At 61.1% G+C, this 110,646-nt stretch carries 116 protein-coding genes and 2 tRNA genes (1 of these 118 cut by a window edge); 66 read left to right on the top strand and 52 right to left on the bottom strand.

Annotation, left to right across the window (positions count from 1 at the left end; genetic code table 11):
* The 4 genes in view from AC13CE_RS07785 to AC13CE_RS07800 are tightly spaced (at most 55 nt apart) and all read left to right on the top strand, a layout consistent with a single transcriptional unit that may run on beyond the window.
* On the top strand, positions 1-186 hold the final stretch of the coding sequence (locus AC13CE_RS07785) for a TolC family outer membrane protein (RefSeq protein WP_345719419.1). The gene continues 1,305 nt to the left of window position 1, outside the view; 186 of the gene's 1,491 nt are visible here — the last part of the coding sequence; its start codon lies off the left edge, out of view; its stop codon occupies positions 184-186.
* Between the two features lie 55 nt (positions 187-241).
* Positions 242-736: a DUF2497 domain-containing protein gene (locus AC13CE_RS07790; RefSeq protein WP_221538145.1), complete on the top strand. Its 495-nt coding sequence runs from the start codon at positions 242-244 to the stop codon at positions 734-736.
* Positions 737-778: 42 nt separating this feature from the next.
* The gene (locus AC13CE_RS07795) at positions 779-2,887 is read left to right on the top strand and encodes a dipeptidyl-peptidase 5 (RefSeq protein ID WP_482972065.1); all 2,109 of its coding nucleotides are present in this window, start codon (positions 779-781) and stop codon (positions 2,885-2,887) included.
* Positions 2,880-3,254, top strand: coding sequence for a (2Fe-2S) ferredoxin domain-containing protein (locus AC13CE_RS07800; protein WP_221538147.1), 375 nt, complete (start codon positions 2,880-2,882; stop codon positions 3,252-3,254). Before AC13CE_RS07795 ends, AC13CE_RS07800 begins: the two co-directional genes overlap by 8 nt.
* On the opposite strand, the gene AC13CE_RS07805 is transcribed toward AC13CE_RS07800, so the two are convergent.
* Complete coding sequence (locus AC13CE_RS07805; RefSeq protein WP_221538148.1) at positions 3,251-3,547, bottom strand: hypothetical protein; 297 nt, start codon at positions 3,545-3,547, stop codon at positions 3,251-3,253. The two genes, AC13CE_RS07800 and AC13CE_RS07805, sit on opposite strands and share 4 nt — an antisense overlap.
* 109 nt (positions 3,548-3,656) lie before the next feature.
* Between AC13CE_RS07805 and AC13CE_RS07810 the strand changes: the two genes are divergently transcribed.
* The 3 genes from AC13CE_RS07810 to xth are packed head-to-tail and all read left to right on the top strand — an operon-like array spanning position 3,657 to position 5,273.
* The gene (locus tag AC13CE_RS07810) at positions 3,657-4,088 is read left to right on the top strand and encodes a CBS domain-containing protein (protein WP_221538149.1); all 432 of its coding nucleotides are present in this window, start codon (positions 3,657-3,659) and stop codon (positions 4,086-4,088) included.
* A 31-nt stretch (positions 4,089-4,119) separates the two neighbouring features.
* Positions 4,120-4,449 carry an iron-sulfur cluster insertion protein ErpA gene (gene erpA, locus AC13CE_RS07815; protein WP_221538150.1) on the top strand — a complete coding sequence of 110 codons (330 nt, stop codon included), beginning with the start codon at positions 4,120-4,122 and terminating at the stop codon, positions 4,447-4,449.
* A gap of 38 nt (positions 4,450-4,487) precedes the next feature.
* Positions 4,488-5,273: an exodeoxyribonuclease III gene (xth, locus tag AC13CE_RS07820; RefSeq protein WP_221538151.1), complete on the top strand. Its 786-nt coding sequence runs from the start codon at positions 4,488-4,490 to the stop codon at positions 5,271-5,273.
* Between the two features lie 62 nt (positions 5,274-5,335).
* Here the strand turns inward: xth and AC13CE_RS07825 are convergent, their stop codons facing one another.
* The 9 genes from AC13CE_RS07825 to AC13CE_RS07865 form a co-directional block, all read right to left on the bottom strand.
* Positions 5,336-5,977 carry a cell wall hydrolase gene (locus AC13CE_RS07825; RefSeq protein ID WP_247710261.1) on the bottom strand — a complete coding sequence of 214 codons (642 nt, stop codon included), beginning with the start codon at positions 5,975-5,977 and terminating at the stop codon, positions 5,336-5,338.
* A 198-nt stretch (positions 5,978-6,175) separates the two neighbouring features.
* The gene (locus tag AC13CE_RS07830; protein WP_221538152.1) at positions 6,176-6,517 is read right to left on the bottom strand and encodes a DUF1491 family protein; all 342 of its coding nucleotides are present in this window, start codon (positions 6,515-6,517) and stop codon (positions 6,176-6,178) included.
* Complete coding sequence (locus AC13CE_RS07835; protein WP_221538153.1) at positions 6,514-6,972, bottom strand: PaaI family thioesterase; 459 nt, start codon at positions 6,970-6,972, stop codon at positions 6,514-6,516. The genes AC13CE_RS07830 and AC13CE_RS07835 overlap by 4 nt, the downstream gene beginning before the upstream one ends.
* A 20-nt stretch (positions 6,973-6,992) precedes the next feature.
* Positions 6,993-7,565, bottom strand: a complete 573-nt coding sequence (gene hpf, locus AC13CE_RS07840) for a ribosome hibernation-promoting factor, HPF/YfiA family (protein ID WP_473821268.1) — start codon at positions 7,563-7,565, stop codon at positions 6,993-6,995.
* A gap of 77 nt (positions 7,566-7,642) precedes the next feature.
* Positions 7,643-8,332 carry a DNA polymerase III subunit epsilon gene (gene dnaQ, locus AC13CE_RS07845; protein ID WP_221538155.1) on the bottom strand — a complete coding sequence of 230 codons (690 nt, stop codon included), beginning with the start codon at positions 8,330-8,332 and terminating at the stop codon, positions 7,643-7,645.
* Between the two features lie 30 nt (positions 8,333-8,362).
* Complete coding sequence (gene coaE, locus AC13CE_RS07850) at positions 8,363-8,977, bottom strand: dephospho-CoA kinase (protein ID WP_221538156.1); 615 nt, start codon at positions 8,975-8,977, stop codon at positions 8,363-8,365.
* Positions 8,974-9,825, bottom strand: a complete 852-nt coding sequence (locus tag AC13CE_RS07855; RefSeq protein WP_482972066.1) for a shikimate dehydrogenase family protein — start codon at positions 9,823-9,825, stop codon at positions 8,974-8,976. Before AC13CE_RS07855 ends, coaE begins: the two co-directional genes overlap by 4 nt.
* Complete coding sequence (locus AC13CE_RS07860; RefSeq protein WP_482972067.1) at positions 9,822-10,418, bottom strand: Maf family protein; 597 nt, start codon at positions 10,416-10,418, stop codon at positions 9,822-9,824. Before AC13CE_RS07860 ends, AC13CE_RS07855 begins: the two co-directional genes overlap by 4 nt.
* Complete coding sequence (locus tag AC13CE_RS07865; RefSeq protein ID WP_482972068.1) at positions 10,415-11,206, bottom strand: pyruvate, water dikinase regulatory protein; 792 nt, start codon at positions 11,204-11,206, stop codon at positions 10,415-10,417. The genes AC13CE_RS07860 and AC13CE_RS07865 overlap by 4 nt, the downstream gene beginning before the upstream one ends.
* 373 nt (positions 11,207-11,579) lie before the next feature.
* Here AC13CE_RS07865 and hemE point away from each other — a divergent pair, with 373 nt between their 5' ends.
* The 3 genes from hemE (at position 11,580) to rho (ending at position 14,506) form a co-directional block, all read left to right on the top strand.
* Positions 11,580-12,605: a uroporphyrinogen decarboxylase gene (hemE, locus tag AC13CE_RS07870; protein WP_482972069.1), complete on the top strand. Its 1,026-nt coding sequence runs from the start codon at positions 11,580-11,582 to the stop codon at positions 12,603-12,605.
* A gap of 31 nt (positions 12,606-12,636) precedes the next feature.
* Positions 12,637-13,080 (top strand): CopD family protein, encoded by a 444-nt coding sequence (locus AC13CE_RS07875; protein WP_482972070.1) that lies wholly within the window; start codon positions 12,637-12,639, stop codon positions 13,078-13,080.
* 160 nt (positions 13,081-13,240) lie between these two features.
* Positions 13,241-14,506 (top strand): transcription termination factor Rho, encoded by a 1,266-nt coding sequence (rho, locus tag AC13CE_RS07880; RefSeq protein ID WP_221538161.1) that lies wholly within the window; start codon positions 13,241-13,243, stop codon positions 14,504-14,506.
* Between the two features lie 59 nt (positions 14,507-14,565).
* On the opposite strand, the gene AC13CE_RS07885 is transcribed toward rho, so the two are convergent.
* Genes AC13CE_RS07885 through AC13CE_RS07895 form a run of 3 tightly spaced genes read right to left on the bottom strand, consistent with a single transcriptional unit; the run spans position 14,566 to position 17,272 of the window.
* Positions 14,566-14,964, bottom strand: coding sequence for a nuclear transport factor 2 family protein (locus AC13CE_RS07885; protein ID WP_482972071.1), 399 nt, complete (start codon positions 14,962-14,964; stop codon positions 14,566-14,568).
* Positions 14,952-16,577, bottom strand: a complete 1,626-nt coding sequence (locus AC13CE_RS07890; protein WP_482972135.1) for an FMN-binding glutamate synthase family protein — start codon at positions 16,575-16,577, stop codon at positions 14,952-14,954. The genes AC13CE_RS07885 and AC13CE_RS07890 overlap by 13 nt, the downstream gene beginning before the upstream one ends.
* Complete coding sequence (locus tag AC13CE_RS07895; protein ID WP_221538165.1) at positions 16,577-17,272, bottom strand: dienelactone hydrolase family protein; 696 nt, start codon at positions 17,270-17,272, stop codon at positions 16,577-16,579. Before AC13CE_RS07895 ends, AC13CE_RS07890 begins: the two co-directional genes overlap by 1 nt.
* 98 nt (positions 17,273-17,370) lie before the next feature.
* On the opposite strand from AC13CE_RS07895, the gene AC13CE_RS07900 reads away from it, so the two are divergent.
* From AC13CE_RS07900 to AC13CE_RS07925, 6 genes are all read left to right on the top strand, one after another.
* On the top strand, positions 17,371-17,634 hold the full coding sequence (locus AC13CE_RS07900) for a DUF6489 family protein (RefSeq protein WP_221538166.1): 264 nt from the start codon (positions 17,371-17,373) through the stop codon (positions 17,632-17,634).
* Positions 17,635-17,647: 13 nt separating this feature from the next.
* Positions 17,648-18,922 (top strand): tRNA uridine-5-carboxymethylaminomethyl(34) synthesis GTPase MnmE, encoded by a 1,275-nt coding sequence (gene mnmE / locus AC13CE_RS07905; protein WP_221538167.1) that lies wholly within the window; start codon positions 17,648-17,650, stop codon positions 18,920-18,922.
* Between the two features lie 74 nt (positions 18,923-18,996).
* Positions 18,997-20,850, top strand: coding sequence for a tRNA uridine-5-carboxymethylaminomethyl(34) synthesis enzyme MnmG (mnmG, locus tag AC13CE_RS07910; protein WP_482972072.1), 1,854 nt, complete (start codon positions 18,997-18,999; stop codon positions 20,848-20,850).
* Positions 20,847-21,473, top strand: a complete 627-nt coding sequence (rsmG, locus tag AC13CE_RS07915; RefSeq protein ID WP_482972073.1) for a 16S rRNA (guanine(527)-N(7))-methyltransferase RsmG — start codon at positions 20,847-20,849, stop codon at positions 21,471-21,473. Before mnmG ends, rsmG begins: the two co-directional genes overlap by 4 nt.
* Before the next feature lie 2 nt (positions 21,474-21,475).
* Positions 21,476-22,264 (top strand): ParA family protein, encoded by a 789-nt coding sequence (locus AC13CE_RS07920; protein WP_221538170.1) that lies wholly within the window; start codon positions 21,476-21,478, stop codon positions 22,262-22,264.
* The gene (locus AC13CE_RS07925; RefSeq protein WP_482972074.1) at positions 22,261-23,202 is read left to right on the top strand and encodes a ParB/RepB/Spo0J family partition protein; all 942 of its coding nucleotides are present in this window, start codon (positions 22,261-22,263) and stop codon (positions 23,200-23,202) included. The genes AC13CE_RS07920 and AC13CE_RS07925 overlap by 4 nt, the downstream gene beginning before the upstream one ends.
* Before the next feature lie 3 nt (positions 23,203-23,205).
* Here AC13CE_RS07925 and AC13CE_RS07930 read toward each other — a convergent pair whose 3' ends face one another.
* Entirely contained in the window at positions 23,206-23,688 is a 483-nt protein-coding gene (locus tag AC13CE_RS07930; protein WP_482972075.1) for a GAF domain-containing protein, read from the bottom strand.
* Positions 23,689-23,764: 76 nt separating this feature from the next.
* Between AC13CE_RS07930 and AC13CE_RS07935 the strand changes: the two genes are divergently transcribed.
* Complete coding sequence (locus AC13CE_RS07935) at positions 23,765-25,216, top strand: PQQ-dependent sugar dehydrogenase (protein WP_482972076.1); 1,452 nt, start codon at positions 23,765-23,767, stop codon at positions 25,214-25,216.
* Here AC13CE_RS07935 and AC13CE_RS07940 read toward each other — a convergent pair.
* On the bottom strand, positions 25,213-26,952 hold the full coding sequence (locus tag AC13CE_RS07940) for an acyl-CoA dehydrogenase family protein (RefSeq protein ID WP_482972077.1): 1,740 nt from the start codon (positions 26,950-26,952) through the stop codon (positions 25,213-25,215). The genes AC13CE_RS07935 and AC13CE_RS07940 overlap by 4 nt on opposite strands.
* 46 nt (positions 26,953-26,998) lie before the next feature.
* Between AC13CE_RS07940 and AC13CE_RS07945 the strand changes: the two genes are divergently transcribed.
* Entirely contained in the window at positions 26,999-27,937 is a 939-nt protein-coding gene (locus AC13CE_RS07945) for an L-threonylcarbamoyladenylate synthase (protein ID WP_482972078.1), read from the top strand.
* On the opposite strand, the gene AC13CE_RS07950 is transcribed toward AC13CE_RS07945, so the two are convergent.
* The 6 genes from AC13CE_RS07950 to AC13CE_RS07975 form a co-directional block, all read right to left on the bottom strand.
* Entirely contained in the window at positions 27,934-28,221 is a 288-nt protein-coding gene (locus AC13CE_RS07950; protein WP_221538176.1) for a hypothetical protein, read from the bottom strand. The genes AC13CE_RS07945 and AC13CE_RS07950 overlap by 4 nt on opposite strands.
* Before the next feature lie 95 nt (positions 28,222-28,316).
* Positions 28,317-29,105 (bottom strand): head GIN domain-containing protein, encoded by a 789-nt coding sequence (locus AC13CE_RS07955; protein ID WP_482972079.1) that lies wholly within the window; start codon positions 29,103-29,105, stop codon positions 28,317-28,319.
* Between the two features lie 136 nt (positions 29,106-29,241).
* Positions 29,242-29,775, bottom strand: a complete 534-nt coding sequence (locus tag AC13CE_RS07960) for a CarD family transcriptional regulator (RefSeq protein ID WP_221538178.1) — start codon at positions 29,773-29,775, stop codon at positions 29,242-29,244.
* A 394-nt stretch (positions 29,776-30,169) separates the two neighbouring features.
* A complete protein-coding gene (fdxA, locus tag AC13CE_RS07965) occupies positions 30,170-30,508 on the bottom strand; it encodes a ferredoxin FdxA (RefSeq protein ID WP_221538179.1) in 339 nt (112 codons plus the stop codon).
* Between the two features lie 52 nt (positions 30,509-30,560).
* On the bottom strand, positions 30,561-30,818 hold the full coding sequence (locus tag AC13CE_RS07970) for an RNA-binding S4 domain-containing protein (RefSeq protein ID WP_221538180.1): 258 nt from the start codon (positions 30,816-30,818) through the stop codon (positions 30,561-30,563).
* Between the two features lie 2 nt (positions 30,819-30,820).
* Positions 30,821-33,334 (bottom strand): helicase-related protein, encoded by a 2,514-nt coding sequence (locus tag AC13CE_RS07975; RefSeq protein WP_482972080.1) that lies wholly within the window; start codon positions 33,332-33,334, stop codon positions 30,821-30,823.
* Between the two features lie 198 nt (positions 33,335-33,532).
* Here AC13CE_RS07975 and AC13CE_RS07980 point away from each other — a divergent pair, with 198 nt between their 5' ends.
* Genes AC13CE_RS07980 through AC13CE_RS08000 form a run of 5 tightly spaced genes read left to right on the top strand, consistent with a single transcriptional unit; the run spans position 33,533 to position 37,824 of the window.
* Positions 33,533-35,131 (top strand): M23 family metallopeptidase, encoded by a 1,599-nt coding sequence (locus AC13CE_RS07980; RefSeq protein WP_482972081.1) that lies wholly within the window; start codon positions 33,533-33,535, stop codon positions 35,129-35,131.
* Positions 35,132-35,168: 37 nt separating this feature from the next.
* The gene (hemB, locus tag AC13CE_RS07985; RefSeq protein ID WP_482972082.1) at positions 35,169-36,167 is read left to right on the top strand and encodes a porphobilinogen synthase; all 999 of its coding nucleotides are present in this window, start codon (positions 35,169-35,171) and stop codon (positions 36,165-36,167) included.
* The gene (locus AC13CE_RS07990) at positions 36,160-36,711 is read left to right on the top strand and encodes a GNAT family N-acetyltransferase (protein WP_482972083.1); all 552 of its coding nucleotides are present in this window, start codon (positions 36,160-36,162) and stop codon (positions 36,709-36,711) included. The genes hemB and AC13CE_RS07990 overlap by 8 nt, the downstream gene beginning before the upstream one ends.
* Positions 36,704-37,261: a GNAT family N-acetyltransferase gene (locus AC13CE_RS07995; RefSeq protein ID WP_482972084.1), complete on the top strand. Its 558-nt coding sequence runs from the start codon at positions 36,704-36,706 to the stop codon at positions 37,259-37,261. Before AC13CE_RS07990 ends, AC13CE_RS07995 begins: the two co-directional genes overlap by 8 nt.
* The gene (locus AC13CE_RS08000) at positions 37,258-37,824 is read left to right on the top strand and encodes a gamma carbonic anhydrase family protein (protein ID WP_482972085.1); all 567 of its coding nucleotides are present in this window, start codon (positions 37,258-37,260) and stop codon (positions 37,822-37,824) included. Before AC13CE_RS07995 ends, AC13CE_RS08000 begins: the two co-directional genes overlap by 4 nt.
* Here AC13CE_RS08000 and AC13CE_RS08005 read toward each other — a convergent pair whose 3' ends face one another.
* From AC13CE_RS08005 to AC13CE_RS08030, 6 genes are all read right to left on the bottom strand, one after another.
* Positions 37,825-39,417: a cisplatin damage response ATP-dependent DNA ligase gene (locus tag AC13CE_RS08005; protein ID WP_482972086.1), complete on the bottom strand. Its 1,593-nt coding sequence runs from the start codon at positions 39,415-39,417 to the stop codon at positions 37,825-37,827.
* Positions 39,418-39,419: 2 nt separating this feature from the next.
* Positions 39,420-40,424: a ligase-associated DNA damage response exonuclease gene (locus AC13CE_RS08010; RefSeq protein ID WP_482972087.1), complete on the bottom strand. Its 1,005-nt coding sequence runs from the start codon at positions 40,422-40,424 to the stop codon at positions 39,420-39,422.
* 54 nt (positions 40,425-40,478) lie between these two features.
* The gene (locus AC13CE_RS08015) at positions 40,479-41,966 is read right to left on the bottom strand and encodes an ABC transporter permease (RefSeq protein WP_482972088.1); all 1,488 of its coding nucleotides are present in this window, start codon (positions 41,964-41,966) and stop codon (positions 40,479-40,481) included.
* The gene (locus tag AC13CE_RS08020; RefSeq protein ID WP_482972089.1) at positions 41,963-42,880 is read right to left on the bottom strand and encodes an ABC transporter ATP-binding protein; all 918 of its coding nucleotides are present in this window, start codon (positions 42,878-42,880) and stop codon (positions 41,963-41,965) included. Before AC13CE_RS08020 ends, AC13CE_RS08015 begins: the two co-directional genes overlap by 4 nt.
* A 127-nt stretch (positions 42,881-43,007) precedes the next feature.
* Complete coding sequence (gene clpA / locus AC13CE_RS08025; protein ID WP_482972090.1) at positions 43,008-45,401, bottom strand: ATP-dependent Clp protease ATP-binding subunit ClpA; 2,394 nt, start codon at positions 45,399-45,401, stop codon at positions 43,008-43,010.
* A 130-nt stretch (positions 45,402-45,531) separates the two neighbouring features.
* Complete coding sequence (locus tag AC13CE_RS08030; protein ID WP_482972091.1) at positions 45,532-45,732, bottom strand: DUF1192 domain-containing protein; 201 nt, start codon at positions 45,730-45,732, stop codon at positions 45,532-45,534.
* Positions 45,733-45,862: 130 nt separating this feature from the next.
* Here AC13CE_RS08030 and AC13CE_RS08035 point away from each other — a divergent pair, with 130 nt between their 5' ends.
* The 5 genes from AC13CE_RS08035 (at position 45,863) to AC13CE_RS08055 (ending at position 51,535) form a co-directional block, all read left to right on the top strand.
* Positions 45,863-46,843: an NAD(P)H-quinone oxidoreductase gene (locus AC13CE_RS08035; RefSeq protein WP_482972092.1), complete on the top strand. Its 981-nt coding sequence runs from the start codon at positions 45,863-45,865 to the stop codon at positions 46,841-46,843.
* A gap of 101 nt (positions 46,844-46,944) precedes the next feature.
* The gene (locus AC13CE_RS08040; RefSeq protein ID WP_482972093.1) at positions 46,945-47,832 is read left to right on the top strand and encodes a UDP-2,3-diacylglucosamine diphosphatase; all 888 of its coding nucleotides are present in this window, start codon (positions 46,945-46,947) and stop codon (positions 47,830-47,832) included.
* 89 nt (positions 47,833-47,921) lie between these two features.
* Positions 47,922-48,905, top strand: coding sequence for a glycosyltransferase family 4 protein (locus tag AC13CE_RS08045; protein ID WP_482972136.1), 984 nt, complete (start codon positions 47,922-47,924; stop codon positions 48,903-48,905).
* Positions 48,906-49,041: 136 nt separating this feature from the next.
* Positions 49,042-49,758 carry a DUF1013 domain-containing protein gene (locus AC13CE_RS08050; protein ID WP_482972094.1) on the top strand — a complete coding sequence of 239 codons (717 nt, stop codon included), beginning with the start codon at positions 49,042-49,044 and terminating at the stop codon, positions 49,756-49,758.
* Positions 49,759-49,849: 91 nt separating this feature from the next.
* Positions 49,850-51,535, top strand: coding sequence for a long-chain-fatty-acid--CoA ligase (locus AC13CE_RS08055; protein WP_482972095.1), 1,686 nt, complete (start codon positions 49,850-49,852; stop codon positions 51,533-51,535).
* 56 nt (positions 51,536-51,591) lie between these two features.
* Here AC13CE_RS08055 and AC13CE_RS08060 read toward each other — a convergent pair whose 3' ends face one another.
* Positions 51,592-51,993, bottom strand: a complete 402-nt coding sequence (locus tag AC13CE_RS08060) for a bactofilin family protein (RefSeq protein WP_482972096.1) — start codon at positions 51,991-51,993, stop codon at positions 51,592-51,594.
* Positions 51,994-52,012: 19 nt separating this feature from the next.
* A complete protein-coding gene (locus tag AC13CE_RS08065; protein ID WP_482972097.1) occupies positions 52,013-53,173 on the bottom strand; it encodes a peptidoglycan DD-metalloendopeptidase family protein in 1,161 nt (386 codons plus the stop codon).
* A 269-nt stretch (positions 53,174-53,442) separates the two neighbouring features.
* Here AC13CE_RS08065 and AC13CE_RS08070 point away from each other — a divergent pair, with 269 nt between their 5' ends.
* The 9 genes from AC13CE_RS08070 (at position 53,443) to wecB (ending at position 60,692) form a co-directional block, all read left to right on the top strand.
* Positions 53,443-54,108, top strand: a complete 666-nt coding sequence (locus tag AC13CE_RS08070) for a nicotinate-nucleotide adenylyltransferase (RefSeq protein ID WP_482972098.1) — start codon at positions 53,443-53,445, stop codon at positions 54,106-54,108.
* Between the two features lie 129 nt (positions 54,109-54,237).
* Entirely contained in the window at positions 54,238-54,597 is a 360-nt protein-coding gene (gene rsfS, locus AC13CE_RS08075) for a ribosome silencing factor (protein ID WP_473821201.1), read from the top strand.
* Positions 54,598-54,681: 84 nt separating this feature from the next.
* Positions 54,682-55,104: a 23S rRNA (pseudouridine(1915)-N(3))-methyltransferase RlmH gene (locus tag AC13CE_RS08080; RefSeq protein WP_482972099.1), complete on the top strand. Its 423-nt coding sequence runs from the start codon at positions 54,682-54,684 to the stop codon at positions 55,102-55,104.
* A gap of 33 nt (positions 55,105-55,137) precedes the next feature.
* Positions 55,138-56,364: a murein hydrolase activator EnvC family protein gene (locus AC13CE_RS08085; RefSeq protein WP_482972100.1), complete on the top strand. Its 1,227-nt coding sequence runs from the start codon at positions 55,138-55,140 to the stop codon at positions 56,362-56,364.
* A gap of 116 nt (positions 56,365-56,480) precedes the next feature.
* Complete coding sequence (locus tag AC13CE_RS08090; RefSeq protein WP_482972137.1) at positions 56,481-57,821, top strand: S41 family peptidase; 1,341 nt, start codon at positions 56,481-56,483, stop codon at positions 57,819-57,821.
* 16 nt (positions 57,822-57,837) lie between these two features.
* Positions 57,838-58,323 carry a disulfide bond formation protein B gene (locus AC13CE_RS08095; RefSeq protein ID WP_221538202.1) on the top strand — a complete coding sequence of 162 codons (486 nt, stop codon included), beginning with the start codon at positions 57,838-57,840 and terminating at the stop codon, positions 58,321-58,323.
* Positions 58,320-58,847 (top strand): demethoxyubiquinone hydroxylase family protein, encoded by a 528-nt coding sequence (locus tag AC13CE_RS08100; protein ID WP_221538203.1) that lies wholly within the window; start codon positions 58,320-58,322, stop codon positions 58,845-58,847. The genes AC13CE_RS08095 and AC13CE_RS08100 overlap by 4 nt, the downstream gene beginning before the upstream one ends.
* Positions 58,848-58,934: 87 nt before the next feature.
* A complete protein-coding gene (locus AC13CE_RS08105; protein ID WP_482972101.1) occupies positions 58,935-59,531 on the top strand; it encodes a hypothetical protein in 597 nt (198 codons plus the stop codon).
* Positions 59,532-59,585: 54 nt separating this feature from the next.
* Positions 59,586-60,692 carry a non-hydrolyzing UDP-N-acetylglucosamine 2-epimerase gene (gene wecB / locus AC13CE_RS08110; RefSeq protein WP_482972138.1) on the top strand — a complete coding sequence of 369 codons (1,107 nt, stop codon included), beginning with the start codon at positions 59,586-59,588 and terminating at the stop codon, positions 60,690-60,692.
* Positions 60,693-60,696: 4 nt separating this feature from the next.
* On the opposite strand, the gene AC13CE_RS08115 is transcribed toward wecB, so the two are convergent.
* The 4 genes from AC13CE_RS08115 to AC13CE_RS08130 form a co-directional block, all read right to left on the bottom strand.
* A complete protein-coding gene (locus tag AC13CE_RS08115; protein WP_482972102.1) occupies positions 60,697-61,698 on the bottom strand; it encodes a GDP-mannose 4,6-dehydratase in 1,002 nt (333 codons plus the stop codon).
* Between the two features lies 1 nt (position 61,699).
* Positions 61,700-62,509: an enoyl-ACP reductase FabI gene (gene fabI / locus AC13CE_RS08120; protein WP_482972103.1), complete on the bottom strand. Its 810-nt coding sequence runs from the start codon at positions 62,507-62,509 to the stop codon at positions 61,700-61,702.
* Positions 62,506-63,399, bottom strand: a complete 894-nt coding sequence (locus AC13CE_RS08125; protein WP_482972104.1) for a YihY/virulence factor BrkB family protein — start codon at positions 63,397-63,399, stop codon at positions 62,506-62,508. Before AC13CE_RS08125 ends, fabI begins: the two co-directional genes overlap by 4 nt.
* A 137-nt stretch (positions 63,400-63,536) precedes the next feature.
* Positions 63,537-64,508: a DnaJ C-terminal domain-containing protein gene (locus tag AC13CE_RS08130; RefSeq protein WP_482972105.1), complete on the bottom strand. Its 972-nt coding sequence runs from the start codon at positions 64,506-64,508 to the stop codon at positions 63,537-63,539.
* Positions 64,509-64,710: 202 nt separating this feature from the next.
* Here AC13CE_RS08130 and pdxH point away from each other — a divergent pair, with 202 nt between their 5' ends.
* Genes pdxH through AC13CE_RS08145 form a run of 3 tightly spaced genes read left to right on the top strand, consistent with a single transcriptional unit; the run spans position 64,711 to position 67,080 of the window.
* A complete protein-coding gene (gene pdxH, locus AC13CE_RS08135; RefSeq protein WP_482972106.1) occupies positions 64,711-65,334 on the top strand; it encodes a pyridoxamine 5'-phosphate oxidase in 624 nt (207 codons plus the stop codon).
* A 10-nt stretch (positions 65,335-65,344) separates the two neighbouring features.
* Complete coding sequence (locus tag AC13CE_RS08140) at positions 65,345-66,280, top strand: cation diffusion facilitator family transporter (protein WP_473822104.1); 936 nt, start codon at positions 65,345-65,347, stop codon at positions 66,278-66,280.
* On the top strand, positions 66,280-67,080 hold the full coding sequence (locus AC13CE_RS08145) for a PhzF family phenazine biosynthesis protein (protein WP_473822103.1): 801 nt from the start codon (positions 66,280-66,282) through the stop codon (positions 67,078-67,080). Before AC13CE_RS08140 ends, AC13CE_RS08145 begins: the two co-directional genes overlap by 1 nt.
* Here AC13CE_RS08145 and AC13CE_RS08150 read toward each other — a convergent pair.
* Complete coding sequence (locus AC13CE_RS08150) at positions 67,059-68,192, bottom strand: serine hydrolase domain-containing protein (RefSeq protein ID WP_482972107.1); 1,134 nt, start codon at positions 68,190-68,192, stop codon at positions 67,059-67,061. The two genes, AC13CE_RS08145 and AC13CE_RS08150, sit on opposite strands and share 22 nt — an antisense overlap.
* A 35-nt stretch (positions 68,193-68,227) precedes the next feature.
* Between AC13CE_RS08150 and AC13CE_RS08155 the strand changes: the two genes are divergently transcribed.
* A complete protein-coding gene (locus AC13CE_RS08155) occupies positions 68,228-68,566 on the top strand; it encodes a hypothetical protein (RefSeq protein WP_473820838.1) in 339 nt (112 codons plus the stop codon).
* Here the strand turns inward: AC13CE_RS08155 and mnmA are convergent.
* Positions 68,563-69,717 carry a tRNA 2-thiouridine(34) synthase MnmA gene (gene mnmA / locus AC13CE_RS08160; protein ID WP_482972108.1) on the bottom strand — a complete coding sequence of 385 codons (1,155 nt, stop codon included), beginning with the start codon at positions 69,715-69,717 and terminating at the stop codon, positions 68,563-68,565. The two genes, AC13CE_RS08155 and mnmA, sit on opposite strands and share 4 nt — an antisense overlap.
* A gap of 104 nt (positions 69,718-69,821) precedes the next feature.
* Here mnmA and AC13CE_RS08165 point away from each other — a divergent pair, with 104 nt between their 5' ends.
* From AC13CE_RS08165 to AC13CE_RS08190, 6 genes are all read left to right on the top strand, one after another.
* Complete coding sequence (locus AC13CE_RS08165; RefSeq protein WP_482972109.1) at positions 69,822-70,115, top strand: hypothetical protein; 294 nt, start codon at positions 69,822-69,824, stop codon at positions 70,113-70,115.
* Positions 70,116-70,415, top strand: a complete 300-nt coding sequence (sciP, locus tag AC13CE_RS08170; RefSeq protein ID WP_160608664.1) for a CtrA inhibitor SciP — start codon at positions 70,116-70,118, stop codon at positions 70,413-70,415. It abuts the gene before it with no gap.
* Positions 70,416-70,551: 136 nt separating this feature from the next.
* Positions 70,552-70,818 (top strand): GlsB/YeaQ/YmgE family stress response membrane protein, encoded by a 267-nt coding sequence (locus AC13CE_RS08175; RefSeq protein WP_221538217.1) that lies wholly within the window; start codon positions 70,552-70,554, stop codon positions 70,816-70,818.
* A gap of 245 nt (positions 70,819-71,063) precedes the next feature.
* Positions 71,064-72,257: an efflux RND transporter periplasmic adaptor subunit gene (locus AC13CE_RS08180; RefSeq protein WP_482972110.1), complete on the top strand. Its 1,194-nt coding sequence runs from the start codon at positions 71,064-71,066 to the stop codon at positions 72,255-72,257.
* Positions 72,258-72,267: 10 nt separating this feature from the next.
* Positions 72,268-75,738 (top strand): efflux RND transporter permease subunit, encoded by a 3,471-nt coding sequence (locus AC13CE_RS08185; protein ID WP_482972111.1) that lies wholly within the window; start codon positions 72,268-72,270, stop codon positions 75,736-75,738.
* A gap of 83 nt (positions 75,739-75,821) precedes the next feature.
* Entirely contained in the window at positions 75,822-77,030 is a 1,209-nt protein-coding gene (locus AC13CE_RS08190) for a DUF445 domain-containing protein (protein ID WP_473820833.1), read from the top strand.
* Positions 77,031-77,063: 33 nt separating this feature from the next.
* Here AC13CE_RS08190 and AC13CE_RS08195 read toward each other — a convergent pair whose 3' ends face one another.
* From AC13CE_RS08195 to AC13CE_RS08205, 3 genes are all read right to left on the bottom strand, one after another.
* A complete protein-coding gene (locus AC13CE_RS08195) occupies positions 77,064-77,981 on the bottom strand; it encodes an energy transducer TonB (RefSeq protein ID WP_482972112.1) in 918 nt (305 codons plus the stop codon).
* A gap of 71 nt (positions 77,982-78,052) precedes the next feature.
* On the bottom strand, positions 78,053-78,982 hold the full coding sequence (locus AC13CE_RS08200) for an electron transfer flavoprotein subunit alpha/FixB family protein (protein WP_482972113.1): 930 nt from the start codon (positions 78,980-78,982) through the stop codon (positions 78,053-78,055).
* 123 nt (positions 78,983-79,105) lie between these two features.
* The gene (locus AC13CE_RS08205) at positions 79,106-79,852 is read right to left on the bottom strand and encodes an electron transfer flavoprotein subunit beta/FixA family protein (RefSeq protein WP_221538223.1); all 747 of its coding nucleotides are present in this window, start codon (positions 79,850-79,852) and stop codon (positions 79,106-79,108) included.
* A 215-nt stretch (positions 79,853-80,067) separates the two neighbouring features.
* Between AC13CE_RS08205 and AC13CE_RS08210 the strand changes: the two genes are divergently transcribed.
* Positions 80,068-80,562: a DUF6265 family protein gene (locus tag AC13CE_RS08210; protein ID WP_482972114.1), complete on the top strand. Its 495-nt coding sequence runs from the start codon at positions 80,068-80,070 to the stop codon at positions 80,560-80,562.
* A 15-nt stretch (positions 80,563-80,577) separates the two neighbouring features.
* Here the strand turns inward: AC13CE_RS08210 and sucC are convergent, their stop codons facing one another.
* A complete protein-coding gene (sucC, locus tag AC13CE_RS08215) occupies positions 80,578-81,777 on the bottom strand; it encodes an ADP-forming succinate--CoA ligase subunit beta (RefSeq protein ID WP_482972115.1) in 1,200 nt (399 codons plus the stop codon).
* Between the two features lie 121 nt (positions 81,778-81,898).
* On the opposite strand from sucC, the gene AC13CE_RS08220 reads away from it, so the two are divergent.
* Entirely contained in the window at positions 81,899-82,681 is a 783-nt protein-coding gene (locus tag AC13CE_RS08220) for a 3'(2'),5'-bisphosphate nucleotidase CysQ (RefSeq protein ID WP_221538226.1), read from the top strand.
* 74 nt (positions 82,682-82,755) lie between these two features.
* Here AC13CE_RS08220 and AC13CE_RS08225 read toward each other — a convergent pair whose 3' ends face one another.
* Positions 82,756-83,454, bottom strand: a complete 699-nt coding sequence (locus tag AC13CE_RS08225; RefSeq protein WP_221538227.1) for a YiaD family glycine zipper/OmpA-like lipoprotein — start codon at positions 83,452-83,454, stop codon at positions 82,756-82,758.
* A 169-nt stretch (positions 83,455-83,623) separates the two neighbouring features.
* Here AC13CE_RS08225 and AC13CE_RS08230 point away from each other — a divergent pair, with 169 nt between their 5' ends.
* Positions 83,624-84,949 (top strand): hemolysin family protein, encoded by a 1,326-nt coding sequence (locus AC13CE_RS08230; protein WP_473820827.1) that lies wholly within the window; start codon positions 83,624-83,626, stop codon positions 84,947-84,949.
* Positions 84,950-85,073: 124 nt separating this feature from the next.
* Here the strand turns inward: AC13CE_RS08230 and AC13CE_RS08235 are convergent, their stop codons facing one another.
* From AC13CE_RS08235 to AC13CE_RS08280, 10 genes are all read right to left on the bottom strand, one after another.
* Positions 85,074-85,484 (bottom strand): DUF3035 domain-containing protein, encoded by a 411-nt coding sequence (locus AC13CE_RS08235; RefSeq protein WP_221538229.1) that lies wholly within the window; start codon positions 85,482-85,484, stop codon positions 85,074-85,076.
* On the bottom strand, positions 85,484-86,029 hold the full coding sequence (lspA, locus tag AC13CE_RS08240) for a signal peptidase II (RefSeq protein ID WP_482972116.1): 546 nt from the start codon (positions 86,027-86,029) through the stop codon (positions 85,484-85,486). The genes AC13CE_RS08235 and lspA overlap by 1 nt, the downstream gene beginning before the upstream one ends.
* Before the next feature lies 1 nt (position 86,030).
* Positions 86,031-88,940: an isoleucine--tRNA ligase gene (gene ileS, locus AC13CE_RS08245; protein ID WP_482972117.1), complete on the bottom strand. Its 2,910-nt coding sequence runs from the start codon at positions 88,938-88,940 to the stop codon at positions 86,031-86,033.
* Positions 88,941-89,098: 158 nt separating this feature from the next.
* The gene (locus AC13CE_RS08250; RefSeq protein WP_482972118.1) at positions 89,099-90,025 is read right to left on the bottom strand and encodes a bifunctional riboflavin kinase/FAD synthetase; all 927 of its coding nucleotides are present in this window, start codon (positions 90,023-90,025) and stop codon (positions 89,099-89,101) included.
* Complete coding sequence (locus AC13CE_RS08255) at positions 90,022-91,203, bottom strand: dipeptidase (protein ID WP_482972119.1); 1,182 nt, start codon at positions 91,201-91,203, stop codon at positions 90,022-90,024. The genes AC13CE_RS08250 and AC13CE_RS08255 overlap by 4 nt, the downstream gene beginning before the upstream one ends.
* Positions 91,200-91,697 (bottom strand): dihydrofolate reductase, encoded by a 498-nt coding sequence (locus AC13CE_RS08260; protein ID WP_482972120.1) that lies wholly within the window; start codon positions 91,695-91,697, stop codon positions 91,200-91,202. The genes AC13CE_RS08255 and AC13CE_RS08260 overlap by 4 nt, the downstream gene beginning before the upstream one ends.
* A complete protein-coding gene (locus AC13CE_RS08265; RefSeq protein ID WP_482972121.1) occupies positions 91,694-92,761 on the bottom strand; it encodes a 5-(carboxyamino)imidazole ribonucleotide synthase in 1,068 nt (355 codons plus the stop codon). Before AC13CE_RS08265 ends, AC13CE_RS08260 begins: the two co-directional genes overlap by 4 nt.
* A complete protein-coding gene (purE, locus tag AC13CE_RS08270; protein WP_221538236.1) occupies positions 92,761-93,255 on the bottom strand; it encodes a 5-(carboxyamino)imidazole ribonucleotide mutase in 495 nt (164 codons plus the stop codon). Before purE ends, AC13CE_RS08265 begins: the two co-directional genes overlap by 1 nt.
* A 1-nt stretch (position 93,256) precedes the next feature.
* Positions 93,257-93,943 carry a 2,3-diphosphoglycerate-dependent phosphoglycerate mutase gene (gpmA, locus tag AC13CE_RS08275; RefSeq protein WP_482972122.1) on the bottom strand — a complete coding sequence of 229 codons (687 nt, stop codon included), beginning with the start codon at positions 93,941-93,943 and terminating at the stop codon, positions 93,257-93,259.
* A gap of 34 nt (positions 93,944-93,977) precedes the next feature.
* Positions 93,978-94,121: a hypothetical protein gene (locus tag AC13CE_RS08280; protein ID WP_221538238.1), complete on the bottom strand. Its 144-nt coding sequence runs from the start codon at positions 94,119-94,121 to the stop codon at positions 93,978-93,980.
* 113 nt (positions 94,122-94,234) lie between these two features.
* On the opposite strand from AC13CE_RS08280, the gene AC13CE_RS08285 reads away from it, so the two are divergent.
* From AC13CE_RS08285 to AC13CE_RS08300, 4 genes are all read left to right on the top strand, one after another.
* Positions 94,235-94,309 (top strand) — tRNA-Thr (locus AC13CE_RS08285).
* Positions 94,310-94,381: 72 nt separating this feature from the next.
* Complete coding sequence (locus AC13CE_RS08290) at positions 94,382-95,551, top strand: acyl-CoA dehydrogenase family protein (protein ID WP_482972123.1); 1,170 nt, start codon at positions 94,382-94,384, stop codon at positions 95,549-95,551.
* 31 nt (positions 95,552-95,582) lie between these two features.
* The gene (locus AC13CE_RS08295; protein ID WP_482972124.1) at positions 95,583-96,050 is read left to right on the top strand and encodes a PH domain-containing protein; all 468 of its coding nucleotides are present in this window, start codon (positions 95,583-95,585) and stop codon (positions 96,048-96,050) included.
* Positions 96,050-97,573: a PH domain-containing protein gene (locus AC13CE_RS08300; RefSeq protein ID WP_482972125.1), complete on the top strand. Its 1,524-nt coding sequence runs from the start codon at positions 96,050-96,052 to the stop codon at positions 97,571-97,573. The genes AC13CE_RS08295 and AC13CE_RS08300 overlap by 1 nt, the downstream gene beginning before the upstream one ends.
* On the opposite strand, the gene AC13CE_RS08305 is transcribed toward AC13CE_RS08300, so the two are convergent.
* Entirely contained in the window at positions 97,570-97,866 is a 297-nt protein-coding gene (locus tag AC13CE_RS08305; RefSeq protein ID WP_221538241.1) for a GNAT family N-acetyltransferase, read from the bottom strand. The genes AC13CE_RS08300 and AC13CE_RS08305 overlap by 4 nt on opposite strands.
* Positions 97,867-97,920: 54 nt before the next feature.
* Here AC13CE_RS08305 and AC13CE_RS08310 point away from each other — a divergent pair, with 54 nt between their 5' ends.
* Together AC13CE_RS08310 and AC13CE_RS08315 are read left to right on the top strand one after the other, a co-directional pair.
* On the top strand, positions 97,921-98,916 hold the full coding sequence (locus tag AC13CE_RS08310; RefSeq protein WP_482972126.1) for a threonine aldolase family protein: 996 nt from the start codon (positions 97,921-97,923) through the stop codon (positions 98,914-98,916).
* Entirely contained in the window at positions 98,913-99,857 is a 945-nt protein-coding gene (locus AC13CE_RS08315; RefSeq protein WP_482972127.1) for a DMT family transporter, read from the top strand. The genes AC13CE_RS08310 and AC13CE_RS08315 overlap by 4 nt, the downstream gene beginning before the upstream one ends.
* Here AC13CE_RS08315 and AC13CE_RS08320 read toward each other — a convergent pair.
* Positions 99,841-100,626, bottom strand: coding sequence for a Rossmann-fold NAD(P)-binding domain-containing protein (locus tag AC13CE_RS08320; RefSeq protein ID WP_482972128.1), 786 nt, complete (start codon positions 100,624-100,626; stop codon positions 99,841-99,843). The genes AC13CE_RS08315 and AC13CE_RS08320 overlap by 17 nt on opposite strands.
* A 42-nt stretch (positions 100,627-100,668) precedes the next feature.
* Here AC13CE_RS08320 and pepN point away from each other — a divergent pair, with 42 nt between their 5' ends.
* The 10 genes from pepN to AC13CE_RS08370 form a co-directional block, all read left to right on the top strand.
* Positions 100,669-103,320 (top strand): aminopeptidase N, encoded by a 2,652-nt coding sequence (gene pepN, locus AC13CE_RS08325; protein WP_482972129.1) that lies wholly within the window; start codon positions 100,669-100,671, stop codon positions 103,318-103,320.
* On the top strand, positions 103,313-103,981 hold the full coding sequence (gene pgeF, locus AC13CE_RS08330) for a peptidoglycan editing factor PgeF (RefSeq protein ID WP_482972130.1): 669 nt from the start codon (positions 103,313-103,315) through the stop codon (positions 103,979-103,981). Before pepN ends, pgeF begins: the two co-directional genes overlap by 8 nt.
* A 211-nt stretch (positions 103,982-104,192) precedes the next feature.
* The gene (gene petA, locus AC13CE_RS08335; protein ID WP_221538247.1) at positions 104,193-104,762 is read left to right on the top strand and encodes a ubiquinol-cytochrome c reductase iron-sulfur subunit; all 570 of its coding nucleotides are present in this window, start codon (positions 104,193-104,195) and stop codon (positions 104,760-104,762) included.
* Positions 104,763-104,785: 23 nt separating this feature from the next.
* On the top strand, positions 104,786-106,081 hold the full coding sequence (locus tag AC13CE_RS08340; protein ID WP_221538248.1) for a cytochrome b: 1,296 nt from the start codon (positions 104,786-104,788) through the stop codon (positions 106,079-106,081).
* An 18-nt stretch (positions 106,082-106,099) separates the two neighbouring features.
* Positions 106,100-106,948, top strand: coding sequence for a cytochrome c1 (locus AC13CE_RS08345; protein WP_482972131.1), 849 nt, complete (start codon positions 106,100-106,102; stop codon positions 106,946-106,948).
* 74 nt (positions 106,949-107,022) lie between these two features.
* Positions 107,023-107,559: an adenine phosphoribosyltransferase gene (locus tag AC13CE_RS08350; RefSeq protein ID WP_482972139.1), complete on the top strand. Its 537-nt coding sequence runs from the start codon at positions 107,023-107,025 to the stop codon at positions 107,557-107,559.
* A gap of 89 nt (positions 107,560-107,648) precedes the next feature.
* Positions 107,649-109,499: a cation:proton antiporter gene (locus tag AC13CE_RS08355; RefSeq protein WP_482972132.1), complete on the top strand. Its 1,851-nt coding sequence runs from the start codon at positions 107,649-107,651 to the stop codon at positions 109,497-109,499.
* Positions 109,496-110,140 (top strand): OmpA family protein, encoded by a 645-nt coding sequence (locus AC13CE_RS08360; protein WP_482972133.1) that lies wholly within the window; start codon positions 109,496-109,498, stop codon positions 110,138-110,140. The genes AC13CE_RS08355 and AC13CE_RS08360 overlap by 4 nt, the downstream gene beginning before the upstream one ends.
* Before the next feature lie 47 nt (positions 110,141-110,187).
* Positions 110,188-110,261: transfer RNA gene (locus AC13CE_RS08365), tRNA-Gly, on the top strand.
* 173 nt (positions 110,262-110,434) lie between these two features.
* Positions 110,435-110,646 (top strand): DUF6538 domain-containing protein (locus AC13CE_RS08370; RefSeq protein ID WP_482972134.1); only part of this gene is annotated, 212 nt, incomplete at its 3' end.

Here is a 110,646-nt window from a genome sequence, read left to right on the forward strand (position 1 = left end):
CGGGACCTCGGCCTTGCCGATGAAGGCGTTCTCTACGATCCGATCGACAATTACGAGCGCGTGAGCGGGAGCATATGGGACTGGGATCGCGACCCGGCTCCGCAGGCAACGAGCACCAGCACAGTCGATGTCGAGGCACCCACCGCCGATATTCCCGAGATTGCCGAGCCGGAAGATACCCCTTAGCAATAAAGCAGGTCCCGATTCGGGATTGCGATAGAGCCAAGGGGTAGGGCGCAAGATGCAGAACCACGACGAACCGTCGGTCGAGGAAATCCTCGACTCTATCAAGAAGGTGATCGCGCGCGACAGCGTGACGCGCGCGGAGACGCCGCAACGCCGTCGCGGGCTGGTCGCGGGCGGCGCCGACTCGAACGGTCCGGATGAGGACGAAGACGTTCTCGAACTTGGTGCGGGGCTCGAAGAAGACCTGATCATCGAAGACAATGCCGGCCTCGATGCCATCTATGGCGAGGAACCCGGCGAGGATGAGGACGAAGGTCTGATCGCCGACGCCACGCGAAGTGCGATGCAGCAGAACTTCGCTGCGCTCACCATGCTCTCCAAGCCCGGCAAGCAACCCCAGATCGTGCGCCAGGGTGAGACTTCGCTCGAAGGGCTGGTGCGCGACATGCTGCGCCCCATGCTCGCCAAATGGCTGGACGAGAATCTGCCGGGCATGGTCGAAGACCTGGTCAAGGCAGAGATCGCCCGGATCGCCGGGAAGAAGCGCTAAACCCCTTACCTTGCGCACGGTTGCGCGCTACACCGCGCAGCCATGACAACACGCAACAGGGTCGCATTCCCGCTCGCCAGCGCATTTGCGCTTTTCGCCACGCCGCTCGCCGCGCAGGATGCGGCCAGGCCGATGCAGGCCGAAGACCTGGTGACCATGCCCCGCCTTGGCAGCCCGACCGTTTCGCCGGACGGGTCCATGGCAATCTATTCCGTCACCACGACGGACAGCGAAACCTACGAACGCTCCGGGCAGATGTACCTGCGTTCGCTCGTGAACCGGAATGCTGCACCGGTTGCGCTCGATCTCGAAGGAAGCAGCGCAAGCTTCGGCGGCGACGGGTGGCTCTACTATATGGCCGGCGGTGCTGGCGGCGACACGATGCAGGTCTGGCGCGCAAGGATCGGCGCAAACGGAACGGTAACGGCGAAGTCGCAGGTTACCGATGTTACCCGCGGAGTGAATGGATACAGCATTGCAGATAGCGGCGACAAGATCGCGATCTGGACGGATGTGGCACGCAGCTGCGCCGAATTGTCGTGCGACGATAGCGCCAAACCCTATCTTCCGGGCCCGGGTGACGGGCGCCTCTACGAAGGCGATGACGGCTTCTATCGCCATTGGGACACATGGGAAACGCCGGGAACCTATAGCCGCGTATTCACCGCCGATTTGGTAGACGGCATAGCCGAAGGTGATTTCACTCCAGCAGATGGACCACTGGGTGCAGGCGGACCGCAAGGGGATACGCCGACCATGCCTTTCGGCGGCGACGAAGATATAGCCTGGGCTCCAGACGGGTCGGGCCTGTATTTCGTGGCGCGCGAAGGCGGGGCCAGCGAACCCTATTCGACAAATCTCGACATCTGGTGGTCCGATCTTTCCGGTGCGGCTCCGACCAACCTTACCGCCGCCAATGAAGCGCTTGATGCGCTGCCGACCCCGTCGCCCGACGGCCAGTATCTCGCCTATGTCGCAATGGCGCGGCCTGGCTATGAAAGCGACCGGCAGGTGGTCATGCTGCGCGATCTGCAGAGCGGCGTCACCACCGCATTGACCGCCGATTTCGACCGCAGCTTCGGTTCGCTCGCATGGACGCCCGATTCGCGCTGGCTGGTCGCAACGGCGCAGGATGTTCTCGACACACCGGCCTATCGCATCGATCCGCACAGCGGCGCCGTGGAAGAGCTCGACCTGATGGCGGGCAACGAAGCCCATATCGGCAATGTCACACCGCTGGCGGACGGAGACTTGCTGTTCACTCGCGATTCCATCGGCGCCCCGGCCGAGATGTTCCTGTCCAGCGATTGGGGCCAGGCGGAACCGCTTACGCAGGTAGCCAGCCCCACGGTGGGCAAGTTCGCACCGGTATCGGTCGAGCGGTTCAGCTTCTCCGGCGCAAATGGCGATACCGTATGGGGCCAGATCACCAAGCTGGAAGGGCAAACCGGCAAGATGCCGGCCATCCTTTACGTGCATGGCGGCCCCCAGGGCTCCTTCAACGACGGCTGGTCCAGCCGCTGGAATCCGCGCGTTCTCGCGAGCCAGGGCTATGCGGTGATTTCGGTCGATTTCCACGGCTCGACCGGATACGGGCAAGCCTTCACCGACAGCATCAATCGCGACTGGGGCGGAAAACCGCTCGAAGACCTGCAGCTGGGCCTTGCTGCGGCGCTCGAACGTGACGGCCAGATCGACGGCAGCCGTGCCTGCGCCATGGGGGCGAGCTACGGAGGCTATATGATGAACTGGATAGCAGGCAACTGGCCCGACCGGTTCGATTGCCTCGTGCAGCATGACGGCCTCTTCGACATGCGCAGCTTCTATTACACGACCGAAGAACTGTGGTTTCCCAAGTGGGATTTCGGCGGCAGCTATTCCGAAAACAGCGAACTCTACGAACGCTGGAACCCGGTGAACCATGTCGACAAGTGGAAGACCCCGATGCTCGTTGTTACCGGCCAGAAGGACTTCCGTGTGCCCTATAGCCAGGGTCTCGCCAGCTTCACTGCCCTGCAAGAGCGCCAGATCCCGAGCCAGCTGCTTGTCTTCCCGGAAGAAAATCACTGGGTGCTCGGCGCGAAGAACTCGCTGCAATGGCACAATACGGTCTTTGCCTGGCTCGACCGCTGGCTGAAACCGGATGAGTAAAAGAGGCCTCGCAAAGGCCGAAAACGCACTCGCCAAGATTGGCGGCGAGACGGTCGAGCGGCAAATCTTCCTCTGCGCGGTCAGCGAAAAACAGAAATGCTGTTCACGCGAAGACGGCAAGGCAGCCTGGAACTACCTCAAGAAACGGCTCAAGGAGCTGGGGCTCGTCGGACGGGGCGGAACCGTTCAGCGAACCAAGGCCGACTGCCTGCAAATCTGCGCGCACGGACCCATCGCGGTCGTTTGGCCGGAGAACGTCTGGTACCATTCCTGCACCGAGGAAGTGCTCGAAGCGATCATCCAGCGCCACCTTATCGGCGGCGTTCCGGTTGAAGAGTATCGCCTGCGGGGGGTGGACGAGGCCTAATCCTCGTCGATGGAATTGTCCGGCAGGCGGTTGTCGACCGCTTCGTCATGCCCCGTTCCCGAGGACAGGAATACCAGTCCCATCAGTGCCCCGGTCAGCAACATCGTGAAGCCGATGCCGAGCGCCGTGGCAATGTAGAAATGCACCGACACATCCTCGAACTTCCATAGCAACGCCATGGCGATTGCGACGAGTCCGACGGTCAGCAGGAACAGGAAGCGCATGATCCGGCGATAGCGCGCCCAGGCGAAGGCCGCCGCCTTCGGATCGTCGAGAGGTGATTTGTCTACCATGACCGATCTAATGGCGCGCCGGGGACAAGCTTTCAACGGGGCGTCTGTGCCCGGCTGGCCAATTCATGGTATCAATGGCATTCTGCAACACGGAACTGAGGAGGCAGGCATGAACATCGGAAAACTTATCGAGGGTCGCACGAGTGCAGACATTATTTCGATCGATGTCGACAGGCCGGTCCGCGACGCAGTTGGCCTGCTCGCAGCCAAACGCATCGGCGCCCTTCCGGTTATGGCAGGCGGTTCCGTTGTTGGGATTTTTTCCGAACGCGATGTGATTTATCGCCTTGCCGAGGAAGGACAGAGCTGCCTCGACAAACCTGTCGGCCAAGTGATGACGTCCCCCGCCATTACGGCAAACCGCGAGACAGCAATTCTCGATGCCCTGGCGCTCATGACCAAGCGGCGGATCCGGCATTTGCCGGTAGTCGAGGGATCTGCGATGTGCGGCTTCATTTCCATCGGCGACCTCGTCAAGGCTCGCCTCGACGAAATCCAACACGAAGCCGAAGCCATGCGCGAATATATCCGGACTGCTTGAGCCCGGGCCTCACACTTCCTACATCCCCTGCATGGCCGAAATGCTCACCCTTACTCCAGCCGCTGCGAAGCGCGTCGCCGCCATTGCCGAAAAGCAGGCCAAGCCGGCAATCCTTCGCCTGTCGGTGGAAGGCGGGGGATGCTCTGGCTTCCAGTACAAGTTCGATCTTGCCGAGGGTGCCGAGGAAGACGATTCAGTCAGCGATACCGATGGTGTTCGGCTTGTCGTCGATCCCATAAGTCTCGATCTCGTGGCCGGAAGCGTCGTGGACTTCGTCGAATCGCTTGGCGGTGCCGCCTTTCGGGTCGAGAATCCCAATGCAGCCGCCGGATGTGGCTGCGGTTCCAGTTTCGGGATTTAGGTTAGACCCGCGACGCTGCTTCGGGCATGGATCGGTCCATGCGTATTTCCAGCTTCAACATCAACGGTATCAAGGCCCGCCTGCCGCGCCTGCTCGAGTGGCTCGACGAGACCCGTCCAACTGTCGCCTGCCTGCAGGAAATCAAGACCATGGACGACGGCTTTCCAGCCGACGAGTTCGAGAAGATCGGCTATCAGGCCATCTGGCACGGCCAGAAGAGCTTCAACGGTGTTGCAATTCTCGCCGACGGAGTGAAGCCGATCGAAGTGCAGCGCGGGCTGGGCATCAATGGACCGAAGGACGGCGAGGGCGAGCAGGCCCGTTACCTCGAGGCAGAGGTGAACGGCGTCCGCATCTGTAATCTCTACCTGCCCAACGGCAATCCGCATCCAGGCCCGAAATTCGAATACAAGCTCGCATGGATGGAACGGCTGCGCGATCGCATGCGCGCCATCTGGGACGAGGAAATCCCTGCTGTGGTGCTGGGCGACTATAACGTGATACCTGAAGACAAGGACGTCTGGTCGCCTAAGGCGATGGCCAGCGACGCCTTGATGCAGCCCGAATCTCGCAATGCCTACAAGCGAATGCTGGCCGATGGCTGGACCGACGCGATCGATACGCTCAACCCGCGGGGAGGCGTGTGGACCTACTGGGATTACCAGGCCGGTGCATGGCAGCGCGACCACGGGTTCCGGATCGACCACTTGCTGCTTTCGCCAGAGCTGGCCGACCGGATGATCGCCGCCGGTGTCGACAAGGAATATCGCGGGCGGGAGAAGGCCAGCGACCACACACCGGTCTGGGTCGAAATTTCCGACTGATGTATCAACGACAAAGGGCCGCCGCTTGGTAGCGACGGCCCCTGAGCGCTTGCCGCATTCAATCAGCGATAGAAGATGTGCGTATTGATGGTCGCGCGGGCGACCTTCTTGCGGGCCCAGCTGGGCCTTACATATTTTGCGTGGAAATAAAGCGAATCATCCGCTTCGCTATCCCACAGGCCCTGGTGGGCTATCCGGGCGATAGCTGTCGCGCGCTTCCACGCGTTCGACCCAGTCTTGATTCGGGGCATCGTGCCACCGCGCACGAAACTGAATTGCGCGCGTTGATAGACCACACCGCAATAGCTGGAAGGAAAGCTGCTGGATTCGCTGCGGTTGATGACCACCTGCGCCACGGCCAGCTGGCCAGACAGCGGCTCACCGCGCGATTCGAAATATACTGCGCCGGCAAGGCAGCGCATCTCATCGGAAAGTTCACCCGAAGCCGGCATTTGGGCCACGAGTTCGCGCAGGCTGTTCGCCTGCGGCACGTTTCCTGGAAATTCTGCTGTGGCTTCCTCGGGAAGCTCCTGGACCACTTCTTCGCTGACGAAGACCGGAACCACCTCTTCAGTGAGGGCAGTTTCTTCGGTGGTGGTCTCTACGGTCGCTTCAGCGACCTCGGCGCCGGTTTCTTCCGCACCGGCAAACGTTGCAATCATAGTTGCGGCGGCAGCCGCAATTCCAAAAAGTGATTTACGCATGATCCCGCTTATCTGGGCGGTGAGTAGCTGCGCAGGCTGGGATCCGGTGCGCGTTATATGCGTCTTTAAACTTGGATCCGTTTGCGGGCCTGCCGCTTGCTCCCCGTCTGCGCGCTAGTCCGTCGACACCATTGCCAACCCGACCGCCTGCGCATCGAAGCTGGCGGGCCAAATAGTCACATTTGAAACTGTGTCAAGTTAACGCGCGCCGGGATCTATCAACCGTTCCACTTCGGGACCATCGAGTTCGATGAACCAGCAATCCGAATCCTGACGCTGCCTTCTGGCAATATAATCGTAGAATTCTTGAGCGTTTTCCTCGTCTTGTTCGCGAGTGCAGACGAAGGTGCGGGAGCCATCCATCTGCGGCATCCGCTCCCACAGGCGGGTATTTTTGCCACCATTTGTGGTTAATATCACAAGCGTTCCGGCATCACGTTCGCCCTTCTGCAAAACCATTCCAAAACCCCCGAGGGCTTGGACAAGTTTAAGCAATCCCGCGACTTCAAGGTGAGCCGGAAGCCTCTGATCACCAGTCACGCTGCGTATCCGGGCAAGCTCGACAGCGGGATACGGGATTTCATGAAAGTCCCGGTGCCCCGGCCGATCTCCTCCCCTTCGGCATCGACGAGCTTCGATTCGGCAACGAAGACCCGGCGGCGACCGCTGATCCAGCGCCCTTCCGCCACGACTTTCCCCTCGCGTACCGGCTTGGTGAAGTGGAGATTGAACGACGTCGTAAGGAGGAATCGGTCGGTCACCAGCGTGTTTGCGGCATAGAAGGCCGCATCGTCGAGCATCTTGAAATAGATGGTACCGTGCGCCGCACCGGCGGCATGATAGACTGATTCGGTGACTTCGAACGTAATACGTGCCGTGCCTTCGCCCGTAACCTCAAGCGTCGAATCGAAAAGTGCATTGACCGGAGCGGAAGAATAAAGACCTTCGAGCGCCCGCCAATGAAGTTCGGCTCCGCTGCCTGACGCTCCGCCCATCTTTCCTCTCGAATCCCTAATCAGCTGCGGGGTTCGACCCAGCCGATCGAACCATCGGCACGGCGGTAAACCATATTGTGCACCTCGGTAGCCCCGTTCTTGAACAGCAGTGCGTTGGCATTCTGCAAATCCAGAAGCATGACCGCATCCGCAACCGAGCATTCCGGGATCATGGCACTGGTTTCGGCAATGACTGGCGGGCTGTCATGCTCTACCTCGTCCTCATTGTCGGGCTCTGGAGCGGCGAAAATGGTGTAGGCGGCTTCCTGTTCGCGCATGGCGTGGTCGGCCTGCTCATGACGATCCTTGATCCGGCGCTTGTAACGGCGCAGCTGCTTTTCGATCTTCGCTGCCGCCTGGTCGAACGCCTGATGGACATCATGTGCCTCGGCATGACCCTTCAGGATCAGGCCCTGCATGACGTGCGTGACGATATCGGAAGAGAAAGCACCGCCTGCCGCCTTGCCGAAAGTGACATTACTCGAAATGGCGCGATTGAAATATTTCTCGACGATGCCCTGCATTCGGTCCTCGACATGGGTCTGCAAGGCTGCGCCGGTGTCGATCTGGTGGCCCGAAACACGGATATCCATAAAGTCTTTCTCCTTATATCGCGCCCCGGCTTTTCCTCTCGTCCGGCTCCGCCCGGACGGAATGCAGGGCCATGACCTTATCCCCAGAGAGGGTTTTCGATCCCGGCCATGAACTGCCTGTGCCGTACAAGTTCTTCAGCCGTCGGAGCATGCGGTCGCGGTGCACGCCGCGGCCCTTCCGGGGCTTTGCGCACGGCGATCAAATCCTGTGTGGTAACTGGATCGACCGCTTCGGCCGCAAGTTCCAGTCCAATCTGGCGACCACCCTTCAGTTCGACATAGACCTGCGCGAGCAGCTCGGCATCGAGCAGGGCACCGTGCTTCACGCGGTGGCTGCGGTCGATGCCATAGCGTGTGCAGAGTGCATCGAGCGAAAGCTTGGCTCCGGGATGGCGTTTTTTGGCCAAGGCTACGGTGTCGATCATCCGGGTCATGCAGACCGGCTCGCATTTGCAGAGCGCCAGTTCGGCGTTGAGAAACCCGAAATCGAACCCGGCGTTGTGCGCGATGAGCGGAGCATCCCCTATAAATTCGAGGAGCTCATGGAAGATGTCCCGGAACAGTGGCTTGTCTGCAAGAAATGCGCTCGAAAGGCCATGCACAGCCTCTGCACCTGCGGGCATATCCCGTTCCGGATTGTAATAGGCGTGATAGGTTTTTCCGGTGGGGACGAGATTGAACAGCTCCACGCAGCCGATTTCCACCATCCGATCGCCCGTCTTCGGGTCGAGTCCGGTGGTTTCGGTGTCGAAAACGATTTCACGCATCGGTTAATCTATCGGACTCGCGGACGAAGATTACAAGAGCCGTTCGCCAGCTATCTCCCTGCGCAGCAGATCGATAAGAGCAATGACCTCGCGCTCCGTTTCCGCCAGCGACTGGCCGGTATCGATGACGTGGTCGGCACGCTGGCGCTTTTCGGCGTCCGGCATCTGGAGTGAAAGGATGTGGGCGAATTTTTCGGTCGTCATGTCCGGCCGGGCCAACACTCGGCGGCGCTGGACTTCGGCCGGGGCGGAGACAACCACCACACGGTCCACCTCATTGTGTCCCCCCTTCTCGAACAGCAAAGGTATATCGAAGACGACGAAGGGTGTCCCGTAATGTTCGAACAGGAAAGCTTCGCGCTTCCGGGCCACCGCCGGATGTACGATCGCTTCAAGGCGGGCCAATGCCCGCTTGTCACCGAAAACCTGATCCCCCAGCTTGTCACGCAGCACGCCTTCTTTCCCGGTGCTGCCGGGAAATGCAGCCTCTATTTCCTCGACCAGACTGCCCCCGGGGCCCTGCATCGCGCGCACTTCGGCATCGGCATCGAAGACCGGCACGCCAGCTGCCTCGAACATGGCGGCAACAGTCGACTTCCCCATGCCGATGGAGCCGGTGAGACCCACAATGAGCGGCTTGGTCATGCAATCAACCTTTCCCGCAGCTCGGTATCGAATTCGCGCGGCGGCTCAACTCCGAAGAAATGTACGAATGCCGCGGCGGCCTGCCCGATCAGCATGGAAAGTCCGTCGATGGTCCCGAACCCGGCTTCTCCTGCGGATTTGAGAAAATCGGTTTCGACGGGATCGGTGACAATGTCATAGGCGATCGAGCCGGGCGGAGCATGGCTCCAGTCGAATGCAAGCGGGGGCTGGCCGCGCATGCCAAGGGGGCTGGCGTTGATCACGAGATCGCAGCATCCTTCACGGTCGTCGAAGGCGAAATCGGTCGGCTCGGCGAAATGGGACAGCGGCGCCACATGATGCTCGCCTCCGCTCAACTCATTCAGCAGCGCTTGTGCTTTCTCCGGATCGCGGCCGGCCAACACAATGGTAAAGCCGGCTTCATCCAGTCCGGCGACGATTGCCCGCGCAGCGCCGCCTGTCCCCAGCACTCGCGCCATTCGGAAATAATGCTGGCGCGCAAGATGATCTCGCAAAGGCTCCAGGAATCCCGCAACATCGGTATTGCGCCCTACCAATGCACCGTCTTCCGCCCGGTGGACCGTGTTCACAGCACCCACTCGTTCAGCCACATTGTCGAGCCGGTCTATCAGCGGAATCACCTTCTGCTTGTGCGGCATGGTCACATTGCACCCGCACCAGTCAGGATCTTCTCGGCGAGCGGCCAGATAATCGGCCAGACCTTCAGCGGTTACATGGTGAGCCCGATACTTGGCATCGAGTCCCAGTTTCTCGATCCAGAAGCCGTGAATTGCAGGCGATTTCGACTGCGAAATCGGATCGCCTATCACTTCCGCATAGTCGGTCACGTCCGGAGAACGCCTTCTTCGCGAAGCGCGGCGAGTACCTGGAGCAGCGGCATTCCAAGCACCGTAAACTGGTCGCCCATGACGCTTTCGAACAATTGAACACCAGGCCCTTCTATCCGGAACACGCCGACGCAATAGGAAACTTCGGGCCATTCGGCGCCGAGATAGGCTTCGATGAAGTCTTCCGAGAGTTCGCGCACCCGCAGCCGCGCAAAATCTGAGCCGACCCAGACGATCTTCCCATCTTTCGCCAGAGCTGCGGCGCTGTGGAGCGTCATCACTTTGCCCGAGAAGAAGCGCAGGTGTTCAACAGCTTGCTCGCGGCTGGCGGGCTTATCGAACCGCTGTCCGTCCACCTCGATCAGCGAATCGCTTCCCAGGACAAGGCGCTCGTCCGAAACAGCGACAGCCTTGGCCGCAGCCAGCGCCTGCGCCACTTCCGCGGGATCGGCCTCTTCCATCTCCGCTTCGAGCCTGCGCTCGTCCAAATCGGCTCCAACCGCTTCGAAGGCCACGCCCGCGGCGGTGAGCATCGCTTTGCGCGAGGCGGATTGGGATGCGAGCACGATAGTGCGGATCGACAGATCAGTCATATCGCCTTCACTCCCTCGAACAGATCGCCGTCACGCGATTTACGCTCTCCGAGAAGACGGATGATGGCGGCTGCAGTTTCCTCGATGGAGCGGCGCGTCACATCGATCACCGGCCAGCCATTGTCCGCAAACATCCGGCGCGCGAAAGCGACCTCGTCCTTGACCTTCTGGTTGTCGACATAGGATGTCTTGGTCTTTTCATTGAGGGTCAGCAAACGGTTGCGCCGGATTTGCACCAGCCGCTCGGGCGCGGTGGTAAGCCCGACCACGAGCGGCTTTTTCAGCTCGAACAGCTTTGGAGGCGGCGGGCTTTCCACCACCAGAGGAATGTTGGCAACTTTGTAGCCGCGATTGGCGAGGTAGATGCTGGTAGGTGTTTTCGAACTTCGCGAAACGCCCGCCAGTACGATGTCGGCCTGCTCCCAGTTTTCCCAGCCGATGCCATCGTCATGCGCGATAGTGAACTGGATTGCCTCCACCCGTTCGAAATAGGCCTTGTCCATTTGATGTTGGCGACCAGGGCTACCATGCGCCTCCTGTCCCAGCGCCTTCTCGAGCGCCTCGGTGACGCGATCGAGAATAGGCACTGCTGGCAACCCGTTCTGCGCACAGACTTCCTCCAATTTCGTGCGCGCTTCCTGGTTGACCAGCGTGTAGAGAACCAGCCCGGGATTGGCGTTGAGTTCCGGTATGATACGGTCGAGATGCTGACGGCTCCTGACCATGGGCCAGAAATGGCGTACCACATCGGCATCATCGAACTGCGCCAACGCTGCCTTCGCCAGCATCTCCAGAGTTTCGCCGGTACTGTCCGAGAGTAGGTGGAGATGGATACGGTCGGGGATAATTGCCTCTCATGCGGGTGTGGACAGCCTTGGGATAAACCACGGCACAGGTCTACCGACAAGTTCGGGGACGAAATTGCTACCCACTACGAGTCATGCAAAGGGGTGATTCCCGCACACCAAATCACTATTTTTACGCAGGCTGGGGACATCGGGGAGAAGTTTGACTCGACTCATGCACTCCGGCGATTCGGAACGCGCTTCACGGCCCTTTTAACTCCGGGATAAATAGGGCAGGAGCCGGTTGTGCCCAATATCCACAGGGCCAACAGACTCCATCAAACCTTATATATACTTAGTATTATTGGACTCCTGAATGCCCGGCCTCCTTCTCGACACGCTAAACCGCAAGCGCTCTTCGCAGGTTCCTCTCTGGCTCATGCGCCAGGCTGGTCGCTATCTTCCCGAATATCGCGAGCTTCGGGAACGAAAGGGTGGATTCCTGGCGATGGCCTATGACAGCGAGGCGGCTTGCGAGATTACGCTTCAGCCGATCGATCGCTTCGGTTTTGACGGAGCGATCTTGTTTTCGGATATCCTGATTGTACCGCATGCGCTCGGCCAGCATCTCGAATTCCAGGCCGGTGAAGGTCCCAAACTTTCTCCCAGGCTGATCGATGCCTCGCTCGACGAGTTAGTCCGGGCCCCTGAGCGCTATGAACCGATCTACCAGACCGTGCGTCTATGCAGCCAGCGACTTCCCGAAGGGGTAACGATGCTGGGCTTTGCAGGAAGTCCCTGGACCGTGGCGACATATATGGTGGCAGGTGAGGGGAGCCGCGACCAGCACGAAGCGCGGGCGCTGGCCTATCGCGACCCGGCCGCTCTGCAGGCGATTATCGATGCCGTCGTCGAGCAGACGATCACCTATCTCTCCGGTCAGATTGCGGCCGGAGCCGAGGCTGTTCAATTGTTCGACAGCTGGGCCGGAAGTCTCGCGCCCGATGAATTCGAACGCTGGGTCATCGCGCCCAATGCGCAGATCGTGGCGGCGTTGGCGGAAATGCATCCAGACACACCGGTAATCGGCTTTCCGAAAGGTTCGGGCGAAAAATTGCCAGCCTATGCACGCGAGACCGGGGTAGGGGCAGTGGGAGTGGACGAGACGCTAGATCCGGTTTGGGTCGCACGAGAATTGCCTGAAGGCATGGCGGTTCAAGGCAATCTCGATCCGTTGTTGCTGCTGGCCGGATCAGGGGAACTCGAAAAGCGCGTGCAAACTATTCTCGAGGCTTTCGCCGAGCGCCCGCATGTATTCAATCTGGGCCATGGTATCGACCGTCATACGCCAATCGAGCATGTCGAACGCCTGATCGCCGCGGTACGGGGTTGGGAGGGGTGAAAATGCCGGTCCGCTTCGCTACATCGCCTGCATGCAGGATGTGCTTTCCATGATCTATTTATGGCTCAAGGCGGGCCACATCATCTTCATGGTTTTCTGGATGGCGGGCTTGTTCATGCTGCCGCGCCAGATGATTTACCTCCATTCTGCTGAGCCGAAATCGGTCGAAACGGAGTTATGGGCCAGGCGCATGGGCCTTCTTCGCAAGATTATCCTCACTCCCAGTATCATCGTGGTGTGGATCCTGGGCCTGCTGCTGGCACAAACGCTTCAGGTGTGGGGAGAGGGGTGGCTGCACGCCAAATTGCTCTTCGTGATACTCCTGAGCGGCTTCCACGGTTATATGGTGGCGCAATCGAAGAAGATGATCGCGGGCGAACGCCCAATGAGCGAAAAGCAATTGCGCGTGTGGGGCGAAGTGCCCGGGATATTGCTTGCGCTGATCGTGGTTCTCGTCGTCGTGAAGCCTTTCTGACCAACCACTCGTCGTTTGCCGATTGACGTCTGCTGCACGCCTAATTATTCGAAGCACACCTACCGGCTAAGGGCCCCGTTTATCAGACTGGGCCAGGTCCGCTTTCTCCAAGCCCATACGACCTGTCGGCCATTCCACACATTTGAATTCGAGAAAAATAATGCATCTCAAGGACTTGAAAGAAAAAGCACCTGCAGATCTTGTGGCGATGGCCGAAGAGCTGGGTGTAGAAGGCGCCTCGACCATGCGCCGGCAGGACCTCATGTTCTGCATCCTCCGCGAACTCGCGGAAGACGAGGAATACGAAGAAAAGATCATGGGCATCGGCACGATCGAGGTGCTTCAGGATGGTTTCGGCTTCCTGCGCAGCCCGGAAGCGAACTATCTTGCCGGGCCCGACGATATCTACGTTTCGCCCAATCAGGTGCGTAAATGGGGCCTTCGCACCGGCGATACGGTCGAAGGCGAGATTCGCGCGCCGAAGGAAGGCGAGCGCTATTTTGCCCTGACCAAGCTCTACAAGGTCAATTTCGACGATCCGGACGCAGTTCGTCACCGGACCAATTTCGACAACCTCACGCCGCTTTATCCGGACGAGAAGCTGTCGCTCGATACGCTCGACCCGACTGTCAAGGACAAGTCGGCCCGCGTAATCGACATCATCTCGCCGCAGGGCAAGGGCCAGCGTGCGCTGATCGTGGCCCCTCCACGTACCGGTAAGACGGTGCTGCTTCAGAACATCGCCAAGGCGATCACCGACAACCATCCCGAAGTGTTTCTGCTGGTGTTGCTCGTCGACGAGCGCCCGGAAGAAGTCACCGACATGCAGCGAAGCGTGAAGGGAGAGGTGATCTCCTCAACCTTCGACGAGCCCGCAAACCGTCACGTCCAGGTCGCCGAAATGGTAATCGAGAAAGCCAAACGTCTCGTCGAACATAAGCATGACGTGGTGATCCTGCTCGATTCGATTACCCGTCTGGGCCGTGCTTACAACACCGTGGTGCCGTCTTCGGGCAAGGTGCTGACCGGTGGTGTTGATGCCAACGCGCTGCAGCGGCCCAAGCGCTTCTTCGGCGCTGCGCGCAATATCGAAGAAGGCGGCAGCCTCTCGATCATCGCCACCGCGCTGATCGATACCGGCAGCCGCATGGACGAGGTGATCTTCGAAGAGTTCAAGGGCACCGGCAACAGCGAAATCGTGCTCGATCGCAAGGTCGCCGACAAGCGTATCTTCCCGGCGCTCGATGTCGGCAAGAGCGGCACTCGCAAGGAGGAACTCCTCGTAGGCAAGGATCAGCTCTCGAAGATGTGGGTCCTGCGTCGTATCCTCATGCAGATGGGTACGATCGATGCGATGGAATTCCTCCTCGACAAGATGAAGGATTCCAAGACCAACGAGGACTTCTTCGCGACGATGAACCAGTAAAAGGTTCATTCGCAAGTATTCGAGAGGCCGCCGGAATCAAGTCTGGCGGCCTTTTCACATCAGCTCTTCATCGTCTCGAGCATGGCGGCCATCTGCTCCCAGACTTTGTTCACCGCCTTCAGGGGACGCACCATCACCTTGAAATCGGAGATCATTCCGTCTTCGTCAAAGCGGATCAGGTCGATCCCGTTGACGTGTATACCGTCGATCACCGTAGTGAATTCGAGCAACGCGTTTTCGCCATCCACCAATTCACGGACATAGGTGAAACTGTTATTGCCAAGCGTCTGTCCCGCGGCCGATAGATAAGCGACCACGAGGTCGCGGCCCTGTTGCGGCGTATGCACCACCGGCGAGTGGAATACCGCATCTTCGCGGATGATAGCGGCGAGTTCTGCGGGCCTGCTCCCGTTTCCGATTACAGTGTGCCAGCGTTCCAGTCCCTTTACTGCCAACATACCGCCTCTCCGAAACTATGTGCCTGGGCGGCTGTCCAATCCCGCGCATATTGGGTAGATTCGGGATCGGAAACGAGCTGTCCATCTTCAATGAATCCGTAGATATTGTCGATCGTATCGCTACGGGCGGAGTTCTGCCGTTCCGAGATATGACACGGCTCTATCTGCCATGGATTGTCCAAACCCATGGCGACTACCATTTCGCGAAGCGCATGGAGGGTGTGTCGCTGGAAGCGCGCGACGCGTTCCGCTTTGGTAGGTACTACGAGGCCCCGCTGGCGAGTCGCATCCTGGGTCGTGATTCCAGTAGGGCAGCGGTCGGTATGGCATTGCATCGACTGAACGCAGCCCAGAGCGAACATGAAAGCGCGGCCGGCATTGCACCAGTCGGCCCCCAACCCGAAATTCATGGCCAATCCGGCGCCCGAATGGACCTTACCTGCCGCAGCAATCTTGATCTCGTCCTTGAGCCCTGTTCCGACGAGTGCATTCCGGACCAGTATCAGCCCTTCTCGCAGAGGCATGCCGACGCGGTTGGAAAATTCGACAGGAGCTGCACCGGTGCCGCCTTCGGCGCCGTCGACGACAATATAATCTAGCCTGATGCCGGTTTCGATCATCGCCTTGCAGAGGGCGAATACCTCGTGAGGTTTCCCTACGCAGAGCTTGATGCCGACAGGTTTGCCGCCGGACATCTGGCGTAGCTGGACTGCCCATTCGAGTAGTCCGATCGGGGTCGAGAAGGTTGAATGTGCGGCGGGAGACACCACGTCACGTCCGATAGGAACTCCCCGAGCTTCGGCGATCTCGCGGGTGACCTTCGGACCGGGGAGCACCCCGCCGTGACCGGGCTTCGCACCCTGACTGAGCTTGATCTCGACCATCTTGACCTGCGGATCGCTCGCAGTCTCGGCAAATTTTTCCGGATTGAATGATCCGTCCGAATTTCTGCAGCCGAAATAGCCGCTCCCTATTTCCCAGACCAGATCACCACCATGCGAACGATGGTATCGTGACAGCCCGCCTTCGCCGGTATCGTGGTAAAACCCCCCGACTGCGGCACCTTTGTTGAGAGCCATGATTGCATTTGCGGAAAGCGAACCGAAGCTCATGGCGGAGATATTCAAGAGCGAAGCCGAGTAGGGCTGCGAGCACTGGCTGGATCCAACGTTTACTCGCCATTCCGTGGGGGCTTGCTCATTTGGTATGATCGAATGGGCAAGCCATTCATATTCTTCGGAATAGACATCGAGTTCGGTACCGAAAGGATGAGAATCCAGCTGGCCCTTGGCGCGGGCATAGACGAGGCTGCGCTCATCATGATTGAAGGGACGTCCCTCAAGATCGCCTTCGACAACATACGCGCGGGCGAATGGCCGCAGATCTTCCATGATCCAGCGGATACGCGCCAGAAGTGGATAGTTCCTCCTAAGCGTATGTTTACGTTGAAAGAAATCCCAAATTGCGATCAGCAGAAGCGGTAGGGTGACAACAAGCGCCCAACGCAGCCAACCTGTTGAAACGAAGAGCAACGAAAGCGCGAGCAGGCTGATCGGTACGCCGAAACGGACCAGTAACTCTGCGGAATCGCGCCACTTCGCCTTGTTCGGGATCAAGCGAGATGCTCGGCGAAGAATTCTGCTGTGCGGCTATCCGCCAAATTAGCTGCCTCTTCGTTGCGGCGCTTCCCGAATTCTGTCGCGAAGCCGTGATCCAGACCTTCGTAATCGTGCAGCGTGACCTTTGGGTGATTGTCCAGTCCCTCGTGCATGGCCTTCTGCGTGTCCTTGTCTACGAAACCGTCTTCGGTCGGAATGTGCAGCATCAGGGGGTGGGCGATTGCATGTTTCTCGTGAAGCAGACTGTCCACTCCCACGGCGTAATACCCGACCGTTGCATCGCTGTCTGTTCGGGCAGATGTCATATAAGCCAGACGCCCTCCGAGGCAGTACCCCACTGCGCCTACCTTCCGGCAACCCTGGCTGCGCGCCCATTTGATCGCCGCCTCTATGTCGCGAATGCCTTGATCCTGATCGAACTTGCCGAAGAGGTCGAACGCCTTCTGCATTTCGGCTTCGATATCGGGGTCAAGTTCGATGCCGTCCTCGAACTGCCAGAACAGGTCCGGGGCGACGGCGAGATATCCTTCTTCGGCCAGCTTGTCGCATTTGCAGCGGATGCCCGCATTAATCCCAAAAATCTCCTGGATGACTACGATAGCGGCTTTCGGTTTACCTTGGGGACGGGCTACATAGGCGTTGAAGCCGTTTTTCTTGTCCAGCGTGTCCAGCCTGACGATTTCGCTCATTCAGTCGTTCTCCCTTGCCGTAGTTTGAGCCTAGCCCTTGTGCGGTTTCCTTGGCAAACCCAGATAGTGCGAACACGAGACACAACGGAGGAAACGCGATGAAGGTCCATATCGAGATCGATTGTACGCCGGAGGAGGCGCGGACCTTCATGGGCCTGCCCGATGTGGGCAAAGCGAATGATGTTTATGTCGATATGATGTCGAAAGCTATGAAGGGCGTTTCGAACACCGACCAATTGCAGGAATATGCGAAGCAGCTTGCACCGATGGGGCAGGCCGGATTCAAGCTGTTCCAGAGTTTCATGGAAGGCGCCAACGCAGCAAAGGCTCAAGGCAAGAAGCCTGACCCAACCGACGACTGATCTCGATTCGATCATGGCCGACACGATTTTCGCCCTTTCGAGCGGGGCGCCACCTGCCGCCATCGCAGTCGTTCGGATTAGCGGGCCATGTGCGGATGCAGCAGTGATGCGTTTGGCCGGGGCGTTGCCTGAGGCGCGAAAGGCGAGTCTGCGCTCCTTACGGTCGACAGACGGAAGGATGCTGGACCGCGCATTAGTGCTTTGGTTTCCTGGCCCTCGTACCGCAACAGGAGAAAATCTTGCCGAATTGCATTGTCACGGAGGTAGGGCTGTCGTCTCCGCCATAGAATGCGAGCTTGCCGCTATGGACGGATTGCGCCGCGCCGAACCCGGCGAATTCACACGACGGGCTTTCGCTAATGGGGTAATTGATCTTGCCGAGGCAGAGGGGCTCGGCGATTTGCTTTCTGCTGAAACTGAATTGCAGCGGCGAGCCGCGCAATCCGCGGCAAGCGGCGGTTTATCTGCAAAAGTGGAAGATTGGCGTTCCCGCCTGCTTAGCCTGTCCGCATTGGTTGAGGCGCAGCTCGATTTCGGGGACGAAGATGACGTGGGCATATTGCCCGATATGTTCCACGTGGAACTTTCCGAACTCCTTGAGGAATGGATTGCTGCATTGAATGCTCCACGAGCAGAGCGATTGCGGGACGGGGTAAGGGTCGTTCTCGCCGGACCGCCGAACACAGGTAAGTCCTCTCTGTTCAATGCTCTTTTGGACGAAGGAGCGGCGATCGTGTCTGCGGAAGCGGGGACCACCCGTGATGTTATCGAGCGGCCAGTTGCGCTAGGCGGCGTCCCGTTCGTTTTGGTCGATACGGCGGGCTTGCGGGAAGATGGCGCTGGAGAGATTGAGCGGATTGGTATTGATCGTGCGCGGGCTCAGGTTGAGCGCGCCGACATCGTTCTCTGGCTCGGCGAAGAAGGGGAGGGGCCAGAGGGCGCGATCGAGATCGCAGCGAGATCGGATCTCCAGGCCAGCTCAAAAGCGACTGCCGATTATGAAGTTTCGGCCGTAACTGGTTCTGGGGTCAGTAATCTTATTGAAGGCCTCATTTCTCAGGCCAAAAGCATACTTCCTCAACCGGGTGAAGCCGCGCTCAATTCCAGACAGTCATCGGCGCTATCCAATGCCTTGACGGCTATTCAAGGGGTCGAATCCGGGGATGATGCCTTGCTCACCGCCGAGCGCATGCGAATTGCGCGGCTGGAATTGGACAGATTCTTGGGACGCCACTCGACCGAAGATATGCTCGACGCCCTGTTTGGACGCTTTTGTATCGGGAAGTAGAGAACTGCCCGATGTTCCACGTGGAACACTGATTGGCCTTTGAACGATTGGTGCTTTGCGGTATCGGCGCGAGCATGCAGAGTTTCGATATTATCGTTGTCGGCGGCGGACATGCTGGCGTCGAGGCTGCTTGTGCCGCCGCGAGGATGGGGTGTAAGACGGCACTGGTAAGTTTCGACCCATCCAAAATCGGTGCGATGAGTTGCAATCCGGCAATCGGCGGTTTGGGGAAGGGTCATCTCGTAAGGGAGGTCGATGCACTCGATGGGGTCATTGGCCGCGCTGCAGACGCGGCGGCGATTCACTATCGAATGCTCAACCGGTCGAAGGGAAGTGCGGTTTGGGGGCCTCGAGTCCAAGCCGACCGAGCGTTGTTCCACCGAGCCGTTCAAGAGATCGTCTCGAGGCAAGACAAATTGATCCTGGTTGAAGGTGAAGCGGCGTCGCTGTCGATCAAAGGTGGTTCGATCCGTGGCGTTCGACTGGCGGATGGAAATACCCTCGCGAGTTCTGCCGTAGTGCTTTGCACCGGTACTTTTCTGGGAGGCACCTTGTTTCGGGGCGAGGAGAGGTTCGAGGGCGGGAGGGTCGGAGAGGGTGCGGCCCGCGTTCTGGCGTCCCAGCTGCGAGAAGCCGACCTTCCAATGGCGCGCCTTAAGACCGGCACACCGCCGCGCCTGGATGGACGAACCATCGATTGGGCCGCACTCGAAGAGCAGCCTTCAGATGGAGAAACCTGGACCATGTCCTCGATCTCCAGCGGCCGAGTGAACGCACAAGTGTTCTGCGCCATTACACGGACGAACCAGAAGGCGCATGATATTATTCGCGCCAATCTTGACCGCTCGCCGCTTTTCTCAGGGGCCATCGGGGCCGCGGGTCCGCGATACTGCCCCTCGATCGAAGACAAAATCCATCGCTTCGGGGATCGTGAGGGGCATCAAATATTCCTGGAGCCGGAAGGGCTGGGCACGCACCTGGTTTATCCCAATGGCATTAGTACTTCGCTTCCTGTCGATGTTCAGCATGAGATGCTACGCGCAATGAAGGGGCTGGAGCGGGTCGAGATGGCAGTACCGGGCTACGCGGTCGAATATGATTACATAGATCCCCGCGCACTCCGGCACAGCCTTGAGCTGCGAGCTATTCCCGGCCTCTATTGTGCGGGTCAGATTAATGGAACCACGGGCTATGAGGAGGCCGCTGCTCAGGGGCTGGTCGCCGGGATGAATGCTGCGGCCAAGGTGTCGGGGCGCGAACCTCTCGGCCTCGACCGCGCCAATTCCTACATTGCCGTTATGGTCGACGATCTTACCTTACAGGGCGTCAGCGAACCTTATCGAATGTTGACGGCAAGGGCCGAATATCGTTTGCGCCTCCGTGCCGCCAATGCGGATACCCGTCTGACGAGACTGGGGATAGAGGCAGGGCTGGTTGGTCCCGAGCGGGCGGCGTGGTTTGCCGAGCGTGAAGCACGTCGCGTGTCGATCGACACCCAGCTTAACCAAGAACTACATGCCAATACTCTTATAGAGAGGGGCATAAAGGCGAAAGCCGATCGAGGATCTCAAAGAGTTCGCGATTGGCTTCGTGGGGGGCAGATCGCAATCGATGAGCTAGCGGATATTGTAACGGGCATCGATCCTCTGGATGCGCTGACGATAGAGATGGTCGAGGATGCCATCTATGAACCGTACTTGTTACGGCAGGACGCAGAACTCCGGGATTTGAAAGCAGGAGAACGACTAAGCCTGCCATCCGACTTTCCTTATGGGCGTGTTCCCGGTCTCTCTAACGAAATGGTCGAGCGTCTGTCCAAAGCTCAGCCCGAGACACTCTCGGCAGCAGGACGAATTCCGGGCATTACACCTGCCGCACTTGCCGCGCTGCTCGTCCATGCGCGTCGCTTGGAGGAGCGGGCGGCGTGACATTGAATGAAGAACAGGCACGCGCCACCCTCAACGAACTTGGTCCGTCTGACGCCATCGAAAGGCTTGAACTGCTTGCTGCTGAATTGCGTTCAGAGAATGAGAAGCAAAACCTGGTTTCACGAGCTTCATTGCAGGAAGTGTGGGTTCGTCACTTCGCCGACTCGGCACAGCTCATGCGGCATGTTCCACGTGAAACGCGCGGGGCATGGTTCGATCTGGGGAGTGGTGCCGGCTTTCCCGGCTTGGTCCTGGCGATCCTGAGACCCGATGAGCCGACAATCCTGATCGAATCTCGCCGACGCAGGATTGAATGGCTTGAGGCGATGAAGGTGAAGCTTGACCTTCCGAACTGTGAAATCGAGGGAAAGCGTCTGGAGCATGTCGAAACGCGAAAAGCGGCGGTAATCTCGGCGCGAGCGTTCGCCCCTTTGCCCAAACTGCTCACTTTATCCGCACGCTTCTCCACAACGCGGACGTATTGGGTGTTGCCCAAAGGCCGTTCCGCAGCGCAGGAAGTGGATGAACTGCCGCGTAAGCTACGGAAGATGTTCCACGTGGAACAATCGATCACCGACCGGGATGCGGGAATCGTTCTCGGGCAAGGCAAGGTGGAGGCGTAAGTATGATCACAATTGCGATTGCAAACCAGAAGGGCGGAGTGGGGAAAACCACGACCGCGATCAATATCGCCACAGCTATGGCGGCTTCCGGTTGGAAAACATTGCTGATCGATCTCGATCCCCAAGGCAATGCGTCCACCGGACTTGGCATCGAAAATTCCGCGCGGGAATATACCACATACGACTTGCTGCTGGGCGACGCCACGCTCGCACAGGCTGCGCAGAAGACGGAAATACCCGGCCTTGAGATCGTGCCTGCAACCCAGGACCTGTCAGGTGCCGAAGTTGAGCTGGTCTCTGTCGACGATCGCACCCATCGCCTGCAGAAGGCGCTTGGCGCTCAGCAAGCCGGTTTCACCGATTACGATATCGCCTTTATCGATTGCCCGCCGTCTTTGGGATTGTTGACCCTCAACGCACTTGGTGCCGCAGACACGCTGATGGTTCCCCTGCAATGCGAGTTTTTTGCGCTCGAGGGCCTCAGCCAACTCCTTCAGACGGTAGAACGAGTTCAGCAGCGCTTCAATCCGGACTTGGGTATAGTCGGGATCGCTTTGACCATGTTCGACCGCCGCAATCGCCTGACCGACCAGGTGGCCGATGATGTGCGCGATTGCCTTGGTAAGCTCGTGTTCGAAAACGTTATTCCGCGAAATGTCCGGCTGTCGGAGGCACCCAGCCACGGCATGCCGGCCCTGATATATGACCATAATTGTCCCGGTAGCCGTGCCTATATAGGACTTGCGCGTGAGCTTATCGGACGTTTGCCCGAACAGAGGAAAGCAGCATGAGCACTGCCATCGATCGCAAAAAGAAACTTGGCCGTGGTCTCGGCGCGTTGATGGGCGAAATCCAGCGTGAAGAGCCCTTGGTTCGGGAAAATGGTAACGATAGCAATCAGTTGCCGGATCCTACCTCGGCATCATCGGGCACTGGCCTAACCGATATTCCGATTGCGAATATTTCGCCGCTACCCGGCCAACCACGCACACGATTCGACGACGAGTCCCTTGATCAGCTTGCCGCTTCGATCGCCCAGCGCGGCGTAATCCAGCCCATTATCGTCACGCCAAAGGGGGCGGGGCGCTATCAGCTTGTCGCTGGCGAGCGCCGTTGGCGTGCTGCGCAGCGCGCGCGGCTCCACACGATCCCCGCGATCGTCCGCGACCTCGAAAAGCGCGAAATCATGGCGCTGGCGCTGATCGAAAACCTCCAGCGCGAAGATCTCAATCCGCTTGAAGAAGCCCGGGCTTATCAGAAGCTTGCCGAAGATGAGGGTATGACGCAGGCCGAAATCGCCCAACTCGTCGATAAATCACGAAGCCACGTCGCAAACTTCCAGCGCCTCCTCGTTCTGCCCGATGAGGTGCTCGACATGCTCGCCGACGGCAGGCTTTCGATGGGTCACGCACGTCCATTGATCGGAAACGACCAGGCTGCAGATATCGCCCATAAAGCGGTGAATGATAATTTGTCAGTCCGCCAGGTGGAGAAGCTGGCGCGCGGCGAAAGACCGAAGAAATCCCGCGGCACAGCTTCCACGTCAATCACTGGCGCAACCGACGATGCCGATATTGCTGCGGTACAGGGTCATTTGGAGGAATTTCTCGGTCTGCCCGTGAGGATCAAGACTGAGGGCGCGCCAGGCAATGGTACGGTAACGATCGGCTATCGCACGCTCGACCAGCTTGACCTTATTTGCCAGCGCTTGACTGGCGGCGATATCTGATCTTCATATCCGGTTCGAGATGATCTCTGCAAGTCTTTCAATTCCTTGGCGGTCTTCCTCGTCGAAGCGCGCCTTCAAGGGGCTGTCGAGATCGATCACCGCCACGACGTCACCGTCACGCAAGACAGGCACTACCAGCTCGGAGTTGGTGACCGAATCACAGGCAATATGGCCGGGGAAAGCGTGCACATCCTCCACTAGCTGCGTTTCACCTTCGGCAGCAGCCGTACCGCACACGCCTTTTCCCAGCGGAATGCGAATGCAAGCCGGCCGGCCTATGAATGGTCCAAGCACCAGTTCACCTCTGACCATACGGTAGAAGCCCGCCCAGTTGGTGTCGGGCAGGAAATCCCACAATAGTGCAGCGATATTGGCCATATTCGCGACACCATCGGGTTCGCCGGAGGTGAGGGCCTCGGCTGCGTCGTGCAGCTGGCGATAGGCATCGGGCTTGGGGCAATCGCCTACGGGTCGGAAATCGAACATGGCAGATGATCTAGGTACATCGAACGGCAACGCAAGGGGCGTTGCGAGAGGGGCCATGCTGGCCTATTCCCAACCTATGAGCATTCTCAAGAAGCTGGGCATCGCCCTTCTCGTCCTGATCGTCATACTCGGGATATTCGCCTTCGTCGTGACACGGGGCGATACGGCCGAATTGCCCATGGACGAGGTGACCGGGGTCGACCCTACGCTGGACGAGCCGGATGCCGAAACCTTTCCGACTGTGGCGATTGCCGACCCGGTCGGTTGGGGGCAAGGCGAAGCTCCGGACGCAGCAGAGGGACTTTCGGTCAATCGCTTCGCCGAGGGCCTGGATCATCCGCGTACGCTCTACGCGCTTCCGAATGGCGATATTCTTGTTTCGCTCACCCGTTCGCCCAGCCAGGGCGGCGGCGGCCTCATGGGTTGGATCGCCGACAAGCTGATGACCAAAGCGGGTGCCACGGGTCCCTCAGCCAATCAGGTAGTGCTGCTGCGCGATGCCGACGGAGACGGACGGGCGGAAGCCCGGCGCATTCTTCTCGACGGGATGGATTCGCCCTCGGGCCTGGCTTGGGAGGACGGTACGCTTTACGTCGCCAATCACGACGAGGTGCTCGCATTTGAATATGATTTGGGTGCGGAGGCAGTAACTTCCGAGCCACGAAAGGTGGCCGACCTTGCCCCAGCCGGTGGCCACTGGATGCGCAATCTCGAACTCCACCCCGATGGAGGCAGGCTTTATGTCGCAGTGGGCTCCGATACCAATATCGCAGACAAGGGTATGGAAGCCGAAGATGGCCGTGCCCTGATCTGGGAAATCGATCTTGAAAGCGGCAGCATGCGTCAGTTTGCTGGCGGACTGCGCAATCCCAATGGACTCGATTTCAGCCCATGGTCGGGCGAACTTTGGACGACGGTGAACGAGCGCGACATGCTCGGTTCCGATCTCGTACCCGATTATCTGACCAATGTACCCGTCGGCGCGCAATATGGCTGGCCATGGATCTACTGGGGCGACAATTACGACCGCCGGGTTGATTACCCGGTCCCCCAGTACATCAGCTATGTGCGCCGTCCCGAATATTCTCTCGGGCCCCACGTGGCGGCGCTCGGCTTCGTTTTCAGCAAAAGCGGCGCGGCGCTGGGCGAGAAGTTCTCAAGCGGCGCGTTCATCGCCCGCCACGGCTCGTGGAATCGCAAACCGCCTTCGGGCTATGACGTCGTGTATGTCGCCTTCGATGAGCGTGGCAATCCCGTCGGCCAACCGATTCCGGTCCTCGGCGGCTTTCTCAAAGACAATGGCGACACACGCGGACGCCCGACCTGGGTCGAATGGGCAGGTGACGGTTCATTGCTCGTCAGCGACGATACCGCTGGGATCATCTGGCGAGTTTCCGCCCCCGGAGCTACGCCCCAGCCGGATATCGAACGGGTGACCGGTCGCCGTCTTCCCCCGCAACGCGAACTGCGGGGGCAGGAAGCGTCCTTCGGCGAGGACGACTACGCTCGTATTGTGCCGGAAAATTAAACGAACAGGGCCTCGGTCTCGATCTCGTAGAGTCCTGCACTACCGGCAATTGCCGAGGCCTTGAGGCCGGCGGCCTCGGGAACGATTCTATCGAGAAAGAAACGCACCGTGGCAGACTTGCTCTTGGCGAGCGCCGTAGCTTCGGTTTGCTGAACCGCATTCAACTGTCTGAGCAGCTGCCACCCCGCTGTCGCGACAGCGAGCATGGTGCAGAAGGGCACACTACCTGCGAGACGATCATCCAGGCTGGCGTCCTCTCGCATCCATTTCGCCACTACCGCGCAGTCTCCGGCAAGGGCAAAGAGTGTCGGTTCGTCGGCACATTCGCGCGCGATATCCTCGGTCAGGCCAATCAGTGATTCGCCGCCGTTAAGCCCCAGCTTGCGGGTCACGAGATCGGCGGCCTGGATGCCGTTCGTGCCTTCGTAAATCGGGGCAATTCGCGAATCGCGCCAGTGCTGTGCAGCTCCGGTCTCCTCGATGAACCCCATTCCGCCATGAACCTGGATACCAAGGCTTGCCACTTCGATACCGATATCGGTGCCCCATGCCTTGATGAGCGGCGTCAGGACTTCGCCACGTGCCCGCGCAAGATCATCCCCCAGCACCCCGCGATCGACCTGGCCAGCGGTATAGTAGAGTAGGGCACGCGCACCCTCGGTAAGCGCCTTCATGCGCAGCAACATGCGCCGGACATCCGGATGCTCAATAATTGCAACTGACGCTTTGTCCGGTGACCCGGCCCGGGCCGACTGGACCCGTTTCTTTGCGTAATCGAGCGCTTGTTGTGTGGCTCTCTCGCCAATCTGAACGCCCTGATTGCCGACATTGATACGCGCATTGTTCATCATGGTGAACATGGCCGCGAGTCCGCGATTCTCCGCGCCGACCAGTTCCCCGATGCACTCGTCATTGTCCCCATAGCTCATCACGCATGTTGGCGAGGCGTTTATTCCGAGTTTGTGCTCGAGGCTGACACACCGAAGATCGTTGCGTGCGCCGAGAGAGCCGTCAGGCTTCACATGATATTTGGGTACTATGAACAGCGATATTCCGCGGCTTCCTTCGGGCGCGTCTGGAAGGCGGGCGAGTACGAGGTGGATGATGTTCTCTGCGAGCTCATGCTCACCCCAGGTGATATAGATTTTCTGTCCCTTGATCAGATATTTGCCGGCATTCTCCCCTTCGGTCACCGGTTTCGCTGTGGTGCGAAGCGCGCCGACGTCGGACCCTGCCTGCGGCTCGGTCAGGTTCATCGTGCCCGACCATTTGCCGCTGACCAGATCTGGAAGATATTTCTGCTGCAGCTCCTCCGATCCGTGATGTTCGAGCGCTTCGATCGCTCCGACACTGAGCATAGGAAGCAGGTTGAACGCCATGTTGGCCGTGCCGAGGTTTTCCAGCACGTTGCAGGCGAGTGTGAAGGGCAGGCCCTGTCCGCCGAACTCGCTGGGTGATGCGATCGCGTTCCAGCCCTGCTCGACATAGTGCGCATAAGCTTCCACAAAGCCGTCAGGCAGCCGCACCGCCCCGTTCTCGAGCTTCGTCCCCTCCAGGTCGCCAAGCCGATTCAAGGGCGCGAATTCGCCTGCTGCGAATTGTCCCACCCCTTCGACGATTGCATCGACCATGTCAGATTCGGCAGCTGCAAATTTTTCGCTCTGGGCGAGTTCTTCGATCCCTGCATTCACGCGAATGGCGAGCAGCTGGTCCTTGGTGGCAGGAGTATAGGTCACGGGTAATCCTCTTGGCTTTCTTAGCCCGCAGATATAGCGCGCAGGCATGAGCGGCAAATACGCTACGGAAACGCTTGCAGCGGACAAAGGTGGCATAGGGCATGCCGCGGAGATCCTGCGTGCAGGCGGATTGATAGCTGTGCCGACGGAAACCGTATATGGACTCGCCGCCCGTGCCGATTCCGACATTGCCGTCGCAAAAATCTACGAAGCCAAGGGAAGGCCGAGCTTCAACCCATTGATCGTCCACGTTCCTTCCAAGCGGGCGGCTTCCACTATCGCCGAATTCTCCCCTCAGGCCGATGCATTGGCCGACGCGCATTGGCCAGGACCGCTGACGCTCGTCTTGCCCCGCCGCCGTGACGCCAGATTGGCGGCTGCAGTAACGGCAGGCCTCGAAACGGTGGCACTTCGTGTACCGAACCATCCGGTAATGCGAGAAATATTGGCACTCGTCGACTTTCCGCTTGCAGCCCCGTCGGCCAATCGCAGCGGCTATATCAGCCCCACGAGCGCACAGCATGTCTTATCCTCCCTCGATGGGCGAATCGATGGCGTCATCGATGGCGGGATATGCTCGGCAGGTTTGGAATCGACCATTGTGGCGGTACGCGGTGACGGTTCGACACAGGTCCTGCGTCCCGGACCGATCGAGCTCACCTCAGGAACCGGTGGGGCTGCCGCCAAAGGTATGATCGAAGCACCAGGCCAATTGGCCAGCCACTATGCACCGGGCAAGCCCCTCCGCCTCGACGCCAATAGGGCTGAGAGCGACGAATTTTTTATCGGATACGGAGAGGTTAGCGGCGATTGTTCGCTGTCGTCATCAGGTTCACTGGAAGAAGCAGCGTCACGCCTATATGGCTGTCTTCATCTGGGGGCAGCTTCGCAAAAGCGACGTATCGCCGTGGCGCCCGTTCCGGATAAGGGCATTGGAAGGGCCATCAACGATCGCTTGCGACGTGCCGCAACGCCGCCGGTTTAATTGCCTTCGGGCTCTACCGGGATAGTCGGGATGATTTGCTGCATTTCCGCATAGGTCCCTGTCGCTTCGTCACAGGCGCGGCGGTTGCCATCCTGGCATTCGGCGAGTTGCCTGTCATACTCTCGCTCGAGCTTGGCGAGCCGTTCTTCGCGCCGCCGGATTTCCCGACCCCGCTTTTCGTCTGCTTCGGACTGGCTCGTGGTAGCCAAATCGACCCCTTTGCTCGCCACCTTGACCGGAGCAGTAACGACATCGGCCACGGTACCCAGACAGCCCGCTAGCATCGATGCGCATATAGGGGCGGCAAAAATGGCAAGGCGGCGCATTGGAATTCCTTTCAATGCGCCGCCTAAACCATGAGGGATGATTCGTCGATTAATCAGCCATCGGCATTTTCGGGCGGCTGCGGCGCTTCCCGCGTATCGGCGGGCTGAGCTGCCGCACGGCAGCGCAACCTGCCTGAACCCATCGCCTGGACAGTGCAATCGGCGCTGCCTTCCACCGTCACGCTTCCGGATCCCATGATGTTGGCATCGACCTTGCCATCCGATGCGAACTCGGCATCACCAGAGCCGACGACAGAGATATTAGCCCGCTCGACCTGCAATCCTGCCATCTTGCTTGCGCCCGATCCGGCGATCGTTAGATCGAGGTTCTCGACAGCGCCGGACGCTTCGAACTCACCCGATCCGGCAATGGTGAGATCGAGCTTGGTCGCAGTGACCTTGGCCACCTTCGCACGGCCCGAACCGGCAATGGTTACCTCAGTCTCTCCGCTCAGCGAATCGGCCTCGATTTCGCCCGAGCCTGCCATGACGATGGAGTTGAGGCTCGGCATGGTGACCCTTACCGTGGCGCTACCGATCCTTTTGTCCGCATTCTTGTCTCGCATCACGCCTAGCGCACCATCGTCGAGCGTGAAGCGCAGCGCGTCGACTGCTTTCTGGTCACCCGAGACATCGATGTCGAGGCCCGGCCCTTCACTGACGACCACATTATCGGGCCCCGCCAGCACCAGCTTGGTGGGTGGTGCACCACTTGTGTCGAGCTCGGCGAGCGGCACGCCCTCGCTATCGCCTATTGTTATATTGCCATTGCATCCGGCGGGGAGGACGCCGGCAACCAATGCCGCCAGCGGAGCCACGCCCTTGAGAACCTTGTGAAGCATTTTTCTTCCTTCCTGCTCGACAATCCAGTTACCGTATTGGTGATATAATACAGCCATAGATCTACTTTAACCCAAAGCAAAGGGGCCACCCCTTGCGGAGCGGCCCCTTTGTCGAGTGCTAATAGCGCTTGGCCGATCAGGCTTCTTCGGTGTTCTCGTAATATTGCGGCGCATGTTCACGAAGAACGTCGAGAATCTTTTCGAGCGCTGTCGGCTCGTCGGTCTTCTCCATCGCAGCCAGTTCACGGGCGAGGCGGCTGGAGGCCGCCTCGAAGATCTGGCGCTCCGAATAGCTCTGCTCGGGCTGATCGTCGGGGCGGAAGAGGTCGCGCGTAACTTCGGCAATCAGCACGATCTCGCCCGAATTGATCTTCGCTTCATATTCCTGCGCGCGGCGGCTCCACATGGTGCGTTTGACCTTGGGCTTGCCCTTGAGCGTTTCCATCGCCTCTTTCAGGGTCTTGTCGCTCGACAGCTTGCGCATGCCGATCGATTCGACCTTGTTGACCGGAACGCGCAAGGTCATGCGCTCTTTCTCGAAGCGGAGGACATAGAGATCGAGCTGCATACCTGCGATTTCTTCGCTCTGCAGTTCGATGACACGGCCCACGCCGTGCTTGGGGTAGACAACATAATCGCCAACGTCGAAGGCGTCTGCCTTGCTCGCCATGCATCAATCCTTTCGTCGGGGCCGAGGGGGAAATCAGCGACACAAGAAGCTTTACCGCGTCTCACCTTCGATTACGCGGCGGCGGTCTTCCTGTATCGTTGCGGGGGTGTACGGCCCTTTCAATTCTCACATCTGCCCGGCGGCAACCGGTGCAGTTGTTGCGTTATATAGCACAACCTGGCGATTATTGCGAGTCTATGGCGAGACTGTCTTGCGGAGGCTCGTTCGAGCTCCCCTTCCCAGCTACAAATTTCGCCCCGGGCAGCAGTAACAACGAGCTGACTTACAGCCAGGTCGTCAGCACAGGACCGAGGATACTGGGGCGATCAGGGGAATATGTCTTCGTTGCCGGTCGCCCAAGCACGTTTGAAATCCGAAACTAAAGGATCAGCAATCAGTCGCCTTCGCCGGGCTCTGCGCTGAAGTACTTCTCGTACTTGTCTTCTTCGCCCTTATGCTCGTCGGCATCTTCCGGCGGAGCCTTGCTCTGAGTGATGTTGGGCCATTCGGCGCTGAACTTGGTGTTCAGCTCGAGCCATTTTTCGAGATTGTCTTCCGTATCGGGCAGGATTGCTTCGGCCGGACACTCGGGTTCGCACACGCCGCAATCGATACATTCGCTGGGGTTGATGACGAGCATATTGTCGCCTTCATAGAAGCAATCGACCGGGCAGACCTCGACGCAGTCGGTGTATTTGCATTTGATGCAGGCGTCGGTGACGACATAGGTCATGGGGTGTGGGTCCCTCGTGAGAATAATGTTGTTCGAGCGCTGCTATGGCTATTCATGCGCCGGGGTCAAGTTCCCGATAGCATTCCTGCGCTTCACGCGGTGGGCCACGCCGTTCGGGGAGGGTGACCACCTCCACCAGACGCACGCTGCCACCGATAGGCAGGGTGAGTACGTCCCCCGCTGCGATATCGCGACTGGCGCGCCGGACACGCTCGCCATTGCGGCGAATATGACCTTCTTCGATAAGCTTGCGAGCCGCGCTGCGGGTGCGCACGAAGCGCAGGAAGCAGAGCAGACGGTCGATCCGCAAGCTCAGCCTTGCTTCAACAGCTCGGCAAGGCCGGAAAAGGCGCTGCCTTCGCGCGGGGGCTGGGTGCGCGCAGGCTGCTGACGCTGCTTCCTGCGGTGGGATGGGCGCCACTCCCAACTGGCCGGGCGCGGCGGGCCGAAGGCATCCTCTGCCAGCGGCTTCGCACGCTGGACGCGGAACCCTGCCTGACCGAGCAGGCGTTCGGCGTTCTTTTCCTCAAGCCCGATCGAGATCGATAGCGAGAGATCGAGGCGGAATTTTCGGTTCTTGTCCACCTTGGCGCGGGCTTGATGCGCGGCGCGGAAGATTTTTTCCGCCAGATCGAGGCGGATGGCCTGGCTCCCGGCATGGCGATAACCGGAAGGCAGCTTCTTGACGCCGGGAATGACGGGCAGCATCGCCTCTTGCAGCGGCCTGCTGTCTATTCCCAAAGCGCTCAATAATTGGCGTGGTGCAGGTTTGAGCAGCATAGGCGCAAAGATGTCTAGCGCCCCGAATGTGACGCCGATCTTGCGCAAGAAAGGCCGCATGTCCTTTGGAAGGTGCTCGATACCGGCCTGCTCGCGCGTCACGAAGCCATGACCGGAGATAAGGTTGAGCAGTAGCGCACGGGCCTGGCTGCCGGCTTCGGGATTGGCTGACGCGATATGCATCCGGCGCAAAGGTTCGAGGGGCTCGAGCCTCTTGTCGAGCCATCCATCGATCGCTTCAAGCAGTGTTTTCCGCGCCTTTTCGGGCAAGGCGGAGATTTCACGCGAAGGCTCGAGTGCCGGCTTTACTTGCCCTTCGCGCGGCCGGAGCTTGGCAAGAACATGCCCCTTCCAGCGAATAGCGCCGCGCGATAGTTCGACGTCGGCCATATCCGAGGCGGCAAGCTCTTCGGCCCGTTCCCCGAGTATACGGGGCAGGCCTTTCTCGGATGCTGCCAGCAGCATCTTGCGATCGGCGTGGTTTGCGGCTGGGTCAACCTCGAAGCGGAAGCCTTCTACCTTGCCCATTGCTTCGTCCTCGACCAGCAGTGTGCCGTCTTCGGCGAGCGTTATCGGGAGCATGGAGGCGTCCTGTCCCAGCGATTTCATCAAGATTGCAGTCCTTCGGTTCACGAATCTTTCGGTCAGCCGCGCATGGAGCGCATCCGACAGCTTGGCCTCGACCCCGCGTGCACGCGACGCCATCTCGTCGCGCGCAAGCACCCAGTCGGGCCGCTGACAGATATAGGCCCAGCTGCGAATCGCGGCGATTCGCCCTTGCAGTGTATCGATATCGCCGCTGGAGTTGTCGAGTTCGGAGATGCGCGCAGCAACATAGTCGGCCCCGATATAGCCTTGCGACAGGTCTTGCCACAGCCGAGCGACGAAGCGGGCGTGGACGTCGGGGCCGCGTTGGCGGAAATCCGGCAAGGAACAGGTTTCCCAAAAGCGCCGCACCATGCCCGCCCCGCGGATGCTGGCGGCGAGGGGCTCTTCGGCAAGGCGCTTCAGTGTGGCGAGGTCGATCGCTTCGGGAGCGAGCCGTAGCGCTTCATGTTCGGGCGGACGTTCGAGATCGTCAATCAAGGTCGGAATATTGTCAAAACACGGCTCCGGCTGGCGCCAGAACAGTTTCGTGATCGGAGCGAAATGATGCTCCTCGATCGCATAAATCTCCTCATCGGTAAATTCGGGCGCGGGACCGGCCTTGCCGCCGCCACCGGCTAAGGTACCGAAAGTTCCATCTCGTTGGTGGCGCCCAGCTCGGCCGGCAATCTGTGCCATTTCAGCAGGATAGAGCCGCCTCATGCGAACGCCGTCGAACTTGGTCAATCCTGCGAAGGCGACATGATTGACGTCGAGGTTCAACCCCATACCTATGGCATCGGTGGCGACGATATAATCGACCTCACCATTCTGGAACAATTCGACTTGGCGATTGCGCGTTTCCGGTGAAAGTGCGCCCATCACAACCGCTGCCCCGCCCCGAAAGCGCCGCAACATTTCGGCAACCGCATAGACCTGCTCTGCGCTGAACGCCACGATGGCGCTCCGCGGAGGGAGCCGAGACAGTTTGCGCGGCCCGATATGGGTGAGGGTGGAGAAGCGCGGGCGTTCGGAAATTTCGGCACTCGGGATAAGCGCTTTGACCATAGGGGCTAGTGTCGCAGCGCCCAGAAGCATGGTTTCTTCCCGTCCTCGCGCATTCAGCAGCCTGTCCGTGAAAACATGCCCTCGCTCGCGGTCTGCGGAAAGCTGCGCTTCGTCCAGCGCCACGAAGGCGCGCTCGTTCGCCGTACGCGGCATGGCTTCGACCGTGCAGCACAGATAGCGCGCGCCTTCCGGCTCGACCCGCTGTTCTCCGGTGATCAGCGCGACCTGCTTTTCGCCCTTGATCGCCACGACCCGATCATAGACCTCGCGCGCCAGCAGGCGCAGCGGAAAGCCCATCGCCCCGCTCGAATGTGCGCATAGGCGTTCGATGGCGAGATGAGTCTTGCCGGTGTTGGTGGGTCCGAGGACCGCCTTGATCGAGGCGTCGTTCACTCGGCCATAGGTGGCAGCGCCGCTGCGCCGGTGCAACCGACCAACGCCATCGAACTCGATTTGTCGCAGTCAGGAATCGGCTTGTCGAAGGTTAATCGCATCTTTACTTTGATATTGCATGATTTCAGCGCATCGGGTCGATTGGATAGGGGACTTGCGCGTTTTCTTTGCGCCGAGGCCGCAAACGGAGGGTACGTCTTGGCCGAGCGCCAGAACGACGAACAGTTGCATTTTGCTTTGGCCGGTCCGGAATCCGCACATGCGGATTCCACGGCGGCGGGTGCGGGCGCTGGCAACAAGCATTCCGCATCGTTCTCCAGCCTGCGCGACAAGGTGTACCGCCACATAGAAGCCTTCGACATCGCGCCAGATCTCGGCGCCGACATCGGCTCTAAGCGCTGGTTTCGTGGATTGGGGACATTCGTTGGCTTATCCGTCGTGGCGCTTGCCTTCTGGCCCGATTTCGCGCCGCTGGAAGCGGCCTCGCCCCTGCCCAAGGATGCGTCCATCCGCAGCGAGTACCGCAGCCAGATGATCATGCCCCTCGGCCTCGGTGCCGATTCGGGGCGCAGGATGGGGCCGACCGATCTTGTCCGACCGCTCGCCGAGGCGCCAGAACGACCCCAGCTGGAGATGCTGGCTACACTTGGGCGAGGGGACAGCCTTGATCGAACCCTGCGCCGGGCCGGATTGGGGGGCGACGAAGCCGACCTCGTGACGTCATTGATCTCCAGCGCCGTGCCGCTCGAAGAGCTCGAGCCGGGCACGCAGATCGATATCACGCTCGGCCGCCGGCCCGAACCCGGCGCCACGCGCCCGCTCGAAAAACTGAGTTTTCGCGCGCGGTTCGATCTCGAACTTAAAGTCGATCGGCTGGATGAGACGGGTCCACTCAATCTCACCCGGCGGATTATTCGCGTGGACGAGACCCCGCTTCGCATCCGCGGCACAGTCGGGGACAGCCTTTATCGCTCCGCCCGTGCGGCGGGCGCACCGACCAGCGCCGTTCAGGCCTACCTCAAGGCGCTTGGCGAGCAGCTCGACGTTCAGCGCGACGTTCGCGCGACCGACACTTTCGACATCATCGTCGCCCACCGCCGCGCCGCGACCGGCGAACGCCAGGCGGGACAGCTGCTGTTCGCCGGGCTCGAACGGGGCTCGCGCGGAGCTGTGCAGCTGATGCGCTGGGGTAGCGAAGGCGATTTCTTCGATGCGGACGGCACCGGTGAAGAACGCGGCGGGCTGGTGGCACCCGTCCCGGGCCGGATGAGTTCGAGCTTCGGCATGCGCCGCCACCCGATCCTCGGTTACAGGCGCATGCATTCGGGCGTCGATTTCAAGGCCAGCTACGGTACGCCGATCGTCGCAGTGACCGACGGGCGCGTTACCGGTGCGGGGCGGATGGGCGGCTGCGGCAATGCGGTTCGCATCCGTCATGCAAATGGCGTCGACACCCGCTACTGCCACATGAGCCGGGTGGCGGTGAATCGCGGCGCCAGCGTACGTCGGGGCCAGGTGATCGGCTACGTCGGGTCCACCGGTCTCTCTACCGGACCCCACCTCCATTATGAAATGTATCGTGGCGGACGGGCCATCAATCCGGCATCGGTGAGCTTCGTCACACGCAAGCAGCTATCGGGAGCCGAGCTAGAGCGTTTTCGCTCGGCCCTGAGTGCGCTGCGCGATGTCGAGGAGGGCGCCGCGCTGGCAGATCTGGCCCCCACCGCCGACGAGGCCGCCTCGGAAGAGCCCGAGCGTGAGATCGACAAGCTCGACAGGCCTCGGCCCATCGGCTGATTGATAAGCTTTCCGCTTTGCGGCAAGGCTTCGCCGCATGACCGACGCCGCATATCCCGCCACGCGCCTCCGCCGCAGCCGAGCCCATGCCTGGAGCCGGGCGATGCACCGCGAAACCGTGCTGACTCCCGCCGACCTGATCTGGCCGCTTTTCGTTACCAGTGGTGCGGATGTGGAAGAGCCGGTCGACAGTCTCCCCGGGGTTTCGCGCTGGTCGATCGACGGTATTGCGAAGCGCGCGAAGGAAGCCGTGGAACTCGGCATTCCGTGTATAGCCTTGTTCCCCAATACTCCTCCGGAGAAGCGCAGCGAGAAGGGTGACGAGGCTTTCAACCCCGACAATCTGATGTGCCGCGCCATAAAGGCTGTACGCGACGCCTGCGGAAACGACATCGGCATCCTCACCGATGTCGCGCTCGATCCCTACACCAGCCATGGGCAGGATGGGTTGGTCGATGCGCAAGGCTATGTTCTCAATGATGAAACCGTCGCGGTCCTCGTCGACCAGGCGGTAAACCAGGCGGCGGCCGGCGCGGATATCATTGCCCCGTCGGACATGATGGATGGCCGCGTAAAAGCCATCCGCATGGCCTTGGAGATGGAGGGCCACCCCAATGTCCAGATCATGGCCTATTCCGCCAAATACGCTTCCGCCTTCTACGGCCCCTTCCGCGACGCCGTGGGTTCGGGAGGCCTGCTCAAGGGCGACAAGAAGAGCTATCAGATGGATCCCGCCAATGGTGATGAGGCCCTGCGAGAAATAGCACTCGATATCGCCGAGGGGGCCGATAGCGTGATGGTCAAGCCGGGGCTCGCCTATCTCGACGTGATCTGGCGCGCCAGGCAGCAATTCGGAGTGCCAGTCTTCGCCTATCAGGTGAGCGGCGAATATGCCCTGATCGAAGCAGGTGCGGCCGCTGGCGTGGCGGAGCGCGAGTCGCTGCTGATGGAAAAGCTGATCGCCTTCAAGCGCGCCGGATGCTCGGGCATCCTCACCTATCACGCGCCGGTTGCCGCGCGAGTCCTCAATGGCTGAATTTCGCTGCGAAACCGAACGGCTGATCCTGCGCCACTGGCGCGAAGAGGATTGGGACCCGTTCTGGCAGGCAACCAACACGCCTGCCGTCATGGAGTGGCTCGGCGGCATATGCGATGACGCCAAGCGTCAGGCAGTGCAGGAAAGAATCGCGTCCTATCAACGCGATTACGGACACACTTTCTGGGTGGTGGAACGCAAGGAAGATGGCCTCATCCTCGGCTTTTGCGGGCTCAAACGGTGCAACCAGCAGGGCGGTCCGCTTGGCGAAATGGAAGTCGGCTGGCGCTTGCGCGAAGATGCCTGGGGCCAGGGCTATGCCAAGGAGGCGGCGGTCGCCTCGCTCGAACTCGCCTTCGAACGTTTCGGGGCTGAGCGAGTAATTGCCCTGACGGTCCAGCCCAACATGGGAAGCTGGGGTCTCATGAAGCGGCTCGGCATGGAACGGCGCGAGGATCTCGATTTCGCCAACTCCGAATTCGGCGACGATACAATCATCGTCTATGCGATCGAGCGGGCAAAATGGCTGGGGCGTGATGGTTGACATTATCGCCGAAACCGATCGCCTGATCCTGCGCACCATCGACGAGGGTGACGCCGTGGAGCAGATGCGGCTGCTGAACACCCCCACGGTCATGGCTCGGCTTGGCGGACCGAAGGAATTGCACGAAATCGAAGCGAAGCACGCCAAGAGCATGCAGCTTTACGCGCAGCGCGGTTTCAGTTTCCTCTTCCTGATCGAAAAGGCCACCGGCGAAATGGTCGGCCATGCGGGGATAAAGCTGGTCGACAATCCCCACGCCCCGAATCAGGGAGAGCACGAGATCGGCTGGCTGGTGCGCGAAGACCGCTGGCGGCTTGGATACGCCGAAGAGGCGATCCGCGCTGTGATCGACTGGGCGTTCGGCCGTGTCGGAGCGCCCCATGTCGTGGCGCTCACCAGCAAGGCGAATGTGCCAAGCTGGAAGCTGATGGAAAAACTCGGCATGGTGCGCCGCGAAGACCTGGATTTCGAAGACCCGGACTATCCGCAGGAGGACAATCCGGTCATCCAGTACTCGCTCACGCAAGAGCAATGGGAGAGCCATTCATGACGAGCCGCCCCGGTGTGAACATCGTCCCCATCCACGGCAAGACGCCGAAAATCCACGAAAGCGCCTTCATCGCGCCCGGCTGCACCATCGTCGGCGATGTCACGATCGGTGCGGAAAGCTCCATCTGGTACAATTGCGTGCTGCGGGCCGACGTCAGCCGCATAGTGATTGGCGAGCGGACCAATGTTCAGGACGGTAGCGTACTCCACTGCGATCCGCCGCGCCCGGGCGATCCGGAAGGCAGCCCGCTCCTGATCGGAGACGATGTGTTGATCGGTCACATGGCGATGATCCACGGCTGCGTGATCCAGGATCGCGGCTTCGTCGGTCTCGGCGCAATCGCTATGAACAAGGCGGTGATCGGTAGTGACGCCATGCTGGCGGCGGGCGCCATGCTTACGGAAGGCAAGGTGATGGGCGAACGCGAGCTTTGGGGCGGCCGTCCAGCCCGCAAGATGCGCGATCTCGACGATGCCGCCGTAGCGGGCATGCGCATGGGTGTGGCCCATTACGCGGAAAACGCGAAGCACCACTCCGCAGCGGTGAACGAGGCGCTGGGCTGATCAGCCCGCGATCAGGGCACGCAGGGCTTCGATCCGGTCCGCTTCGTGCGGCGGTTTGTCCCAGCGTATCCGGTGAATACGCGGGAATCGCATGGCGAGGCCGGACTTGTGCCGCTTGCTCTCGTGAACGCTGTCGAATGCAACTTCGAAGACAAGGCTCTTGTCGGTTTCACGCACCGGGCCGAAGCGGTTGACCGTATTGCTCCGCACATGGCGGTCGAGTTTCTTCAATTCCTCATCGGTAAAGCCCGAATAGGCCTTGCCCACCGGCAGCAGGTCTGCACCCTGATCGGGATCGCCATCCCAGCAGCCGAAGGTGTAATCGGAAAAGAAGCTCGATCGTTTGCCGCTCCCCCGCTGTGCATACATCAGTACGCAATCGACCAGCAGCGGATCGCGCTTCCATTTGTACCAGTATCCGACGCGCCGCCCGGCGATATAGGGGCTGTCCCTGCGCTTGAGCATCAGCCCTTCGATGGCGTCATCGCGGCTGCCCTCGCGAATCTTCGAAAGATGTTCGAAATCAGTAGCTTCGACCACGGAGCTGATATCGAAATGCGAATCGGGAAGGCGTGACGCCAGCGCCTCGAGCTGTCCGCGCCGCTCGGTCCAAGGGCGGGGACGCATATCTTCCCCTTCGAGCAAGAGCACATCGTAAAGCCTTATGAATGCGGGATAATCATTCAGCATCTTATTCGAAACGGTCTTGCGTCCGAGCCGCTGCTGGAGCGCGTTGAAACTTGCTGCCCCGCCTGCCTCTCCGCCCTGGGTGTTGCCGCGTACCAGCAACTCGCCATCGACCACCGCATTCATGGGAAGAATGCCGAGAAATTCCGGAAAGGTCGCCGAAATATCGTCCCCGGACCGCGAAAACAGCCGCGTTTCACCGCCCGCGCGGACCAGTTGCACCCTGATCCCGTCCCATTTCCATTCCGCGGCGTAGTCGGCCAGATCGACCACTGCTTCTTCCAGCGGATGCGCCAGCATGAAGGGTCGGAAGGTAGGGAGATTCTCGATATCGGGCGGAGCATCGCCCCCGGCAGCCCAGGCGAAGAGTTCGGCATAGGGCGGTGCAAGGCCGTGCCAGTATTCCTCCACCTCATCCACCGAGACTTCGAAAGCCTGTGCGAAGGCAGTCTTGGCGAGCCGGGAGGAAACCCCGATCCGCATACCTCCCGTGGCGAACTTGAGCAGGGCGTAACGTCCGGAGGAATCGAGCCGGTCCAGCAGCTTAGGCAGTTCTGTTACGACCGTCTTGCGGTTCATTGCAGTGAGAATCTCCACCGCTTCGCTAACGGAAGGCGGGGCAGGCGGCGTATCCGGTGCGGGCCAGAGCAGGCTTGCCGTCTCGGCAGTGTCTCCCACGAAATCGCGGCTCAGCGTCCACAGCACCGGATCGACGCGTTCCTTGAGCAAGTTGCGGATTGTCGAGCTTTTAACCGCAGGAAAATCGAGCCCGTCCGATAGCGCCGCCAAGGCCCAGCCCCGGTCGGGATCGGGTGTTGCACGGAGATATTCGGAGATGAGCCGAAGCTTCTCGTTCCGGCTGCGCGTGTAGACCAGCGCATCGATCAGGGCGGCGAATTCTTCCACCGCTAGTCGTCCTCGTCTTCATAGCCGACAAGGGCCAGGGCCCGGGCACGGCGCTGGTGAAGCTGACACCAGCGCAGCAGCGCATCCTCGCGCCCGTGGGTGATCCAGTTCTCCTGCGCATCGACCTCCTTGATCGTGCGGGTCAACTCGCCCCAGTCGGCATGGTCGGAGATCACCAGCGGCAGCTCGACGTTACGCTGGCGGGCACGTTGCCGCACGCGCATCCACCCGCTCGCCATGGCGGTGACCGGATCGGGGAGACGCCGACTCCAGCGGTCGTTGAGCGCGCTTGGCGGGCAGATCACGATATGCCCGCGGATATCCTCCTTGGAATAGTCCATCACCAGACGCAGCTCGCCCAGGTCGACACCGTGCTCTTCGTAAAGGCGGCACATCTTCTCCATTGCGCCGTGGAGATAGATCGGCTGGGTGTGGCCCGCCGCGCGCAATTCGGCGATTACGCGCTGCGCCTTGCCCAGAGCATAAGCGCCGAGCAGAACGCACCGGTCTGGATGGGCGGCGAGCCGATCCAGCAGCTTCGTCATCTCCTCCTCGATCGGAGGGTGGCAAAATACCGGAAGGCCGAAGGTCGCCTCGGTGATAAAAATATCGCAGGCGGTCACTTCGAAGGGCGGGCAGGTGGGATCGGCGCGGCGCTTGTAATCACCGGTAACGATCACGCGCTCGCCAGCATGTTCGAGCAGGATCTGCGCGCTGCCGAGAACATGGCCCGCCGGAATATATGTCGCATCTACGCCGCCCTTGAGCCGGATTGTCTCGCCATATTCGACAGGCGTTGCGCCTGCGCGGGTATTGTAGCGCAGGTCCATGATCGCGAGAGTTGCGGATGTCGCGACCGTCCGGCCGTGGCCTCCGCGCGCATGATCGGCATGACCATGCGTCACCAGCGCCTGGCCCACGGCGCGGGAGGGATCGATCCAGCAATCGGCGGGCTCGATATAGATCCCATGCGGTTCGGGTTTGATCCAGGAGAAGGGCGCGGCCATTGCTATGTGAAGTGTAAAAGCCCGCCGTGCGTTCCCGCCATCTCGAAGGGACGTCTACTGTTTCTGTGCGCTGAACCGCTCGATCAAGCGCTTGATTGACAACTTCTGTCCAGACGCCAGCAGGCTAGCCCGGAAGAGGCGACCGAGGAATACCAGCTCCAGCGCAATGGCGGCCGCGAGCAGGATGCCGGTCCCGACCAGCACCCAGGTCTCGATTCCCATACCCAATCGAGCCAGTACAGCGAAGGGTGTCCATAGCGGCACCCAGGTAAGAACCTGTACAAGCAGCCCTTCCTTGCCTGCCAGAATGGCCTGCAACAGAAAGGTGATCGGGAGCAGGATCGCGAGCAATACCGGCATGAGGTAACCCTGCGCTTCGCTCATCGAATCCACCATTGCGCCGATCGCGACGAAAATGGCCGAAATCAGGATATATCCGGCGATGAAAAAATAGAGGATCGCAAGGATTATACCGGGTGAAGATACCGGCTCGAGCGCGGGCCGGATCATATCCGCGATCACGCCCTGCGTGGCGTAAGCTGCAATGCCGGCACAGCCTGCCCAGACGGCGATCATCAGCAGACCCACGCTGAGGCCGCCGAGGAGCTTGCCGTACATCAGCTCTTCGGGTCGGATGCAGGCGAGCAGTGATTCCAGGAGCTTGTTCGAGCGTTCTTCCACCGATCCCTGCAACATCCAGCTTCCAGAGAGCATCAGGCTCATCATCAGGATATAGGCGAGTGCCAGCGGGACTATCGAACGCACCAGCAGCGCCTCGCGCGCGCCGTCCCCCGGTGGCGGAGTGGTGACTTCGATCGCTGGAGCCGCCGCCTGGATCGCTGCGGCTTCCGCACTGGAAATTCCGCGTTCGGCAAGCAGGCGTGTGCGCAAGTCACCGGTAAGGGTTTCCTGCAGGGCAGTAACGAAGCTCGAGCGCGGCTGGTTGGCCGAATAGAGCCCGATCCTCGGATCGGCGGGATAATTCTCACCGACCCGCACGATCACTTCGGGCGCGTCCTCTGCGTCGCTGTCGAACAAGGTCTGCGCTGCGTCGGCGAAGGCTTCACCATCTTGGCCGATGAGTTCGTCCGGAACGGGAAGGAAGGTATATTCGCGAGCATCTGGTTCGAATTCGGGGACACCTTCGGGTCGCACCGCATCGATACTTTTCAGCGCAGCTTCGACTCCGCCAATAGCCCGGAATGCGTCGATATCGGCGGCGGTGTACCACCGGTCGTGCTGTGTCCAGGGTGCAGCCGGATCGGCGCTTTCGAGTTCGTAGCGCTGGACATAGCGAGACAGGCTACGAAGGACATCGCGGTCGTGATCTTCGGCAAAACGGGCTTCGAGCGCTGCAGCTGCTGCACCGCCGGAGCGATCCACCACCACCACCCGGGTCGGCTCGTTATCGTCGAGCGATTCCCCCAGGATAGGGCCGAGTGCAAGCGCGAGAGGCAGGATCAACAGCGTCAGCCAGAAGCTCTTCATTGCCAGAATCTGGCGAATCTCGCGGCGGGCAACGAGGAGAATATTGTTCATCATTGCTCCACGCCCTCACCGCCCACAAGCTCGACGAAGACATCGTGGAGACTCGCATGGCGTTCATCCCAGCGACGCAGACCTATGCCGTTCGCCGTGCAATGTTCTAGCACGCTTCCCGGCGCGACGCCCGGATCGAGCTTTACGTCCCATTCCTGCCAGCCATCGTAGGTCGTGCCATTAGGGCGGGCTGAGGCAACGCCTGGGATGGTGCTGGGATCATGTCTGGATACGGCGATAAGACTTACGGGCAATTGCGCGCGGGCTTGCTCCAGCGTGCCTTCGAAACGTTTACGTCCCTTGCGCAGCAAGAGCAGCCGGTCGCAAAGGCGTTCGGCGTGCTGCATGACATGAGTGGAAAATATTACGGCGGCACCGCGCTCGGATGCGCGAAGGATCTCGTTTTCGAGCAAACCCTGGTTGACCGGATCCAGCCCGGAAAACGGTTCATCGAGCATCAGCAACTCGGGATCGTTGACCAGCGAAGTGGCCAGTTGAACCTTTTGCGCCATCCCCTTCGACATGTCGCCGATGTCGCTCTTGGCCCGATCGGCCAGATCGAAGCGCTCAAGCAATTCCATCCCGCGCGACTTTGCCAGTCCGAAGTTCATTCCCTTGAGCCGGCCGAAGTAGACAATGGTATCGATCGCACTCATGCCCGAATAGAGACCGCGTTCTTCCGGCAGGAAGCCGATTGCACCCGCCTGCCGCCGATCAGGCGCACCGCCAAGAACGGATATGGTGCCCGAAGTCGGACGGATGATGTCGAGCACCATTCTCAGCGTCGTCGTCTTGCCCGCGCCGTTCCCGCCGAGAAAGCCGAAGATTTCGCCAGGTGCGACCGAAAAAGACAGATCGTCCACGGCCAGTATATCGTCGAAGCGTTTGACGAGATTGGATACTTCCAGAATTGCCATGAAATTCCCCGGCCCGGCAGAGCGTTGAAACTATGGCCTGATCTACAAGGGGGCAAGGCATAGACCGACGAGAATGCAAAAGGGGCCGACTTGCGTCGACCCCTCTCGAATTCTAGCCTCGCGAACTTCAGCTTTCACCTTCGCTTGCATCCTTGCCTTCGCTGGCGTCGGCCTCGGGCTTTTTCGGAGACACTTTCTTTTTTGACGCCGGCTTCTTCTTGGGCTTCGGTTTGGCCTTGGGAGGGGAAGGGGTGAGTTCGAAAGAAGGTTTTCCGTCCTTCATCGTCACCGCAACCTCACCCCCATCGGCCAGCTTGCCGAACAGCAATTCCTCGGCCAGCGGCTGTTTGATCTTTTCCTGGATGAGACGGCCCATCGGACGCGCACCATAGAGCCTGTCATAGCCTTTGTCGGCCAGCCAGGCGCGGCTTTCCTTGTCAAACTGGATGTCGACATTCTGTTCGGCCAGCTGCAATTCGAGCTGGAGGATGAACTTGTCGACCACCCGGGCGACGGTGGACTTTCCGAGATAGGCGAACGGCACGATCGCATCGAGACGGTTGCGGAACTCCGGCGTGAACATGCGCTTCACGGCTTCCTCGCTCGCATCTTCCTTCGACACGTCGCCGAAGCCGATACCCTGCTTGGCCATGTCGGACGCGCCGGCATTGGTGGTCATGATCAGCACCACGTTCCGAAAATCCACCGTTTTGCCGTGATGGTCGGTCAGACGTCCGTTATCCATTACCTGCAACAGGATGTTGAACAGGTCCGGATGCGCCTTTTCGATTTCGTCGAGCAGCAGCACGCAATGCGGGTTCTGGTCGATCGCATCGGTCAGCAAGCCGCCCTGATCGTATCCGACATAGCCGGGAGGCGCACCGATCAGGCGCGAGACGCTGTGGCGCTCCATATATTCGGACATGTCGAAGCGCTTGAGCTCGATCCCCATGATCGAGGCGAGCTGGCGGGCGACTTCGGTCTTGCCGACGCCGGTGGGCCCGCTGAACAGGAATGAGCCGATGGGTTTGTCCGGATCGCGAAGGCCAGCGCGGCTGAGCTTCATCGCGGTCGAAAGCTTGTCGACGGCGGCATCCTGTCCGAAAACGACATGCTTCAGGTCACGATCGAGATTCTGGAGTGCCTTCTTGTCGTCGCTCGACACCGATTTGGGCGGAATGCGCGCCATGGTGGCGATTACCGCTTCGATCTCCTTCGAGGTAATCTTCTTCTTGCGGCGGCTTGGCGGGACCAGCATCTGCATCGCGCCAACCTCATCGATCACGTCGATCGCTTTGTCTGGCAGCTTGCGGTCGTTGATATAGCGCGCCGACAGTTCGACCGCGGTTTTGAGCGCATCAGGCGTGTACTTGACCTTGTGATGCTCTTCGAAGGCGCTGCGCAGACCCTTCAGAATGGCAACCGTGTCCTCGATCGTCGGTTCGTTGACGTCGATTTTCTGGAAACGGCGCAGCAGGGCGCGGTCCTTCTCGAAGTGGTTGCGGAATTCCTTGTAGGTGGTCGATCCGATGCAGCGGATGCTGCCGGAAGAGAGCGCCGGCTTGAGCAGGTTCGAGGCGTCCATCGCCCCGCCGCTGGTCGCGCCTGCCCCGATCACCGTATGTATTTCATCGATGAAAAGAACGGCGTCGGGCATGCCTTCGAGTTCGTTCACGACCTGCTTGAGACGCTCCTCGAAATCGCCGCGATAACGCGTCCCGGCGAGCAGTGCACCCATATCCAGCGAGTAGATGACGGCGTCTTCGAGCACTTCGGGGACGTCGCCTTCGACAATCTTGCGCGCAAGGCCTTCCGCAATCGCGGTCTTTCCGACGCCCGGATCGCCGACATAAAGCGGGTTGTTCTTGGAGCGGCGGCACAGGATCTGCACAGTGCGATCCACCTCGGGTCCTCGACCGATCAAGGGATCGACCTTGCCGTCCTCCGCCTTCTGGTTGAGATTGACGGTAAACTGGTCGAGCGCGGTTTCCTTCTTGTCGCCCGGTTTGCCGCTTTCGGCACCCGGCTCGCTGGCCTGTTCTTCGTCCGCCCCTTGCGGCGGCTTGCTGTCGACCTGCTTTCCGCCCTTGCCAATGCCATGGCTGATGTAGCTCACAGCATCGAGACGGCTCATATCCTGCTGCTGCAGGAAATAGACAGCATAGCTGTCACGTTCCGAAAACAGCGCCACCAGCACATTGGCGCCGGTGACGGTATCCTTGCCGGATGACTGGACATGCAGGATGGCGCGCTGGATCACGCGCTGAAACCCCGCAGTTGGCTGCGGATCTGCCCCTTCCTCGCTCTTGAGCGACTGGTATTCCTGCTCGAGATACTGTTTTACGACCGCCGCCAGCTCATCGGTATCGACACCGCATGCAGCCATGACCTGTGCAGCGTCCTCGTCGCCGATCAGCGAAAGCAGCAGGTGTTCCAGCGTGGCGTATTCGTGACGCCGCTCGGCCGCATCAGTAAGCGCGGCGTGGAGGGTCTTTTCGAGGTTGGCGGCAAAACTGGGCATCAGGTTTCTGCTTTCCAAAGGACTCGCAGCATTGCGAAGTAGAGACAGGCTACCGTTCGAAGGTTAGCCAAAGCTGTATGTTCCGAAGATATGGTGGCGAAACGGCAGGTTTGAAGGTCCCGCACTGTTGCTACTCTTTTCGCCCGAACAGGGATTCGGCAGCGTCCCGATGTGCCACGGCCTTGAGGCGGTGCGATTCCACTCGGGCAATCTCGGTCTCGAGCAATTCGATCCGTTCCTGAAGCTCGTCCTGAGAATAGGGGCCGAGATCTTCGCTTGCGAGCTTGCTCGCTGCATCGCCTCTAAGCCTGGGACGATCATCGTCTTCCATGGGCAATACAATCCACCGCTCTCCGGTTGCTGTCAACAATTCCCCACGGTAATGCACCGTTCGATTGACTATGGCGTCAGGCTATAGGGGGGCACTTTTGGCAACTGACTTACCTTCGACCATGACTGCAATGGGTTATGATAATCCAGGCGGCCCCGATGTTTTCCGCCCGGAAGAACTCGCCGTGCCTGAGCCGGGCGAGGGTCAGGTCCTGATCGAAGTCAGCCATGCGGGGGTGAACCGGCCCGACGTGATCCAGCGGCAGGGCTTCTATCCCCCTCCGCCGGGTGCTTCGCCAATTCCCGGCCTCGAGGTATCCGGAAAGATAGTTGCCATCGGGCAGGGCGTCACGCCTGAAATGCTCAATCGCCGCGTCTGCGCGCTGGTCAGCGGGGGCGGCTATGCCGAATATTGCCTGGCCCATGCCGCACATTGCCTGTCGGTGCCGAGGCATATGGACATGGCAAGCGCCGCAGCAATCCCCGAAACGCTCTTCACGGTATGGCACAATGTCTTCGAGCGCGGCTGGGCGCGGGAAGGGGAGACGCTGCTCGTGCATGGCGGCACATCCGGCATCGGCACGATGGCAATCCAGCTTGCCAAGGCTTTCGATCTCAAGGTCGTAGCAACGGCCGGCTCGGACGAAAAATGCAACGCGGCACGTGAGTTCGGGGCGGACCTTGCGATCAATTACAAGAGCGGGGATTTCGTCGAGAAGGTCAACGCTTTCACGGACAACAAAGGGGCTGACGTCATCCTTGACATGGTGTCGGGCGATTACGTCCAGCGCAATCTCGATTGTCTTGCCGTCGATGGACGCCACGTAACCATCGCCGTGCTTGGTGGATTGAAGGCCGAAATCAACATGGCCAAGCTGATGAGCAAGCGGCAGACGCTTACCGGTTCGACCCTGCGGCCGCGTTCGGACGAATTCAAGGCTCTACTAGCCGACGAAATCCATGCCCACGCCTGGCCGTTGTTCGAGGACAGGACGATCGCGCCGATCATGGACGAGATCTTCCCGCTTGCTGAGGTCGCGGCCGCCCATACGCGTATGGAAGGCGGCGATCACATAGGCAAGATCGTGCTCGAAGTGCGTGCGGAGGAGTGACGCCAAACGGTAGCAAAGTCTTCGTTCCGTAAAGGAAACGAGAATCCCCTGTAACATTTCGCTGCCATGGATTTCCCGAATGTAGCTTCGGGGGATGAACCGTGACCGAACTGCCCAGAAACCTTTCCGACTTTACCAATGTCGCGGGCTTTCCGCCAATACAGCCATCGGTGCCGGAGCGTACAGTGGGTGAGCGGCGCAAATATCGCACTATCTGGATCAGCGATGTCCACTTGGGTACGAAGGGCTGCAATGCCGAACTGCTGATCGACTTTCTCGACCATACCGACAGCGAGACGATGTACCTCGTCGGCGATATCATCGACGGCTGGCGGCTCAAGAAGAAGTTCTACTGGCCGCCTGAGCACAACGACATCGTCTGGCGCATCCTGAAGCGGGCACGGCGCGGGACGCGGATCGTCTATATTCCGGGCAATCACGACGAGATGGTGCGGCCCTTCTCCGGCATGAACTTCGGCGGTGTCGAGATTCGCCGGGCCGCCTTCCACGATACGGCTGACGGGCGCCGGTTGATGGTGCTGCATGGCGATGAATTCGACACTATCATGCTTGCCCATCGCTGGCTCGCCTTCGTCGGCGACGCCCTATATCATGCCATGATGAGGTTGAACGGCTGGGTGGCCAGCGTGCGCAAGCTGCTCGGCCTTCCTTACTGGTCGATCAGCAAGGCGGCAAAACACAAGGTCAAGAACGCGGTCGAATTTATCTCGAAATATGAAGAGGTTGTTGCCCGTGCCGCCGGCGAGCGGGGCGTCGATGGCGTGGTGTGTGGCCACATCCATACCGCCGAAATTCGGGAGTTCATGCACGAAGGCAAATCGGTTTCCTATTACAACGATGGAGATTGGGTGGAGGGATGCAACGCTCTGGTCGAACATTTCGACGGCACGATGGAACTGCTCCACTGGCCCGAAGAGGTCGCTCGTCGCGAAATCTCGCCCGCTGGTGCAGAGCTGGAAGCCGCGTGAACTTGCCCCACGGGGGTACTGCTCCACTGCGTGCCGTCACGGAGGCGCCTCAGCGCATCGCAATAGTGACCGACGCATGGCTCCCGCAAATGAATGGTGTCGTGCGGACCCTTACGACAACCTGCGGCATGTTGCGCGAGCAAGGTCACGAGGTGATGGTGGTCTCGCCCGATCAGTTCGCCTCTATTCCATGCCCGACCTATCCCGAAATTCGGCTGGCATTAAGTCCGCCGGGCGCCATCGCCCGCAAACTCCGTGAATTTGGGCCGGGCGCGATCCACATTGCTACCGAAGGTCCGCTGGGGATGGCGGCACGGCGCTATTGCGCACGAAGCGGCATGCCGTTCACCACTGCCTATCACACGCAATTTCCCGAATATATTGCCCGTCGCACACATCTGCCTGCACGCTGGTTCTGGCGCTATATCGAATGGTTCCACGCACCGGCTCGGCGAGTATTGGTCGCGACCGAAAGCATTCGGGAGGAATTGCGTCGCCATGGCCTCGGCAAGCTACACCACTGGACGCGCGGAGTGGATCTCGCCTGTTTCGATCCCGGAGCGCCGCCGCCGCCCGAATTCGAGGACATGCCGCGCCCGATCCAGCTATATGTCGGGCGCGTTTCGGTCGAAAAGAATATAGAGGCCTTCCTAGAAGCCCGGCATCCGGGTACCAAGGTCGTGGTCGGTGACGGCCCGGCGCTGGAGCGGTTATGCCGTCGTTATCCCGAAGTGCACTTCCTTGGTCGCAAGTCGGGGCGCGAGCTGGCAGGATATTACGCCGGGGCCGATGTTTTCGTTTTCCCGAGCCGGACGGATACCTTCGGTCTCGTGATGATCGAGGCACTTGCCTGTGGCACGCCCGTGGCGGCCTATCCCGTTGCGGGACCGCGGGATATCGTTACCGACGAAGTCGGAGCATTGTCAGAGGACCTAGACCGGGCGATCGATGCCGCGCTCTATTGCGACTCCGTAACCTGTTCAGGCTATGGCGCGCAGTTCAGCTGGGAGGCGGCAACGGCCCAATTTCTCTCCGGACTCGCAGCGCTCGATGGAGAAGTACTCCCGGTTTGATCCTTGCCGCAGCGTGAAAATGTCTCTGGCTCCAAGCTGCTTGCCGAATCCTGCTCCGTCGCCTACATGTGGCACGCAACGGCCGCTCCGCGAGGGGCGGCCCTTCTATTTCCGGACTTCACACAAAGGCATTTTCATGGCCGACCAACCCACCCCTCTGATGCCGCATGCGACTGCCACCTGGCTGGTCGACAATACGGGGCTTTCCTTCGAACAGATCGCCGAATTCTGCGGCCTGCACATTCTCGAGGTCCAGGCCATGGCCGATGATCTGGCGGGTAGCAAATATACCGGGCGCGACCCCCTCCATTCGGGCGAATTGACGCAAGAAGAAATCGAGAAGGGCCAGCGGGACCCCGAATACCGGCTCAAGATGCAACGTGCGCCGGTCGCGGTAAGCCGCACGAAGGGCCCACGCTATACGCCGGTGTCCAAGAGGCAGGACAAGCCCGACGGCATTGCCTGGCTGCTGCGCAATCATCCGGAGGTTTCGGACGCGCAGATTTCGAAGCTCATCGGGACGACGCGAAACACGATCACCGCGATTCGCGAGCGTAGCCACTGGAACATCCAGAACATCCAGCCCAAGGACCCGGTGACTCTCGGCCTGTGTTCGCAGCGCGAACTCGATGCGGTCGTCGCCAAGGCAGCGAAGAAGGCCGGTATCGAGGATGAGACTATCCCCGTACAGGCCGGTGGCGGCAGCGATCGTGAAAAACTGATCGAGGAACTGCGCGCCGAACGCGATGCGAACGAAAAGGCTGCGACGGAAGCCGCGCAGGAAGCCGAGGCCGAAGCCTGGCTGACGGCTAAGCGCGCACAAGAGGCCGAAGAGGGTACTTCCGAAGCTTGAGCAACGAAATTGACTGGTAATAGGGCGGGGAAGCAGGTGCTTTCGCGCCCTTTTTGCTTGCGTTTATACCTCTTTTCTCCATGCTATTGACATGGATGTAAATAGTTATCCCTACCACCATCCCACGCCCTGGGACACGCAGTTCCAGGTGGCCAGCCTCCCCGATCTTTTTGGCCGGACGGCGGAGAAGACACCTGACGCAGCATTTCTGCATTTCCTGGGGCGCAGCTACAGCTATCGAGATATCCAGCTGGAAGCACAGCGCTTCGCCGCAGGCCTGATGGCGAGGGGGATCGAGCCCGGCGACCGGGTCGGTCTCTTCCTGCCCAATGTCCCGATTTATGCTTCCGCTTATTATGGTGCGATGATGGCGGGCGCCGTGGTCGTGAACTTCTCCCCCCTCTACACGGTGGAGGAGCTTGCCTGGCAGGTCGAGGATTCGGGCACGCGTCTGCTCGTCACGCTCGACGTCCCGGAACTTTACACGAATGCCGCCAGCGTGCTCGAAGCCTCGGGCTTGGAAACGCTTGTCGTCGGGTCGCTGGCCGCGATGCTACGTTGGTATAAGGGACTGGCGCTGAAGGTGCTCGGCCGCAGCAAGATCGCCAAGGTGAAATACTCAAGCAGCGTAGTGGCGTGGAGCGATGTGCTCACGAACTCAGAAACCGCTTCCTTCCCATCCATCGATGCGGAGCAGGACATTGCCCTGCTCCAATATACGGGCGGCACCACCGGGCGCCCCAAGGGCGCGATGCTGGGCCATTCCCAGCTGGCGATCAATGCCCAGCAGGTAGCCGGGCTCAACCCATACGGGGATCCGGCTAGCGAAATCTTCATGGGAGCACTGCCGTTCTTCCATGTTTTCGCCAATACTGCGCTGCTTAACCACGCGATGGTAACCGGCGCGTCCATCGCCATGGTGCCCCGTTTCGACGCGGCGCAAGTTCTGGATACGATCGAGAGATACAGAGCCACCGGCTTTCCCGGGGTGCCGACCATGTTTCAGGCGCTGCTGGACCATCCGAAGCTGGCCAAGGCCGACGTGTCATCTCTGAAGGTCTGCATCTCGGGCGGTGCGCCAATGCCTGCGCCCGTGCACGATCGTTTCGAAGAGGTAACGGGCATCCGTATCGTCGAGGGATACGGGCTCACTGAAAGTTCGGGGGTCGTCTCCGCCAATCCTTACGAGGGAGTGCGCAAGAAGGGGACGATCGGACAGGTCGTCATGGGCACGGAGATACTTCTGCTCGACAAGGAGGACCCGAACAAGCTGGCTCCGGAAGGCCAGCCCGGTGAACTCGCGGTTCATGGCCCCCAGATCATGCGCGGCTACTGGAACCGGCCCGACACCCATGGCGAGACCTTTGTGGAGCGTGACGGCAAGCGCTGGTTACGCACCGGCGATGTTGCCACCATGGATGAAGACGGGTTTCTCGAAATAGTCGACCGGATCAAGGATATGATTGCGGTAGGCGGCTTCAAGGTGTTTCCGAGCCAGGTCGAGAGTGTCCTGCTCGAGCACGAAGCCGTCAAGGAAGTCCTCGTCATCGGTCGGCCTGATCCGTATCGCGGCGAATCTCCCTACGCCTATGTCGTCCTCCAGCCCGACGCCGAGATTTCGGCCGAGAAGTTGCGTGCCTGGCTCAATGCCCGCGTCGGCAAGCACGAGCGGGTGGAACAGGTCGTCTTGCGCGAGGATTTGCCTAAGACGATGATCGGGAAGCTGGATCGCAAGGCTCTGCGCGCCGAAGTGGCGGCTGAAACGGCTCCGGGATGAGAGAAGGCCGCCCCCGCATGGCGGGAGCGGCCTTCATCCTCTCAACTCGAATGTGATCAGTTCGCCAGTTGCAGCTCCGGCTTGGCATTGCCTTCCGCTCTCGGAGCGGTAGCAGAGGGCGCATTCCTTTTCGGATCGCGATGTGCGAAGCGGCCTTCGACCTGCGCGCCTTGCTCTATGGTCAGCGCGTCGTAGAAGACGTCGCCGGTGATCTTCGCGCTCTTGAGGATCACAAGTTCGCGAGCGGTAATCGAACCTTCGACGGTGCCGGCAAGGCGGGCGCTCTCGGCCTCTACTGCACCGATTACCTTGCTGGTCTCACCCTGCACGAGATTGGTGGAGGCGATATCACCTTCGACATTGCCGTCGATATGGAGATCGGCAGAGGCCTTGATATCGCCCTTGATAGTGAGATCCGAACCGAGGACGGAAAATGTCGAGTTATTCTTGGAAGCCATGGGGGCGCTGCGTCCTGGGTTATTGACCGTTGGCGGCGAGCTTTGGGTCTCGGCGGATTTCTTCGAGAACATTGGGGGCTGTCTCCAGGAATGTGCGGGGATTGACGGCCCGTCCGTTGATGCGGACCTCGAAATGAAGGTGCGGGCCCGTGGATCGACCGGTGCTGCCGATCGCGCCGATGACCTTGCCGGCGATGACAGTATCTCCGACCTTGGCGTCGAAACGCGACATGTGAGCGTAACGGGTCATGAGCCCATTGCCGTGAGTGATCTCAACGGTTTTGCCATAGCCGCCCTTCCAGCCTACAAAACTGACGCGGCCCTTGGAGGCGGCGAAAATCGGTGTGCCCGTTTTCCCGCGGAAGTCGAGACCCGTGTGCATGGCCGGACGACGGTTGAACGGATCACGGCGGTAACCGAACCCGCTGGAGATCATGTTGCGGTTCGCAGGAGCGAATTGCGGGACGCCCTCGAGCGCATTTTCGAGCGCTGTCATGCGCGCCATAGACAGACCGAGGCGTTCGAAACGTGGATCGATGTTGCCTTCGCTGTCTGTCGACAGACCTTCGAGAGGACCACCCATCGCCTGGCGTTCGGACTGACGAATGACCGCATCGGGATTGAGCTCGAATTTCTCGAGCCGGGCGGCGGCCCGCTTTGCGCGCCAATCTGCATAGCGGGTAAGCCCTTCCACGAGTGCAAGCTGGCGTGCTTCGATACGTGCGAGTTCGGCGGCCTGGGGAAACGCGGCGCTGACCTTTTCGACCGTAGCGGCAGTCTCACCGCTCGAATCGCTGACGCGTGTATCGACTTTCATGTCAGCGGGAAGGAGTTCTGCAACGCCTTCGATAAATTCCATGCGACGATTGAGATCCTCGCTCACGTCCTCAAGATTGTCACCGTAAGCGGCGAGGCGCTCCTCCGAAGTGGCAACCCTGGCTTCGCGGTTTTGAAGGCTCATTCGGTCGGCGCTGGCGCTGTACTGCGCCCAGCCTGCAATGACCAACGATGCCGCCCACACAAGCCCAAAGAGAACCACGATAGATGCTGCAAGCTTCTGGATTCTCGAAGAAATAGTAATGAAGCGAACTGTACCTTCCGAACGCATGAAGAATTCGCGATCTGGAAACCAGCTTTCGATACGGCTTTTCCAGCCTGACTTGGCGCGTGAATTGTTCAAACGACCCGTCCCTTGGTCTTTTATCCCTGTGACTGTCGGTATGGGAGATTCCTAACAAAATCGAATCCGGGTTCCCGTAGAATCCACGAGTCGAGCGTTGGATGCGGTGAAGCGTTTCACAGACAGGGAATTTTCGAAAAATTCGAAGTCCAGAAAGTTTCAGCACCTTTAACCTTACCTCTCGATTGACCAGTCTGCCAATTTGCTGACACGCAGGCGCGGGACTGATAGGCGAGTTTCATGAGAAGGGCTGGAAAGCATTGAAGTCGATGGGTTCGCGAGCGACGCGCATCGGCTTGCTGGGAGGCAGCTTCAACCCGGCGCATGGAGGGCACCGGCGGATTTCCCTTTTCGCCCGCGCAGCGCTGGGACTGGACGAGGTCTGGTGGTTGGTATCGCCCGGAAATCCGCTCAAGCCGAAGAAGGGCATGGCCCCGCTTTCAGCGCGCATAAGTGCAGCAATGGCGCAGGCGAAGCGCGCGCCGATCCGAGTGACCGCTATCGAGCGCGAATTGGGAACGCGATACACGGTCGATACGCTGCGCGCTATCCGCAGGCGATATTCCAAGCGTGATTTCGTCTGGCTGATGGGATCGGACAATCTTGCTCAATTCCACCTCTGGAAAGACTGGCGTACGATTGCCCGCACCATGCCGATTGCAGTCATCGGCCGGCCCGGCTATGATGCCGATGCTATCGCAAGCCCCGCGATGGCCTGGTTAAGGCACTATCGCGTGCCATCCGCCAGTTTTGCAAATGGGGGCGAATGGAGTGCACCGGCACTGGTGACATTGCGTTTCGATCCCGATCCGCGTTCGGCCACGGCAATCCGCCGTGCCGACCCCGATTGGGCATTGCGCCATACGGGCTTGTCCCGGCGAGATCAGGTGACACATCGCCTCATACCCTCGGCGGAGGAAACGACCACGCCATGATGCGTGTTGCCGTTTCCCCTCCACTCCCTATCTCAAGGGCTTATACAATCAGGAGTAATACAATCGCCTATGACTCAGGCGCATACAGATCCGGCTGTTTCCGGGACCGCCACGACCAAGGTCGTTCGTATGACTGAATCGGCGAAAGACGAATTGCTCGGCTTTGTACTCGGACAGCTCGATGACGATCAGGCGCAGGATGTCGTTACCATCGACCTTGCAGGAAAGAGCTCCATTGCCGATCATATGGTGATCGCATCGGGCCGGTCGACGAGGCAGGTTGCCTCGATTGCCCAGAAGCTCGCTGAAAAGCTCAAGCAGAGCGGGTACGGCCCGGTAAAGCTCGAAGGGCTTCCCGCGGCAGACTGGGTGCTGCTCGACGCCGGCGATATCGTCGTTCACCTGTTCCGGCCCGAAGTGCGAAGCTTCTATAATCTGGAACGGATGTGGGCGTTCGGCGACGCACCGCCAGTGGCCGGTACGGCGTAGCGCTTCTGCGTGAGCTGCCTCGGGTGTTATCGACGCCAAGTAACGCACTTACGTACCGCTTCCGTATCCGGTCCAGGTCTGAATATGCTTCTTCATGTCATCGCTCGCGGCAAGATTGCTCGATCACCCGAGGCCGATCTGGTAGCGCGCTACGAGAAGCGCCTGGCCTGGCCGATGAAATTCACCGAACTCCCCGACAGCGGAGGGCGCATACCCGAACCGCAGACGCCCTACAAAACCGTGCTTCTGGACGAGCGCGGCCAGGATTTTTCCTCCGAGAAGCTGGCTGGAACCCTTGAGCGCTGGCGCGACGACGGGATGCGCGAGTGTCGCTTTATCCTGGGCGCTGCGGACGGGCATTCGCAGGAAGACCGGCACGATGCCGACCTGCTGCTCGCCTTCGGCAAGGCGACCTGGCCGCACCTGCTTGCGCGCGCCATGTTGGCCGAGCAGCTTTACCGAGCAACTACGATCATCGCCGGTCACCCCTACCATCGGAGCGGATAATCGGGCATCACGCCAGCAGGAAAGCCTGACGTCATGAACCGCACTGCTGCTCTTATCGTTGCTGCCTCTCTGACGATTATCGTTGGGTTGCAGGGCCTTGCGCCGCTGACCGCACAACAATTCTCAGCTTCGACCCGTTCATCAGCTGCACGGGAGGCTCTCGAAATCGCGCGAGTCCAGCAGCGTAGCGCACGCCAGCGAGCCGAACGTCTCGAGGCCGAAGCCCGACGTTCCAGCGAAGCCTCGAGAAAGGCGCGAGCCGCCGCAGCTGCTCTTGCCGCTCGGGTGCAGCAGGCAGAAGCGCGTATCGCTGCCGCTGAAGCCGAACTCGCGATTGTCGAGCGTGAACGACGTACACTTTCGTATGATCTCTCTCAGCGTCGCGAGCCACTCGCGCAGCTCACCGCCGCGCTTCAGACGATGGCGCGTCGGCCGCTCGCGCTCGCTGCGCTACAGCCGGGGTCGCTGCGTGACGTCGTCCATACTCGCGTCGTTCTCGCAAGCGCTATACCCATTGTGCAGCAGCGTACCGCCGGATTGCGCGGCGACCTTGAGCGAGCACGTCGCCTGGAAACGGAAAGTCGCGGCTTCCTGGCTGACCGACGCCGCGCAGAACAAACGCTCGACCGGCGCCGGAGCGATATGCTCGCCTTGGCTGAGAAGGAACGTGTACTCGCCAGGCAGGCGGCGGGAGGGGCGAATCGCGAAGCGGCACTCGCAATCGAGTTGGCGGAAGAGGCGCGCGATCTTGATGCGTTAATATCAAGGCTCGATCAATCGGCGGCCCTGCGTCTGCGCCTTGCCAAACTCGACGGTCCGCTTGTTCGCCCGGCACGCCCGGGTTCGGCTTCGCTACCACCAACCCCCGCTACTTCAACCGCTTCTCGAGTGGATGCCCCTGAAATTTACCTGTTGCCGGTCGCGGGACGTGTCGTTTCGGGATTCGCCGAGACTACCGATAATGGTGGTCGACGTCCCGGCATCTCCATCCTCTCACGCCCGCGGGCGCAAGTGATTGCGCCCGCCAATGGACGGGTCAGCTTCGCCGGGGAGTATGAAGGTTATGGGCGAATTGTCATTCTCGAACATGAAGGCGGCTGGACCAGTCTGGTTACCGGGCTGGGAGCCCTTTCCGTAGACACCGGCCAGCAGCTTACGGCGGGATCTCCGCTTGGTCTTGCCGCTACGATTAATCCCATCACAACTCTCGAACTGAGGCATGATGGCGAACCCGTCAATCCTCTCGACCAGCTGCGTTGATCGGATAGCGAAAGACTACGCAGAAATTCCATCGCCCGCACGGCACTTTTCGGCTCATCTTTCATTCAGTCGCGATGCGCGATAGACTCGCCTTCGGAAACTGGAGATCCGTTTCGATGAACTTTGCCGCCATGGCCCGTTCGGCCGCCCTTGTGACCGCTGTCGCTCTTTTACCAGCAACCACTGCCGGTCTTGCTCGTGTCGAAGGCAGCGCCGGTCCGGAATTTGCGAAACTTTTCGCAGTATATCAAAGGGTCAAGGCAAGTTATGTCGAGCCCGTTGAGGATGACGTGCTCATCAACGGCGCAATCAGCGGAATGCTTGCTGCTCTCGATCCCCACTCGGCCTATCTTGATGGCTCCGACCTCCAGCGGCTCGAAACCATGATCGATGGAAACTATTCGGGCCTTGGTCTCTCTGTTGTCGGCGAAGACGGTGCCGTAAAGGTAATCTCGCCCTTCCGGGGGAGTCCAGCAGACGAAGCCGGGATCAAGGCCGGCGACTATATTACCCATATCGATGGCGAACTGATCTACGGCCTTGATCTCGACGAAGCGGTGGCGCGCATGCGTGGTAAGGCGGGTACCTCGATCCGACTCACTGTATTCCGCCCCGGACGCGAGGAGCCATTCGACCTCGACGTCACGCGCGGCCTGATCGAACTGGAGCCGGTCACCTGGGAATTGCAGGACGGCAACATCGGTCACATCATGATCAACGAGTTTTCGCGCGATGTCGGGAGCGATGTTTTCGCTGCGTGGAAAGACCTGCAAACGCAGGCCACCGGTCGCCTCAACGGACTCGTGCTCGATATGCGCAGCAACCCCGGCGGTTCGCTGGACGAGGCAGTGGCGCTTTCCGATCTGTTCCTGTCGAAGGGCCAGATCGTTTCGCAGCGCGGCCGGGCTCGCGGCGAATCGATAAGTTACGACGCCGAAACCGTCTTTCGCGGAGACATTGCGGAAGATCTGCCGATCGTCGTGCTGATCGACGCCGGCTCAGCCTCGGCAAGCGAGATCGTGGCAGGTGCGCTGCAGGACCATCGCCGCGCCATCGTGATGGGTGAACGCAGCTTCGGCAAGGGTAGTGTTCAGTCGCTGCTCCCCTTGGGCCGCGACGCCGCACTCAAGCTCACGACGGCGCGCTATTACACACCCTCCGGCCATTCGGTGCAGGAGGGTGGGATCAAGCCGGATATCAGGGTTCCGCAGCTATCCGATCCCGATCTCGCCAGCCGCATGAAGTTCACGATGCGGGAAAGCGATTTGCGCGGCCATCTGATAAACGAGCTGGGCATTAAGGACGAAGACCTGGAGAGCGATACACGTACCGATCCACGGTTCCAGCTAACCGCGGAAGAACTCGAAGCACAGGGTATCGAGGACTTCCAGTTGCACTACGCCGTCGAGACGTTGCGCCGCACAAGTCCGCGGTCGGTTGCCTCGCGCACGAAGTGAAGGTAGCGCCTCCAGGGTGAGCATCAATGAAAGCCCGAACCTGCGGATGGCGCAGCGACTGGCGCTGGCAGTCCCGGCGCTGTTGCTCGCGGGTGCTTACCTGTCGCAATACGGTTTCGATCTCTATCCGTGCGAAATGTGTTGGTGGCAGCGCTATCCTCACTTCGCCGCCGTAGCTTTCGCCCTGCTGTCCTTCCTTGCCGCGCCTAAGCGGCTATGGATTGCGCTGGCGGCAGGGGGGCTGCTCACCTCCGGACTTATCGGCCTGTTTCATGCCGGTGTCGAATATGGTTGGTGGGAAGGCGTAACCTCCTGCGCCGCCATTCCGCAGACAGGCGAAGGACAAAGCGCACTCGACGCAATCATGAACGCACCGGTGGTGCGGTGCGACGAAGCGCCGTGGACATTGCTGGGCATCAGTCTTGCCGGCTTCAATTTCCTCATATCCACGGCGACCAGCCTGTTCATATTCAATCTCCTCCGCAAGGAAGGTCGATCATGACCAAAACACCGGACCATATCGCCCGGATGATACGCGTGGATCAGGCGGGAGAGTTCGGGGCGACGCGAATCTATGCTGGCCAACTCGCCGTCATGGGCGATCGTGGGCCCGACTCCGCCGAGATCGCCGGGATGGCGGAGCAGGAGGCTGGCCATCGCGCGAAATTCGATGCCTTGATGGCTCGCCGCGGGGTGCGCCCCACTGCCCTCCAGCCTTTCTGGGATCGTGCGGGTTTCGCACTCGGCGCTGCGACGGCCTTGATCGGACCGGAAGCTGCGATGGCATGCACTGCGGCTGTCGAAACCGAAATCGACCGGCATTATTCCAGGCAACTCGACGAGCTTGAGGAAACCAATGAAGATCCGGAACTCGCCGCCATGATCGAGGAGTTCCGCGAAGACGAGCGTGAGCACCGCGATGCGGCACTGGCCGCAGGCGCAGAGCGCGCACCTGCATATCCCATCCTGTCGGGACTGATTCGCCTGGGTTGCCGGGCGGCCATCAGAATTTCCGAGAGAATCTGACGGGAACGGCAGGTGTCTTTCACTCGCTTCATAGATAGTTCACGCGTTCAGGCGCCTACTAACCGCTACCGCTCACAAGAGGCCATTATGACCAAACCCCTGCTTGCCTTAGTAGCTTTCTCTGCCGCTGCATTCGCAGGACCATCCAATGCGCAGACGCCGGTCGAAACGGGCGATGAAAGTTACAACATGGTCATCGTCTATGGAGATGATGAATGCCCGCAAGGCGATGATGGTATAATCGTGGTTTGTGCGCGACAGGCGGAAAGCGAGCGCTATCGCATACCCGAATCGCAGCGATTTACCGACGGACCGCAGGCCGAAGCCTGGATGAACCGCGTGGAGCGACTGGAAATGGTCGGCGATTTCGGCATTATGTCCTGCTCGCCCGCGGGTGCTGGCGGTTTCACCGGTTGCACGCAGGAAATGATTGCCAAGGCTTATGCCGACAAGGAAAATTCTTCCGCCGTGCGCTTCAGTGAAGTGATCGCGGCCGCGCGCGCTGAACGGCTATCGACGATCGACGAAGACGCCGAGCGCACGCAGGAAGAGGTCGAAATGATCGAGCGCGAATATATGGAGCGCCTCGAGCGGGAACGCGCAACCGCGACGCCCGAAGAAGAACCTCTTCCTCGGCCTGAAGCGAGCGATGCAGAATTGGTTGCAGGCGATCCGGAAGGTTGATTATCTTTATTTCGTAAAGGTTTCTGGTTAGATCATCGGGGTGAGCAAGCCCGCATTCTTACGATCTTCGGTACCCGACCCGAAGCGATCAAACTATTTCCCCTGATCCATGCTTTGGAGGCGGATAGTCGCTTCGATAGTCGCGTATGCGTTTCTGCACAGCATCGTTCGATGCTCGATCAAGTGCTCGCGATTGCCGATATTCGCCCAGACCACGATCTCGACCTGATGACCGAAGGTCAGACGCTCGACGAACTGACTGCGCGGGCGCTCACCGGTATCGGCAAGGTGCTGGATGAGGAAAAGCCCGATTGGGTCGTGGTGCAGGGCGATACCACCACGGTAATGGCCGGTGCGATCGCGGCCTATTACAGGAAGATTCCCGTCTGCCATATCGAGGCGGGGCTGCGTAGCGGCGACATCTACCAACCCTGGCCCGAAGAAGTGAACCGCCGCGTGGTGGGTACTTTCGCCAGGCTTCACTGCACACCGACGCAGACCAGCGCAGACGCGTTGTTGAAAGAGAATGTCGATCCGGCCTGCGTGCATGTCACCGGCAATACGGTGATCGATGCGCTCAAATGGGTAACCGGGCGGATCGAGGCTCAACCCTCGCTCGCCTCGGGCCTTGCTGACCTCGAAAAGCGGTTTGCTGGCAAACGTATCATTGGAATAACCAGCCACAGGCGCGAAAATTTCGGCGAAGGGATGCAGAATATTGCTAATGCGGTTAAGCGTATTGCCTCACGCGATGACATCGCGGTTATTTTCCCTGTCCACATGAACCCGAATGTACGTGCGGTGATGAACGAGCAGCTCGAAGGTCTCGGAAACGTCGCCCTGATCGAACCGCTCGATTATCCCCACTTCGCGCGTCTGCTGGATATCAGCCATCTGATGCTCACCGACAGTGGTGGAGTGCAGGAGGAGGCGCCCGCCCTAGGCAAGCCTGTGCTGGTTATGCGCGAGACCACCGAACGTCCGGAAGGTGTCGAGGCGGGGACCGCCAAGCTGGTTGGAACCGACACGGAGACGATTGTGCGCGAGACCGAGCACCTGCTCGACGACCATGAGGCCTATGCCCTCATGGCCCGCGCGCATAATCCTTTCGGTGATGGTCATTCATCGCAGCGTATTTGCGATCTGCTGGCAGCAGGTTAGGCGCCTAAAGCCTATGGTACTTGCGGTACCACTCAACGAAGCGGGGAATGCCCTGTTCGATTGACGTCGTCGGTTGGTAGCCGATGTCGCGCTGGATAGCGTCGATGTCGGCATAAGTCTTCTCGACGTCGCCCGACTGCATCGGGAGGAACTCTATCTCCGCCTTCCTGCCACAAGCCCCTTCGATCAGTTCGATGACGCGAGTCAGTTTTTCACTGCGGTGATTACCGATGTTGTAAAGTGCGTGGGATTTGACGCTTCCACCTGCCTTTTCCGTGCCATCATCGGCCGGCGGGCTATCGAGGCAGGCGACTACGCCGTTCACGATGTCGTCGATAAAGGTGAAGTCGCGCCACATTTCGCCGTTGTTGAAGACCTGTATGGCTCGTCCGGCAAGGATTGCATCGGTGAAAAGCCAAAGCGCCATGTCCGGACGGCCCCAAGGTCCGTAGACGGTAAAGAAGCGCAGGCCTGTGAGCGGAATGCGATAGAGATGGGCGTAAGTCTCGCTCATGAGTTCGTCGGCGCGCTTCGTCGCTGCGTAGAGCGAGACGGGATGGTCGGTGCGGTCTTCCACCGCGAAAGGCAGCGTTTCGTTGCCACCATAGACGCTCGAAGAACTGGCATAGACCATATGGCCGATCGTGCGGTGCCGTGCCACCTCGAGCAGGTTGAGATGGCCCATCAGGTTGGCTTCGACATAGGCGCGAGGGTTTTCGAGGCTATAGCGTACACCGGCCTGCGCGCCGAGATGGACGATGCTGTCGAAAGCCTTGCCTTCAAGCGCTGCTGAGAGCATCTCCCAGTCGGAAAAGTCGATATGCTTGAAGGCAAATCGTCCCTGCGCACCCGCCTCTACATTCGCGAGGCGATCTTTCTTCAGCGAGACCGGATAATACTCGTTGAGACTGTCGATACCCAGAACCTCGTCACCTCGCGCGCATAGGCGTTCGGCCACGGCCGCGCCGATGAAGCCTGCCGCTCCGGTGACGAGTACTCTTGCCATATCAGTTCTTCTCGATCGTGATGTCGGGCGCGTCTTCCTGTTTCATGCCTACAACGTGATAGCCGGCATCGACGTGATGTGTCTCGCCCGTCACACCCGAAGATAGGTCGGAAAGGAGGTATAGGCCGGAGCCACCCACGTCCTCGATTGTGACGTTCCGGCGGAGCGGCGAGTTATACTCGTTCCACTTGAGGATATAACGGAAGTCGCCGATCCCGCTCGCGGCCAATGTCTTGATCGGACCGGCGCTGATCGCGTTCACCCGGATGTTCTCGGGGCCGAGATCGTTGGCGAGATACTGCACGCTCGTCTCCAGCGCCGCCTTGGCAACGCCCATGACGTTGTAATGCGGGATGACTTTTTCCGCGCCGTAGTAGGTCAGCGTAAGGATGCTACCGCCATCGGTCATCATCTCGCGCGCCCGCTTGGCGACTGCGACCAGCGAGTAAGCGGAGATGTTCATCGTCATCAGGAAATTGTCGAGACTGGTATCGACGTATTTCCCGCGTAGTTCGCTCTTGTCCGAAAAGCCGATGGCGTGAACCACGAAATCGATCGTGTTCCAGCGCTGTTTCAGCGTGTCGAATGCGCGATCAAGCGCTTCCATGTCCGAAACATCGCACTCGAAGATAAAGTCGCTGCCAAGCTGCTCTGCCAGCGGTCCAACGCGCTTTTTCAGCGCTTCGCCCTGATAGGAAAATGCCATTTCTGCCCCGTGTTCGTGCAGCTTCTTGGCGATACCCCAGGCCAGCGACTTGTCGTTGGCCAGACCCATGATGAGGCCGCGCTTGCCCTCCATAAGACCGGTCATTCCACGTTTCCTTCCTGCTCTTCCTGCATTTCCTTCGCGAGTTCGACCCTGCGCCCCTCGTCCGCCTGTCCGATCAGGTTCATTTCTTCTTCGGGCGTTTCCGCAAGTGCAGCGTTGAGTTCCGCGCCGATAACCACACCGAGGCCGACAAGCCAGAAAAAGAACAGTGCGACCATCACACCGGCCAGTCCGCCATAGGTCAGATCATAAGCGAAGAAGCTGGTCAGCACTGCCGGCATGATGGTGGTTACGGCGATCCACCAAAGAGTCGTCAGCAGCACTCCCGGCCATTTGGGATAGCGCCGCCGGCGATATTCGGATGGAGTAAGGGTGTAGAAGATGAGATAGAGAGAGCCGAACAGGCCCAGTGCGGGGACAATGCGCGAAAGTTGCAGTTCGAGTACCCTGTCAACCAGGTCGGGGAAATAGGCCTCGATGATCTCCTGCGCTGCGCCGATCACGAACTGGGCCATCAGGCTGAGCATGAGCAGCAGCACCGCGCCAAGGATCACCCCGGTCGAGAACAATCGGTATTTCCAGAACGCCTCTGTGGCCTCGGTTCCGTAGGCACGGCGGAGTATATCCCGAATGGTCTCGACGAGACTTCCCACGGTCCACAGCGCGACGAAAGCACCCGCCCACAGCAACCACCCGCTACGTGCCTGGATTACATCCCGCGCAACGGGCTCGATGACGTTGCCGACCACCGGGGGCAGGGCAAAAAGTACTGCGTTGATCGTCGCCGCACGCTCGCTTTCCTCGCCTATGGCGGAAAAGATCGCAGCGCCGAGGATGAAGAAGGGGAAGATCGACAGCATTGCCAGATAGGCAAGATTGCCGGCATGGATGAAACCGTCGTTATAGGTGCCGACCAGGGTTCGCTTGGCCACTTCCCAGACGCGAGTTCCCGGACCGACGTGCTTCTTGATCCGCCCGCGCAGGTGCTGTGCCTGTTTCCGGCGCGCCTCAGGAGAGAGCGACCGGATCTGGCGCTCCTTCGGTTCTGGAGGATCGGATTCGTACAGGCTTACGCTCCGAGATCGGCTCGCGGGTTGCTTTCGTCCTTCCATCCCTCGAGCCGCTTGGCAAGATCGGCGAGGTCTTGCGGAAGCTGAATTTCGAGCGTGACGAGCTGGTCTCCGCGGCTACCATCCTTCTTGGTGAATCCCTTGCCTTTCAGGCGAAGAACGGTTCCGCCATCGGTTCCAGGCTTGATCGTCATCATCACCGGTCCATCGACCGTCGGGACGCGCACCTTCCCGCCGTTCACTGCCTCGTCGAGCGTGATCGGTAGATCGCAGCGCACATCGGAGCCGTCCCGCGCGAAGAGCTTGTGCCTGTCGACCTTGATCGTCACCAATCCGTCGCCGGCGCCCCCCGGCCCCTGCTGCCCCTTCCCCTTGAGCCGCATCTGCGTTCCGTCTTCCAGCCCCTTGGGAAGCTTGAGATCGATGGTTTTGCCGTCGGCCAGAGTGATGCGCTGGTCCTTGAGGGTTGCCGCATCCACGAACGGGACGCGCAGGGTGTAACCGATATCCGCACCTTTTCTGGGGGGAGGGGCGTGACGACCGCCGAACGGATCGCCGCCCATCCCGCCGGGACGGGCGGTTCCGCGCGCACGACCGCCACCGAACAGCCCTTCGAAGATGTCGCCGAGATCGACTTGCTCGTTGCCGAAACCTTGGAAATCTTCTGCCCGGAAACCTCGCTGACCTCCCGCACTTCCACTGAAGCCGCCACGCGAGTTACCGCCCATCCCGGCGAAGGGATTGGCCGGATTGCCTTCCATATCTATCTCGCCGCGATCGAACTGGGCGCGCTTGTCCTTGTCGGACAAAAGGTCGTAGGCCTTTGTGATGTCCGAAAACTTCTCGGCCGCTTTGGGATTGTCCTTGTTGCGGTCGGGATGCAGTTCCTTTGCCAGCTTGCGATAGGCGCTCTTGATGTCCTTTTCGCTCGCGCTACGCGTTATACCGAGGGTGGAATATGGGTCTGCCATGGTGTGTTAGCTAGTTGCGACGCTTCACGCGCGCAAGCAGAGAGCCTTTCATACGATTGTCAGCAGGGTTAGGAATGCCGGTCATGTTTATGCCCAATCCCCCGAAATCCGCCGAAGTTCCGGCTTTCGCGCATGAAATCGCCTGGGCTGTGTTTTTGTCTCTGGGCAGCATACCAGGTGTTCCATTCTGCAGGAGCGGGCGATGAATGAGGCTGAAAGCGCAATTCCGGTCACGGATCCCTTCACGCTATTCGAAACCTGGTTCGCCGAGGCCAGGAAGGCCGAACCGAACGATCCGAACGCCATGGCACTGGCAACCGCGACTCCCGACGGACGACCCTCGGTTCGTATGGTCCTTTTGAAGGGCCACGGTAGCCAATGGGGTGGAGGTGGAGGTTTCGTTTTCTACACCAATGCCGAAAGCCGTAAGGGCGAAGAAATCCGCGCGAATATGCAGGCGGCCTTGCTGTTCCACTGGAAAAGTCTGCGCCGCCAGATCCGCATAGAGGGCATGCTTGCGGAGGTGAGCGAGGAACAGGCCGACAGCTATTTCCATTCGCGCCCGCGCGCATCCCAGATCGGATCCGCGGCTAGCGACCAGTCACGTCCGCTTCCCGATCGCCAGCTTTATCTCGAGCGGGTTGCAGCGCTGGAGAAGCGATATCCCGAAGGCGATATTCCGCGTCCCCAGCATTGGACGGGTTACTTGCTGACCCCGCACACGATCGAATTCTGGCGCGACCGCGAGTTCCGTCTTCACGACCGCAGGCAATTCACCCGCGAAGGTCCGGATGGCACGTGGTCGAACACGCTACTCTATCCGTGAAGATCCGGCCATGACCGACCAACGCACCCGTCTCGCCCGCTCTGCGGCTATAGCCTCGATCACGGTCGCGGTAATCCTCGTCGCCCTGAAAAGCTGGGCGAGCTGGCGCACCGGTTCAACCGCCATGCTCGGCAGCCTGGCCGATTCGACGCTCGACCTGATTGCCAGCATCGCCACCCTCACCGGCGTTTGGATCGCTTCCATGCCGGCCGATGAGGACCACCGCTTCGGCCACGGCAAGGCCGAAGCTTTGGCGGCAATCTTCCAGGTGATGCTGATCGCGTTGTCCGCCTTCGGGATTGCAGTGCAGGCGATCAGTCAGTTGGCTCAAGGTGGCCAGACTGCCGCTGCCGAGGAAGGAATTGCGGTTTCGGTTGTTGCGATTGTGCTCACCTTTGCGCTGCTCGGCTGGCAGCGGCATGTTATGCGCCGGACGCGCAGTCTCGCAATTCAGACCGACCATCTGCATTACAAGTCGGACCTGTTGCTCAACGTGGCAGTCATCGCGGCCTTGATGCTTGATCAATATGCCGGATTTGGCCTGGCCGATCCGCTATTCGGTCTTGCCATCGCCGCCTGGCTGGGCTGGGGGGCATTCAACGCAGCGCGCGAAGCGGTCGACGATCTGATGGACCGCGAATGGCCAGAAGAGAAGCGTCTCGCTTTTGTGGAGGCCGCTGCCGAACACCCCGAGCTATCCAACCTTCATGACCTGCGCACGCGCACCAGCGGCAACCGCGACTTCGTGCAGTTCCATGTCGACCTGCCGGGCAGCATGACCGTCGGGCAGGCGCACGATATCATCGAGCGTGTCGAGAAAGACCTGTGCCGCCGCTTCCCTGCCATGGAGCTCTTGATCCACATCGATCCGAAAGGCCATGTGGATGAGCCCGGCAACCCGCTCGTCGAGGAAAACGAGTTCGCCAAACTGGATCCGGAAGACTGATGAAGCTGCCCTATACCCATGTCGATGCCTTTGCCTCGCGGCCCTTTACCGGGAACCAGGCGGCGGTGATGCCGCTGGAGAGCTGGCTGGACGGTGCCACGCTGCAAGCCATTGCGGAAGAAAACAACTTCGCCGAAACCGCCTTTCTTGCGAAGGATCAGACGGGTGAGGCTGATTGGGAGCTACGCTGGTTCACGCCAACGGAAGAAGTGCGCCTGTGCGGCCATGCGACCCTGGCAAGCGGACATGTCCTGCTGGAGCGGGACGGGGGCGAGCGGGTCACCTTCCGCACCTGCAAGGCGGGCAACCTCGAGGTGAGGCGGTGCGATGCAGGGTACGAACTGGCTCTTCCGCTCATCCCTACCATCCAGGGCGAATGGAGCGAGGCCGTGGCGCTACTTCGTTCGGAGCCGGAAGAGGTCTGGCTCAATCCCGACGGATACGGCATCTACCTTTACAGAACCGAAGACGAGGTGCGCGCGCTCGACCCGGACCTGAAAGGTCTCGCGGCGCTCGGGAACGACCAGTTCATTTGTACTGCGCCTGGCTCGGATACCGATATCGTCAGCCGTGTCTTTGTCCCCGGGGGCGGAGTGGACGAGGACAGCTTCACCGGGTCTGCCCATGCCTGTCTCACCCATTTCTGGACCGAACGGCTGGGGCGCGGAAGCTTCAGTGCCTATCAGGCATCGACGCGGGGCGGTCACGCGCGATGCCGCCGCGAAGGCGACAAGGCGGTTCTGGGCGGGAACTGTGTCACCGTGGTCGAGGGAAGCTTCTATCTGCCCTCGGCCGGGTAAAGTTCCACAATATCGGCCAGTTGCTGCAGCATGGCTTTGCGTTCTTCGGTATTGGAATGACCGAGGCGCACCACGGTCAGCCCCTGTTCCGGTGAAACGAACACATATTGGCCCATATGACCGATCATCGAAAAGGCCGAGTGCGGCGCGCGATCGGGGAACAGCGGGTGAGCCTCATCGCCCGTCGGCCGGTTGAGCCAGGTCTGGAGGCCGTACTGCGGTGAACCGGGACTGGGTTGGACCATTTGGGCCACCCAGCTTCGCGGAACGAGCTGTTCGCCCCGATGCGAGCCCTTGCGCCGCATCAGTTCGCCCAGCTTCGCCCAGTCGCGCGCAGTGGCATGCATCAGGCTTCCGCCGATCAATGTTCCTGCGCGGTCGAATTCGGGAACCATGGAAGTGGCGCCGAGCGGCTCGAACAGGCGCGCGGACAGGTAATCCTTCACCGCACGGCGCCGCGCCTCGGCATGCCCGGCGTCGGACAGCACACGCGCGGCGATATCGGCAAGAATCACCGTGGTATTGGAAGAATATTCGAACTTCTCGCCCGGCTCGGCCTCGGGTGGTTGGGCAGTGGCATAGTCCGCCATGTCGTCCCGTCCGTCGAGAAAGAGCATTCGCACCTCGCTACTCTCATAGGGCGGGTCGCCCGCTTCGGTGTGCTCCAGCCCGCTGCGCATCTGCAGCAAATGCCGCAAGGTAATATCCGCGCGAGGGTCTCCGCTGCGCTGCCAGCGGGGGACGGGAGCGGGCTGGTCGAGCCGCAGCAAACCATCGCCGACGAGCTGGCCGATCATCAGCGCGGTGACCGTCTTGGCCATCGACCAGCTGACGAAGCGCGTGTCTGGATCGTAGCCTTCGCCGTACCGCTCGGCTGCGATCGTACCGTCATGCAGCACGATCAATGCGCGTGTTTCGCCGAGGCCCTCCATCCTGAAAAGATCGTCGATCTCGCGCGCGAGCGCCTTGGTTGGCGCGCCCGGATTTTCGGTTACTGCAGCCAGCGCTTCCTCGCTCAGCGGAGGTTCTTCCGCCGGGCCGGGCGAACCGCATGCGGCAAGGCTTGTGGTGGCAAGGACAAGAGCGATAAGGGGGTGCGACCGCGGGAACATGCCCGCGTCACTCGCATGAGGAAATAACGCGCGCAATGGCGAAAAAACGCTCTCTCTTCTCCCGCTGGTGGTTCTGGCTCGCCCTGGTTGTCATGGTGGCGCTCGCGGCGACCTGGTTTGCCTATGGGGAAGCGGCTACGCGTACCGGAGAGGCGGGAACGGCCTATGCTGCGCGGGTCGGCTGTTCATGTCGCTTCGTAGCTGGCCGCAGCCTCGAAGATTGCGCCAAGGACAAGCTGGAAGGCATGGAGCTGGTTTCGCTAAGCGCGAACGAGACGACGAGGAGCGTTTCCGCTTCGATACCCTTCATCGCCTCCGATACGGCGAGCTATCGCGAGGGCTACGGCTGCGTGCTGCAGAAGTGGGAAGACTAGGCCGCGCAGCGCGTGGTCGAATCGATCCATCCGCCGCCGACCACCCGGTCGCCGGCATAGATCACCGCGGCCTGCCCGGGGGCAACGCCATATTCGGGTGTTTCGAAGCGAATGCTGGTCGCCGCCCCGCCGCCGAGTGGCCCTTCGAGAGTGACCGGCACGGGCTTGGCGAGGCTGCGGACCTTGGCGGTCAGGGGGACATCGGGAAGCGGCCCGATGCGGTTGGTTTCGACAAGCCTGGCTTCCTCGACGGCCAGCATGCGCTTGGGTCCAACCTTCACCTGCGCTTCGGCGGCGTCGATGCCGACGACATATAGCGGCTCGGGCTGGCCGCCGATCTCCAGGCCGCGGCGCTGGCCGACAGTGTAATGGATCACGCCGCGATGTTCGCCCAGTTCTTCGCCGGTCGAGGCGTGAATGATGGCGCCCGGACGCGCGCCTTCGGGACGCATCTTCCTGACGATCTTCGCATAATCGCCGTCGGGTACGAAGCAGATATCCTGGCTGTCGGGCTTGGCCGCATTGCGCAGACCAGATGCTTCGGCCAATTCGCGTACCTCGCTCTTTGGCAGGCCGCCCAAGGGAAAGCGCAGGTAGTCGAGCTGGTTCTCGGTCGTTGCGTAGAGGAAATAGGACTGGTCGCGGGCGGGATCGGTGGCGCGATGCAGTTCCGCGCCGGCCGGCCCCATCATGCGCTGCACGTAATGGCCGGTGGCGAGGCAATCCGCCCCAAGTTCGTGCGCCATGGCAAAGAGGTCGGTGAATTTGGGTCCCATGTTGCAACGGATGCAGGGGACGGGCGTGCGACCAGCCAGATATTCGTCGGCAAAGGCTTCGACCACTTCCTCGCGAAACGCGCTTTCGTGGTCGGAAACGTAATGTGCGATTTCCAGCCGGTCGGCAACGGCGCGCGCATCGGCGATGTCGTCGCCGGCGCAGCACGCGCCCTTGCGGCCTGTTGCTGCTCCATAGTCGTAAAGCTGCAGGGTAATGCCGATGACCTCGGCCCCGCTCTTGGCTGCCAGCGCCGCCACAACCGACGAATCCACACCCCCCGACATAGCGACTACGATCCGGCTTTCGGATGCAGGCTTATCAAGGTCGAACAGCCCGGCGGCACTTGCCGGGTCGAGGAGGCGGGATTCGGGCATGCTTGCCCCTTACACGTCCGCGCCGTTCGCCTCCAGCCCTTAGCTGGCTGCGCGGCCAAACATGATTCACACATACTTTACCATGTAAGCCTATCAACGACCGCATGTTTGAGGGGCAGATCAACAAGAAGACCGTTCGCGACGCTCGAGAAAGCGATGGTTTGCACCAGTTCCGCTGGACGGAACTGGTCGCGAAGCTTTCGGCAACACGCGAACTGCGCGAAGAACTCGCCAAGGGAGACCACGGCGGTTTCGAGGCCTTTGGCGAAGTACGTAAGGGAAATTGCGGAGAAAGTAAACGGGCCATTAACCAAACTGGTTTAGCGCATGGCAAAACTGAGGCGATAGGTCAGGTCCGAGCCGCAAATGGTGCGGTGCAAGGCGACCGAGAGAAATAGATGATCGAAAATCAGGACATCCGCCCTGCACAGGTGATCGGCCCGCTTGGCGAACCGCTGACCCTGAAGGACTTGCCGTCGCCTTCGACGAAGCGCTGGGTCGTGCGCCGCAAGGCGGAGGTAGTCGCGGCGGTCAATGGCGGTCTGCTGACCATCGATGAAGTGCTCGAGCGCTACGGGCTGACGCTGGAAGAGTTTGCATCCTGGCAGCGCGCCGTCGACCGTTCGGGTATGCAGGGCCTGCGTGTTACGCGCATCCAGCATTACCGCGATCTCTACGAACGTCAGTTTAAATACTGAGCGACTTGCCCGGCCCGGGAACAAAACGCTCGCAAACCCGCTAAATCCCTGTCCCTATGCAGAAGGGGAACCACCGACCTTGACATCCGTTCGGGGTGACATAGGGTCGGATGGGAGGATAACAGGAGGTTTTGCAATGGGTTGGATTATCGCAATTATCGTCGGCGGTGTGGCCGGCTGGCTCGCAAGTCTGGTTATGAACCGTGATGCGTCGATGGGTATTTTCTGGAATATCGTGGTTGGCATCGTCGGTGCGCTTATCGGCAACTTCCTCGCCGGCACTTTGTTTGGCATCGAGGGTAGCATTCAGAGCTTTGATCTGACCGGGTTTATCATCGCGATCGTGGGCGCCATCGTGCTGCTCGGCATCGTAAACCTCGTCCAGCGGGGTCGCGTGCGGTAACGCTATAAAGCATTATTGAATATGAAGGGCGGTGCAGTCTTGGCTGTGCCGCCCTTTTTGCATCTTCCGGACCGGTTTCGGACAAGACCCCCCGACATTCGTCCACCCGTCTCCTACTCCGGTCGAGGGAAAGATTGCTCCGCATCGAAGCCTGCATTACCAGGAAAACCGCAGACTTGCGCTGTGTGATTTAGCCAACTAATACACCAAGCCGAATAAAGTCGTTGCCAGACGGGGCAAACAGAATGACGTACGAATCCGAGATCATGTCCAACAAGGGGGAAGCGGTCGCCGTTTCGCTCGATGGCGAGCCCGCAATCGCAGAACGCGAAGCCCGCAGTCGCAAGCGTCTCTATATCGTTATCGCCCTGGTCGTGCTCGCGGCGATAGTCGCTGCGTATCTTCTCCTGACCATGGGCGCGGAAGACGAAGCCGCGGATACGGGTTCGCAAGCACCTGCCATCACCGTCGTTTCGCCGGGGCGCACCACTGTCGCGGGAGAGATCGTGGCAACCGGTGTGCTCGCTGCACGTCGCGATGCTCCGGTAGGTGTTGTGGGCGAAGGCGGCCGGGTGGTTTCCATCCCCGTCGAAGCGGGTGACTGGGTGCGGCAGGGTCAGGTCCTTGCCGTGATCGATCGCTCGGTTCAGTCCCAGCAGGCCCGGGCGGCGGCTGCGCAGATCGAAGTGGCGCAGGCCGACGCGGAGCTTGCGCAGTCCAATCTCGATCGTTCCTTGCAACTGGTCGAGCGCGGTTTCGTCTCGCAAGCCGATGTAGATCGCCTCACTGCGACGCGGGATGCTGCCGTAGCCCGTGTCCGCGTGGCGCGCGCGCAGCTCGACGAATTGCAGGCGCGCAATGCAAGGCTCAATATCGTCGCTCCCTCGGCAGGCCTGGTGCTTGAACGCAATGTCGAGGTCGGCGCGACGGTTTCTGCCGGTTCGGGCCCCTTGTTCCGTCTCGCCCGGGGCGGTGAGATCGAAATGCTCGCTCAGGTGGGGGAGGAACAGCTTACCAGGCTTCGCGCCGGTGTTTCGGCTGAAGTGACGCCGGTGGGCTCCGAACAGACCTTTACCGGGCAGGTATGGCAGGTGGCCCCGACCATCGATGCCCAGAACCGGCAAGGGACGGCGCGGATCGCGCTTTCTTATGATCCCGCCCTGCGTCCCGGCGGCTTTGCCACGGCCCGCATCCTGAGCGGCACTACTACCGCTCCCCTCCTGCCCGAAAGCGCCGTGCTGTCGGACGATGATGGCAGTTTCGTCTATGTAGTGGACGCCGAGAACAAGGTCCAGCGCACGCCAGTGAGAACCGGTATGGTCACGAGCGAGGGTGTCGTGATCGAGAGCGGCATCACCGGCAGCGAGAAGATCGTGCTGCGCGCCGGGGGCTTCCTGACCGAGGGCGAAACGGTCAATCCGCGCCCGGCCGGGCAATAGGGGGGGCTACATGAACTTCCGCAATCTTTCCGCGTGGTCGATCCGCAACCCGGTCATCCCCCTGGTGGCGTTCACGGCCCTGTTGCTGGCCGGCATTCTCAGCTTCGCGCGGATGGATGTGGTCAATAATCCGGATATTGAATTCCCGGCCGTAAATATCACGATCTCACAGCCCGGTGCCGCACCGACCGAGATCGAGAACCAGATCACGCAGCGGGTCGAATCGGCCGTGCGTTCGGTCGCTGGGGTCAACAAGATTACCTCGACCGCCCGTGAAGGTAGTTCGAACACCTTCGTCGAATTCGAGATCGGCACCGATCCCAACGACGCCGTTTCCGAGGTGAAAAACGCGATCGATGGCGTGCGCGGAAGCTTGCCCGAGGGCATTCTCGAACCGCGTATCGAAAAGGTCGATGTCGCTGGAGGCTTCCTGGGCATTTACGCCGTCGAAGCGAGCGACATGACGATCGAACAGCTCAGCTGGTTCATCGATGATACCGTCGCCAAGCGTCTGCTGTCGATCGAGGGCATGGCCGAAGCCGGGCGCTTCGGCGGCGTCGACCGGGAAATCGAGGTCACGCTCGACCTCGCGAAAATGCAAGCTTACGGAGTAACTGCATCCGAGATCAACCAGGTCCTGCGGCGCGACAATCTCGATGCGGCAGGCGGCATGGCGGAGGTCGGCGGCACGCGCCAATCGGTCCGCGTTCTCGGCAACACCGGAAGCGCCTTCGAACTCTCTCAACGCCAGATCCGCCTTGCGGACGGAACGACGCTCAGGCTGGGCGATGTTGCAACCGTGAGCGACGGCTATTCGGAGCGCACATCCATTTCCAAGGTCCGCGATCAGGAAGTTGTGAACTTCTATATGAGCCGCGCAAAGGGAGCTTCGGACGTCACCGTTTATGAAGAAGCGCAAGAACTTATTGCGCAGATCGAGGCCGAAAACCCCGACGTCCGCTTCATACAGCTATTCGACACGGTAAAGTACACCAAGAGCCAGTATTCAAGCTCGATCGCCGCTATGATCGAGGGCGCAATACTGGCGGTTGTGGTGGTGTTCTTCTTCCTGCGCGACTGGCGTGCTACATTTATCTCCGCAGTCGCTATCCCGCTGTCCGCGATACCCACCTTCTGGTTCATGGATCTGCTCGGGTTCAATCTGAACTTCCTGTCACTGCTCGCGCTCGGTCTCGTGGCGGGTGTTCTGGTCGACGATGCCATTGTCGAGATCGAGAACATCGTCCGGCACATGCGCATGGGTAAGAGCGCCTATCAGGCGTCGATCGATGCGGCGGATGAAATCGGCCTGCCGGTCGTCGCAACCAGCTTCTGCATAGTCGCGGTCTTCCTGCCGGTCGGCCTGATGCCGGGCGTGACGGGCCAGTTCTTCAAGAATTTCGGTCTGACCGTCGTCATCGCGGTGCTGATGAGCCTTGCTGTCGCGCGCATGATCACCCCGATGCTGTCGGCCTATTTCTTGAAAGCACACGGCCATGCCGAACATGGCGAGGGCAAGTGGATGGACCGCTATATGCGCGTGCTCCACTGGTCGCTCGAACGTGGCAAGATGCACGCACGCCGCGCGGGCCTGCCGGCGCCTAAACATCGCTGGGCCTATGCGCTCTCCCTGCTGCTCGTCGTGTTCACCTTGCTCGGCATTTCCGGTGCGGCGGTTTTTATGACCTTCAATGCGATCGACGGATTGCAGATACCCCAGACGCTGGCCAATGCCGTGGCGTCGGAAGGGTTCCTGCACGATCTGGTGATGCGTCCCCTGCAGATCATTCAATTGGCAGTGGCTACCGCGGTCGGTTTCGCCCTGGTTTTCGGGCTCCTGAAAATCCTCGGTTTCCTCACCCGTGTGATTGGCGAGCGGCTTGGCCAGAGCTGGCGCTATCTCGAGGCGCGCTTTTATGACCACCGCGTATGGATGCTGGGTGTGGGCTGGTTCTCTTTCCTGCTGACGGTCCTGCTGTTCACGCAGACACCGTTCCAGTTCAATCCTGAAATCGACGACGAGAACGTCCAGGTCGAGATCGAGATGGTGCCCGGTACGACGCTGGATACGACCGAACGCGTAGCCGATCAGGTTGCCGCCCTGCTCTATGAGCAGCCGGAAGTCGAACGCGTCCTCGAACGCGTCCGGGAAGGGCAGGCGACGCTCTACATTACCTTGAAGGAAGATCGCGAACGTCCGTCCTATGTATTCACCCGCGCTCTCGCTCCTGAACTGGCCCTGATCCCCGATGCTCGGGTCCGCTGGAACTCCATGAACGGTCCCGGCGGCGGTGGCAGCGGGCGTGATTTGACGATCATGCTCGCAGGCTCCGATCCCGAACTTCTCAGCGACACCGCCTCCAAGGTCGTAGAAGAGATGAAGGGCGTTTCGACCATCGTCGCCCCGCGCATCACAGCCGATGTTCCGCGGCCCGAAATCATCATCAGGCCGCGGACCGAACTGCTTGCCGATCTGGGCGTGTCCACCGCCGCGATGAGTCAGGCGATCCGTATCGCGACCATGGGTGAGATCGAACAGAACGCGGCGAAATTCTCGCTATCCGACCGCCAGATCCCGATCACAGTGCGTCTGCCGGAAGGGGCGCGGGAGGATATCGTCACGATCGAGAACCTGCCGGTTCCGACGGCCAACGGCACTTCTGTCCCCCTCGGCCGGATTGCCGACATCACTTTCGGTTCGGGTCCGACGACGATCCAGCGCTATAACCAGAACCGACGGGTCTTCATCGGAGCCGACCTTGCCAGCGGCGTATTGCGCGGCAACGCGATGGAGCAGGTCGATGCCCTTCCTACTCTGGCGAACCTGCCACAGGGCGTGATCCGCGATCAGGTCGGCGAAGACGAGATGCAGCAGGAACTTAAGGAGAATTTCTCGATCGCCTTGATGGCGGGCATCCTGCTCGTTTTCGCGGTGCTGGTCCTGCTCTACAAGCGTCTCATGAGTCCGCTGGTCAACATGACCTCGCTTGCTCTGGCACCGCTCGGCGGTATATTCCTGGTCTGGATTGTGGGTCAGCCGCTCTCAATGCCGGTGTTGATCGGTGTGCTGCTGCTGCTGGGGATCGTCTCGAAAAACTCGATCCTGCTGATCGACTTCGCGATCGAGGCCATGGATGCAGGTCAGGAGAAGATGGATGCCATCATCGATGCCGGGCACAAGCGTGCACAGCCGATCGTCATGACTACTGTTGCTATGACGGCAGGTATGGTGCCTACAGCGCTCAGCCTGTCGGGCGATGGGGCATGGCGTGCGCCGATGGGTACGGTGGTGATCGGCGGTCTGATCCTCTCGACACTGCTTACGCTGCTGATCGTGCCGGCTGGATTCAGCCTTGCGGACGGGTTCGAGAAGCGGGCTGGGCCCTGGCTGCGGAATAGGTTCCTGACCTATCGACCGGGCGACGAAGACGGTGTTCCCGGGCCAAAAGCCCATGAACCCGGGATCGAACCGGCGGAGTAAGCGTCGCCTAGGGTATGGCGGGCACTTCCCATAATCTGACTGGAAGGGGCGGCGAGCCGCTCCCGGCGGATCGCGCCCGTGCCATGCGTCGTACTGCCACGGGCATGCTGGTGCTCATGGCGGCTATCTTCATCGCGTCGGGGCGCTGGCTCGATGTGCATCCTGCCTGGGGCTATGCCCATGCCTTTGCCGAAGCGGCGATGGTGGGTGGTCTTGCCGACTGGTTCGCTGTCACCGCGCTGTTTCGCCGCCCACTCGGCTTGCCGATCCCGCACACGGCGATCATTCCAGCGAACAAGGACCGTATCGCCGATACGATGGCAGGTTTCCTGCGCGAGAACTTCCTGACGCCACAAGTCGTAGCCCGCCGGATGGGGGCGATGAATTTGGCCGCAGCGGTGGGGGGCTATCTCGCCGATCCCAGGGCCGCGCGTGATTCGCGCGTCCGAGCCGGTGCAGGCGAGCTTGCGGTCGAGGTGCTGGAATCGCTCGATCCCGACAGGCTCGGCACCCAAGTCCGCTCCGGGCTCGCCGCGCAGATCGAAAAGCTGGAAGTCTCGCCCCTATTGGGCAGCATGCTCGACGCGATGATCGAAGATGGCAGGCACAAGGTGGTGATCGACAAGATCATTCGTTGGGCTGGCCTCGTGCTCGAGGATAATGAGCAGATGGTCCGCGATATGGTGCACAATCGGGCCAATGCCGTGCTTCGCTTCACCGGTCTGGACGAGAGGGTTGCGAACTCGGTTCTCGACGGTCTCTACAAGCTCCTTGCAGAAGTGCTGGTCGATCCGGAGCACCCCCTTCGCAACAAGATCGAGGAGGGCCTTCAGGAACTTGCCCGCGGCCTTCGCGAGGATCCCGAAATGCAGGCGCGGGTCGAGCGCATGAAGGTCGAGCTCGTGAACAATCCGGCGATCGCGGATTGGTGGCAATCGGTGTGGGAGCGCATCCGCGCGCGCCTCATAAACAGCATCCGCGAAAGCGGCGGCGCCGGAGACGGCTACCTCGGAGAGACCCTGGCCGAACTCGGCGGTGCCTTACGCGACGACATCCGCTTGCAGCAGCAGGTCAACCGCTTCGCCCGCCGTACCGCCGTGGGCGTGGCGACGCGCTATGGCGATCAGATCGTGCAACTCGTCAGCGAAACCGTCCGCCGCTGGGATGCGACGACCCTCACAGGCCGTGTGGAGAACGCGGTTGGCCGCGATCTGCAGTTCATTCGGATCAATGGAACACTGGTTGGCGGGCTGGTGGGACTGACGCTGCACGCTGGCAGCCAGCTACTATAATACTGGCAGGGAAATACAGAGCTATCCGAGAACTTATGGCATCCGGTAAAGTATGCTGGTTTGATAGATCGATCGGATCGGCTCCCCTTCTTCGTCCATGGCTGGTTCGAACCTGGCATCGGCCATTATAATATCACATGGCGTGCGTTTCATTTCGAAGTCGTCCGCCTGAGTGTTGTTGATCCAGTCACAACGCTCTGCCTTACCTTCACTATCGACGATTATGCGGACTTTGAAATTCGCCTGCGCTCCTCGCATGAGCGCCTTGCTCGGGTAATGTCGCTGAATGTCGGCCGCGATCTCGCGGACGTTCAGCCACACGGGTGTGGTCGTCAGTCGATCCTGGTAAGTTTCGTCGAAACCCCAACCTTGAGCCAAGTCGAGAGTGCATTTGTTAAGCGCAGCAACTGCAGCCCCCATGTCTTCCAATTGAAGGGTGATCGCCAATCGGTCGCTCTGCCAAAACGAAAGGTATTGCACACGCGCCGCGCGATCGGGATCAAGGCCGCCGAGGACCGGGTCGAGGCCCGAAGCCAGTTCGGCGCGACCCAGTTCGCGGAGGTCGCGCTCTTTCACTTTCGAGACGACCGGCTGTCCAAGTTCCCAGCCTCTACCTATAAATGCCGGACCGAACTTACCGAGCGCGGCTTTCAAGAATGTTTTCTCGAACTGATTAAACTCTGGCCCCCACTGGACCGTAACATCCTTTGACCACCTTGTCCGCGCAAGGGGTGGCCCGGCAACAGTCCAGTCAAAATCTGCTGATGGCGAATACTGCTCTATCATCAAGACTGTTTGGTCGTCGGACTTCCCATATGTCCTGATCAAGCGGCAGCTGTTCTCGCCATAATCGGCGACCCACTTGCTGTCAGCCTTGAGTGTCAAAACCTCTGCTTTCGCATCGCCTGTGAAAAGCGCTGCGAGAACGATTCCAGACAAGATAATTCGCATTTAGTGACCCCCCTTCGCTCTTGCCAATCTGCATAAGCGAAAGGGGGGTGTCACTCAATTCCGTAATGACATCAAAGCTTTTCAGTGAGTTCCGGGACAGCCTTATAGAGATCGGCGACCAAGCCGATGTCCGCCACCTGGAAGATCGGTGCGTCCTCGTCCTTGTTGATCGCGATGATCGTTTTGGAGTCTTTCATCCCGGCGAGGTGCTGGATCGCGCCCGAGATGCCGATGGCGATGTAGACTTCCGGAGCCACGATCTTACCGGTCTGGCCGACCTGGTAATCGTTCGGAACGTAACCCGCATCGACCGCGGCGCGCGAAGCGCCGATGCCTGCGCCGAGCTTGTCTGCCAGCGGCGTGATGACCTGCTCGAAGGTTTCCGCGTCCTTCAGCGCGCGGCCACCCGAAACGATGATCTTGGCGCTGGTCAGTTCGGGACGGTCACTCTCGGCGATTTCCTGGCTGACGAAGCTGGAAAGACCTGCGTCGGTCGGACCGGAAATTTCCTCGATGGTGCCCGAGCCGCCTTCCGCTTCCGCCTTGTCGAAGGCGGTTCCGCGAACGGTGATGACAAGCTTTTCGTCCGTGCTTTCGACGGTCGCGATGGCATTGCCGGCGTAAATCGGACGGGTGAAGGTCTTGTCGCCTTCGACCGAAAGGATGTCCGACACCTGCATCACATCGAGCAAAGCGGCGACGCGCGGCGCGATGTTCTTGCCGGTGGTGGTGGCGGGCGCGACGAACGCGTCGTGATGGCTCATCTGGTCGGCAATCAGCGGCGCGACGTTTTCCGCCAGCGCATGCTCATATGCCGCATCGTCGGCAAGGTGGACCTTGCCCACGCCCGCGACCTTCGCAGCCTGTTCGGCAACCGCGCGGCAGCCCGATCCGGCGACCAGCAGGTGCACTTCGCCCAGCTTGCCCGCAGCGGTCACCGCGGCAAGCGTCGCGTCCTTCATTTCGGCATTGTCGTGTTCGACCCACACCAGTGTCTTCATGTTCAAACCTCCAAGTCCGTTCGCCCTGAGCTTGTCGAAGGGCCGTACTTTTCTTCATCCGAGCGCCCGAAAGAAGGACGGTGCTTCGACAAGCTCAGCACGAACGGATGACGGGTGAATTCCTTATGCGATGCCCAATGCCTTGATCTTGGCAACCAGCGCATCGACGTCCTCGACCTTCACGCCAGCCTGCCGAACCGGCGGTTCGGAGACGTTGGTGGTCTTCAGGCGCGGCGCGGTGTCGACACCGTAATCGGACGGGCTCTTGGTATCGAGCGGCTTCTTCTTCGCCTTCATGATGTTCGGCAGCGAGGCATAGCGCGGCTCGTTCAGGCGCAAATCGGTGGTGACGATGGCCGGAAGCGTGAGCTTCACGGTCTCGAGACCGCCATCGACCTCGCGTTTCACGATAACGTGATCGCCATCTACCTCGACTGTATTGGCGAAGGTGCCCTGCGGACGGCCCATCAGGGCCGCCAGCATCTGGCCGGTCTGGTTCGAATCGTCGTCGATCGCCTGCTTGCCGAGCATCACGATGCCGGGCTCTTCCTCTTCGGCGATGGCCTTGAGGATCTTGGCAACCGCGAGGGGTTCGACCTCGTCATCGGTCTCCACCAGGATCGCGCGGTCGGCGCCCATGGCAAGCGCAGTGCGCAGCGTTTCCTGCGCCTTTGCCGGCCCGATGCTGACGGCCACGATCTCTTCGGCCTTGCCCGCTTCCTTGAGGCGGATGGCCTCCTCGACGGCGATTTCGTCGAAGGGGTTCATGCTCATCTTTACATTGGCAAGGTCCACGCCCGAGCCATCGGCCTTCACGCGCGGTTTGACGTTGTAATCGATCACCCGCTTGACGGGGACGAGGATTTTCATGCGAATACCTTCCTCTCGATGGAAACTTCGGTGCCCGCCTAGCTTGCGTTTACGTAAACGTCAAGCAAAGCGGCGGCCGTTTGCCGACTCTCGACTGGCTTCCTGTCCCGCGGAAAACCGCAGGTCAAGCGCGCGGGCCGGATTACCTTTACTATGGTTCTGGCCGCGAATAGTTTCAGCCGACGGTGGGAGGTTTGGCAATGCATATAGCGTTTATGGCAACAGGGCTTCTGCTCTTTATGACGACGGCGGCAGTCGCGCAGGAAACGCGCACCGCACCGGAAGACTACCAATCCCCGCCGGCAACGATGGAACAAATGTCCTGGCTGGTCGGCCAGTGGAGCGGCAGCGGCATCGGTGGTGCGGCGGCGATGGAAAGCTGGCTTCCACCTACCGGCGATACGATGGTGGGCACATTTGTCCAGCAAACCGGGGAAGGCGGCATCCGCTTCACCGAGCACATGTATCTGGTGGAGGAAGAGGGAACGCTGGTCCTGCGCTTGAAGCACTTCAATGCCGACCTCACTGCTTGGGAGGAGAAGGACGACATGCTCACCTTTCGCCTGATCGCGGTAGAGGGTTGCGCTGCCTATTTCCACTCGCTCACATTGCGGTGCGATGGAGAGGACGGGCTGCTCGCCGCCGTACGCATGAAGAGCGACGGCGACGAGATCAGCGAACTGGTTTTCCGTTTCGAACGGGTCGACTGACAGCCAGGGCGGCGCTCAGGCCGCCTTCTTCACCTCGGCCACGATCTTGCGGGCTGCATCGCCCAGATCGTCTGCCGGGACGATCGGCAGGCCCGAGTTGGCGAGGATTTCCTTGCCTTCCCGGACGTTGGTACCTTCGAGGCGGACGACCAGCGGAACCGAAAGGTTCACGTCCTTTGCCGCCTGCACGATACCGTTGGCGATCACGTCGCATTTCATGATCCCGCCGAAGATATTGACGAGGATGCCCTCGACTGCCGGGTCCTTGAGGATGATCTTGAACGCGGCCGTCACCTTCTCGGTGGTCGCGCCGCCGCCCACGTCGAGGAAGTTTGCAGGGAAGGCGCCGTTCAGCTTGATGATGTCCATCGTCGCCATGGCCAGGCCCGCGCCATTGACCATGCAGCCGATGTTGCCGTCGAGCTTGATATAGGCGAGGTCGTATTCGCTCGCCTCGACTTCGGCCGGGTCTTCCTCGGTCTCGTCGCGCATCGCTTCCACGTCCTTGTGGCGATAAAGCGCGTTGCTGTCGAAACTCATCTTGGTGTCGAGTACGAGGAGGTTGCCCTCCTTGTCTTCCACCAGCGGGTTTATCTCGAGCATTTCCATGTCGAGGTCCATGAAGGCGGTGTAGAGCTGCTTCGCCAGCTTCTGGCACTGCTTGTTGGTTTCGCCTGTCAGCTTGAGGGCGAAGGCAACCGCGCGGCCATGGTGCGGCATGAAGCCCTGCGCCGGGTCGATAGTGATGGTGGTGATCTTCTCGGGCGTTTCATGCGCCACGTCTTCGATATCCATCCCGCCCTCGGTGGAGGCGATCATGGCGACCTGGCCGGAAGCACGGTCGACCAGCATGGAGAGGTAGTATTCCTTCTCGATATCGACGCCGTCGGTGACGTAGAGGCGATTGACCTGCTTGCCTTCGTCGCCGGTCTGGATCGTTACCAGCGTGTTGCCGAGCATTTCCTTCGCATTCGCTTCGACCTCGTCCACGCTCTTCGACAGGCGGACGCCGCCCTTCGCATCGGGCCCCAGTTCCTTGAACTTGCCCTTGCCGCGCCCGCCGGCGTGGATCTGCGCCTTCACGACATAGAGTGGCCCGGGAAGCTGCTTCGCGCCTGCAACCGCTTCTTCGACGGTGAGTGCTGCGTGTCCTGCGGGAACGGCGATGCCGTATTTCGCGAGGAGTTCCTTAGCCTGGTATTCGTGAATGTTCATCTGGGTTCTCGTCCTTCGCGCGAATGCGCGGTCTGGGGGGATGGGAATCTGCGCGTGCGCATAAGCATGTCTGGGCGCGCTTGAAAAGTGCGGTTTTCGGGTGCAGGTGCACTCGCGCTCCATGATCGACAGTAAACGTCTCGAATCCATCGTCGCGCAGGCAGGCGAGATTGCGCTCGGACTCTGGCCGGGAGCGGGTGCGGAACTGGAGTCGTGGGAGAAGACTCCGGGAAGCCCGGTGTGCGAGGCCGATCTGGCCGTCGATGCCTTCCTCAAGCGCGAACTGGGCGCGTTGCTGCCTTCAGCCGGATGGCTTTCAGAAGAAACCGCCGACGATCCGGAACGGCTCGATCGCGATTTGATCTGGCTGGTCGATCCGGTGGACGGCACGCGCGATTTCATTCGCGGACGCAAGGGCTGGGCGGTATCGGTGGCGCTGATCAGTTCCGGCAGGCCGCTCATCGGCACGCTCTGCGCGCCTGCGCGCGGCGAGGTGTGGCATGCCGTTGCGGGGCAGGGCGCCACGCTCAACGGAGCCCGGATCGCCGCTTCGACACGGCGGGATTTCGAGGGCGCGCGCGTACCTGCCAACGATCTGATGAAGCAGGACCGCATGCTGACCAAGGTCGAGCAGCCCAATTCCATAGCGCTCAGGATCGCCATGGTGGCGGATGACCGCGCCGATCTCGTCGCCACGCTGCGCTGGGGTTTCGAATGGGACATTGCCGCCGCCGGGCTGATCGCGCGCGAGGCAGGAGCGGCCGTGTCCGACAGTTTCGGTCGCAAGCTCGATTACAACAAGCGCGATCCACGCGCCTTCGGCGTCATTGTCAGTGCGCCGGACATCCATACCGCCACCGTCGAGCATCTCTCCGACAGGGCACATCAGATCGCCAGACCCTAGAAAGCAACGCATGAAAAAGGGGCCGGGTTGGACCCGACCCCTTCCTGTTGAACGTGAGTTCGAGTTAGTGGACGTTACTGGTTCGCCTGAGCAGCTTCCACGTCGTCCTGGTCGAACGGGATGATCTTGATCTCGACGCGGCGGTTGAGAGGTTCGTTCACGCCGTCGGCGGTCTTGACCTTGAGATGCTCATATTGCTCGCCGTAACCCTGCCAGCGAATGCGCGAGGAGCTCACGCCGCGGCTGATCAGGTAGTTGGCGACTGCCTGGGCGCGCTGTTCGGACAGGCGCTGGTTGAGGTCGGTTCCGCCTGTCGTGTCGGTGTATCCGTACACGTCGATAAGGCTGTTGGGATATTGGACCAGGTTGGCCGCCACATTGTCGAGTGTCGCGCGGAAGGCAGAGTTGATCGTGGCGCTGCCGGTGGCGAAGGTCACGCCATCGGGCAGGTTGACGAGAATCGCCTCGCCGCCGTCGGTTTCGCTCACATCGACGCCCGAGCCGGCTGTCTGTTCTTCCAGTTCCTTGATCTGCTGGTCCATGCGGTAACCGACATAGCCGCCCGCCGCGCCGCCGGCTGCCGCGCCGATGATGCGTCCGGTCTTGCCGCCGATTACGCCGCCAAGAAGGCCGCCGGCCACAGCGCCACCCACACCGCCGAGTACGGTGCGCGATACCTTGCGTTCGCCGGTGTTGGGGTCTGTGACACAGGCAGAGGTGCCGAGCAGAGCGATGGAAGAAAGTCCTGCGAGGAAAAAGCGTGATGTTTTCATGTTTTCATTCCCTTTCTGAGAGCCGGGCTCGTGGGGGCGCTCCAGCCCTTGCCTCACCCGAACGCCATGGGACGCGCCCACCAGCGTCTCTAGAGTATCAGAACCATCCAATTCACAGCCTGTTCCGAGAGACGCTGGCAGAGCGGCACTTTTGTGCTAGCGAAGGGGTGTGACACCCTTTCCCTGGACAGACCTTCTCATCATCGCCGGCTTGATTCTGCTCAACGGCGTGTTCGCCATGAGTGAACTGGCAATTGTCTCCGCACGCACGGGGCGGCTGCGCTCGGCTGCCAATCAGGGCAGCGCCGCGGCGAAAACCGCGATCGAGCTGGCGGCGGACCCGGGCAAATTCCTTTCAACCGTCCAGATCGGCATCACCCTGATCGGTATCATCGCGGGTGCTTATTCCGGAGCAAGCCTGGGCGGACCTGTGGGCGAGCGGCTGGAGGCTATGGGCCTGCCCGCAGAGTGGGCGGAGGAAGCCGGTTTTGCGCTGGTCATCGCACTGACGACCTATCTCAGCCTCGTCGTGGGCGAACTCGTGCCCAAGCAGGTCGCGCTGCGCGCCGCGGTGCCGATCTCTATCATCATGGCGCGCCCGATGGCGCTGCTTGCAAAAGTGGCCGCTCCGCTGGTCTGGCTGCTGGATGCCTCCTCGGGCCTGCTGATCCGCCTGCTGGGTGTGAAGCCCGCAGGGCAAAGCTCGGTCACGGCAGAAGAGCTGCACATGCTTTTCGCAGAGGCGACCCGCAGCGGCGTGATCGAGAGCGAACAGCACCAGATGCTAGCCGGCGTGGTACGCCTCGCCCAGCGTCCCGTGCGCGAGGTGATGACCCCGCGGACCGATCTCGACTGGATCGACGTCAATGCGGATGAAGAAGCGATCCGCGCGATGCTGGAGGAAAGCCCGCATTCGGTGTGGCCGGTGGCCGACGGATCGCCCGACCGGATAATGGGTCTCGTGCGGGTGCGCGAAGTGCTGGGCACGATGCTGGCGGGCAAGGGCGTGGTGCTCGAAACGCTCATGAAGAAGGCGGAGGTCGTGCCCGACCAGCTCGATGCGGTCGATGCGCTCCGCGTGCTGCAGCAGGCCGATATCGCCATGGCCATGGTGCATGACGAATACGGCCATCTGGATGGAATCGTGACCCCGGTGGACCTGCTTACCGCGCTGGTGGGCGATTTTGCCAGCGACCAGGACCCGGACGATACGCCGGGTATCGTTGAGCGAGACGATGGCAGCCTGCTCGTGGCCGGATCGCTTTCGGCCGATGCGCTCGCCGACCGGCTAGGGCTCGATTACGGCGACGACCGCGAATTCGCGACCGTCGCGGGCTTCTGCCTCGCAGTGATGAAGAAACTGCCCGTCGAAGGCGAATGGTTCGAGGAGCAGGGCTGGCGCTTCGAAATCGTCGACCTCGACGAACGCCGCATCGACAAGGTGCTGGTCAGCGAAGTCGCGGGCAAGGCGAAGCGCGAAGTCACTCCAGATTAAGGTCTCAGGCGACGCCTAACCGGGCCGGTGGAGGCCCGGCAAGGGCGACTGCCCGCCCCGCAGCGGGTGCGGCTTGTCGCACGCCTAGCAAGGACGAACCCGCGTAGGCGGGGTCGCAAAACAATCAGCCAGGAATTACAGCCTGCGCTGATGCGCCGTCACCTTCCGGGGCGGCGATGATGTCGCGGGTCACGCGGCCCTTGGCCACGGTGTTGGTTTCTTCCGAACCCACCTGCGAACGGATGCCCGGTTCGGCCGCACCGGCGCGGTCGAGCGCGCTGGTTTCGACCGAGCTACGCTCTGCAGGGCCACCGAACAGCGCTTCGAGCGTCTGTTCTGCCGCAGTGCCTTCCGTCGGGCGCGGCGCGCCGGGAGCGGGGGGCACGAGGTTGAAATCGGGCGGCACTACGAGCGGCGCCTGGCGCTGGACGGCGAATTCATCAGGGCGTTCGCGGTTCAGGAAACCGCCGCCGCCGCATGCGGCCAGCATGCTCGAAACGGCGCCAAGAAGGGCGATACGGGTAAGGGTATTCATCAGTTGCTCTCCGCGGCGTCTGCCGGTTTGCCGTGCATGAGGTCGTCGACCTCTTCATCGTCCTTGTCGCGCATGAAGAAGGCGCGGGCAAGGATTATCAGGACGCCGATGGTGATGGCCGCATCGGCGATGTTGAAGATCAGGAAGGGGCGGAATTCCCCGATATGGAAGTCGGCATAGTCGATGACATAGCCGAGCTCGTAGCGGTCCTTGATGTTGCCCAGCGCCCCGCCGAGGATCATCGACAGGCCAAGGATATCGCCCAGCGCCTTCTCGCGGAACATCCAGATGGTGACCGCCAGCGCGATCAGCGCGGTCACACCCACCAGGATCCAGCGCGATTCGAAGCTGTCGGCCTCGAACATCCCCATCGAGACGCCGAAATTCTGCGTCCAGCGCAGGTCGAAGAAGGGCAGCAGGTCGATCACGCCGCGCTGGCGCAGCTGCAGCGGCTCTACCATGAGCCATTTCACATACTGGTCCACGCCATAGATGGCGAAGGCGATCGCGACACCGATCAGACGCATGCGAAGAAGCGGGTTCATGTCAGGCAGCATCCATCTGGGTGACGACATCCTCGCAGCGGTCGCACAACGCCCCGTCCTCGGAAACCGAGGGGAGCAGGCGCCAGCAACGGCCGCATTTGTTTTCGTCTGTACGGGTAACGGACACCGTGTCGCTATCGCTCCGGGCGACTGACGCGGTGATGAACAGTTCGGCAAGATCCGCGTCGCTGAAGCCTTCGGGCACCGCGCTGTCGGGGACCACCACATCGGCTTCGAGGCTGGAACGGATGGTCTTGTCGCGGCGCAGCGGCTCGATCGCCTCGGTCACGCGCTCACGCAGATCGCGCAGCTTTTCCCAGCGTGCGCCATCGGCCGATACGCCCGGAACCTTGGGCCATTCGAGCAGGTGGACGCTGCCGCCTTCCGGATAGCGCGTGGTCCACACCTCCTCGGCGGTGAACACCAGCACCGGCGCGGCATAGCGCACCAGTGCGTGGAACAGGATGTCCAGTACAGTGCGATAGGCGTTGCGGCGCGTGCTGTCCGGCCCGTCGCAATAGAGGCAGTCCTTGCGGATATCGAAATAGAAGGCCGACAGGTCCTCGTTGCAGAAATCGACCAGCAGGCGCGTGTAGGTGTTGAAGTCGTAAGCCTCGAGCGCGGTCTTCAGCTTTCCGTCGAGATCGGCGAGCAGCGCGAGGACATAGACTTCCAGTTCGGGAATCTCGCCCGTATCGCCCATGTCGCCGACGAAGCCGTCGAGCGCGCCGAGGAGATAGCGGAAAGTGTTGCGCAGGCGTCGGTACTGGTCGCCCACGCCTTTCAGGATCTCGTCACCGATCCGGTGGTCTTCGGTGAAATCGACGCTCAGCGCCCACAGGCGGATGATGTCCGCGCCGTATTGCTCCATCACCTTCAGGGGATCGATGGTGTTGCCGAGGCTCTTCGACATCTTCTTGCCGTCGCTCGCCATGGTGAAACCGTGGGTCAGCACCGCGTCGTAGGGCGCACGGCCGCGCGTGGCGGAGCTTTCGAGCAGGGAGGACTGGAACCAGCCGCGATGCTGGTCGCTGCCTTCTAGATAGAGATCGGCGGGCCAGCGCTGGTCGGGCCAGCGGCCGCTTTCCAGCGTGAAGGCGTGGGTGCAGCCGCTATCGAACCAGACGTCGAGAATGTCGGTTACCATCTCGAACTCGGCCGGATCATGGTCGGGGCCGAGGAATTCGGCCTTGCGGCTTTCGTCCCAGGCATCGACGCCCTGCTGCTTTACCGCTTTGATGACGCGGGCATTGACAGCTGCGTCCTGCAGATAGCTGCCGTCCTGCCGCACGAACAGCGTGATCGGCACGCCCCATGCGCGCTGGCGGCTCAGCACCCAGTCGGGGCGGCCTTCGACCATCGATCCGATGCGGCGGCGGCCCTTTTCGGGATAGAATTTCACCCGCTCGATCTCGCGCATGGCGATTTCGCGCAGGGTGGAGTGGTCCTTGCTGGTGAACATCGCCACGGCAGCGCCGAAGCCTTCGGGCGCGGCGACGTCGAAATCGCCGGTGTCGAGCGGCTTGTCCATCGGCACGAACCACTGCGGCGTGCAGCGATAGATGACCTTGGCTTTCGACCGCCACGAATGCGGATAGGAATGCTGGTAGTCGTCGGAGGCGGAAAGCAGCGCGCCAGCCTCGCGCAGGTCCGAACAGATCGGCCCGTCGGGCGCGTTGAACGGCTTGTTGATCACCGCGCGGCGGCGCTCGTCATTCCCGCCCAGCCACGGCCAGTCGTCGCGATAGCGCCCGTCGCCCATGACCGCGAAGACCGGTTCGATGCCGTGTTCTCGGCAGAGCAGGAAATCGTCCTCGCCATGATCGGGCGACATGTGGACGAGACCCGTACCGCTGTCGGTGGTGACGAAATCGCCTGCGAGCAGCGGGCGCGGATTTGCGTAGAACCCGCCGAGTTTGTGCATCGGGTGGCGGGCGATGGTTCCGGCGAGTTCGGAGCCTTTCACCATGTGGCGGCTCATCCAATCCACCACATCGTCCGTGGTTTCGACTTCCCCCTGTTCGGGCGCGTCGACTACGGAAAGGCCCGTGCGCTCAAGGAACTCATCCCGGAGTTCGTGTGCGACTAAGTATCTATTTCCGTTGTTCGCATAAACATGCTCGTACTCAACCTCCGGCCCGTACGCCAAAGCCTGGTTCACCGGGATCGTCCAAGGCGTCGTCGTCCAGATTACCGCATGCGCGCCAACCAGTTCCGGAATCGGCGATTCCACGATCTCGAACGCCACGTCGATCTGGGTCGAGGTGATGTCCTCATATTCGACCTCGGCCTCGGCCAGCGCGGTCTCTTCCACCGGGCTCCACATTACCGGCTTCGATCCGCGATAGAGGTTTCCGGCTTCGGCGAACTTCATCAGTTCGGCAACGATGGTCGCCTCGCTTTCCGCCTGCATGGTCAGATACGGATTGTCGAAATCCGCCATCAGGCCGAGCCGCTTCAGCTGCTGCCGCTGAACATCGACCCATTTCTGCGCATATTCGCGGCATTCCTGCCGGAATTCGGCTGCGGGGACCGCCTTCTTGTCCTTCTTCTTCTTGCGGTACTGTTCCTCGACCTTCCATTCGATGGGCAGGCCGTGGCAGTCCCAGCCGGGCACGAAGGGCGCGTCCTTGCCGAGCAGGCTCTGGCTGCGCACCACCATGTCCTTGAGGATGCGGTTCAGCGCATGGCCGATATGCATGTCGCCATTGGCATAGGGCGGGCCGTCGTGAAGGATGAACTTTTCGCGGCCTGCACGCTCTTCGCGCAGCTGCTCGTACAGCTTGTCTTCCTGCCAGCGCGCAAGGATCTGCGGCTCCTTCTGCGGAAGGCCGGCCTTCATCGGAAAATCGGTCTTGGGAAGGAAGACCGTGTCCCGGTAATCGCGCTGTGTCTGGTCGCTTTCTGGCATAGGGTGCCGCCGCTAGAGGAATTGCGCGCCGTAGGAAAGTGTTTCGAAACCGGAACAGCTAGTACCGTCATGCTGATCTTGTTTCAGCATCCATTCCGCAGCCCGCTCTGTCCGACCAGGCGGAGAGATGGACCCTGAAACAAGCTCAGGGTGACGGCTCAGGCGAGAAGACGTTTAGCTTCCTCGCAATCCTGCTCCATCTGCACCACCAGCGCATCGAGCGAATCGAACTTCGCCTCGCCGCGCAGGAAGTGGTGGAAGGCCACCTCGATCTCCTGCCCGTAGAGATCGCCGGAGAAATCGAAGAAATAGGGTTCGAGCAATTCCTTGGGCGGTTCGAACTGGGGGCGCACGCCGATATTGGCCGCGCCTTGCAATTCCTGACCCGTCGCAAGGATGCGCCCGGTGACTGCATAGATACCGTATTTCGGGCGCAGGTAATGTTCGATGGATAGGTTGGCGGTGGGATAACCGATCTCGCGCCCGCGCTTGTCCCCATGTTCCACCACGCCGCGAATGGCGAAAGGGCGGGTGAGGAGGCGCGCCGCTTCCTGCGGGTCGCCTTTGCGCAGCGCCTCGCGCACGCGGCTGGAGGATACGGGCTCTCCGCCGTCCAGCACCGGATCGACCGCGCGGGCCTCGATCCCGACCTCGCGGCCGAGCTCGACCAGCTTCTCGAAATTGCCGCCGCGCGCCTTGCCAAAAGTGAAATCGCCCCCGGTGACCACGCCTTTCACGCCGAGCTTTTCGGCGAGGAGTATACGCACGAAATCCTCCGCCGTCGTCCCCGCCAGCTCTCCGTCGAAATGGAACACCAGCATCGCGGTCGCCCCGGCGGCGAGATAGAGTTCCTGCCGCTGCTCGAGCGTGGTCAGGCGGAAGGGCGGAACGTCGGGCTTGAAGAAGCGCACCGGGTGCGGATCGAATGTCGCGATGATGCTCGGCCGGCCCTCGGCCCGGGCCCATTCGATCGCTTCGCGCGCCACTGCCTGGTGGCCGAGGTGGAAGCCGTCGAAATTGCCCAGCGCCACGATTGCACCGCGCAGCGATTCGGGGAGCGGATCGCGGTGGTCGAGGAACCTCATGGCTTCGCCCCCATCGGTTCGATCCCGGCGCTCAGCACGCGCAGCGCATTGCCGCCCATCGCGGCGCGGATTTCGCCCTCGGAAAAGCCTTCGTCCATCAGCGCCTGCGTCACCTGCGACAGTTCGCTGGTGTCGAAACGAGTCGTGACCGAGCCATCGAAATCGCTGCCGAGCGCGACATGTTCGATCCCCACCAAATCGCGGATATGGCGCATTGCGCTGGCCGTGGAGCGCGGCGAGGTGTCGCAGACGGCGCCCGGCCAATAACCCACTCCGATGATGCCGCCGGTAGCCGCGACCCCGCGGATCTGTTCGTCCGAAAGGTTCCGATTGACACCGCAGGTCGCCTGCACGCCGCCATGGCTGGAGACGACCGGGCGCCGCGCGATGGCGATGATGTCGGCGACGCAGGCCGGGCTGCAGTGCGCGATATCGACCACCATGCCCATCTCTTCCATGCGCCGCACAACGGCGCGCCCCTTGTCGGTAAGGCCCCCCTTCTGGGTGCCGTGCATCGAACCGGCGAGGTCATTGTCGAAGAAATGGGTGAGGCCCGCCATGCGAAAGCCGGCGTCGTACAGCCGTGCGAGATTGGCGGGGTCGCCTTCGAGATTGTGCAGCCCTTCTATGGATAGCATCGCGCCGACGCCATCACGGCCACTTGCGCGGCGTCGAAGCAGGCGGTCGACATCTTCCGCGCCGTGGATCTGGAACAGTCCGTCGCGTTCCTCCTCCACCGCGCGGTCGAGCTTCTGCGCGTGCCAGAGCGAGCGTTCGAGCAGGCTGCCCCATGTCCGTAGCGGCTGGAGCTGGGCGATGACCAGCGGGGTGATGTTGTCGGTATCGCCCGTGTTCGAATCGTAATTCTGTCCGCGCGGCGACTTGGTCACGCTGGAGAAGATCTGTAGCGCAACATTGCCGTCGCGCAGGCGCGGAAGGTCGACATGGCCGCGCGAGGCACGCTGGGTCATGTCGCGCTTCCACAGCAGCGTATCCGAATGCAGGTCGACGATCTGGAGGTCTGCGTGAAGGTCGCGCGCTTCCTGTGAGACCGCGATCAGCGGCTCGCCGTCGATCCGGTTGAGGTCACGCTCGACATATCCGGGCGCGAAGGTGAAGAACACGACCAGCGCCGCTATCACCAGCACGGCGATGCCGATGCCGACCTTGCGCCTCACGCGCCTGTCTCGCCGATGCGTGTGTAGGTGAGGAAGGAATAGGCCGGCCTGTCGTCCTCGGCCTCGAAATCCTCACGCCGGACCATTTCCCATTCCGGGCCGAGCGGGGGCATGAAGACATCGCCGTCGAACTCGCGGTGGATTTCGGTCAGCTCGACCCGGTCCGCCAGCGGCATGAAGATGTCGAAAATCGCCGCGCCGCCGATCACGGCAATGCTTCCCTCGGTGTTTCCGGCCCGATCAAGCGCTTGATCGACCGAACGCACGACTTCCGCTCCGGTCGAATCCCAGCGCTCTCTCCGGGTGAGGACGACGTGACGGCGGCCCGGCAACAGGCCCGGCAGGCTCTCGAAAGTCTTGCGTCCCATGATCATGGGACTGCCCATCGTCAGTGCTTTGAAGCGCTTGAGGTCGGCAGGCAGGTGCCAGGGGAGGCGGCCTTCCTTGCCGATCGCGCCATTGGCAGCGCGGGCATATATCAGGAACAGGCTCATCCGCGGGTGTCGAGCGTGACCAGCGTCATATGGCCCATCTTGCGCCCTTCGCTGGCCTCGGCCTTGCCGTAATCGTGCAGGTGGACCCGTGCATCGCCAAGTTTCGCATGGGCGCTGTCGATGTCGGCCCCCAGGATGTTGCGCATTTCGACCGCAGCGGCGGTGGTGCGCGTGTCGCCGAGCGGCAGGCCCGCGACCGCGCGGATATGGTTCTCGAACTGGCTGGTGGCCGCGCCCTCGATCGTCCAGTGGCCCGAATTGTGTACGCGCGGCGCCATCTCGTTGAAGATCGGCCCATCGCGCGTGGCGAAGAATTCCAGCGTCAGCACGCCGACATATTTGAGCGCGTCGGCGACCTTGCGCGCCAGTTCGCGCGCCTCGGTCACCTGCGCGGCGATCCGCTCGCCCGCCGGATAGTGCGAGGAGGCAAGGATACCCCCCGCGTGGACATTGCGGGGTGAATCCCAGAAACGGATTTCGCCGTCGCGGCTGCGCACCAGGATGACGGAAAATTCCGCCTCGAACTCGACGAAGGCTTCGTAGATACAGGCCGCCTCGGGCATGCGCAGCCCCGCTGCCTCGCGCGCACTACCGATGCGCCACTGGCCCTTGCCGTCATAGCCGTCGCGCCGCGTCTTGAGGATGCCGGGCGCGCCCAGCCGGTCGACTGCGGCTTCGAGATCCTGGCTCGTATCGACCTTCGCATAGGCGGCCGGCCTTCCGCCGAGACCCTCGACGAAGCGCTTCTCATTGAGTCGGTCCTGCGCGGTTTCCAGCGCCAGCGGAGCGGGAAATATCTTGGCCTGCTGGATCGCGCGCGCGGTGGCGACTGGGACGTTCTCGAACTCCCAGGTCACAGCGTCGCAGCGCTCGGCAAACGCGGCAAGGGCGGTTTCGTCGTCCCAGTCGGCGGTGACGAAGTCCTCGCTTACCGCGCTGCTGACGTTATCGCCCTCGGGTGCATAGCCGATGCAGCGATATCCCAGCTGCGCGGCGCTCGTCGCCATCATCCGGCCAAGCTGGCCGCCACCGAGGATACCGATGGTGGACCCGCGTTTCAGCATCAGTCTTCCGGCCTTTCGGTCACCGCGGCACTGCGCGCCATGCGCCAGTCCTTGAGCCGCTGCGCGAGCTCCGCATCGCCATTGGCGAGGATCGCGGCGGCGAGCAGCCCGGCATTGGTCGCGCCCGCTTCGCCGATGGCCAGCGTACCGACCGGGACTCCGGCGGGCATCTGGACGATGGAAAGCAGGCTGTCCTGCCCCGAAAGCGCCTTGGATTTCACCGGCACGCCCAGCACCGGCACATGGGTCAGCGCCGCAATCATGCCGGGCAGGTGGGCAGCGCCGCCAGCCCCTGCAATGATGACGTGAAAGCCCTCATCTTCTGCCGCCCTGGCGAATTCATACATGCGTTCGGGTGTGCGATGCGCGGACACGATGCGGACATCGGCGGCGACGCCCAGCTCCTCCAGCACCTCGGCGGCGCGTTTCATGGTCGGCCAGTCGGACTGGCTGCCCATCACTATGGCGACCCTGGCTTTTCCCCCTTGGGCCATCTCAGCTATCCTTCAGGTAATAGCGTTCGCCGGTGACCTGCGTACCATCGAATTCATAGATGATTGGCTGGCCGGTCGGGATTTCCAGACCGGTGATCTCTTCATCCGATATGTTCGACAGGTGCTTGACCAGCGCGCGCAAGCTGTTGCCGTGGGCGGAGATGATCACCGTTTCGCCTTTGGCCAGCTGCGGCAGGATTGCCTCTTCCCAATAGGGTAGCACGCGTTCGATGGTGAGCTTGAGGCTTTCGGTGCGCGGCACGTCGATCCCGGCGTAACGCGGGTCGTCCGACAGGTCGAATTCGCTGCCCGCTTCCATGTCCGGCGGCGGCACGTCGAAGCTGCGGCGCCAGATATGGACTTGTTCGTCCCCGTGCTTCTCGCGCGTCTGCTGCTTGTCGAGACCGGTGAGGCCGCCATAATGACGCTCGTTCAGATGCCAGTCGCGTGTCACGGGGATCCACAGCCGGTCGCATTCTTCCAGCGCGATATTGAGCGTCTTGATCGCGCGTTTCTGGACGGAGGTGAAGGCGACGGTGGGCAACACGCCCTTGGCCTGCATCAGCCGGCCCGCTGCGCGCGCCTCTTCTTCGCCCTTTTCGGTCAGGTCGACATCCCACCAGCCGGTGAAGCGGTTGGCGAGGTTCCACTCGCTCTGGCCGTGGCGAACGAGGATCAGCTTCGACATGGTTACTCCGGTTTTCCCCTAGGAGCACTGCGCGTTAGCGGCGCGTATCGTCCTTGGAAAGGCCTGTATCGTCCGATTCGCGCATTTCGCGGGTCTGGGCCTTCCTGCGGCGCAGGTTCTCGCGAAGTTTCGCGGCGAGCCTCTCTTCGCGGGTCATCTTGTCGTCTGCAGCGGTCATCGCGCAACCTTTCGCGAAATTCGGCCGCCGCCGCAAGCGAAGGTTGACTTATGCGCCGTCTCTGCCAATAGCGCGCGCCTCCACCCCGCACGGCGTTCCGGCGGGCATAGTGTGCTGCTGTAGCTCAGTGGTAGAGCGCACCCTTGGTAAGGGTGAGGCCGGGAGTTCAATCCTCCCCAGCAGCACCATTTCTTCCCATCGGACTTGCGAAGCGGCGTGCCCTCGGGCAGCGAATCCCGGCACTACGGGAGAGCGCAGCGATGGATTTCCGCCTGACAGAACAGCAACGCGAACTGCAGGATGCAGCGCGCAGCTTCGCGCGTGGAGAACTGCCCGAGCTTGCCCGCGAGATGGAGGAGAAGGACTTCCCCGTTCCCGCAGAAATGGTGCGCCGTTATGGCGAGATGGGGTTCCTGGGCGTCAACCTGCCGGAAGAATACGGCGGCCTCGGCCTCGGCCACCTCGAGGCGCTGCTGGTGCTCGAACAGTTCGCCATGATCTCGAACGCGGTCGCGTTTCCGGTGTTCGAGGCGCTGGTCGGCCCCGTGCGGACGCTGGAGCGGTTCGGGTCGGAGGCGTTGAAGGCGCAGGTAATTCCCGAAGTCGTCAGCGGCGAAGCGACCGTGGCGGTGTCCATGTCCGAACCCGATGCGGGCACGGCGCTGACCGATCTTGCCACCCGTGCGCGCGAGGAGGGCGATTACTTTGTCCTCGATGGCACCAAGCGCTGGACCTCCGGCGCGGGCCATGCGCGCTACTATGTGGTCTATACCCGCCTCTCCGATGCGCCCGGCGCGAAGGGGATCGGCGCCTTGCTGGTCGACAAAGATATGGAGGGCGTTAGCTTCGGCAAGCGCGAACAGCTGATGGGTTTCCGCGGGATCGAGACGCGCGACATCGCCTTCGACAGCGTCAAAGTCCCGCACGAGAACCTGATCGTTCCCGCCGGAGGTTTCGGCAGACTGATGAGCGCCTTCGGGCTGGAACGCTGCGGCAATGCTACCCAGTCGCTCGGCCTTGCTGCCGCCGCGCTCGAACAGGCGACCGAATATGTGCAGGAGCGCACCGCCTTCGGAAAGCCGATCGTCGATTTCCAGGCGGTGCAGATGCGGCTGGCCGAAATGGCGATGCAGGTCGAGGCCGCACGCCTGCTGATCTACCGCGCCGCCGCCAATGCAGAGCATAACGAAGGGGGCCTGCCGAGCGTCTACGAAAGCTCCACCGCCAAGTGCTTCGCCAACGAAATCGTGCGCAGCGTGACCGCCAACGGCATGCAGGTGATGGGCGGCTATGGCTATCACAAGGATTACGGCATGGAACAGCGCGTGCGCGACGGCTTCGCCTGGGGCATCGCCGGCGGCACTACCGACGTGCAGAAGACCAATATCGCCGCCGCCATCGTCGGCCGGCGCTTCGATCAAAGGCGTTGACGCGGCTGCTGTATTGCATAGGTAAGGCGGTATGGACGAAACCGACGAACTGACCCCGCTCGATCCGCGCTACAAGTCGATGATGCGGCTGGTTGCGGGCATCCTCGCCGTGATCCTCATCATTGGGGCCAGCATTGCCGAGTTCGCCATTCCCGGCTGGACCGGGGTGGTCTGGCTCCCGGTCGCTCTCGTGGCGGCCTATCTCGTCCTCTATCTCCCCATGCGGCGCTATGTCACGCGCGGCTATTCGCTGGAGCAGGAGCGGCTGCGCGTGGTGCGTGGCGTGCTGTTCCGTTCCGATACCATCGTACCCTTCGGCCGCGTCCAGCATATCGATGTCGACCAGGGCCCGCTGGAACGCGGCTACGGCCTCGCCACGCTCACCGTGCACACTGCGGGCACGCATAATGCCTCGGTCTCGCTACCCGGTCTTGCACATGAGGATGCGCTGGCGATGCGCGAGGAGATCCGCGCGGCCATCCGGCGCGATACGCAGTAATGACGCGGCAGGAAGACGCACGGCGCACCGATCCGCGCAGCTTCGCCGTGCGCGCGGTGACGATGCTGTTCCAGTTGGTGATCCCGCTGGCGGTCGCCTCGGTGACGATTCTCGACGATGGCGATATCGGCGATCTCGTCGGCTACTTCCTGCCCCTCGTGATCGTGATCATCCTGCTCAACGTCGTCATCGCCTACCTGCAGTGGACCAAGCTGACCTACACCGTGGGCGAAAGCGATATCCGCGTAGAAAGCGGCGTACTGTCGCGTGCGGCGCGCTCCGTCCCTTACGAACGGATCCAGGACGTCAGCCTCGAACAGAAGCTGCTGCCGCGGCTGTTCGGCCTGGTCGAGGTCAAGTTCGAGACAGGCGCTGGCGGGAAAGACGATCTCGCACTGACCTACCTGTCCGAAAGCGAAGGAGATCGCCTTCGCGAACTCGTCCGCACTCGCCGCGATGCAGCGGAAACGCAGGACGCGGAGGAAACTGAAGCCATCCTGGAAGAAGCGGAGGTTCTGTTCGCCATGGGGCCGCGGCGCGTCTTCACCTTCGGCCTGTTCGAATTTTCGCTCGCCGTGGTCGCGGTGCTCGGCGGCCTTGCACAGCAATTCGATTTCCTGCTGCCCTTCGAGTTATGGGATCTCGATCAGTGGGAGCAGCGGCTCGCCGGTCCGGGGCAGCGGCTGGCGGGTCTCGGCCCACTGGCGCAGGCTGCCGGAATAGTCATCGCGCTCGCGGCGCTCGGCGTGGTGGGCGTTACGACGGGAATCGGCCGAACGGCGCTGCGCGAATGGGATTTCCGGCTCGAGCGGACGGCGAAGGGCCTGCGCAGGCGGCGCGGCCTGCTGACCCGGACCGATGTGGTGATGCCGCTGCACCGCGTTCAGGCGCTCCGCATCGGGACGGGCTTCCTGCGGCGCCGATTCGGCTGGCATTCGCTCAAGGTCATCAGCCTCGCCAGCGACAGCGGCGGGGCCAATCACGATGCGGTCCCCTTCGGCCGGATGGACGAGATCGCCCCGGTGGTCGCAGTGACCGGCTTCTCCCTGCCGCCGGAAGATGCGCAATGGGCCCGCGCGCTGGCGCGCTACCGGATCGACAAGGCGGTGCTGGCCGCGCTCTTCCTCGTCCCGGCCACTGTCGTGTCTGCCCTTTTTGCGCGCGAATGGGTCTGGCTGGCTCCTCTGGCCGGGCTGCTCTTCACCGTCGCCCAGCAATGGTGGCGGTGGAAACACGACTACCGCGCCCTTGGTGAAAGCCAGCTCTACAGCCGCCACGGCTGGCTCTCACCCAGTCTCGCGATTGCATCCCGCGTAAAGCTGCAATCGGTCGAAATCGCCCAGGGGCCGGTCGCGCGCAGACGCGGCTACGCCAGCCTCGCCCTCGGTCTCGCCGGGGGCCGTTTGCGCATCAACGGAATGCCCGTGGCAGAGGCGCGGCGCTGGCGCAGCGCAATCTGCGACAGCCTCGCCCGCACCGATTTTTCCCGCCTGCTTGAAGAGAAGGGCGCTCCTGCTCCTTAGGCGCGCAGTTCCGCCAGCTCCTGATGCCGGTCGAAATAGCGCGCGACATAGGAACAGTCGGGCGCGATCTTGAAACCATGTTGCCGGGCATCGGCGATCATGGCCTTGACCAGTTCTTCGGCCACGCCCTTGCCGCGATGGCTGGGCGGAACATAGGTATGTTCGGCGTGCCGTATGCCGCCGCGTTCCGTCCAGCTCAGTTTCGCCGTACTGTCGTCGCCCGGCATTGTCGCGATGTAGTCACCGTGGGTGACCCGGTCGCGGTGTTCGATTTGGATGGCTGCGATACCCATTTTGTTTTCTTTCCTTGCTGTCTTTCCAATTCGCGGGTCGCTAAACGCGTTCCGATGCAATTTCTTTCCGACAATGCCGCCAGTGTTCATCCCGCCGTCTGGGCCGCGATGCACGGTGCCGACCAGCCCGATTCGCCCTATGACAACGACAGTTTAAGCCTGGCTCTCGACGAAAGAATGAATGCGCTTTTCGGCCGTGACTGCGCGGTGCTGTGGGTGGCAACCGGTACTGCGGCAAACTGCCTCGCGCTTGCGACGATGGCGCAGCCGCACGGCGCCGTGATCTGCCACGAAGAAGCGCATATCGAGATGGACGAAGGCGGTGCGCCGGGCTTCTATCTCCACGGGGCCAAGCTCCTGCTCGGGCAGGGGGAGGGTGCGAAGCTGACGGCTGACGCAATCCGCGCCGTGATCGATCCCATCCGGGACGATGTCCACCAGGTCCAGCCCCATGCCATCTCGATTACGCAGGCCAGCGAATATGGCCGTGTCTATCGGCCCCAGGAAATTGCGGCGATTCGTGCGCTGGCTGATGAGCGCGGGCTCGGCCTGCACATGGATGGCGCGCGCTTCGGCAATGCCGCCGCTTTCCTCGACCTGTCGGCAAGCGAGGTGGCTGGGCCCGTCGATGCGCTCAGCTTCGGCTTCGTGAAGAATGGCGCAATGAGCGCGGAAGCCATCGTCTTCTTCGAAGAAGGTCTGGCCGATGTGGCGCGCTATCGCCGCAAGCGTGCCGGACATCTGCAAAGCAAGGGGCGGTTCCTGGCCGCACAGATTCACGCCATGCTCGATGGCGATTTGTGGCTGGCCAATGCGCGGTCGGCCAATGCCGCCGCCGCCGAAATCGCCGGTGCCTGCGGGGAGCGCCTGATGCACCCTGTCGAAGCGAACGAGCTGTTCGTGCGCTGTACGCCCGCCGAACGCGAAACGCTGCGCGGGCAGGGGTTCGGGTTCTACGACTGGGGCGTGGATGCGGCGCGATTCGTCACCGCTTGGAACACGCGCGAGGAAGATGCCCGCGCGCTCGCCACTGCGATCGCGGCACTATGAACGCTTCATCCGGGGGCGAAAGCCTCCTCACCCCGCGAAATCTTGCAGCCTTCCTGCTGGTCAGCCTGATCTGGGGCGGGACCTGGCTGGTCATCCGCGATCAGCTTTCGGTCGTTCCGGCAAGCTGGTCGATCACCTGGCGTTTCGTCGTCGCGGCGGCGGGCATGTTCGTGCTGGCGAAATTCCGCGGCGAGCCGCTCGCCCTGCCGCGCGAAGGCTGGCGCTGGGCCCTTGCGCTGGGCCTGTTCCAGTTCTGTCTCAATTTCAGCTTCGTCTATAATGCTGAGAAATTCATCACCTCGGGGCTGGTGGCGGTCATGTTCGCGCTGCTCGTCGTGCCCAATGCCGTGCTGGGCAAGTTTGTGCTCGGGCAGCCCATCCGCCGCGAATTCGTCCTCGGCTCCACGATTGCGGCGATCGGCGTCGCCATGCTGTTTGCGCAGGAATGGCGCGCGTCCCCGGCGACACTGGGGGAGGTCCTGCTTGGGGCAGCCTTGACGATTGGCGGCATCCTTTCTGCCAGTGCTGCAAATATCGTGCAGGCCATGGATGGAGCCAAGCGCATGCCGCTCCTGACGTTGCTGGCATGGTCGATGGTGATGGGCGTCATCCTCAAAGCCGGCTTCGCGCTGGTCACGCAGGGCCCGCCGCAGTTCGACACGCGGCCGGAATATGCGCTGGGCATTCTCTACCTCGGCTTGCTCGGATCGGTCGTGACCTTCCCGCTCTATTACGGGCTGGTGCGCAAGGTGGGGGCGGGGACAGCGGCCTACAGTTCGGTGATCGTACCGATTGTCGCCATGGTGCTCTCGACCCTGTTCGAAGGCTTTGTCTGGGGCATCCTGCCGGCGGCAGGCGCGGCGATCACGCTGATCGGCATGGTGGTTGCCCTGCGCGGGCGCAGTGCGCCCCCGCCAAGGCGGGCTACGCCAGAGCCCTGATCGCGGCCAGCCCTTCGCGGTAGGTGGGATAGTGCGGCTCCCAGCCCAGCACTCGCTTGGCCTTGCCGTTCGCGACCCGTCGGTTTTCCGCATAAAAGCCCCGCGCCATGGGCGAAAGATCGGCTTCCTCCAGCGTTTGGAGCGGGGGAGGCGCCTGTCCGAGCAGGCGGCAGGCTTCCTCGATCACGGCATTCTGGCTGGTCGGCAGATCGTCGGACAGATTGTAAGCCCCGCGCGGCGCATCGCGCCCGATTGCGGCGGTCAGCCCGCCGACGATATCAATGACATGCACGCGGCTGAACACCTGCCCGGGCAGGTCGATACGGTGTGCCTTGCCGCTTCGCACCCGCTCGAAGGCGCTGCGGCCCGGCCCGTAGATCCCCGACAGGCGGAACACCCGCGCGCCCAGGTCCAGCCACCGCGCATCGCACTCGGCGCGTGCGGTGCGCCGCCCGGTTCCGGTGGGCGCACTTTCGTCGACCCATGCGCCTTCGACGTCGCCATAGACGCCGGTGGAGGACAGATAGCCCAGCCACTTGCCCTCCAGTGCCTCGGCATAGCGGTCCAGCACGGGGTCGCTGTCGCCGGCTGGCGGCACAGAGCTGAACACGTGGCTCACCTCGCGCAGGGCGGCGCGCACCGCCTCTTCGTCCTCGAAGTCGAGGTTTCCTGCGCTGCCGGTGGCATCGATATGCCAGCCTTTGCTACGCATCTCTTGTGCAAACCGCCCCGCCGTGTAGCCGAGGCCGAAGATGAACAAACGGGCCATCCGGGCGTAATAGCCGAGGAACCCGCAAAGGACAGGACGAGAATGGATATCGCGCGCACGCCTTCGACACCCGATGGCAATCCCGAGATGGCCGATGCGGCCGTGGAGCCCACGGCACCGCCGGAAATCCGGCGCGAGGATTACCAGCCTTTCCCCTGGCTGGTGCCCACGACCCGGCTTGATTTCGAGCTCGGCCTGGAAAAGACGCGCGTCACCGCGCTGTTGGAGGTCGAACGCAACCCCGATGCGGACGCCTCGCCCACGATCCGGCTGAATGGCGACGGGCTTGAACTGGTCTCGCTGCGTTGTGACGGCGGTGAGTGCGCCGGACACATGATGGACGGCGACGATCTGGTAGTCACGCTGGAAGGCGATCGGCACATGATCGAGATCGTGACCGAGATCGACCCCGGCGCGAATTCGCAGCTGATGGGTCTTTACGCCTCCTCCGGCATGCTCTGCACCCAGTGCGAGGCCGAGGGTTTTCGCCGCATCACCTTCTTCCCCGACCGCCCGGACGTGCTCTCCACCTACACGGTGAGGATGAGCGGGCCGAAGAAGGATTTCCCCGTGCTGCTTTCCAACGGCAACCGGGCCGGTATGGGTGAAGATGGCGCAACTCACTGGGCCGAATGGCACGATCCCTGGCCCAAGCCGTCCTATCTCTTCGCGCTGGTTGCTGGCGACCTCGTGGCGCGCAGCGACAGCTTCACCACCATGGGCGGGCGCGAGGTCGAACTGAACGTCTGGGTGCGCGAGGGCGACCTCGAGCGCACCGAGCATGCCATGGAGAGCCTCAAGCGCTCGATGAAGTGGGACGAGGACACCTTCGGCCGCGAGTACGATCTCGACCTGTTCAACATCGTCGCCGTGTCCGACTTCAACATGGGCGCGATGGAGAACAAGGGCCTCAACGTCTTCAACACCAAATACGTCCTCGCCGACCCCGAAACCGCCACCGATGGCGACTATGACGGGATCGAAGGCGTGATCGGCCACGAGTACTTCCACAACTGGTCGGGCAACCGCATCACCTGCCGCGACTGGTTCCAGCTGAGCCTCAAGGAAGGCTTCACCGTGCTGCGCGACCAGCTGTTCAGCCAGGACATGGGGAGTGCGCCGGTCAAGCGGATCGAGGACGTGCGCGTGCTGCGCGGAGTGCAGTTCCCCGAGGACTCGGGACCGCTAGCCCATCCGATCCGCCCCGACAGCTACCGCGAGATCAGCAACTTCTACACCTCGACCGTCTACAACAAGGGCGCCGAAGTCATCCGCATGATGCGCACCATGGCAGGGGAAGAAGCGTTTCGTCGCGGCACCGATCTCTACTTCGACCGCCACGACGGCGAGGCGGCAACCTGCGAGGATTTCGTCAGGGCGATCGAGGACGGCACGGGTCTGGACCTGTCGCAGTTCCGTCTGTGGTATTCGCAGGCCGGGACGCCGAAGGTGAGCGTTGAACTCTCTCATGAGGGCGACGAAGCTGTCTTGACGCTGTCACAGGCAGTCCCGCCGACTCCCGGTCAGGACGACAAGAAGCCCATGCCCGTACCGCTCAGGATTGCGCTGTTCGATCGGGAGAGTGGGTCGCATTCCGGCGAGCATCTGGTGGTTCTCGACAAGGCGAGCGACACTTTCCGTTTCTCCGGTTTTGCCGAAAAGCCGGTACTCTCCATCAATCGCGGCTTTTCCGCGCCGGTCACCATCGGGCGCGATATCGCGCCCGATGAGCTTGTCTTCCTGGCCGCGAAGGATGACGACCCCTTCGCGCGGTACGAAGCGATGCAGGATCTCATGGTTCGCCACCTTGTCACAGCCAGCAAGGGAGAGCTGTCGGAAGACACACGCAATGCCGGACGAGCCGACATCGTCCGCGCTCTCCGTGCGGTGACCGATGACGATGCGCTCGACGATCTGATGCGCGGCGAACTGCTCTCCATGCCGAGCCAGACGTATATCGCCGAGCAGATCGAGGCCGCCGATCCCGGTCGTATTTTCGAGGAGCGTGAAGGGCTGAAAGCATTTATTGCCAGTGAGCTGCAGGACGAACTCCATCAAATCTACGATCGCGCCGAAAAGCTCCCTTATTCACAGAGCGCCGAGGCGAAGGGGGCACGCAAGCTCAAGACGCTGATCCTCGCATACGCCGCTGCCGACGATCAGCAGAAGGCTGCCGAACTTGCTGCCCATCAGTACGACCGCGCCGACAACATGACCGATCGGCAGGGTGCCTTGATGGTGCTGACCGGGATCGATAGCGCCGAGCGGACCGGGCGGCTTCTGGACTTCTATAACCGCTATCAGGGCAACGCGCTGGTGGTCGACAAATGGTTCGCTTTGCAATCTAGTTCACTCCACCCTCAGGTCATCGAGCATGTCAAAGCGCTCGCCGAACACCCGGACTTCACGCTCAGGAATCCGAACCGCGCTCGCTCGCTCTACATGCCGTTCACCGGCGCGCCTCATGGCTTCCATGCCGCAAATGGCGAGGGCTACAAATTGATCGCCGATCTCATCCTGGATCTGGACCCGATCAATGCACAGACTGCGGCGCGCTTTGTGCCCGCTCTGGGGCGCTGGCGGAAGCTCGAGCCAGGCCGATCGGCGCTCATGCGCGCGGAACTCGAACGCATTGCCGCCTCGCCCAAGTTGTCGCGCGATACTTTCGAACAGGTCACCCGTTCGCTTGGCTGAGGTGCTGACTTCCGAGGCGCTCAACGGCGTGCCGCATGGCTTCTCCACTCGCGAGGGGTTGCAGGGCGAAGACGTTCTGCCCGGCGCGCCCATGGTGAAGCTCGATCAGGTCCATTCCGCCGAAGTGGTGATCATCCGCGAAGCGGGCGGCGAAGTGCGTACGGGCGATGCCATGGTAACGGACCGGCCCGGCCTGCTGCTCGGGATCGTCACCGCCGATTGCGCGCCTGTCCTGTTCGCCGACCTCGAGGCTGGTGTAGTGGGGGCGGCCCATGCGGGCTGGCGAGGCGCGCGCGCAGGGGTGCTTGAGAATACACTGGAGGCGATGGAAGAACTTGGCGCCGACCGGGTTCGGATCGCTGCCGCTATCGGGCCTACCATCGCGCAGGACAGCTACGAAGTGGACGCCGCCTTTCGCAGCGAATTCGAGCTCGCTGACGATCCGTTCTTCCGGGCCGGACATGGCGGGCGTTTCCAGTTCGACCTGCCTGCTTATGTTGCTTGGCGGTTGCGTACCGCGGGTACGGGGCGAATCGCCGATCTCGCGCTCGATACCTACGCCGACGAGAGCCGATTCCATTCTTATCGTCGCGCGACCCATCGCGGTGAGGAGACAGGGGGGCGACAGACCAGCGTGATTGCCTTGCCCTCTCTCGATTGAGCTTGTCGAACCCAACGGTGCATTCGGACCAAAATGGCGGTTGGCAAGGGGTCGCATAGCGGCTAGAGGCGCCACCAAACCGGAAATACCGGGGGCATTCGCGCACGCTTTTTCGGCGTCGGCCAACGGCATCATCCGGACACAGGACCGCAACATATCCCGCCGCGCCCAACAGTGCGGCAGAGCTTAAGGCAGGCAAGGCAAAGCGCTGATGGCAGACACGACTGCAACCGCTAATCCCGCGACGGCGACCGCCCACGAAGGTGTGCGTCGCCGCGATTTTCTCGACATTGCAGCGGTCAGCGCTGCCGGCATCGGCGGTCTTGCGGTGGTTTACCCACTGGTGAGCCAGATGGCGCCGTCGAAGGACGTGCTCGCGGCGAGTTCTACAGAAGTCGACGTTTCTGCGATCGAGCCCGGCCAGGCCATCAAGGCGGTGTTCCGCAAGCAGCCGCTTTTCGTGAAGCGCCTGACGCCCGAAGAGATCGCTGCGGCCAACGCAACGCCGACCGCTTCACTGCGGGATCCCCAGAGCTTGGCTGAACGAACAAAGGAAGGCCACGCCGATATCCTCGTCACCATGGGTGTTTGCACCCACCTTGGCTGCGTGCCGCTGGGCGCTGCCGAAGGCGAAGTGAAGGGCGAATTCGGCGGGTATTTCTGCCCCTGCCACGGTTCGCATTACGATACTGCCGGCCGCATCCGCAAAGGCCCGGCGCCTACCAACCTCGAAGTGCCGGAATACGAGTTCACCTCGGACACAGTGATCCAGGTCGGCTGAGCTAGAAGACGAGAGACAGACACATGAGCTTTCCCTGGGCCCGCCAGTACGAACCGAAGAATGCGGTCACGAAGTTCCTCGACGAGAAGCTGCCGCTTCCGCGCCTGGTCTATAATGCCGTCGGCGCCGGTTATCCGGTTCCGCGCAATCTGAGTTACTTCTGGAATTTCGGCGTTCTTGCCGGCTTCTTCCTCGTCGTGCAGATCGTCACCGGCGTGGTGCTGGCCATGCATTATGCGGCGAATGCGCAGGTCGCCTTCGCGACGACCGAACACATCATGCGCGACGTCAACTGGGGCTGGCTGATGCGCTATGCCCACGCCAACGGCGCGAGCTTCTTCTTCATCGTCGTCTACCTGCACATCTTCCGTGGCCTGTTCTATTCGAGCTACAAGGCGCCGCGCGAAATGATCTGGCTGCTGGGGGTCGTCATCTTCCTGCTGATGATGGCCACCGCCTTCATGGGCTACGTGCTGCCCTGGGGCCAGATGAGCTTCTGGGGTGCCAAGGTCATTACCGGCCTGTTCGGCGCAATTCCGCTGGTCGGCGAGCCGATCCAGGTCTGGCTGCTCGGCGGCTTCGCCCCCGACAACGCCGCGCTGAACCGCTTCTTCTCGCTGCACTTCCTGCTGCCCTTCGTGATCGCAGGTGTGGTGATCCTGCACATCTGGGCGCTGCACATCCCGGGTTCTTCGAACCCCACGGGCGTCGAAGTGAAGAGCGAAAGCGACACTGTACCCTTCCACCCGTATTACACTGCGAAGGACGGTTTCGGTCTCGGCATTGCACTGCTGGCCTATTTCGCGCTGGTCTTCTTCCTGCCCAACGCGCTCGGCCACCCAGACAATTATATCGAGGCGAATCCGCTTTCGACCCCGGCGCACATCGTGCCTGAATGGTATTTCTGGCCGTTCTACGCGATCCTGCGCGCCTTTACGGTCGACTTCCTGTTCGTCCCCGCCAAGCTGATGGGCGTGATCGCCATGTTCGCATCGATCCTGCTGTGGTTCTTCCTGCCCTGGCTCGACAAGTCGCCGGTGCGTAGCGGCCACTACCGCCCGCTGTTCCGCAAGTTCTTCTGGTTCGGCCTGATCCCGGCGATGATCGTATTGTTCATCTGTGGCGGCGCGCCGGCTGAAGAACCCTATGTGATGCTCAGCCAGATCGCGACGGCCTATTACTTCCTCCACTTCCTGGTGATCCTTCCGATCATCTCGAACGTGGAGAAACCCGAACCGCTGCCCTATTCGATCACCGAAGCCGTTCTCGGCTCGGACAAGAAGGTCGTCAAAGGCGAAAATACGACGCCGGCCGTCTAAGCGAGTAACGAGAGACCAATGACCAAGCTTCTCAGCGTCCGCCTTGTCGCCATCCTCGTCGGCCTCGGTTTTGCCGTTGCCGCCCTGTGGGCTTTTGTGGTCGGTGCCTATAACGCCGCCACCGAAGAGGTTGCACCACACCTTCCTTACGAAGATCCCATGGACCTCTCCTGGTCCTTCGATGGCCCCTTCGGAAAGTGGGACCATGCGCAGCTTCAGCGGGGTCTCAAGGTTTATGACGAGGTCTGCTCGGCCTGCCACAGCCTGAAATTTGTCGCATTCCGCGACCTTGAACAGCTCGGCTATTCGGAAGGGCAGGTTAAGGCTTATGCTGCGGCCAAGCAGGTCCCCGGTATCGACCCGAACACCGGTGAAGCGACCATGCGTCCCGGACTGCCGACCGACTATTTCCCTTCGCCCTATCCCAATGCGGTGGCTGCTGCTGCGGCGAACAACAATGCAATCCCGCCGGATCTTTCCCTGATGACGAAAGCGCGGGGCGATGGCACCAACTATGTCGCTTCGTTGCTGATGGGCTATCAGGAACCGTCGGCAGAGTTGCTTGAGGAGCATCCCGAAGCGGCACCGGGGCCAGGTCTCTATCACAACCCCTATTTCCCCAACCTCAACCTCGCCATGGCTCCTCCTATAACCACGGCCGGTCAGGTGACCTATGATGATGGGACCGAAGCGACCATCGAGCAAATGTCCAAGGACGTGGCGGCATTCCTTACCTGGACTGCCGAGCCCACCATGGTGAAGCGCAAGCAGACCGGCTGGCCCGTGCTGATCTTCCTGCTCTTCGCGACCATTCTGGCATATATGTCGAAGAAACAGATCTGGGCGGCAGTAAAACCCAAGAAGTAAGCCGCTCTAGCACGACACGGCGCCCCTCCATCCATGTGATGCGAGGGGCGTTTTCGTTTTGAAGGAGAGAGATTATTTCCCCTCACGAACTGAAATCGCTGGTCCGGACCATTCCCGATTTTCCGATCGAGGGCATCCAGTTCCGCGATATCACCACGTTGATCGGACATGGTGAAGGCTTCGCTGCCACGGTAGACTGGCTCGCTGAAAGAGTTCGCGGTAGCGCAGCTGAGGCGGTTGCCGGAATGGAGGCCCGGGGGTTCATCTTCGGCGCTGCGGTTTCCGCAAAACTCGCGCTGCCTTTCCTCCCCATTCGCAAATCCGGGAAACTGCCCTGCGACACAATCGGCGTCGACTACGCTCTCGAATATGGATCCGACCGGCTCGAGATGGACCCGGCCTCGGTCGCACCTGGGCAGAAGGTTGCGATGGTCGATGATTTGCTCGCAACCGGCGGAACTGCCTGTGCAACTGCCAAGCTGCTTCGAAAAGCAGGTGCCGTGGTCGAGCATGCATTCTTCGTCATCGACCTGCCGGATCTGGGCGGCGCGCAAAAACTCGGCGAGTGCGGGGTGGGCGTCGCAGCGTTGATGGATTTCACCGGCGATTGAGAAAAACACCACTGTCCTTGGATAAAACCCGGGGCTAGGGCATTGGTGGCTGGTACGGCCCGTCCGCGGGCAGTAATTCAACGAGGGGCATGGAACAGACACTCGTCATAGCCTTGGTGGGCATCCTCGGTATCGGCGCGCAGTGGGTCGCCTGGCGTACCGGGCTTCCAGCCATCGTGCTTATGCTGATCGCCGGGTTCCTGGCGGGCCCGGTGCTGGGCGTTTTCGATCCCGAACACGCTTTTGGCGCCTTGCTCGAACCCATGGTGGCCATTGGCGTCGCGCTCATTCTTTTCGAGGGCGGGCTGAGCCTCGATTTCCGGGAGTTGCGGCACACCGGCAGCGCAGTAGGGAGGCTGGCAACGATCGGAGTCGTACTGGGTTGGCTCTTCGGCGCACTGGCCGGGATCTATATCGCCGGACTCGCTCCCGAGGTTGCCATCCTGTTCGGCGGGATCCTTGTGGTAACGGGCCCGACGGTGGTCATTCCGCTCTTGCGGCAAAGCTCGGTCAAATCACGCCCCGCTTCCATTCTGAAGTGGGAAGCGATCGTCAACGATCCCACGGGCGCGCTCTGCGCTGTCATCGCCTATGAATACTTCCGCAAGGTAGCCGAACAGCCTGGCGCGACCCTGTTCGAAGTGGTCCCGCCATTGATTATCGCGGCGATTATCGCAGGCCTTATCGGCTATGTCTCCGCGTTAGCCATCGCATGGTCCTTCCCGCGGGGTGCGGTACCCGAATATCTCAAGGTGCCCGTCCTTCTCACTACGGTCATTGGCGTCTTCGTCATCTCCAACCTGATCGAACACGAAGCGGGTCTCGTGGCAGTGACCGTGATGGGCGTCGCGCTTGCCAATATGGATGTCACCAGCCTGCGATCCATTCACCCCTTCAAGGAGAACGTCGCGGTTCTATTGGTGTCGGGCATTTTCATCGTGCTTTCGGCATCGCTCAGCATCGAAGATATTCGCTACATAAACTGGCCTATCGGCCTGTTCCTTCTGGCGCTCCTTTTCGTGGTGCGTCCGGCGACCATTCTGCTCAGCCTCTTGGGGAGCAACCTTCCCTGGAATGAGCGTCTCTTCCTCGCATGGATAGCTCCCCGTGGGATCGTTCTGGTCGCAATCTCCGGCCTGTTTGCCCTGCGCCTTTCGGATCTAGGCTATACCGACGGAAACCTGCTCATCGGGCTGAGTTTCGCTGTCGTGGTCGTAACTATCGTTGCTCACGGGTTCACGGTGGATTTCGTGGCCAAGCTGCTCAAGGTGAAGGGCACAACCCGCCCGGGCATGCTGATCGTCGGAAGCACGCCGTGGACCATCGCTCTGGCCGAACAGATGCGCGATATGAAAGCCCCAGTGATCGTCGTGGATGCCAGCTGGCAACGGCTTGCACTAGCGCGGCAGAAAGGCATTCCGTTCTATCACGGCGAAATCCTCAATGAGGCGACCGAGCATAATCTCGAGTTGGCCCCTTACCAGAATCTTGTCGCCGCGACCGAGAACGAGGCGTATAACGCATTGGTCTGCAATGAATTCGCACATGAGATCGGCCGTGACCGCGTCTTCCAGCTCGGTGAGTCGGCCGATGGTGACGATAAGCATGCGCTTCCTGCGAGCCTGCGCGGACGCGCCTTGTTCGAATCCGGCTTCGGCGTGGAAGACGTCAGCGAACGCCAGCGGCAGGGCTGGGTTTTCCGCAAGACGCGATTGTCCGAAGAATTCGACTTCGAGAAAATGCAGGAGAAGCTTCCAGACGCCGCGAACATGCTTTTGCTGATACGCGACAACGGGACTATCCGTTTCTTTACCCACGCGGCGAAGCCCGAGCCGCGAGCAGGGGATACGATCTTGAGTTTTTCACCGCCACAAACGAAGACAGCTGAAGAAAAAGCGGCAAAAAAGGCGAGCAAGAAGCAGGGGGTGCAGCCCACATGAGGCGGGAACTGAAGAATTCCGTTATTCTAGCAGCGGCTGCAAGCGCGCTGCTTGTTTCCGGTTGCAGAAATGCGGAAGAGGAACAGCCCGATCCTGCTCCGTCGCCAGATGACGGCCGCTCGATTTTCCAGCAGGATCCGACCGAGTCTGGCGAATCCATGCTCCCTCCGCCGGTATTGCTGCCACTCGAGACGACATTGTCCTTTCCGGATGGCACACCCGAATTGACCGAAGCGGTGCGCGCGGAACTGGCCACCATCGTCGAGTCCCCTCAGGTCGATGCGGGTGGTTCCATCGTGCTGCGTGGTCACTCGGATTCTGCCGGGAGCGATGAAATCAATCTCGAAACCTCGCGAGCACGAGCGGAGGCCGTTGGTGACTTTCTCGTGGAGAACGGGATCGCCGAGGAACGTATTAAGATCATAGCATTCGGCGAACAGAACCCGATCGAGCCAAATGCCCTGCCCGACGGCTCTCCCAACGAAGAAGGGCGCGCGGCAAATCGTCGGGTTGAGGTGACGGTTGAAACCGGGCGCCAGGTGGACCGCGAGCAAACACTCATTGAGACACTGAGCGAGGCCGAGCAGGACGAAACGCAATCGTCACGAGCAAGTGACCGAGCTGGCCGCCAGGTGCGATGACCGGTTGACGAATCTGGCGAAGGCGGGCATCTGCCATCGCCCGGAGCGCGGGTATAGCATAGTGGTAATGCTCCAGCCTTCCAAGCTGGCTAGAGGGGTTCGATTCCCCTTACCCGCTCCAAGTCCCAACAACTCCATGAAAACGCGCAGAAATCCGCCTGCCAAGGTGCGAATTCGCGCGCGTGTGCTACACATGCGTCATACATTCGAGAGGCGAAATCAGACCCAACGCTCTCGAATCGTTCAAGAAATCGTCCCGGCAACTGTCATACACGAGCGTCATACAAACCGTCCGTGCGCGGACTGTGGTTGCGTGGGGCTATCTACCAATTCCGGGTGCGGGTTCCGGCTGACTTGCGAGCAGCGATGGGCTGCATCCATGTGAATCGGTCGCTGAAAACAGACAGCCGATCGCTCGCGGTAAGGCTAAGCCGGAAGGTGGCCTTCGAGGTCGAGAAGATGTTCGAGGAAAAGCGTCGGGAAAGCGGTTTGCCCTTCGATGATCG

This window comes from Qipengyuania sp. B-5, assembly GCF_056857815.1.

What these genes read in the sequence shown, in the direction of transcription:
- AC13CE_RS08055 (WP_482972095.1), top strand. Translation starts at nt 49,850, where the DNA reads ATGGATGTAAATAGTTATCCCTACCACCATCCCACGCCCTGGGACACG.
- AC13CE_RS08340 (WP_221538248.1), top strand. Translation starts at nt 104,786, where the DNA reads ATGAGCTTTCCCTGGGCCCGCCAGTACGAACCGAAGAATGCGGTCACG.
- AC13CE_RS07945 (WP_482972078.1), top strand. Translation starts at nt 26,999, where the DNA reads ATGAGCGGCAAATACGCTACGGAAACGCTTGCAGCGGACAAAGGTGGC.
- AC13CE_RS08190 (WP_473820833.1), top strand. Translation starts at nt 75,822, where the DNA reads ATGCGTCGTACTGCCACGGGCATGCTGGTGCTCATGGCGGCTATCTTC.
- AC13CE_RS07995 (WP_482972084.1), top strand. Translation starts at nt 36,704, where the DNA reads ATGGTTGACATTATCGCCGAAACCGATCGCCTGATCCTGCGCACCATC.
- AC13CE_RS08045 (WP_482972136.1), top strand. Translation starts at nt 47,922, where the DNA reads ATGAATGGTGTCGTGCGGACCCTTACGACAACCTGCGGCATGTTGCGC.
- coaE (WP_221538156.1), bottom strand. Translation starts at nt 8,977, where the DNA reads ATGACCAAGCCGCTCATTGTGGGTCTCACCGGCTCCATCGGCATGGGG.
- AC13CE_RS07895 (WP_221538165.1), bottom strand. Translation starts at nt 17,272, where the DNA reads ATGAGCGAAATCGTCAGGCTGGACACGCTGGACAAGAAAAACGGCTTC.
- AC13CE_RS07800 (WP_221538147.1), top strand. Translation starts at nt 2,880, where the DNA reads ATGAGTAAAAGAGGCCTCGCAAAGGCCGAAAACGCACTCGCCAAGATT.
- erpA (WP_221538150.1), top strand. Translation starts at nt 4,120, where the DNA reads ATGGCCGAAATGCTCACCCTTACTCCAGCCGCTGCGAAGCGCGTCGCC.
- AC13CE_RS08060 (WP_482972096.1), bottom strand. Translation starts at nt 51,993, where the DNA reads ATGGCTTCCAAGAATAACTCGACATTTTCCGTCCTCGGTTCGGATCTC.
- AC13CE_RS07825 (WP_247710261.1), bottom strand. Translation starts at nt 5,977, where the DNA reads ATGCGTAAATCACTTTTTGGAATTGCGGCTGCCGCCGCAACTATGATT.
- AC13CE_RS08150 (WP_482972107.1), bottom strand. Translation starts at nt 68,192, where the DNA reads ATGTTCCCGCGGTCGCACCCCCTTATCGCTCTTGTCCTTGCCACCACA.
- fdxA (WP_221538179.1), bottom strand. Translation starts at nt 30,508, where the DNA reads ATGACCTATGTCGTCACCGACGCCTGCATCAAATGCAAATACACCGAC.
- AC13CE_RS08020 (WP_482972089.1), bottom strand. Translation starts at nt 42,880, where the DNA reads ATGGCAATTCTGGAAGTATCCAATCTCGTCAAACGCTTCGACGATATA.
- ileS (WP_482972117.1), bottom strand. Translation starts at nt 88,940, where the DNA reads ATGCCAGAAAGCGACCAGACACAGCGCGATTACCGGGACACGGTCTTC.
- AC13CE_RS07990 (WP_482972083.1), top strand. Translation starts at nt 36,160, where the DNA reads ATGGCTGAATTTCGCTGCGAAACCGAACGGCTGATCCTGCGCCACTGG.
- AC13CE_RS08260 (WP_482972120.1), bottom strand. Translation starts at nt 91,697, where the DNA reads ATGAGCCTGTTCCTGATATATGCCCGCGCTGCCAATGGCGCGATCGGC.
- AC13CE_RS08050 (WP_482972094.1), top strand. Translation starts at nt 49,042, where the DNA reads ATGGCCGACCAACCCACCCCTCTGATGCCGCATGCGACTGCCACCTGG.
- AC13CE_RS07795 (WP_482972065.1), top strand. Translation starts at nt 779, where the DNA reads ATGACAACACGCAACAGGGTCGCATTCCCGCTCGCCAGCGCATTTGCG.
- sucC (WP_482972115.1), bottom strand. Translation starts at nt 81,777, where the DNA reads ATGAACATTCACGAATACCAGGCTAAGGAACTCCTCGCGAAATACGGC.
- purE (WP_221538236.1), bottom strand. Translation starts at nt 93,255, where the DNA reads ATGGCCCAAGGGGGAAAAGCCAGGGTCGCCATAGTGATGGGCAGCCAG.
- AC13CE_RS08015 (WP_482972088.1), bottom strand. Translation starts at nt 41,966, where the DNA reads ATGATGAACAATATTCTCCTCGTTGCCCGCCGCGAGATTCGCCAGATT.
- rsfS (WP_473821201.1), top strand. Translation starts at nt 54,238, where the DNA reads ATGACTGAATCGGCGAAAGACGAATTGCTCGGCTTTGTACTCGGACAG.
- rho (WP_221538161.1), top strand. Translation starts at nt 13,241, where the DNA reads ATGCATCTCAAGGACTTGAAAGAAAAAGCACCTGCAGATCTTGTGGCG.
- AC13CE_RS08235 (WP_221538229.1), bottom strand. Translation starts at nt 85,484, where the DNA reads ATGAATACCCTTACCCGTATCGCCCTTCTTGGCGCCGTTTCGAGCATG.
- AC13CE_RS07805 (WP_221538148.1), bottom strand. Translation starts at nt 3,547, where the DNA reads ATGGTAGACAAATCACCTCTCGACGATCCGAAGGCGGCGGCCTTCGCC.
- AC13CE_RS08320 (WP_482972128.1), bottom strand. Translation starts at nt 100,626, where the DNA reads ATGGCCCGTTTGTTCATCTTCGGCCTCGGCTACACGGCGGGGCGGTTT.
- AC13CE_RS08225 (WP_221538227.1), bottom strand. Translation starts at nt 83,454, where the DNA reads ATGAAAACATCACGCTTTTTCCTCGCAGGACTTTCTTCCATCGCTCTG.
- AC13CE_RS08070 (WP_482972098.1), top strand. Translation starts at nt 53,443, where the DNA reads ATGGGTTCGCGAGCGACGCGCATCGGCTTGCTGGGAGGCAGCTTCAAC.
- AC13CE_RS07925 (WP_482972074.1), top strand. Translation starts at nt 22,261, where the DNA reads ATGAGCACTGCCATCGATCGCAAAAAGAAACTTGGCCGTGGTCTCGGC.
- petA (WP_221538247.1), top strand. Translation starts at nt 104,193, where the DNA reads ATGGCAGACACGACTGCAACCGCTAATCCCGCGACGGCGACCGCCCAC.
- AC13CE_RS08360 (WP_482972133.1), top strand. Translation starts at nt 109,496, where the DNA reads ATGAGGCGGGAACTGAAGAATTCCGTTATTCTAGCAGCGGCTGCAAGC.
- AC13CE_RS07885 (WP_482972071.1), bottom strand. Translation starts at nt 14,964, where the DNA reads ATGTTGGCAGTAAAGGGACTGGAACGCTGGCACACTGTAATCGGAAAC.
- dnaQ (WP_221538155.1), bottom strand. Translation starts at nt 8,332, where the DNA reads ATGCGTGAAATCGTTTTCGACACCGAAACCACCGGACTCGACCCGAAG.
- gpmA (WP_482972122.1), bottom strand. Translation starts at nt 93,943, where the DNA reads ATGTCGAAGCTGATCCTCGTTCGCCACGGCCAGAGCGAGTGGAACCTC.
- clpA (WP_482972090.1), bottom strand. Translation starts at nt 45,401, where the DNA reads ATGCCCAGTTTTGCCGCCAACCTCGAAAAGACCCTCCACGCCGCGCTT.
- AC13CE_RS07860 (WP_482972067.1), bottom strand. Translation starts at nt 10,418, where the DNA reads ATGACTGATCTGTCGATCCGCACTATCGTGCTCGCATCCCAATCCGCC.
- AC13CE_RS08010 (WP_482972087.1), bottom strand. Translation starts at nt 40,424, where the DNA reads ATGGCCGCGCCCTTCTCCTGGATCAAACCCGAACCGCATGGGATCTAT.
- AC13CE_RS08290 (WP_482972123.1), top strand. Translation starts at nt 94,382, where the DNA reads ATGGATTTCCGCCTGACAGAACAGCAACGCGAACTGCAGGATGCAGCG.
- AC13CE_RS08210 (WP_482972114.1), top strand. Translation starts at nt 80,068, where the DNA reads ATGGCAACAGGGCTTCTGCTCTTTATGACGACGGCGGCAGTCGCGCAG.
- AC13CE_RS08035 (WP_482972092.1), top strand. Translation starts at nt 45,863, where the DNA reads ATGGGTTATGATAATCCAGGCGGCCCCGATGTTTTCCGCCCGGAAGAA.
- AC13CE_RS08030 (WP_482972091.1), bottom strand. Translation starts at nt 45,732, where the DNA reads ATGGAAGACGATGATCGTCCCAGGCTTAGAGGCGATGCAGCGAGCAAG.
- pdxH (WP_482972106.1), top strand. Translation starts at nt 64,711, where the DNA reads ATGAATGAGGCTGAAAGCGCAATTCCGGTCACGGATCCCTTCACGCTA.
- AC13CE_RS08090 (WP_482972137.1), top strand. Translation starts at nt 56,481, where the DNA reads ATGAACTTTGCCGCCATGGCCCGTTCGGCCGCCCTTGTGACCGCTGTC.
- hemB (WP_482972082.1), top strand. Translation starts at nt 35,169, where the DNA reads ATGACCGACGCCGCATATCCCGCCACGCGCCTCCGCCGCAGCCGAGCC.
- AC13CE_RS08145 (WP_473822103.1), top strand. Translation starts at nt 66,280, where the DNA reads ATGAAGCTGCCCTATACCCATGTCGATGCCTTTGCCTCGCGGCCCTTT.
- AC13CE_RS08310 (WP_482972126.1), top strand. Translation starts at nt 97,921, where the DNA reads ATGCAATTTCTTTCCGACAATGCCGCCAGTGTTCATCCCGCCGTCTGG.
- AC13CE_RS07875 (WP_482972070.1), top strand. Translation starts at nt 12,637, where the DNA reads ATGCAGGATGTGCTTTCCATGATCTATTTATGGCTCAAGGCGGGCCAC.
- AC13CE_RS08280 (WP_221538238.1), bottom strand. Translation starts at nt 94,121, where the DNA reads ATGACCGCTGCAGACGACAAGATGACCCGCGAAGAGAGGCTCGCCGCG.
- sciP (WP_160608664.1), top strand. Translation starts at nt 70,116, where the DNA reads ATGATCGAAAATCAGGACATCCGCCCTGCACAGGTGATCGGCCCGCTT.
- AC13CE_RS08355 (WP_482972132.1), top strand. Translation starts at nt 107,649, where the DNA reads ATGGAACAGACACTCGTCATAGCCTTGGTGGGCATCCTCGGTATCGGC.
- AC13CE_RS08115 (WP_482972102.1), bottom strand. Translation starts at nt 61,698, where the DNA reads ATGGCAAGAGTACTCGTCACCGGAGCGGCAGGCTTCATCGGCGCGGCC.
- AC13CE_RS08175 (WP_221538217.1), top strand. Translation starts at nt 70,552, where the DNA reads ATGGGTTGGATTATCGCAATTATCGTCGGCGGTGTGGCCGGCTGGCTC.
- AC13CE_RS07935 (WP_482972076.1), top strand. Translation starts at nt 23,765, where the DNA reads ATGAGCATTCTCAAGAAGCTGGGCATCGCCCTTCTCGTCCTGATCGTC.
- AC13CE_RS07960 (WP_221538178.1), bottom strand. Translation starts at nt 29,775, where the DNA reads ATGGCGAGCAAGGCAGACGCCTTCGACGTTGGCGATTATGTTGTCTAC.
- AC13CE_RS08265 (WP_482972121.1), bottom strand. Translation starts at nt 92,761, where the DNA reads ATGCTGAAACGCGGGTCCACCATCGGTATCCTCGGTGGCGGCCAGCTT.
- AC13CE_RS08315 (WP_482972127.1), top strand. Translation starts at nt 98,913, where the DNA reads ATGAACGCTTCATCCGGGGGCGAAAGCCTCCTCACCCCGCGAAATCTT.
- AC13CE_RS08155 (WP_473820838.1), top strand. Translation starts at nt 68,228, where the DNA reads ATGGCGAAAAAACGCTCTCTCTTCTCCCGCTGGTGGTTCTGGCTCGCC.
- mnmE (WP_221538167.1), top strand. Translation starts at nt 17,648, where the DNA reads ATGGCCGACACGATTTTCGCCCTTTCGAGCGGGGCGCCACCTGCCGCC.
- AC13CE_RS07955 (WP_482972079.1), bottom strand. Translation starts at nt 29,105, where the DNA reads ATGCTTCACAAGGTTCTCAAGGGCGTGGCTCCGCTGGCGGCATTGGTT.
- AC13CE_RS07865 (WP_482972068.1), bottom strand. Translation starts at nt 11,206, where the DNA reads ATGCTGGCGAAGGCAGCGTTGGCGCAGTTCGATGATGCCGATGTGGTA.
- AC13CE_RS08345 (WP_482972131.1), top strand. Translation starts at nt 106,100, where the DNA reads ATGACCAAGCTTCTCAGCGTCCGCCTTGTCGCCATCCTCGTCGGCCTC.
- AC13CE_RS08180 (WP_482972110.1), top strand. Translation starts at nt 71,064, where the DNA reads ATGACGTACGAATCCGAGATCATGTCCAACAAGGGGGAAGCGGTCGCC.
- fabI (WP_482972103.1), bottom strand. Translation starts at nt 62,509, where the DNA reads ATGACCGGTCTTATGGAGGGCAAGCGCGGCCTCATCATGGGTCTGGCC.
- AC13CE_RS08195 (WP_482972112.1), bottom strand. Translation starts at nt 77,981, where the DNA reads ATGCGAATTATCTTGTCTGGAATCGTTCTCGCAGCGCTTTTCACAGGC.
- lspA (WP_482972116.1), bottom strand. Translation starts at nt 86,029, where the DNA reads ATGAACCCGCTTCTTCGCATGCGTCTGATCGGTGTCGCGATCGCCTTC.
- AC13CE_RS08000 (WP_482972085.1), top strand. Translation starts at nt 37,258, where the DNA reads ATGACGAGCCGCCCCGGTGTGAACATCGTCCCCATCCACGGCAAGACG.
- hemE (WP_482972069.1), top strand. Translation starts at nt 11,580, where the DNA reads ATGCCCGGCCTCCTTCTCGACACGCTAAACCGCAAGCGCTCTTCGCAG.
- AC13CE_RS07950 (WP_221538176.1), bottom strand. Translation starts at nt 28,221, where the DNA reads ATGCTAGCGGGCTGTCTGGGTACCGTGGCCGATGTCGTTACTGCTCCG.
- pepN (WP_482972129.1), top strand. Translation starts at nt 100,669, where the DNA reads ATGGATATCGCGCGCACGCCTTCGACACCCGATGGCAATCCCGAGATG.
- AC13CE_RS07930 (WP_482972075.1), bottom strand. Translation starts at nt 23,688, where the DNA reads ATGTTCGATTTCCGACCCGTAGGCGATTGCCCCAAGCCCGATGCCTAT.
- AC13CE_RS08105 (WP_482972101.1), top strand. Translation starts at nt 58,935, where the DNA reads ATGACCAAACCCCTGCTTGCCTTAGTAGCTTTCTCTGCCGCTGCATTC.
- AC13CE_RS08300 (WP_482972125.1), top strand. Translation starts at nt 96,050, where the DNA reads ATGACGCGGCAGGAAGACGCACGGCGCACCGATCCGCGCAGCTTCGCC.
- AC13CE_RS07900 (WP_221538166.1), top strand. Translation starts at nt 17,371, where the DNA reads ATGAAGGTCCATATCGAGATCGATTGTACGCCGGAGGAGGCGCGGACC.
- AC13CE_RS08130 (WP_482972105.1), bottom strand. Translation starts at nt 64,508, where the DNA reads ATGGCAGACCCATATTCCACCCTCGGTATAACGCGTAGCGCGAGCGAA.
- AC13CE_RS08080 (WP_482972099.1), top strand. Translation starts at nt 54,682, where the DNA reads ATGCTTCTTCATGTCATCGCTCGCGGCAAGATTGCTCGATCACCCGAG.
- xth (WP_221538151.1), top strand. Translation starts at nt 4,488, where the DNA reads ATGCGTATTTCCAGCTTCAACATCAACGGTATCAAGGCCCGCCTGCCG.
- AC13CE_RS08140 (WP_473822104.1), top strand. Translation starts at nt 65,345, where the DNA reads ATGACCGACCAACGCACCCGTCTCGCCCGCTCTGCGGCTATAGCCTCG.
- mnmA (WP_482972108.1), bottom strand. Translation starts at nt 69,717, where the DNA reads ATGCCCGAATCCCGCCTCCTCGACCCGGCAAGTGCCGCCGGGCTGTTC.
- hpf (WP_473821268.1), bottom strand. Translation starts at nt 7,565, where the DNA reads ATGGATATCCGTGTTTCGGGCCACCAGATCGACACCGGCGCAGCCTTG.
- AC13CE_RS08185 (WP_482972111.1), top strand. Translation starts at nt 72,268, where the DNA reads ATGAACTTCCGCAATCTTTCCGCGTGGTCGATCCGCAACCCGGTCATC.
- AC13CE_RS08305 (WP_221538241.1), bottom strand. Translation starts at nt 97,866, where the DNA reads ATGGGTATCGCAGCCATCCAAATCGAACACCGCGACCGGGTCACCCAC.
- AC13CE_RS08220 (WP_221538226.1), top strand. Translation starts at nt 81,899, where the DNA reads ATGATCGACAGTAAACGTCTCGAATCCATCGTCGCGCAGGCAGGCGAG.
- AC13CE_RS08200 (WP_482972113.1), bottom strand. Translation starts at nt 78,982, where the DNA reads ATGAAGACACTGGTGTGGGTCGAACACGACAATGCCGAAATGAAGGAC.
- AC13CE_RS07810 (WP_221538149.1), top strand. Translation starts at nt 3,657, where the DNA reads ATGAACATCGGAAAACTTATCGAGGGTCGCACGAGTGCAGACATTATT.
- AC13CE_RS08165 (WP_482972109.1), top strand. Translation starts at nt 69,822, where the DNA reads ATGTTTGAGGGGCAGATCAACAAGAAGACCGTTCGCGACGCTCGAGAA.
- AC13CE_RS08205 (WP_221538223.1), bottom strand. Translation starts at nt 79,852, where the DNA reads ATGAAAATCCTCGTCCCCGTCAAGCGGGTGATCGATTACAACGTCAAA.
- AC13CE_RS07920 (WP_221538170.1), top strand. Translation starts at nt 21,476, where the DNA reads ATGATCACAATTGCGATTGCAAACCAGAAGGGCGGAGTGGGGAAAACC.
- AC13CE_RS08100 (WP_221538203.1), top strand. Translation starts at nt 58,320, where the DNA reads ATGACCAAAACACCGGACCATATCGCCCGGATGATACGCGTGGATCAG.
- AC13CE_RS08085 (WP_482972100.1), top strand. Translation starts at nt 55,138, where the DNA reads ATGAACCGCACTGCTGCTCTTATCGTTGCTGCCTCTCTGACGATTATC.
- AC13CE_RS07790 (WP_221538145.1), top strand. Translation starts at nt 242, where the DNA reads ATGCAGAACCACGACGAACCGTCGGTCGAGGAAATCCTCGACTCTATC.
- AC13CE_RS08250 (WP_482972118.1), bottom strand. Translation starts at nt 90,025, where the DNA reads ATGAGGTTCCTCGACCACCGCGATCCGCTCCCCGAATCGCTGCGCGGT.
- AC13CE_RS08295 (WP_482972124.1), top strand. Translation starts at nt 95,583, where the DNA reads ATGGACGAAACCGACGAACTGACCCCGCTCGATCCGCGCTACAAGTCG.
- AC13CE_RS07835 (WP_221538153.1), bottom strand. Translation starts at nt 6,972, where the DNA reads ATGGGCGGAGCGTCAGGCAGCGGAGCCGAACTTCATTGGCGGGCGCTC.
- mnmG (WP_482972072.1), top strand. Translation starts at nt 18,997, where the DNA reads ATGCAGAGTTTCGATATTATCGTTGTCGGCGGCGGACATGCTGGCGTC.